Genomic DNA, 115343 nt, shown 5'->3' on the forward strand with positions numbered 1-115343 from the left:
GGCATCGGCATCGGCGTCAGCATCGGCATCGGCATCGGCATCGGCATCGGCATCGGCATCGGCATCCGCGTCAGCATCGGCATCGGCATCGGCATCAGCATCCGCGTCAGCATCGGCATCGGCATCAGCGTCCGCATCGGCATCGGCATCAGCATCGGCATCGGCATCGGCATCGGCATCGGCATCAGCGTCAGCATCGGCATCCGCGTCGGCATCCGCATCGGCGTCAGCATCCGCATCCGCATCGGCGTCCGCGTCCGCGTCGGCATCAGCGTCGGCATCAGCATCAGCATCAGCATCCGCGTCGGCATCCGCATCCGCATCCGCGTCAGCATCCGCGTCGGCGTCGGCGTCGGCGTCCGTCTCATTCAAGTCAGAACTAACAACTTGGGTCGGGTTCGAAATATTGCCGGCGGCATCCGTCAGGGTCACGCCCAGGGTTTCGCCATTGACTCGCGGGGTGGCCAGTTCAATCGAAAAGTTCCCGAAGTTATCAACGTGGCCTGTGCCTATGGAGTTACCGTCGGCATCTCTGATGGTCACATCTGTGTTTGCTTCACCTTTGCCGGAAACAGTGATGCCGTCATGACTGACGGCAAGGTTGGTTGGTGCATCAGGCGCTGTGGTATCACCAGCAATCACTTGCGATGGGGACGAAACGTTACCGGCGGCATCCGTCAGGGTCACGCCCAGGGTTTCGCCATTTTCTCGAGGATGATCCAGCTGGATCGCAAAGTTGCCATCGGCTCCAACTTGACCTGTGCCTATGGTGTTGCCGTTGGCATCCTTGATGGTTACGGTGGTGTTTGGTTCACCTTTACCGGAAACCGTGGTGCCATCAGCAGATACGGCAAGTTCGGTTGGGGCGTCCGGCGCTGTTGTATCTCCCGCGTCCACTTGCGTCGGGACCGAGACGTTGCCCGCGGCATCCGTCAGGGTCACGTCCAGGGTTTCGCCATTGACTTGAGGGTGATCCAGATTAACCGCAAAGTTGCCATCGGCTCCGACGTGGCCAGTGCCAATGGTATTGCCAGCTGCATCTTTGACCGTCACGGTGGTGTTCGCTTCACCTTTGCCGAAGACAGTCAGACCATCAGCAGCAACGCTAAGATTGGTCGGGGCATTGGGAGCTGTCGTGTCAGACGTAATGCCATTGCCGCCGTCACCGCCGCCACCACCACCGCCGCCACCGTGGGATAGCGCTGCGATTGCCGCGCCAGCACCCAGCAGGCTCAGACCCCAGACTAACCAGTCCGGTACACCAGCGCCTGCTTGTGCAGCAAGGGCCAGATCTTCAAGTGATCCGAGTTCGCTAAACGTAAAACCTGAATAGGGAGTGGAGTAACTTCCAAGAAGCAGTGTGCCGTCGTCATTTTCAAGGACTAGCTGATTCGCTGCGCCGTCCTCACCTACCACAAAGAAATTCTGGATTGTGACCGTCTCTCCCGACTTAAGGGTCACTACCAAGTTTTTACCCGATTGTTGCATCGATTGAATCGATGCCTGACTTATGGGCAGTTTGACAATACTGGTTTCTTTAAGGGCAATGTTCCCGAACGTTTGTTCGGTCGCCGCCCCCGTCGACTTATCGACAATGACTATATTCTTCATCGGACACCTTTTTTATTAAACCAAGCAAAACCAATAACAAAAGCGAGCCGAACGCCTACGCAGCTTCTGAATGAGAAGCTGAGCATTCGAACAAGCGAAAGTTATGTGAGTTTTTAAATAAACCCTGGCTCAGCCCACGCCCGCGCGCTCACTTAGCAACGGGCGTATGACCCGCAGCGAGAGGCAGTAAGGGCCGTAGCACAAGGGGTTTACAGCCAGATACCGTGTCGGTATCGAGCAGGAAAGGCAGTGCTTGGGCAGGGGGTTGATCACCGTAGGCTCTCCATGTCCTTTGCCCGGAAATACCGGGATGGGCATCCTTTTACTAAGCAAATCAAGCATGCCTATCAAAGGTGCAAGAGTTGAATGCGTCATCTTAGTGGCAGGGTTTTTAACCCCACCAAAACGACTCGCTTACGGGATACTAACCGCCTAAAAATCATCTTCAAAGAGAAAAGTTCAATCGCCAAACAGGGTCGCTTATACCCTATGGCAACTTGTGATATGTCACCGCCAATCAAGTTAGACGCTTTGATAACCCTATGTGAATTTCATTATAATGAAATCATATTCAAGTCAAATCACAGGTGTTCCTGATGAGTGCTGGATGAGTGATTCGTCTGTTTTTCACGAACATCACGACGTTATATTTTTTTAAAAAATCCGACAGATGGTAAGGCGCCAGATGGCTCACACGCCGCCACCCTCGGTGATTTAACAGACGAGCTTCAGTGCAACGGCTGGTATCAGCCTGACAAGCGCCAGAGATGAGAATGCCCTGCAGCGACCAGGTGCCTGCCCGCCACCCATGAAAAAAATCGCTGTCATTGCAGATACTCGTAGAAAAACGATGCACCGCCTCGCCAGACAAGATGACGCGAAATGCGCCGCATTGGGCTGTACCTGTCGTGGGGGGAGGCATGACTATCCAGGTTTCAATGTGGCGAGATAGCCTTAGAGCGAGGTCTGTAGAAGGGTTATCAAGGGGGGCAGAATAGCCAGTGGAAGCTGAAAGGAAGTAGAGCCGTCAAAATCAAAAAAGTTAAGCCGAATGACGCAGATATAATATCGACTGTGGGTACTCGATGGCTGTCAGTGACGAGGTCATTAAGGCTTTCTGGGAGCCCAGTGCTTTGGGCACGAGATTCACCTTGAATGAACCCTATATTTGTTGATTAAACTTTACGCGCATAAGACATATGGCGACCGGACAGTTGCGGAATATTATTCTCAGAGCAAGCAAGCATTACAACTGGCAACTTAAACAACACTGCCCCCGGAATACTTTGAATACAAATAGACAACTTATACACATAAAGCACTTATAGAAACCTCCAGGCCTCAGCATTCTTTATATTTAACGCCTGTTGGATTTATATATAAAAGTCATATTTGTGGCGAAAAAACGACGGCAAATGGATAAATATAAATCCACCGAGATTAACAAACGGGTTTAGAGAGCCTTGCAGTTAGACAATCAAAACTGTGGCAAAGGGTCTCCGTATTCAGGCCCGGACCAGACGGAGGCTGCGGGCGCTTTGCAACTATAACTGCACCTATTGCTCAGTGTTCGGCCATCAGCCGCGAGGCCCCCAAGGACGGGACCTCGCTTTGCGTGCGTGATGCAGATTGTAGAGTTGCTCAAGGCAGGAGGCGGTAGGAAAGACCTGGCCGGCTCCTGCAACAGATTAAGTTCTCTAAATCCAATTACGCTCAACGCTAACTGCTTATTCCACGGTGACCGATTTGGCCAGGTTGCGTGGCTGATCCACATCGGTGCCTTTGAGCACGGCAACGTAGTAAGACAGCAGTTGCAGCGGGATGGTGTAGAGGATCGGCGCCAGTACATCATGGATGTGCGGCATGTTGATCACATGGGTGCCTTCGCCATTGGTCATACCTGCTTGCTCGTCAGCGAACACAATCAGTTCACCGCCACGGGCACGAACTTCCTGCAGGTTGGACTTCAGTTTTTCCAGCAGTTCGTTGTTCGGCGCCACGGTGACCACTGGCATGTCGTTATCCACCAGTGCCAGCGGACCATGCTTCAACTCGCCTGCCGGGTAAGCTTCGGCGTGGATATAGGAAATTTCTTTCAGCTTAAGCGCACCTTCCATCGCTACCGGGAACTGCGCGCCACGACCCAGGAACAAGGTGTGGTGCTTGTCGGCAAACAGTTCGGCGACTTTCTCAATCGTGGCATCCATCGCCAGTGCTTCACCCAAACGCGCAGGCAGGCGGCGCAGTTCTTCAACCAGTTGCGCTTCGACACCGGCTTCAAGAGTGCCACGCACCTGCCCCAAAGACAGGGTCAGCAACAGTAAGCCAACCAGCTGGGTGGTGAAGGCTTTGGTCGACGCCACACCAATTTCGCGACCCGCCTGGGTCAGCAGGGTCAGGTCAGACTCACGTACCAGTGAGCTGATGCCAACGTTACAAATCGCCAGGCTGGCGAGGAAACCCAGTTCTTTGGCGTTACGCAGTGCAGCCAGGGTGTCTGCGGTTTCGCCTGATTGCGAGATCGAAACAAACAGGGTGTCAGGCTGGACCACGACCTTGCGATAACGGAACTCGCTGGCCACTTCAACCTGGCACGGAATTCCGGCCAGACTTTCGAGCCAGTATCGGGCAACCATCCCCGCGTGATAGCTGGTACCACAGGCAACGATCTGAACATTGCGCACTTTGGCGAACAATTCAGCAGCCTGTGGACCGAATGCCTGAACCAGTACGTGGTCCTGGCCCAGGCGGTTTTCCAGGGTGCGTTGCACCACCGCTGGTTGCTCGTGAATTTCCTTGAGCATGTAGTGACGGTATTCGCCTTTGTCCGCAGCTTCAGCACCATCACGGTACTGCACGGTTTCACGCTGCACGCTTTTACCGTTCACGTCCCAGATTTGCACGCTGTCACGGCGGATTTCAGCGATATCGCCTTCTTCCAGGTACATGAAGCGGTCAGTGACCTGGCGCAATGCCAATTGATCGGAAGCCAGGAAGTTTTCACCCAGGCCCAGGCCAATCACCAGCGGGCTGCCACTGCGTGCAGCAACCAGACGATCCGGCTGTTTGGCACTGATGACGGCCAGGCCGTATGCACCGTGCAGCTCTTTAACCGTGGCTTTCAAGGCTTCGGTCAGGTCGCTTTGATCTTTGAGTTTGTGATTGAGCAGGTGTGCGATCACTTCAGTATCGGTGTCCGACGTGAACACATAACCCAAGCCTTTGAGCTGTTCGCGCAGGGCTTCATAGTTTTCAATGATGCCGTTGTGCACGACAGCCAGGTCGGAACCCGAAAAATGCGGGTGAGCATTACGCTCGCTGGGTGCACCATGGGTCGCCCAACGGGTGTGGGCAATGCCCAGGCGCCCCATCAGCGGCTCACCGGCCAGAGCTTGTTCCAGCTCGGCCACTTTGCCATTGCGGCGCATGCGTTCCAGCGTACCGTTGTGGGTAAACACTGCTACACCGGCGCTGTCGTAGCCCCGGTATTCAAGACGTTTCAGGCCTTCAAGCAGAATGGCCGTGATATTGCGTTCAGCGACTGCGCCAACGATTCCACACATAATATTCTCCTAGCTTAGGGCGGCGCATAACAGTGTTATGCCCCGGGCCTGAATCTGTTCGCGTGCCTCCATGGACAAGCGATCATCTGTAATAAGGGTATGGACGCTGCTCCAGGGCAGTTCCAGGTTGGGTATCTTGCGACCAATTTTGTCGGACTCGACCATCACAATCACTTCACGCGCGACCTCGGCCATGACTCGGCTCAGGCCCAACAATTCGTTAAAAGTTGTGGTGCCACGCAACAGATCGATGCCATCAGCGCCGATAAATAATTGATCGAAATCGTATGAACGCAGCACCTGCTCAGCCACCTGGCCCTGGAAGGACTCGGAATGAGGGTCCCAGGTACCGCCGGTCATCAACAGCACGGGTTCATGTTCGAGTTCGCTCAGGGCCCTGGCGACATGCAACGAATTGGTCATTACCACAAGACCAGGTTGCTGGCCCAATTGTGGAATCATCGAAGCGGTGGTGGTGCCGCTGTCGATGATGATGCGCGCATGTTCCCGAATCAGGCCAACCGCCGCACGGGCAATGGCTTGCTTATAAAGAGAAACGGGCTGGGCGGGATCACTCACCAACTCTTGCGGCATGGTGATGGCACCACCGTACCGCCGCAGCAGCAGACCGTTACTTTCGAGTGCGGCCAAATCCTTGCGGATCGTCACTTCGGAAGTTTCGAAGCGCTTGGCCAGCTCATCCACACTGACTTCACCTTGCTGCGCAAGCAAAGCCAGGATGTTGTGGCGGCGTTGAGGCGTATTGCGTTTCGACATGAGAGCCTAAGTTTCGTTTCGAAAGATAACGAAAGCAATGAGACCCGATCCCGTAATCAGCGTCAACAATTTTTTGTAGCTTTTTAGCAGTGAATAACTCGCTGAGCTGGCGCAGGGCGGGGCGATTGGCTGATATAGGCGCGGATAAAACAAAGCCTTATCCACAGGCAGTGGATAAGGCTTTTGCTAACTTGCTGATTTTAAACAGTTATACGACAACCTGTTTTACCCACAAAAACACTGTTTTCGCTTGTGGATAACTTCAAATCAAGGCTTTGGCAGCTTTACCGGGCGCTTCCAGCCATCGATATTGCGTTGCCGTGCCCGACCAACGGCCAGCTGTTCGACGGCTACGTCCTGATTAATGGTCGATCCGGCTGCCGTGGTGGCTCCGCTGGAGATATCCACAGGTGCCACCAACGAGTTGTTCGAACCAATAAATACGTCGGCTCCCAACACGGTCTTCCATTTGTTGGCGCCATCGTAATTGCAGGTGATGGTGCCCGCGCCGATGTTGGTACGCGCCCCAACTTCGGCATCGCCCAGGTAAGTCAGGTGACCGCACTTGGCATCTTCGCCGAGGTGGGCGTTTTTCAACTCTACAAAGTTACCCACATGGGCGCGGGCATCGAGCACGCTACCCGGACGCAAACGGGCAAAAGGACCGGCATCGCTGCCCTCGCCCATCACGGCACCGTCGATATGGCTGTTGGCCTTGACCACCACCCCTTTACGCAGGGTGCTGTCTTTGATCACACAGTTGGGACCAATCACCACGTCATCTTCGATGACCACACGGCCTTCGAGAATCACGTTGATATCTATCATGACATCGCGCCCGACCGTGACTTCACCGCGCACATCGAAGCGCGCCGGATCACGCAGGGTCACACCCAGGGCCATCAGGCGACGGGCTTCACGTAGCTGGTAATGACGCTCCAACTCAGCGAGTTGTTTACGGTCGTTGGCGCCCTGCACTTCCATCGGGTCGTGGGCATGCTCAGTGGCCACCACCAGACCATCAGCAACTGCCATCGCGATCACATCGGTCAGGTAGTACTCGCCCTGTGCATTGTTATTCGACAGCCGGCTCATCCAGTCAGCCAGACGTCCAGTGGGCAATGCCAGAATGCCAGTATTGCCTTCAGTGATCGCACGTTCAGCCTCGGTGGCGTCCTTGTGCTCGACAATGGCGCAGACCTTGCCTTCGGCGTCACGCACGATGCGGCCATAGCCGGTCGGGTCCGCCAGGTTAACGGTCAACAAACCCAGTTGCTCCGGGCCTACCTGTTTCAGCAGGCGCTCCAGGGTCGGCACCTCGATCAGGGGTACATCGCCGTACAGAATCAGTACGTTCTGCGCGGTCAGAAATGGCAGCGCCTGGGCGACGGCATGTCCTGTGCCCAGCTGCTTGTCTTGCAATACAAAGTTCAGATCATCGGCCGCCAGGCGTTCACGGACCAATTCGGCCCCGTGCCCGATGACCACGTGGATGCCTCTCGGTTTGAGTTGCCGGGCGCTGTGGATAACATGCCCGAGCATGGAGTTTCCGGCGACGGGATGCAGAACCTTGGGCAGGGCCGAACGCATGCGGGTGCCCTGACCTGCAGCGAGAATAACGATATCGAGAGACATGACTGGCTACCAATCCTGGGTGGTCAGCGGCTGCGACCAGAAGTAATTCGCGGAAAAAGAAAAAGGGTAGCCGAGGCTACCCTTTTTAATCAATCACACAATGAAGCAGGAGGCTTAGCCGCCGAACTTTTTGCGGATTTGCTGGACGGTGCGCAGCTGAGCTGCGGCCTCGGCCAGACGTGCAGCAGCAGATCCGTAATCGAAATCTGCGCCTTTCTCGTTCAGTGCCTTCTCGGCTGCCTTGACGGCGGCCTGAGCGGAGGCTTCATCCAGGTCGGCAGCACGTTGCACGGTGTCGGCAAGAACCTTGACCATGTTCGGCTGAACCTCGAGGTAACCACCAGAGATGTAAAACACCTCGGCTTCTCCACCCATTTTGATCAGGCGGATCGGACCTGGCTTGAGTTCAGTGATCAGCGGAGCGTGACCCAGAGCGATACCAAGATCACCCAGGCTGCCGTGCGCAATCACCATCTCGACCTGACCGGAAAAGATTTCTCCTTCCGCACTGACGATATCGCAATGGACTGTCATCATATTAGCCATCTGATTGCCTCAACCTGATTAGCGCCCGTTACCGGGCGCCGGAATTACAGTTTCTTGGCTTTCTCGATCGCTTCTTCGATGCCGCCGACCATGTAGAACGCTTGTTCTGGCAGGTGGTCGTAGTCACCGTTGAGGATGCCTTTGAAGCCAGCAATGGTGTCTTTCAGGGAAACGTATTTACCCGAAGCGCCAGTGAAGACTTCTGCCACGAAGAACGGCTGAGACAAGAAACGCTGGATCTTACGAGCGCGGGATACCAACTGCTTGTCGACTTCCGACAGCTCGTCCATACCCAGGATCGCAATGATGTCCTTCAGTTCTTTGTAACGCTGCAACACGTACTGAACGCCGCGAGCGGTGTCGTAGTGTTCCTGGCCGATTACCATCGGGTCCAGCTGGCGCGAAGTCGAATCCAGTGGATCCACCGCCGGGTAGATACCCAGGGATGCGATGTCACGGGACAGTACGACAGTGGCGTCCAAGTGGGCGAAGGTGGTCGCCGGCGACGGGTCAGTCAAGTCATCCGCAGGTACGTATACCGCTTGGATCGAAGTGATCGAACCGTTCTTGGTCGAAGTGATGCGCTCTTGCAGAGTACCCATCTCTTCAGCCAGGGTCGGCTGGTAACCTACTGCGGAAGGCATACGGCCCAGCAGTGCGGATACTTCAGTACCGGCCAGGGTGTAACGGTAGATGTTGTCAACGAACAACAGTACGTCGTTACCTTCGTCACGGAACTTCTCGGCCATGGTCAGGCCGGTCAGTGCTACGCGCAGACGGTTACCCGGCGGCTCGTTCATCTGACCGTAAACCAGTGCCACTTTGTCCAGAACGTTGGAGTCCTTCATCTCGTGGTAGAAGTCGTTACCCTCACGGGTACGCTCGCCCACACCAGCAAACACAGAGTAACCGCTGTGTTCCATGGCGATGTTACGGATCAGTTCCATCATGTTTACGGTTTTGCCTACACCGGCACCACCGAACAGACCAACCTTACCGCCTTTTGCAAACGGGCAGATCAGGTCGATAACCTTGATGCCGGTTTCCAGAAGGTCGTTGCCGCCCGCTTGATCAGCGAAGGACGGTGCAGGACGGTGAATGCCCCAGCGCTCTTCGGTATCAATCGGACCAGCTTCGTCGATCGGGTTGCCCAGAACGTCCATGATCCGGCCCAGAGTCGCTTTACCGACCGGTACGGAGATGGCTGCGCCAGTGTCGGTGACTTCCAGACCGCGCTTCAAGCCCTCGGTGGAACCCATCGCAATGGTACGAACCACGCCGTCGCCCAGCTGCTGCTGAACTTCCAGAGTGGTTCCGGCCGCGCTTTGTACTTTCAGCGCGTTGTAGATGCTCGGTACGTTTTCGCGTGGAAATTCCACGTCGATCACGGCGCCGATGATTTGAACGATACGTCCGCTACTCATAGCTGGATCCTCTGAATATTTGAACCGTTAAACCGCGGCAGCGCCGCCGACGATTTCCGAGATCTCTTGGGTGATCGCAGCCTGACGCGCCTTGTTGTAGATCAGCTGCAAATCGCTGATCAAATCACCGGCGTTATCAGTGGCGTTCTTCATCGCGATCATCCGCGCAGCTTGTTCAGCTGCACTGTTCTCGACCACCGCCTGGTACACCTGCGACTCCACGTAACGAACCATCAAGCCGTCTAGCAGCTCTTTGGCGTCCGGTTCGTAGAGATAGTCCCAGTGGTGCTTGAGTTCTTGATCCGGGGTCGCCACCAGTGGAATCAATTGCTCCACAGTAGGCTGTTGCGTCATGGTGTTGATAAACTTGTTGGACACCACGGACAGGCGATCAATACGGCCTTCCAGGTAAGCATCCAGCATCACCTTAACGCTGCCGATCAAATCATTGATCGACGGTTCTTCACCCAGATGGCTGATTGCAGCGACGACGTTACCGCCGAAGTTACGGAAAAAAGCCGCACCTTTGCTGCCGACCACGCACAGATCAATCTCGACGCCGTTTTCACGGTTTACCGCCATGTCCTTGACCAAAGCCTTGAACAGGTTGGTATTCAAACCACCGCACAAGCCACGGTCACTGCTCACAACCACATAACCCACACGCTTAACTTCGCGGTCGATCATGAAAGGGTGGCGGTATTCCGGGTTGGCGTTGGCCAAATGCCCAATAACCTGGCGGATGCGCTCCGCATAAGGACGGCTAGCAGCCATGCGCATTTGTGCCTTGCGCATTTTGCTGACCGCCACTTTTTCCATGGCGCTGGTAATCTTTTGCGTGCTTTTGATGCTCGCAATCTTACTGCGAATCTCTTTTGCGCCTGCCATGTAACACCTATCAGGTTAGCAAGCGGGAGCCTTGCGGCTCCCGCTGCGGCTTACCAGGTTTGGGTGGCCTTGAACTTCTCGATGCCGGCTTTGATGCCAGAATCGATTTCGTCATTGAAGTCACCTTTAACGTTGATCTTCGCCATAAGCTCGGCGTGATCGCGGTTGAAGTAAGCAATCAGCGCTTGTTCAAAGCTACCGATCTTGGTGATTTCGACGTCAGTCAGGAACCCACGCTCAGCGGCATACAGCGACAGCGCCATGTCAGCGATCGACATTGGTGCGTATTGCTTCTGCTTCATCAGCTCGGTAACGCGCTGACCATGCTCAAGTTGCTTACGGGTCGCTTCGTCCAGGTCAGATGCGAACTGGGCGAATGCCGCCAGTTCACGGTACTGAGCCAGAGCGGTACGGATACCACCGGACAGCTTCTTGATGATCTTGGTCTGAGCGGCACCACCCACACGGGATACCGAAACACCGGCGTTCACTGCAGGACGGATCCCGGAGTTGAACATGGCCGATTCCAGGAAGATCTGACCGTCAGTGATGGAAATCACGTTGGTCGGAACGAACGCGGAAACGTCGCCAGCTTGAGTTTCGATGATCGGCAGTGCGGTCAGGGAACCGGTTTTGCCGGTCACTGCGCCGTTGGTGAACTTCTCTACGTACTCTTCGGATACGCGGGATGCGCGCTCCAGAAGACGGGAGTGGAGATAGAACACGTCGCCCGGGTAAGCTTCACGGCCTGGTGGACGGCGCAGCAGCAGGGAAATCTGGCGGTAAGCCACTGCTTGCTTGGACAGATCGTCATAAACGATCAGTGCGTCTTCACCGCGGTCGCGGAAGTATTCGCCCATGGTGCAACCGGAGTACGGTGCCAGGAACTGCAGCGCTGCGGATTCGGAAGCACTGGCAGCAACGACGATGGTGTTAGCCAACGCGCCGTTTTCTTCCAGCTTGCGAACCACGTTGGCGATGGTCGATTGCTTCTGACCGATCGCTACGTATACACAGAAAATGCCGCTGTTCTTCTGGTTGATGATCGCGTCGATCGCCAGAGCGGTTTTACCGATCTGACGGTCACCGATGATCAGCTCACGCTGGCCACGGCCGACAGGGATCATGGCATCGACAGCCTTGTAGCCAGTCTGTACAGGCTGGTCTACCGACTTACGCCAGATCACGCCTGGAGCAACTTTCTCGACTGCATCAGTCTCGGTGTTGTTCAGCGGACCTTTGCCATCAACTGGGTTACCCAGTGCGTCGACTACGCGACCCAGCAGTTCCTTACCAACCGGAACTTCCAGGATGCGGCCAGTGCACTTGGCGCTCATGCCTTCAGCCAGAGTCGTGTATGCGCCCAATACAACAGCACCTACAGAGTCTTGCTCCAGGTTGAGGGCCATGCCGAAGACGCTGCCCGGAAACTCGATCATCTCGCCGTACATTACGTCGGCCAGACCGTGAATCCGCACAATACCGTCAGATACGCTGACGATGGTGCCTTCGTTACGGGCTTGGGAGGTCACATCGAGTTTTTCGATGCGGCCCTTGATAATTTCACTTATTTCGGAAGGATTGAGTTGCTGCATTGCTCTGCTGCCCCTTCAAACTCAAGATTTCAATGCTTCGGCAAGGCTTGCGAGTTTTCCGCGAACCGAGCCATCGATAACCAGGTCGCCGGCGCGGATGATGACACCACCTATAAGGCTGGCATCCTCCGCAACTTGCAGGCGCACTTCCCGGTTGAGTCGTGCACTGAGAACCTTGGCGAGTTTGTCTTGCTGTTCTTGGTCCAATGTAAAAGCACTGGTCACTTCTACGTCTACCGACTTCTCTTGTTCAGCCTTGTACAGGTCAAACAGAGCGGCGATCTCCGGCAATAGCGGGAGACGGTCGTTTTCGGCAACGACGTTGATGAAGTTCTGCATTTTTACATCGAACTTGTCGCCGCACACGTCAATAAACGTGGCGGCCTTTTCTGCGCTCGTCAGTCGCGGGGCCTTGAGCACGCGCTGCATAGTGTCGTCTTGCGACACTGCTGCAGCCAGGCCGAGCATGGCTGACCAAGAGGCCAGTTGCTGGTGGGCCTGGGCGTGCTCGAAGGCTGCCTTAGCGTAAGGTCGGGCCAACGTGGTCAATTCTGCCATGATCGCCCTCGCTTAAATTTCAGCAGCCAGTTTATTAACCAGCTCCGCGTGCGCGTTTTGATCGATTGTGGCACCCAGGATCTTTTCAGCGCCTTCAACGGCCAGGCTACCCAATTGGGTGCGCAGCGCGTCTTTGACACTGTTGATTTCCTGTTCGATCTCGGCCTGAGCCTGAGCCTTCACACGGTCAGCTTCAACGCGAGCCTGTTCACGGGCTTCGTCTACGATCTGAGTACCGCGTTTCTTGGCTTGCTCAATGATTTCAGCTGCTTGAGCCTTAGCTTCGCGCAGTTGTTGACCCGCTTTATCTTGGGCCAACTCCAGGTCGCGAGCTGCTCGGTTAGCAGCGTCCAGTCCAGCCGCAATCTTCTTCTGACGTTCTTGCAATGCCGCGATGACCGGAGGCCACACGAACTTCATGCAAAACAGTACAAAAATGAAGAACGCAACGGACTGGCCAATCAGGGTTGCATTAATGTTCACGCCAACACCTCGCTCGTTCGTTGTCCATCACTCTAATCAACTCGAAAATTCGAGTGATTAGCCAGCGAGTTGACCAACGAAGGGGTTCGCGAAGGTGAAGAACAGTGCAATACCAACACCGATCATGGTTACGGCGTCGAGCAGACCGGCAACGATGAACATTTTAACTTGCAGCATTGGAACCATTTCTGGCTGACGCGCTGCGCCTTCCAGGAACTTGCCGCCCAACAGGCCGAAACCAATTGCGGTACCCAGTGCGCCCAGGCCGATCAACAGTGCAACAGCGATAGCGGTTAGACCAACTACAGTTTCCATCTTTCCTCCCGACTTTTACGTCGTATGGTTTAGGTTTTTTAGATTAAAGCGGTAAAACAAAATCATTTTGCGACACCCCCATGCCGGAGCAGGGGGCGCCAGACTCGCCGAGACGGGTCTTAGTGGTTATCTTCGTGTGCCATCGACAAGTAGACGATGGTCAACATCATGAAGATGAACGCTTGCAAGGTGATGATCAGGATGTGGAATACAGCCCACGCCCATTGCAGCACCACGCCCAGACCGCTAAGCCAAAGCAGGCCGCTGCCGAACATTACGGCGATCAGGATAAATACCAGTTCGCCAGCATACATATTGCCGAACAGACGCAGAGCCAGCGAGATTGGCTTGGCAATCAGCGTCACGAATTCGAGCAGGAAGTTCACCGGAATCAGCAGCGCCTGAATAAAGATATTCTTGCTGCCAAACGGGTGCAGGGTCAGTTCACCGATGAAACCGCCGATGCCTTTGATTTTGATGCTGTAGAAGATGATCAGTGCAAACACCGACAGGGCCATGCCCATGGTCGCGTTTGGATCTGTCGTCGGTACGGCACGGAAAGGGATGTGCGGGTCGCCAGTGATCAGCATCGCCAACTGAGGAATCCAGTCAACCGGTACCAGGTCGATGGCATTCATCAGGAATACCCAGACGAAAATGGTCAGCGCCAGTGGTGCAATGACGGCACTGCGACCATGGAAGCTGTCTTTCACACTGCCATCAACGAATTCAATCAAAACCTCTACGAAGTTTTGCAGTGCGCCTGGTTGACCGGAAGTTGCCTTCTTGGCCGCCATGCGGAATACGAGGATGAAAATCAGACCGACAAACAGCGACCAGCCGAGAGTATCGACATGGAACGCCCAAAAGCCCATTGATTTAGCTTCTGCAACGGTGTGAGCAAAGCCCCAGCCACCATCAGGTAGCTGCCCGAAGGTCAGGTTCTGTAAGTGGTGCTGGATATAGCCCGAAGCGGTTGTTTCTGCCATGGTTGCCTCAAACGCCCTAAGGTCTCGAAAGTGTTGTTCTCATTAGCAGGGGAGCGAACCAACTGACCAGTTGGGTCAGCACGAAGACGCCGAATACAGCTAGCGGCGCCAATGGCTTCACACCTGCAAACGTCAGCGCGAACAGCACTGCCGTCAAAATTAATTTGCCTGCCTCGCCAGCGTAAAACGACCGGACGATGGCTTGCGCTGCTCGGGCGCCGGAAAACCGGAAAGCCCTGTGAGCAAAATACACATTGGGTAGCAAAGCTATCAGGCCTCCGCAGAGTCCTGAATATCCGGCTACGACTCCATGCCATTGCCAGAGCCCCAGAGCAGCCAGCAATAAAACGACAAATTGAGCCAGTAAAACTGGAAATACCGCCAAGCGATGGAACGGCAAGCGGTTTGGCGTGCGGGTTTCCATCACAACTGCTCCTCAAAGGTCGGCTGCCAAAAGAAAAAAACTTGGCATAATTTGTGCCGACAAAATGCGCGCAGAGTATAGGGGCGCTTAAGCCCCTATTCAACTGTCAGGTAGTGATTTCCGACTGCGCGCTACATGAGGAAATGTTTCAGCGGATGTGAGCAAGCACTCCTTGAAGCTCATCCAGAGAGTTGTAACCAATGACTAACTGACCCTTTCCCTTCTTACCGTGGCGAATCTGCACCGCAGAGCCTAGGCGCTCGGCCAGACGCTGCTCGAGCCGGGTGATATCCGGATCGGTTTTGACCGGTTCGGCAGGCTCTTGCTTGCCACTCAACCACTGGCGAACCAGGGCTTCGGTCTGACGCACGGTCAAACCACGTGCGACAACGTGTCGCGCCCCTTCAACCTGCTGATTTTCAGGCAAACCCAGGAGTGCCCGGGCATGACCCATTTCCAGGTCACCATGGGACAGCATGGTTTTGATCACTTCCGGCAGTGAAATCAACCGTAACAAGTTAGCCACAGACACTCGGGACTTACCCACAGCATCGGCCACCTGTTGCTGAGTCAGCTGGAACTCTTGCTGCAAACGCTGCAAGGCCACGGCTTCTTCAATCGGATTGAGGTCTTCACGCTGGATGTTTTCGATCAGCGCCATTGCAATGGCAGTTTCATCCGGTACGTCTTTGACCATCGCCGGGATGGTGTCCTTGCCCGCTTGCTGACTTGCACGCCAGCGGCGCTCACCGGCAATGATCTCAAAACGCCCGCCAGCGATCGGACGCACCACGATCGGCTGCATCACGCCCTGAGACTTGATCGAACTCGCAAGCTCTTCAAGTGCCTGGGGGTCCATGTCGCGACGAGGCTGGTATTTACCGCGCTGGATCAAGTCCAGGGGCAAATGCTGCAGTTCGCTTTGATCAACCTTGACCGCTTGTTCTTCCAGCGAGCTGACCGTAGGACCACTCAGAAGAGCATCCAGTCCGCGTCCGAGACCTCGTTTCTTGACGGCCATGGGATTTCCTTAAGTTGGCTGAGCAGTGCGGGAGGTACGACGTTGACGACGAACCAGCTCGCCCGCCAGGGCAAGGTAAGCAATCGCGCCACGGGAATTTTTGTCATAGGCCAGGGCAGGCATGCCATAGCTTGGCGCTTCAGCCAGACGGATATTGCGCGGAATCACGGTGTCGTAGAGCTGCTCGCCAAAGTGTTCCTTGAGCTGGGCCGAGACATCGTTCATCAGGCTCAGACGCGGATCGTACATAGTCCGCAGCAAGCCTTCGATTTTCAGGTTCGGGTTCAGCAGCTCAGCGATACGCTTGATGTTATCCACAAGGTCGCTCAAGCCTTCGAGCGCGAAGTACTCGCACTGCATGGGGATAATCACCCCGTCGGCAGCGACCAGAGCGTTCAGGGTCAGCATCGACAGTGACGGCGGGCAATCGATCAGGATGTAGTCGTAGCTCTCACGGACCGGGGCCAGTGCAGTACGCAGACGGCTTTCCTTCATCTGCATTTCGAGCAGTACGACTTCAGCCGCGGTCAGATCGCGGTTAGCTGGCAGTAACTGGTAACCACCGTGTTCGGAGTAGTGCATGGCCTCGGCCAGATCACACTCACCGATCAACAGGTCATAGACTGAATTCTCGAGACCATGCTTATCCACACCGCTACCCATAGTGGCGTTGCCCTGTGGATCGAGGTCGATCAGCAGTACGCGGCGCTTGGTCGCGACCAACGATGCTGCGAGGTTGATACAGGTGGTGGTTTTACCCACACCACCCTTTTGGTTCGCTATTGCGAATACCTTAGCCATTCTTGCTTGCGTTCCCAATCATGCCGTGCGGCGCAGTATCAGCAGATGGCGTTGGCCTTGGCAACCCGGAACGGTCAAGGCGTGTTCGCCATCGAGACGAAAATCAGACGGCAATGCTACCAGCTCATCGGCCGGATGAACGCCCTTCATTGCCAACCAGCGCGTTTCGCTGTCACCAAGGTGACGCGTCCAGTTGCTGAAGTTTTCCATACTGCTGAAAGCTCTGGACACAATTCCAGTGAACGGTTGCGCAGGCTGATACTCCTCGACGCGACTGTGGATAACTTGCAGGTTATCCAGCTTGAGCTCGAGTTTGACCTGGGTCAGGAAGCGGGTTTTCTTGCCGTTACTGTCCAGGCAGGTCACTTGCGACCCGGGAAACAGGATGGCCAAGGGAATCCCCGGCATGCCGCCGCCACTACCGACATCCAGCCAGCGGCCGTTTTCGATGAAAGGCATCACGCTCAGACTGTCGAGCAAATGGCGCGACACCATTTCGTCGGGGTTACGCACAGCCGTAAGGTTGTAGGCCTTGTTCCATTTGATCAACAGGGCGAGATAACCCAGCAACTGCTGGTGCTGGGCCTCGGTCAGATCGACGCCCAGCTGGCGTGCACCTGTGGATAACTCTTCAGCATGTTGTGCGGTAACCAGCGAACTCAAGCGTTTTGCTCCAACTTGCGGCCAGCGCCGCGTTTTTTCAGGTGAATCATCAACAGGGAGATCGCAGCCGGTGTCACACCGGGAATGCGCGAAGCCTGGCCCAGCGTCTCGGGACGCGTAGCACCCAGCTTGCTCTGGATCTCTTTCGACAGTCCGGAGATGGTCGTGTAATCGATATCCACAGGCAGTTTGGTATTTTCACTGGCCCGCAGACGAGCAATCTCATCCTGTTGACGATCGATGTAACCGGCATATTTGGTCTTGATTTCAACCTGCTCGGCCACCAGCGGATCGGTTGCACCCTGCCCTGTCACTTCGATCAGACCGACGTAATCAATTTCGGGACGGGTCAGCAGATTCAGCAAATTGTATTCGTGGGTCAAAGGCGTACCGAACCGGGCTGCAATCGCTTCACCCTGTTCAGTGCCCGGGCGAACCCAGGTGCTCTTCAAGCGCTGTTCTTCCTGCGCGATGCTTTCGCGCTTGGTGCAAAACGCAGCCCAGCGGGCGTCGTCGACCAGGCCAATCTCGCGTCCTTTCTCGGTCAGACGCATATCGGCGTTGTCTTCACGCAGGATCAGGCGGTACTCGGCCCGGGAGGTGAACATCCGGTACGGTTCTTGAGTTCCCAAGGTGATCAGATCGTCCACCAGGACCCCGATGTAGGCCTCGTCGCGACGAGGGCACCAGCTGTCTTTGCCCTGTGCAAGCAATGCCGCGTTGGCGCCGGCGAGCAAACCTTGTGCTCCGGCTTCTTCGTAACCGGTGGTGCCGTTGATTTGTCCGGCAAAGAACAAACCGCCGATCACCTTGGTTTCGAGGCTGTATTTCAGGTCACGGGGATCGAAATAGTCGTATTCGATGGCATAACCTGGACGCACGATGTGGGCGTTTTCCATACCGCGGATCGACTGCACAATCTGGATCTGCACATCGAACGGCAAGGAAGTGGAAATCCCGTTCGGGTACAGCTCGTGGGTCGTCAAACCTTCAGGTTCGATAAAGACCTGGTGGCTTTCCTTGTCGGCAAAGCGATGAATCTTGTCTTCGATGGACGGGCAATAGCGCGGACCAATGCCCTCGATAACACCCGAATACATCGGTGAACGATCAAGGTTGGCAGCAATGATTTCGTGGGTGCGGGCGTTGGTATGGGTGATCCAGCAACTGACTTGCGCCGGATGCTGTTGCTTGTTGCCCATGAACGACATCACTGGAATCGGGGTATCGCCAGGCTGTTCGGTCATGACCGAAAAATCCACTGAACGACCATCAATACGCGGTGGTGTACCGGTTTTCAGGCGACCGACCCGTAATGGCAGTTCACGCAGGCGCTGTGCCAGGGCGATCGAAGGTGGATCACCGGCCCGGCCGCCTGAATAGTTCTGCATTCCAATGTGGATAAGTCCACCGAGGAAAGTGCCTGTGGTCAAAACCACGGCATCGGCCATGAAACGCAGACCCATCTGGGTTACTACGCCACGGACCTGATCCTGTTCAACGATCAGGTCATCAGCCGCTTGTTGAAATATCCACAGGTTGGGCTGGTTTTCCAGAATTTCCCGTACTGCCGCCTTGTACAGAATGCGGTCGGCCTGTGCACGGGTTGCACGCACTGCCGGGCCTTTGCGGCCATTGAGTACACGGAACTGGATACCGCCTTTATCGGTGGCAATCGCCATCGCGCCACCGAGGGCATCGATTTCTTTAACCAGATGGCTTTTACCAATCCCGCCAATCGCAGGATTGCAGCTCATTTGCCCGAGGGTTTCCACGTTGTGGGTCAACAGCAGGGTTTTTACGCCCATACGTGCTGAAGCAAGTGCAGCCTCGGTTCCGGCGTGACCGCCGCCGATGACGATCACTGCAAAACGGGAAGGGAAATTCACCACGCACCTCGTGCCTGTTTCTAGGGGTTTTTGGATAGACCGCAAAGTATAGGGACTTCGCCCTTCTTAAAGAACCCTTTGCACAAAATTTAACCAGCTGTGGATAAGGCCAGATAGATAAATAAATAGAGAAGAAATTTATAAAGCTTTGTTTTTATGTTTATTACTACTGAGCGACCTATCTGTTGATAGATTGCTGAAGGCCTTTAAACTCGTACTGTACAGAGATTCAAAAATCTGTGGTTAGGTGCCAATGAGGGGTTTGGATAAGTACTTTAAGCTTGTGGATAAAGACCTCACTTATCCACAGGGGTGGTTATCTTCAGTTTTCAGGCCTACTTACCCACCGAGCTGAGGGGCGGTTATGCACAGGGCTTATTTCATGTTTATTGTGCAATCCAGCCAAAAAACAGGCAGCCGAAGGCCGCTCGAATGGCTGTTTCATCAAGCGGCCTGACGATCGGTAGCTGGGTAAAGCGAAAAATGCCTGAAATTAACCCCTTCAGACGGAGATATTCAGCCAGCCTGAGGTCGAGGCCTCAAGCCTGTGGGTAATTCCGATAGCGTCCACAAACGCTTCATCGTGGGAAGTCACGATCAAAGTCCCCCGGTACTGCTGGAGCATCGATTCCAGGGCCCGGATAGAGGGCAAATCGAGATGATTGGCCGGTTCATCCAGCAATAAAAGCTGTGCTGGCTGTTGTGCATAAAGCACACATGCCATTGCCGCTTTCACCCGCTCACCCCCACTGAGCTGTGCACAAGTCTGGTTTACCTGGTTAGCGTCAAGGCCTAATTGCGCCAGCCGGGTACGCAATTCACTGTCATTGAGCTCCTGGTTCAGAGCGCGCAATTGCTCAAGCACTGACAGCCCGGGCTCCAGCAATGTCAGATGCTGGTCGAGATAAGCCGCTGTCACAAAGGTGTGAGCCTGGCCCGATATGATAGGAAGCTGCCCGGCCAAAACCTTGAGCAAGGTCGACTTGCCGCAACCGTTTGGCCCCACAAGGGCGACTCGCTGGCCCCGACTCAGGGTCAGGTTGACCAACTGCAGAGGCTCAGCCCCCCGGGGCAAACGGGCATCTATCAGCTCTGCGATTTGCACCGGTACGTTTTGGCTGCGTACAGGTGGATACACAAAAATGCTCTGTTGGTCTTCTACCTGGCTTGCAGCCAGGTGGACCTTGGCAGACAAGGCCTTATGTGCAGCATTTTGTTGCAGCCGCAGTTTGCCGCTACTGGTCTGACTGCGTTCCTTTTGCCGATCCAGCAGGATCTTCGCCTGGTTACTGCCACTGGCCTGTTGCTTGCCTCGGGCTTGCCTGCGCTCAAGGCGCTCCCTTTGCTCACGAAGGGCATGCTCCTCGCGTTTGCGTTCAACCTTGGCTGATTCCAGTCGTTGCAGGGCCGACTGTTGCTGCTGGTCTTTGGCCTGTGCGTAAAACGAGAAATTGCCGCCATAGCTGGTGAGTCCCAGGGATGAGAGTTCCACGATGCGTTCCATGCACTCCAACAATTCGCGGTCATGGCTGATCACCAGCAGACCGCCGGGCCAACGTTGCAGTTGTTGATACAAAGCCTGTCGGTGCTGACGATCGAGATGATTGGAGGGTTCATCCAGTATCAAAAAGTCGGCTTCAGACAAAAAAGCGCCCATCAAAGCTACGCGCATGGCTTCGCCACCACTGAGCGCCGAAGCAGGGGTCGAAGGATTCAGGTGGGCGAGTCCGTTTTGCTGCAGCTGGTCGAGCAATTGCTGACGAATGTTCCACTGCTCTCCTACGCAGTCAAAGTCCGCTTGGGCAGTGCTGCCTTGCCCGATACGCTCAAGGGCACAGAGGATGGGCTGCACGCCTGCCAGATCGGCCAGGGTCCGCTCTGATTCAAGGCTGACTTGCTGCGCCAGGTAATACACCGATCCGTTGCGCAGACAGCGACCTGAGGCGGGCAAGAGATCCCCTGCGATTAGACGCGCCAGGATACTTTTGCCCACGCCATTGCGCCCGATCAGGCCTGTGGGGCGTTGGTCGAGGTGCAAATCAAGGTCAGAAAACAGCGGGCTACCGTCGGGTAGCTGATAAGAAACGCTTTCCAGCGTCACATAGGGAACGTGAGTCATATGCACTCCAAAGATGCCCAGTACTGCCCCTGCTGTGAGGGGAATAAGAACTGGCCGCAAGAATCGCGGCGGCATCAATGACGCATTGGACTAACACCTCTGTGGATGTGGGGAATGGAAACTATACCGAAAACTGTAGGAGCGAGCTTGCTCGTTATCTTTTAACCGCTCGCTCCTACAGGGATCTTGGCTATTTACCGATACAGAAGCTGGAGAAGATCCGTCCCAGCAGATCATCCGAGCTGAATGCTCCGGTAATCTCGCCGAGGGAATGCTGGGCCTGACGTAAATCCTCCGCCAGCAACTCACCGGCACCTGCCAGGGTCAGCTGTGCCCTGCCGTGCTCCAGGGCATCACTTGCATGGCGCAACGCCTCCAGGTGACGACGGCGTGCACTGAAGCTGCTCTCAGAGGTCTGCTCGTAGCCCATGCAGGCCTTGAGATGATCGCGCAGCAACTCGAGGCCATCTCCGGCATCTGTGGAGCGGGCACTCAAGCTGATGGTCACGTGGCCATCGTCACAGACCTGCAGACGAATATCCTCTCCGGTCAGGTCAGCCTTGTTGCGGATCAAGGTTACTTTGGCCGGGTCCGGACGCTGCTGCAAAAACTCGGGCCACAGGGCAAAGGGGTCATCAGCCTCTGGTGCAGTCGCATCCACCACCAGCAACACCCGGTCAGCTTCACCAATGGCCTTCAGCGCTCGTTGTACACCGATTTTTTCGACTTGATCATCGGTGTCGCGCAGACCTGCAGTGTCTACCACGTGCAACGGCATGCCATCGATGTGGATATGTTCACGCAATACGTCACGGGTGGTGCCGGCAATTTCAGTAACAATTGCGGCTTCGCGTCCGGCCAGTGCGTTGAGCAAGCTGGACTTTCCTGCATTGGGCCGGCCGGCAATCACTACTGTCATGCCGTCCCGCAACAATGCGCCCTGGCCTGCCTCGCGCATCACGGTGGATAACTCTTGGCGAACCTTGTCGAGCATCCCCAGCACGTGGCCATCGGCCAGAAAGTCGATTTCCTCTTCCGGAAAATCAATCGCAGCTTCGACGTAGATGCGCAAACCGATCAATTGTTCGGTCAAGTTATGCACACGCTGCGAAAACGCTCCCTGCAAGGAGCGCAAGGCATTGCGTGCCGCCTGTGCAGAGCTGGCCTCGATAAGGTCGGCAATGGCTTCGGCCTGGGCCAGATCGAGCTTGTCATTCAAAAATGCGCGTTCACTGAACTCGCCCGGGCGTGCCAGGCGGCAACCCAGTTGAATACAGCGTTGCAGCAACATATCGAGAACAATGGGGCCGCCGTGACCTTGCAGTTCCAGCACGTCTTCGCCGGTAAAAGAGTTGGGGCCCGGGAAGTACAGCGCGATGCCTTCATCGAGTACTTCGCGGTTTTCCCCATAAAACGGACCGTAGTGGGCGTAGCGCGGCTTCAATTCGCGCTCGCTGAATGCTTTGGCTGCGATGCTTGCGAGCGGGCCGGAGATACGCACGATACCCACACCACCTCGGCCTTGGGCAGTTGCCACAGCGGCAATGGTTTCAGCAGCAACACTCATAAAACAGGCCTCAAAACAAAAGTGATGGAAAGCAAAACGCCCCACTAGGGGGCGTTTTGAGTGGTGCTCACCAGAGTAAGTTACTCGGCTGCTTTTTTGGTAGCAGCTTCGACCTTACGTGTGATGTACCACTGTTGGGCGATGGACAGGCAGTTGTTCACAACCCAGTACAGCACCAGACCAGCCGGGAACCACAGGAAGAAGAAGGTGAAGATGATTGGCATCAGCTTCATCACCTTGGCCTGCATCGGATCCGGAGGAGTCGGGTTCAGACGCTGCTGGATGAACATGGTTGCGCCCATGATGATCGGCAGAATGAAGAACGGGTCCTTGATCGACAGGTCGGTAATCCAGAGCATGAACGGCGCCTGGCGCATTTCAACACTTTCCAGAAGTACCCAGTACAAGGACAGGAAGACCGGCATCTGCACCAGAATCGGCAAGCAGCCGCCCAGCGGATTGATCTTCTCTTTCTTGTACAGCTCCATCATCGCTTGCGACATTTTCTGGCGATCATCACCGAACTGCTCTTTCAGAGCGGCCAGTTTTGGTGCCACAGCGCGCATGCGGGCCATCGACTTGTAGCTGGCGGCCGACAGAGGGAAGAAGATCCCTTTGATCAGCATGGTCAGGAAAATGATCGACCAGCCCCAGTTACCTACCAGGCTGTGGATATGTTGCAGCAGCCAGAAAATAGGCTGGGCAATGAACCACAGGATGCCGTAGTCGACAGTCAGTTCCAGGCCTGGGGATAACTCTTTGAGCACACCCTGGCTTTTCGGACCGGCGTACAAGGTAGCGCTGGTTTCGCCTGTTTTGCCCGGCTCAACGGTCAAGGTTGGACCGGTAAAACCGATGATGTAGTTGCCCTGGCTGTCTTTACGGGTCTGAACTACGTTGGAATCACCCTTCTGAGGAATCCACGCGGTTACAAAGTAGTGTTGCAGCCATGCAACCCAGCCACCTTGAACGGTTTCTTTCAGCTGGCCCTTGTCGATATCTTTCATCGACACTTTTTTGTACGGCTCAGAACTTGTCCACAGGGCGGCGCCCAGGTAAGTCGCAGTGCCGGTGGCGGTGCTGGAAGAAGGATCGGAGCTGTTGTCGCGTTTCAATTGCGCGAACAGGTTGCCGTTCCACGGCTTGCCGCTCTCGTTATCAATCAAATAGCTGACTTGAACATCGTACAGGCCACGCTTGAGCGTGAAACGCTTGATGTAGTTGATCCCGTTTTCGCTGAATTTCAGGTCAACGACCAACTGATCCTGGCCTGGAGCCAGTTCATAAGTCTTTTTATCTGTGCTGAAAACCGGGCGACCTGCAGGGCGGGCATCCGGTCCATCAACACCTGTCAGGCCGCTTTGAGCCAGATAGGTGCGTTCGTTGCCGTTATCGAACAACTGGAAAGGAACATCCGGGTGGTCCTGACGGCGCGGATAAAGCGGCAGACGCAACTGGGCAATGTCGCCACCCTGTGGATCAATCGCAATGTCCAGAACATCCGTTTTCAGGTGGATGAGATCTTTGCTTGCAGCAACCGGAGTTTCAGTCGGTGTGCTGGTATCGCCATTGGCGCTGGGTACATCGGCACTGTTGGAAGCGTTGTTACCTGAAGCCGTGTCGGGCAAAGCCGGCGCGGTGGTGCTGCTGGCGGCAACATTCTGAGTCGGCAGTGCAGCTTGGCCGTAGTCCTGGTTCCATTTCAGGACCATAACGTAGGACACGACTGCTAGAGCGACGATCAGGATCGTGCGTTTAATATCCATGATTACTCGGCCATCGAAGAAGAACGGGAGGTAGGGATAGGTGGAACCGGGTCGTAACCACCGGGATTCCACGGGTGACAGCGACCTAAACGACGAAAGGTCAGCCAGCCGCCGCGAAGAACGCCATGATTTTCGATGGCTTCCAACGCGTAGCAGGAACAACTGGGGTAGAAACGGCAGTGGCTGGCCATCAAAGGACTAATGGCATAACGATAAAACTGGATCGGAACGAGCACCAGTTTACGCATCAGGACTGCCTACCCCTACAGTTTCGGTTTTAACCGCTGGAACTGGCGCGTTACGGGCCAGACGCTTCCAGAGTTTGCCGAAATGCTGAATCAATTCGGGGTTCTCTACGTCACCCAAACCTTTGCGCGCGACGATAACGATATCCCAACCAACCAGTAAATCTTGGTGGAGACGAAACGATTCACGCATCAAACGCTTAAGGCGATTGCGCTCAACGGAGAGCTTTACGCTCTTTTTACCGATCACTAACCCCAAACGGGGGTGATCGAGATCGTTGCTGCGCGCAAGGAGCAGGAGATTTTTCCCCGGAACCTTGCCGGTGGGGGAGTCAAAGACTGCCTTGAAATGTCGGGGAGTGAGTAACCGCTTTTCCCGACTGAAGTCCTGACTCACCACCATTGTCTGATTATCAAACTGCCAGACGTGCACGGCCTTTGGCGCGGCGACGCGACAGGACTGCACGGCCGTTTTTGGTTGCCATGCGAGCACGGAAACCGTGAGTGCGGGCGCGTTTGATAGTGCTTGGTTGGAAAGTACGTTTCATGTCGTGCTACCTGGTTCGTCCACAACGGGCCGGAATGGCCCCCGTTTTAAGAGACCGGCGATTCTAGAGAAAGCAAGCCGATAGGTCAATTTCCAACCAACGTTTACTGCTAAATAGATGTTTGGCCTTTTGCACAGCCCTTTCACCAGCCAACTATAAAAATAAAGAAACGAAGTATTTAAAGCTCTTTTATAAAGCTTATTAAACTTAGGGAAGCCATCTTCTGTGGATAACTCGCTCTAGGCTAGATAAATCAACGTTCTCAGAGGATGACAACACTGTCGAGAAGCCGTGCTCTGCCTGTGCTGCACCCTCGGATAAGCTGTGCACGAAAGGGCTATTTATCCACAGGCCAGTTATGCACAGAGTTTCGACCCCACTTGTGCAACGAGCTTAGGCCCGCTTATCCACAGACCTTATGCACATACCATTTGTCGCTTTGTTCACAGCAAAAAGGCGAATCTCCCCTTATAGGCAGGCAACCTACATGTGGATAAGTGGGCGAGTGCTCGCTACAATGGCGCCTGTTTTTGCCTCACCGGCTTTCAACTTAGGGGATATCCGTGTCAGTGGAACTTTGGCAGCAGTGCGTAGAGCTTTTGCGCGATGAACTGCCTGCCCAGCAATTCAACACCTGGATCCGTCCACTACAGGTCGAAGCCGAAGGCGACGAGTTGCGTGTGTATGCACCCAACCGCTTTGTTCTCGACTGGGTCAACGAGAAGTATCTGAGCCGTTTGCTCGAACTGTTGAATGAGCACAGCAATGGCATGGCGCCTGCGTTGTCCTTATTAATAGGCAGCAAACGCAGTTCAGCTCCTCGTGCAGCACCCAATGCGCCGCTGGCGGCCGCGGCTTCTCAACAAGCCCCGGCCCCGGCGAGCACACCGACTGCCTCGGCTCCTGCGTCAGCGCCCGCACCTAAACAGTCGGCTCAAGCAAGCGAAGAACCTTCGCGTGCCAGCTTCGACCCGATGGCGGGTGCCAGTTCGCAACAGGCGCCTGTACGCGCCGAGCAGCGAACTGTTCAGGTTGAAGGTGCGCTCAAGCACACCAGCTACCTGAACCGCACCTTTACCTTCGAAAACTTCGTAGAAGGCAAGTCCAACCAACTGGCCCGCGCTGCGGCGTGGCAGGTGGCGGATAACCCCAAGCACGGTTACAACCCGCTCTTCCTTTATGGCGGCGTTGGCCTGGGTAAGACTCACTTGATGCACGCGGTGGGTAATCACCTGCTGAAGAAGAACCCGAATGCCAAGGTCGTGTACCTGCATTCCGAGCGTTTTGTAGCTGACATGGTCAAGGCCTTGCAGCTCAACGCAATCAACGAATTCAAGCGCTTCTACCGTTCGGTGGACGCCTTGCTGATCGATGATATTCAGTTCTTCGCACGCAAAGAGCGCTCGCAAGAAGAGTTCTTCCATACCTTCAACGCCCTGCTTGAAGGCGGCCAGCAAGTCATCCTCACCAGTGACCGTTATCCGAAAGAAATTGAAGGTCTTGAAGAGCGTCTCAAGTCGCGCTTCGGCTGGGGTCTGACGGTTGCTGTTGAACCGCCGGAGCTTGAGACCCGGGTCGCGATCCTGATGAAGAAAGCCGATCAGGCCAAGGTCGACCTGCCTCACGACGCAGCGTTCTTCATTGCCCAGCGCATTCGTTCCAACGTGCGTGAGCTCGAAGGTGCGCTCAAGCGTGTCATCGCTCACTCGCACTTTATGGGCCGTGACATCACCATCGAGCTGATTCGCGAATCCCTTAAAGACCTGCTGGCGCTACAGGACAAACTGGTCTCTGTGGATAACATCCAGCGCACAGTGGCCGAGTACTACAAGATCAAGATTTCGGACCTGCTGTCCAAGCGCCGTTCGCGCTCGGTGGCGCGACCACGTCAGGTCGCCATGGCACTGTCCAAAGAACTGACCAACCACAGTCTGCCGGAAATCGGCGACGTGTTTGGCGGTCGCGATCACACCACGGTCTTGCACGCATGCCGCAAGATCAACGAACTCAAGGAATCCGACGCGGACATCCGCGAGGACTACAAGAACCTGCTGCGAACTCTGACAACCTGATGACACCAGCGCAGCTTATTAAGGCAAGGGACTAGACCATGCATTTCACCATTCAACGCGAAGCCCTGTTGAAACCCCTGCAACTGGTCGCAGGCGTTGTTGAACGCCGCCAGACCTTGCCGGTATTGTCCAACGTGCTGTTGGTTGTCGATGGCCAGCAACTGTCGCTGACCGGTACCGACCTTGAAGTCGAGCTGGTTGGTCGGGTACAGCTGGAAGAGCCGGCTGAGCCAGGCGAAATCACCGTGCCTGCTCGCAAGCTGATGGATATCTGCAAAAGCTTGCCCAACGATGCCCTGATCGACATCAAGCTCGACGACAACAAGCTGGTGGTCAAGGCCGGGCGTAGCCGCTTTACGTTGTCCACCTTGCCAGCCAACGATTTCCCGACTGTGGAAGAAGGCCCGGGTTCGCTGACCTGCAACTTGCAGCAAAGCAAACTGCGACGCCTGATCGAGCGCACCAGCTTCGCGATGGCTCAGCAGGACGTGCGTTACTACCTCAACGGCATGCTGCTGGAAGTATCGGCCGGCATCATCCGTGCCGTGGCCACTGACGGTCACCGTCTGGCCATGTGCTCGATGAAAGCCGATATCGGCCAGCCGGACCGTCACCAGGTGATTGTCCCGCGCAAGGGTATCCTTGAGCTGGCGCGCTTGCTGACCGAACCGGATGGTGAAGTCAGCATCGTTCTGGGTGCTCACCACATCCGTGCCACCACCGGCGAGTTCACCTTCACCTCCAAGCTGGTAGACGGCAAGTTCCCGGACTACGAGCGTGTGCTGCCCAAAGGCGGTGACAAGATCGTGATTGGTGATCGCCAGGCACTGCGTGAAGCGTTCAGCCGTACCGCGATCCTGTCCAACGAGAAATACCGTGGTATCCGCCTGCAACTGGCCAATGGCCAGCTAAAGATTCAGGCCAATAACCCGGAACAGGAAGAAGCGGAAGAAGAAGTGGGCGTTGACTACAACGGCGGCTCGCTGGAAATCGGCTTTAACGTAAGCTATCTGCTGGACGTGCTGGGCGTAATGACCACTGAACAAGTGCGACTGATCCTGTCTGACTCCAACAGCAGTGCCCTGGTGCAAGAGTCTGACAACGACGACTCGGCCTACGTTGTTATGCCGATGCGCCTGTAACTTATGCACAGCCCAAGCTAGATGTCCCTCAGTCGTGTCACAGTCACCGCGGTGCGTAACCTGCACCCGGTGACCTTCTCCCCTTCCCCCCGCATCAATATCTTGTACGGCGCCAACGGCAGCGGAAAAACCAGCGTGCTTGAAGCCATTCACTTGTTGGGGCTGGCGCGTTCGTTTCGAAGCGTGCGGCTCAATCCGGTAATTGCCCACGAGCAACAGAGCTGTACAGTTTTTGGCCAGGTCGAGCTGGCTGAGGGCGGGCACAGCGCGCTGGGTATCTCCCGGGACCGGCAAGGGGAGTTTCAAATTCGGATCGACGGCCAGAACGCACGCAGTGCGGCGCAGCTGGCCGAGATCCTGCCGCTGCAATTGATCAACCCGGACAGCTTCCGCTTGCTGGAAGGCGCCCCCAAGATCCGCAGGCAGTTTCTCGATTGGGGTGTGTTCCATGTGGAACCGCGCTTCATGTCGACCTGGCAGCGGCTACAGAAGGCCCTGCGGCAGCGGAACTCATGGCTGCGGCATGGTACACTCGACGCCGTTTCACAAGCGGCCTGGGACCGGGAACTGTGCCTGGCCAGTGCCGAAATTGATGAATACCGCCGCGCCTACATCAAAGCCTTGAAACCAGTCTTTGAGCAGACCTTAAGCGAGTTGCTACAACTCGAAGGCTTAACGCTGAGCTATTACCGTGGTTGGGACAAAGACCGTGAGCTGAGTGCCGTACTCGCCGCGTCCGTCCACCGGGACCAGCAAATGGGTCACACCCAGGCCGGACCACAACGTGCTGATTTGCGCCTTAAGTTGGGCTCAAACAACGCAGCAGAGATCCTGTCGCGGGGGCAGCAGAAGTTAGTGGTCTGTGCATTGCGTATTGCTCAAGGGCACTTGGTTAGCCAGGCCCGACGCGGCCAATGTATTTATCTGGTGGATGATTTGCCGTCCGAGCTGGACGAGCAGCATCGCAACGCCTTGTGTCGCTTGTTGGAAGACTTACGCTGCCAGGTATTTATTACCTGTGTAGATCACGAATTATTGAGGGAAGGCTGGCAGACGGAAACGCCAGTTGCCCTGTTCCACGTGGAACAGGGCTGTATCACCCAGACCCACGACCATCGGGAGTGAAGGCATTGAGCGAAGAAAACACGTACGACTCAACGAGCATTAAAGTGCTGAAAGGCCTTGATGCCGTACGCAAACGTCCCGGTATGTACATTGGTGACACCGACGATGGCAGCGGTCTGCACCACATGGTGTTCGAAGTAGTCGACAACTCCATCGACGAAGCGCTGGCTGGCCATTGCGACGACATCACCATCACCATCCACCCGGATGAATCCATCACCGTGCGCGACAACGGCCGCGGCATTCCGGTAGATGTGCATAAAGAAGAAGGCGTTTCTGCAGCCGAGGTCATCATGACCGTGCTGCACGCTGGCGGTAAATTCGATGACAACTCCTACAAAGTATCCGGCGGCCTGCACGGTGTAGGTGTGTCTGTTGTAAACGCCCTTTCCGAATTGCTGGTACTGACTGTACGTCGTAGCGGCAAAATCTGGGAACAGACCTACGTTCACGGCGTTCCTCAAGCTCCGATGGCTATCGTTGGCGAGAGCGAGACCACCGGCACCCAGATCCATTTCAAGCCGTCTGATCAGACCTTCAAAAATATCCACTTCAGCTGGGACATCCTGGCCAAGCGGATTCGTGAACTGTCCTTCCTGAACTCCGGTGTCGGCATCGTCCTCAAGGATGAGCGCAGCGGTAAAGAAGAGCTGTTCAAGTACGAAGGCGGTCTGCGTGCATTCGTCGATTACCTGAACACCAACAAGACTCCGGTCAACCAGGTGTTCCACTTCAGTGTTCAACGTGAAGACGGCATCGGCGTAGAAATCGCCCTGCAGTGGAACGACAGCTTCAACGAGAACCTGTTGTGCTTCACCAACAACATTCCGCAGCGCGATGGCGGTACGCACCTGGTGGGCTTCCGCTCTGCCCTGACGCGTAACCTCAACACTTACATCGAAGCAGAAGGTCTGGCCAAAAAGCACAAGGTCGCCACCACCGGTGATGACGCCCGTGAAGGCCTGACCGCGATCATCTCGGTGAAAGTGCCGGATCCGAAGTTCAGCTCCCAGACCAAAGACAAGCTGGTTTCTTCTGAAGTGAAGACCGCTGTTGAACAGGAAATGGGCCGCTTCTTCTCCGACTTCCTGCTGGAAAACCCGAACGAAGCCAAGCTGATCGTCGGCAAGATGATCGACGCGGCACGTGCCCGTGAAGCAGCACGTAAAGCCCGTGAGATGACCCGTCGTAAAGGCGCGCTCGACATCGCAGGCTTGCCGGGCAAACTGGCCGACTGCCAGGAAAAAGATCCGGCGCTGTCCGAACTGTACCTCGTGGAAGGTGACTCTGCTGGCGGTTCCGCCAAGCAGGGACGTAACCGCCGTACCCAAGCGATCCTGCCGTTGAAAGGCAAGATTCTTAACGTTGAGAAAGCGCGTTTCGACAAGATGATCTCTTCGCAAGAAGTGGGCACCTTGATCACTGCACTGGGTTGCGGTATTGGCCGCGACGAGTACAACATCGAAAAACTGCGTTATCACAACATCATCATCATGACCGATGCTGACGTCGACGGTTCCCACATCCGTACCCTGCTGCTGACCTTCTTCTTCCGTCAGCTGCCGGAACTGATCGAGCGTGGCTACATCTACATCGCTCAGCCGCCGTTGTACAAAGTGAAAAAGGGCAAGCAAGAGCAATACATCAAAGACGACGAGGCCATGGAAGAGTACATGACCCAGTCGGCCCTTGAAGATGCGAGCCTGCACTTGAACGAAGATGCCCCTGGCATCTCCGGAGAAGCGCTGGAGCGTCTGGTACACGACTTCCGCATGGTAATGAAGACGCTCAAGCGTTTGTCGCGCCTGTACCCACAGGAGCTGACCGAGCACTTCATCTACCTGCCGGCCGTTACCCTCGAGCAGTTGGGCGACCACGCTGCCATGCAGGAATGGATGGTGAAATACGAAGCCCGCCTGCGTCTGGTCGAGAAGTCGGGTCTGGTCTACAAGGCCAGCCTGCGCGAAGATCGCGAGCGTAATGTCTGGTTGCCGGAAGTCGAACTGATCTCCCACGGCCACTCGACCTTCATCACCTTCAACCGTGACTTCTTCGGCAGCAACGACTACAAAACCGTTGTGACCTTGGGCGCTCAACTCAGCACTCTGCTGGACGAAGGCGCTTACATCCAGCGTGGCGAGCGCAAAAAAGCCGTGACCGAGTTCAAGGAAGCACTGGACTGGTTGATGGCCGAAAGCACCAAGCGTCATACCATCCAGCGCTACAAAGGTCTGGGCGAAATGAACCCGGATCAGCTCTGGGAAACCACGATGGACCCAAGCGTGCGTCGCATGCTGAAAGTCACCATCGAAGACGCGGTCGGTGCCGACCAGATCTTCAACACCTTGATGGGCGACGCCGTAGAACCGCGCCGTGAATTCATCGAGAGCAACGCACTGGCAGTGTCCAACCTGGACTTCTGATGGTGTAGCGAGCAGTACAAAAAAAGCCAACGCTTAGCGTTGGCTTTTTTTATGGGAAAAAATCCTGTGGCGCCAATAACAGTCCATGCTCAGTTACACAGAATTCCAGCAAACATCCCCACTACCCGCAGCCTTACAGATTTGTGCAAGGTGCACCGGGTGCTGATCCAGTCGCTGGGTTACAGCGACTTTTGCGTGTCATGCAGTTGGGGAAGCGCAATACCCGTCCCGGCACTTTTGAGGGGGCAGTGCAAAAACGCACAAGCCATGGGCGAAATCACGCGTTTCAAACTCGGAATTAATCAATACGATGGTGCAGGACAAGAACAATAAAAAGGTGATGCATGACATCAGCCAGCAAGGTGTACGACTTTATCGTGGTGGGCGCCGGACCTGCGGGTTCAGTGCTGGCGAATCGGCTGTCTGCCGATCCCCGTCATAGCGTGCTGCTGCTCGAAGCGGGTGGCCAGGATAACTACCCGTGGATTCACATCCCCGTGGGCTACCTCTATTGCATTGGTAACCCGCGTACCGACTGGTGCTTCAAAACCGAGGCCCAGGCCGGTTTGCAAGGCCGCAGCCTGAGTTATCCACGGGGCAAGGTGCTGGGGGGCAGTTCGTCGATCAACGGCATGATTTACATGCGTGGCCAGTCGAGCGATTACGACCGCTGGGCCGAGCTGGGCAATCCGGGCTGGGCCTGGAAAGACGTACTGCCGCTGTTCAAACGCAGTGAAAAACACTTTGCCGGCAACTCGGATTTGCACAGTGCTGACGGCGAGTGGCGGGTCGAGCAACAGCGCTACTCGTGGCCGATTCTGGATGCGTTCCGTGATGCCGCCGAGCAAAGCGGCATTGCCACCGTTGACGATTTCAACGGCGGCGACAATCAGGGCTGTGGATATTTTCAGGTTAACCAGCGGGCCGGTGTGCGCTGGAATGCTTCCAAGGCATTTTTACGGCCAGTACTCAAACGGCCTAACCTGACCGTATTGACCGATGTGCAGGTCGACAAAGTAGTACTTGATCAAGGTCGCGCCACCCGGGTCAACGCCCGCAGGCAAGGTATCGAACAGGCCTTTACCGCCCGTCGCGAGATCATCCTGTGTGCCGGCTCCATTGGTTCTCCGGGCATCTTGCAGCGCTCGGGCATCGGCCCTCGCCCGCTCCTGGAAAGTCTGGGGATTACTGTGCAGCACGCACTGCCCGGCGTCGGCGGTAATCTGCAGGACCACCTGCAACTGCGTCTGATCTTCAAACTGACCAGGGCACGCACCCTTAACCAGGTGGCCAATAGCCTGTGGGGCAAGATCGGCATGGGCCTGCGATATGCCTACGACCGCAGTGGTCCACTGGCCATGGCACCGAGTCAATTGGGGGCTTTCGTCAAATCCGCTGCGGATCAACCTTCGGCCAACCTGCAATACCACGTGCAGCCGCTGTCCCTTGAGCGTTTTGGCGAGCCGCTGCACAGTTTCCCGGCCTTCACCGCTTCGGTGTGCAACTTGCGCCCCAAAAGCCGTGGCCGGGTTGATATCCGCTCGGCCAACCCGGACGACGCGCCGCTTATCGATCCCAATTACCTGAGCCACCCCGATGATTTAAAGGTCGCGGCAGATGCCATTCGCATGACCCGCCGCATCGTGGCCAGTCCTGCCCTGCAAGTCTTTTCACCCGAGGAATACCTCCCGGGCCAGGCGTTGCAGACCGAGCAGGAGCTCTATGAGGCTGCCGCGCGCATTGGCACCACGATCTTTCACCCTGTGGGCACTTGCCGCATGGGGCAGGACGCAGACGCGGTGGTCGATGCCGAGCTGCGGGTACACGGGGTGCCAGGCTTAAGGGTGGCAGACGCGTCGATCATGCCCTTCATCGTTTCAGGCAATACCTGCTCACCAACCTTGATGATTGGCGAAAAGGCCGCGCAGCTGATTCTTGCGGCGCCTGTTCACACACGAGAAACAGAAAACACCCGCACACAAGCAGCACCGGTCGCCTGAATGCGATCGTGGTTTCGGACGCAGTCATCCGCAACCGACAGTGGACAACAACAATAATCACTGTGGCCCCATTCATGGGGCTGAGGGCATTGCACATGTCAGACTCAATTGCACAACAGGCTGTTTCTGCCAAGGGAACAACCGGCCGTGAAGAACGAAAGATCATTTTTGCGTCATCCCTCGGGACGGTTTTCGAGTGGTATGACTTTTTCTTGTATGGCGCTTTGGCGACCGTTCTCAGCAAACAGTTTTTTGCCGGGGTCAACGACACCACAGCGTTCATTTTTGCCTTGATGGCCTTCGCCGCCGGCTTTCTGGTGAGACCCTTCGGTGCATTGGTATTTGGCCGGTTGGGCGACATGATCGGGCGTAAATACACCTTCCTCATGACCATCATTCTGATGGGTTTATCGACCTTTGCCGTGGGGCTGCTACCCACTTACACCAGCATCGGCATTGCGGCACCGATCATGCTCGTGCTGTTACGCATGCTCCAGGGGCTGGCGTTGGGCGGTGAATACGGCGGCGCGGCGACCTACGTGGCGGAGCACGCAGCGCCCGGCAAACGCGGTTTCAATACCAGCTGGATTCAATCAACTGCCACCCTGGGGCTGCTGCTGTCGCTGGTGGTGGTACTGAGCTGCCGCTACCTGACCGGTGACCAGTTTGAAGTCTGGGGCTGGCGCCTGCCGTTCCTGCTGTCCATCGTGCTGCTGGGCATCTCGACCTGGATCCGCATGAGCATGCATGAGTCCCCGGCCTTCGTAAAAATGAAGGCTGAAGGTAAAACCAGTAAATCGCCGATCCGGGAATCGTTCGGCAAGTGGGAAAACCTCAAGATCGTGCTGATTGCACTGTTCGGCATCAACGCCGGCCAGGCCGTGACCTTTTACACGGCACAGTTTTACGTACTGTTCTTCCTTACCCAGATGCTCAAGATGGACCCGGCCCAGGCCAATATGCTGCTCATCATCAGTGTGGTTATCGGCGCCCCGTTCTTTATCTTTTTTGGCTGGCTGTCGGACCGCGTAGGTCGTAAACCCATTCTGATGCTCGGGCTATTGCTGGCCACGGTGCTGTATTTCCCGCTGTTCAAAGGCCTGAGCCACTATGCCAACCCGCAAATCGATACGGCCAGCCGTCAGTCGCCGATTGTAGTGATGGCTGACCCGGCAACCTGCACCTTCCAGTTCGATCCGGTGGGTAAGGCGCGTTTTGACAGCCCCTGTGACAAGGTCAAGACCTTCCTGGTCAAACAGGGCCTGCCTTACACCTCCCAGGCCGTGGCGCCGGGCACTGATGTCCAGGTGTCGGTGGGTGAGACGCAGATCAAAGGCTTTGACGAAGCGGCCATGCGCGCTGCGATCAACGAAGCGGGCTACCCCGCCAAGGCAGATCCGAGTGCGGTCAACCAGCCGATGGTGGTGCTGATGATGGTTCTGCTGACGCTCATCGCAACCATGACCTACGGCCCACTGGCTGCAGTGATGGTGGAACTGTTCCCGACCCGGATCCGCTACACCTCCATGTCCCTGCCGTATCACATTGGCAATGGCTGGTTCGGCGGCTTTTTGCCCACCGTCTCCTTTGCCCTGGTGGTCTACACCGGGGATATCTTCTACGGGCTGTGGTACCCGGTGGTGATCACCGGGGTCAGCCTGGTAGTGGGCATGCTGTGCCTGAAGGAAACCCGAAACGTGGATATCGACAAGATATAAACGGCGATTACCCTGCAGGAGCGACGCTCGATTTCTTGCGAGCCCTTGAAAAGCTCGCTCCTACACAGGACAGGTATATGTCAGGCACAAAAAAACCGGCTAATCAGCCGGTTTTTTTAGTGCCTGGAAAAACTTATGCACGTTTTTCATTGAAAAGTAATGCCGCGAAATAAGTATATAAATCATTAAGTTACGGATGTTTTATGAAGATAATCCAAAACTTGTGCACACGTTATCCACAATTTGCCTGGTCTGTGGTTGCAGTGGGTGCCGTCACCGGTGGCAGTGAACCCATTTCGCGCTGAGTGCTCTCGTTCCAGGCTTGCACCCGGTCATTGAGCTCTGCAATTGCCCGGGGCCCAGTGCCATTGGCGTACATCGGTTCGCCAATCACCAGCTCAATGGTGCCGGGTTTTTTCGCCCAGCCTGTCTTGGGCCAGTATTTGCCGGCATTGTGGGCTATTGGCAATACCGGCAACTCGGCGTTTACGGCCAGTGCGGTACCGCCTCGGGAAAACTTGCCCACCTGACCGAATGGCACACGTGTGCCTTCCGGAAAGATCAGCACCCAAATGTTGTCCTTGAGCAGCTCGTCGCCCTTTTTGGCGATGTGCTTGAGCGCCGCCTTGGGGTTGTCGCGGTCAATGGCAATCGGGCGCAGCATCGCCATCGCCCAGCCAAAGAACGGTACATACAGCAGCTCGCGCTTGAGTACCTGACTCAACGGCTGAAAGTAGGCCGAGAGAAAAAACGTCTCCCAGGTACTTTGATGGTTGGCCAGGATCACGCAAGGCTGTTGTGGAATATTTTCAGCACCCTTCACTTCAACCTGAATGTTAAGAAACACCCGGGTCAGCCACAGAGCGCAGCGGCACCAGTACACGTTAATAAACCGGTAACGCGCACGAAACGGCAGGAACGGGGCGACAAAAAAGCTCAGTGAGCACCACAGCAGGGCGCTGGTGCCCAGCAGCAGGTAAAAGAAGAAGGTTCTGATGGCCTGCAGTATCGACATAGCGACTTTTACCGTTGCGGATAAAGCACCGCTTAACCGGCCTGCACCTAGGGTTCAGGCGGGTGTTCGGGGGTGCTTTATTTGTGGATAAGTTCTGCGGCAACTGCCGCCAGATCGTCAAATATTAGGGTATTGACCGGTAACTTCTTGGCCAAAGTCAGCAGGCCTTTTCCGGTCTTTACCAAAACTGGCTGAGAATCGACGGCTTGTGCGGCCTGCAAGTCACCCAAACTGTCGCCGACAAACCAACATTCGGCCAAATCAGCACCGTAATGCTCGGCAATGGTCTGCAACATGCCCGGTTTTGGCTTGCGGCAAGCGCAACCCTCGTCGGGGCCGTGAGGGCAGTAAACAATCAAGCCGACCTCGCCACCCTGCTCGGCCACGAGCGCCCGTAAACGCTCATGCATGGCCTCCAGGGTCGCGACGCTGTAGTAGCCGCGGGCAATGCCGGACTGGTTGGTCGCGACCGCGACGGTCCAGCCCGACTTGCTCAACTGCGCAATGGCCTCGATCGCGCCAGGGAGCGGGAGCCACTCCTCGACAGACTTGATGTAAGCGTCGGAGTCATAATTGATCACTCCGTCCCGATCGAGAATCAGCAGTTTCAACAGTAAACCCCTTAGCCCAGCAGCGAAATGTCGGCAACGCCCAGGAACAGACCGCGCAAGCGCGCCAGCAGTGCATAGCGGTTAGCCCGCACACTCGGGTCTTCAGCGTTGATCATGACCGCTTCGAAGAACGCATCCACAGGCTCGCGCAACGATGCCAGACGTGTCAGCGCTTCGTTGTACTGGCGGGCAGCTGCCATTGGCTGTACTGCTTCGTCGGCTTTCTGGATGGCCGAGAACAGCGAGAACTCACTGGCATTATCGAAATAACGCGCCTCGACATGGGTCGAAACCGTGCCTTCAACTTTGCTCAGCAGGTTCGATACGCGCTTGTTCACCGCGGCCAGGGCGGCGGCTTCCGGCAATTGACGGAAGGCCTGTACTGCTTGCACACGCTGATCGAAGTCCAGTGCCGAGGTCGGGTTCAACGCACGTACCGAAAGGTAAGTGGCGACGTCCACGCCTTCATCTTCGTAACGCGCACGCAGGCGGTCGAAGATGAACTCCAGCACCTGGTCAGCCAGGCCGGCCGACTTGATCTTGGCGCCGAATGCGCTGACAGCGAAGTTCACCGCTTCGGTCAGGTCGAGGTCGAGTTTCTTGTCGATCAGTATCCGCAAGATACCCAGCGCTGCACGACGCAATGCATAGGGGTCTTTGCTACCGGTAGGCAGCATGCCGATGCCGAAAATACCGACCAGGGTGTCGAGCTTGTCAGCAATGGCCACTGCCGCGCCGGTCAGGGTACCCGGCAACTCGGCGCCAGCACCGCGTGGCATGTACTGTTCGTTCAATGCCAGCGCAACATCCTGCGGCTCGCCATCGTTGAGGGCGTAGTAGTAACCGGCAATGCCTTGCATCTCCGGGAACTCGCCGACCATTTCAGTGGCCAGGTCGCACTTAGACAGCAGGCCGGCACGGGCTGCGCGCTGTGCGTCGCCACCAATGCGCGGAGCAATCAACGCTGCCAGCTTGGAAACCCGCACCGCCTTGTCGTAAACGCTGCCCAGTTGCGCCTGGAACACTACGTTTTGCAGGCGCAGGTTGAAGCTTTCCAGAGTCTGCTTCTTGTCTTGCTTGAAGAAAAACTCGGCGTCGGTCAGGCGCGGGCGAACCACTTTCTCGTTACCCGAGACGATCTGCTGCGGGTCTTTGCTCTCGATGTTGGCCACAGTAATGAAACGCGGCAGCAACTTGCCATCAACGTCCAGCAGGCAGAAATACTTCTGGTTGTCCTGCATGGTGGTGATCAGGGCTTCTTGCGGCACATCGAGGAAGCGCTCTTCGAAAGAGCACACCAGCGGTACCGGCCATTCAACCAGCGCGGTCACTTCGTCCAGCAGGGCTGGCGGCACGATTGCGGTACCTTCCTGCATGGTTGCCAGTTCGGCCACACGCTTGGAAATCAGCTCGCGACGCTCGTTGAAATCCGCCAGCACGTGGGCTTGGCGCAAGTCTTCGAGGTAGTTGGCCGGAGCGCTGATGCGCACACTTTCCGGGTGGTGGAAGCGGTGACCACGGGAGTCGCGACCGGATTTCTGAGCCAGGATCGTGCAGTCGATGACTTCATCGCCCAGCAACATCACCAGCCATTGGGTCGGACGCACGAACTCGACCTTGCGGGCGCCCCAGCGCATGCGCTTGGGAATAGGCAGATCGTTCAGCGAGTCTTCAACGATGGTCGGCAGCAGGCTGGCGGTCGGCTTGCCGACGATGACCTGGCTGAAACGCAGTTTTGGACCGCTCTGATCGATTTCGCTCAGTTCAACGCCACATTTCTTGGCAAACCCGAGGGCCGCCTGGGTCGGGTTACCTTCAGCATCGAAGGCGGCCTGGCGTGGCGGGCCGTCGATGTTGATGCTGCGATCCGGTTGCTGGGTTTCGAGCTGAGTCAGCAGCACGGCCAGACGACGGGGCGCGGCGTAAACTTTTTTCGCGCTGAATTTCAAACCTGCGCTTTGCAGGCCTTTTTCAATCCCGGCCAGGAAAGCTTCGGCCAGGGTATTCAGGGCTTTTGGCGGCAGTTCTTCAGTGCCCAGTTCAACCAGAAAATCTTGAGCACTCATTGTGCAGCCTCCAACTTAGCCAACACTTCATCACGCAAATCAGGTGGAGCCATCGGGAAGCCGAGCTTGGCGCGGGCTTCGAGATACGCCTGGGCCACCGAGCGCGCCAGGGTCCGCACACGCAAGATGTACTGCTGGCGTGCAGTGACCGAAATGGCCCGGCGCGCATCCAGCAGGTTGAACGTGTGGGATGCCTTGAGCACCATCTCGTAGCTTGGCAGCGGCAGCGGTTGATCGAGTTCGATCAGACGCTTGGCTTCGCTTTCATAGAAATCGAACAGTTCGAACAGTTTGTCGACGTTGGCGTGTTCGAAGTTGTAAGTCGATTGCTCGACTTCGTTCTGGTGGAACACGTCGCCGTAGGTCACTTTGCCGAACGGGCCGTCAGTCCATACCAGGTCGTAGACTGAATCCACACCCTGCAGGTACATCGCCAGACGCTCGAGGCCGTAGGTGATTTCGCCGGTTACCGGGTAGCACTCGATGCCGCCTACTTGCTGGAAGTAAGTGAACTGCGTGACTTCCATGCCGTTGAGCCAGATTTCCCAGCCCAGACCCCAGGCGCCCAGTGTCGGCGATTCCCAGTTGTCTTCCACGAAACGAATGTCGTGCACCAGCGGATCCAGGCCGATGTGCTTCAGCGAGCCCAGGTACAGCTCCTGAAAATTAGGCGGATTGGGCTTGAGTACTACCTGGAACTGGTAGTAATGCTGCAGACGGTTCGGGTTTTCGCCGTAGCGGCCGTCAGTCGGACGACGACTGGGCTGCACATAAGCGGCGTTCCAGGTTTCCGGGCCCAGAGAGCGCAGAAACGTGGCGGTATGGAATGTGCCGGCGCCCACTTCCATATCGTAGGGCTGAAGCACCACACAACCTTGCTCGGCCCAGTATTGCTGGAGGGCGAGGATCAAGTCTTGGAAGGTACGCACTGCTGGCGTAGGCTGGCTCACAAATTCACCTGTTTCTTGGGCTGCGATTTAAAGAGCGGGAGTATACCCGATTCGGTCGCGCCTCCACCCCTTGGAGCCTATATGCCACGTTGTTTCTGGTGTCCAGAGGACCCGCTGTATGCGGCGTACCACGATCAAGAGTGGGGCGTGCCGTTGCGCGACGCGCATGGGCTCTTCGAGTTGTTATTGCTCGAAGGGTTCCAGGCCGGTTTGTCCTGGATCACTGTTCTGCGCAAACGCGAGCACTATCGCAAGGTCATGTTCGGCTTTGATGTGCAGCGTCTGGCAGCCATGACCGATGCCGAAATCGAGGCCTTGATGCTCGATCCCGGGATTATCCGTAACCGCCTGAAAATTACCGGGGCAAGGCGTAACGCCCGGGCCTGGCTGGCGCTGGATAACCCGGTCGAGTTTCTATGGTCCTTTGTGGGCGGCAAACCGAAGATCAACCACTTCACTGAACGCCATGAGTTTCCGGCCGTCACCGCCGAGGCTGAAGCCATGAGCAAAGGGTTGAAAAAAGCCGGATTCACGTTCGTCGGACCGACCATTTGTTATGCCTTCATGCAGGCCAGTGGCATGGTCATGGATCACGCCACCACCTGTGACCGCTACGCTCAGCTGGCGAACGGCGGTTAGAATGCTGCCCAATACAGACCTGCAGGAGCGAGCTTGCTCGCCCCTGCAGAAAACGTTTTTTTAAAGAGAAAACCCTGTGGAAAAGTTTAAAGGTGCCCTGCTGGTCGGGGCTCTGCGGTTATTCGCCATGCTCCCGTGGAGTGCGGTTCAACGGGTCGGCTCCGGTATCGGCTGGCTAATGTGGAAACTGCCCAATCGCTCGCGCGAGGTGGTGCGCATCAACCTGGCCAAATGCTTCCCCGAGATGGACCCGGTGGCCCGTGAACAACTGGTGGGACAAAGCCTCAAGGATATCGGCAAGAGCCTGACCGAGAGCGCTTGCGCCTGGATCTGGCCCGCCCAGCGTTCGATTGACCTGGTGCGTGAAGTCGAAGGCCTGGACGTGCTCAAGCAGGCCCTTGCCTCAGGTAAAGGTGTCGTCGGCATCACCAGCCACCTGGGCAACTGGGAAGTGCTCAACCACTTCTATTGCAGCCAGTGCAAGCCGATCATTTTCTACCGTCCGCCCAAGCTCAAGGCGGTAGACGAACTGTTGCGCAAGCAGCGCGTGCAGCTGGGCAACCGCGTGGCAGCGTCGACCAAAGAAGGCATTTTGAGTGTCATCAAGGAAGTGCGCAAAGGGGGGCAGGTAGGCATTCCGGCAGACCCGGAACCCGCTGAGTCGGCCGGTATTTTCGTGCCATTCCTCGGCACCATGGCCCTGACCAGCAAGTTCGTGCCGAACATGCTGGCGGGTGGCAAAGCGGTGGGGGTATTCCTGCACGCATTGCGCCTGCCGGACGGTTCGGGTTTCAAGGTGATTCTCGAGGCGGCCCCTGAAGCCATGTACAGCACCGACACTGAAACTTCGTGTGCAGCCATGAGCCAGGTGGTGGAGAAGTATGTACGGGCTTACCCGAGCCAGTACATGTGGAGCATGAAGCGCTTCAAAAAGCGTCCGCCTGGCGAGGCGCGCTGGTACTAGGGCGTTAGACCGCTGTATCTGTAGGAGCGAGCTGTGCGAAGGGCTCGCGAGCAAGCTCGCTCCTACGCAGATGAGTGGTGTTAAAGCTGTTTATCCAGCTTCTTCAAAAACACGGTCATTTCTTTCTCGGCCTGTTTGTCGCCATGGGCACGGGCTGCCTCAAGCCCCTGCTCCCACGCCGTGCGGGCCGCCCCGCGATCCCCTGCCGCCAGATGCGCCTTGCCCAGCAATTTCCAGGCCGCGGAATATTTGGGATCAAACTCCACACAGCGCTGTAAATGCTCCGCCGCCTTGAGGTTTTCCCCAAGGTCGAGATAACCCTTGCCCAGGCCGAAGCGCAGCAGTGAGTTATCCACACCCTTGGCCAGCATTTTTTCCAGTGATTCGAGCATCCGTGACTCCTTAGAAAAAACTCAGGCCCACGTGGAACAGCTTCTCCACGTCGCGAATATGCTTTTTATCCACAAGGAACAAAATCACGTGGTCGCCGGCATTGATCACAGTGGAGTCGTGGGCAATCAGCACTTCTTCGTCGCGAATGATTGCGCCGATCGTGGTGCCCGGCGGCAAGTGGATTTCGCCGATCCGGCGGCCAATCACTTTGCTCGACTTCGAATCACCGTGGGCGATCGCTTCGATGGCCTCCGCTGCGCCCCGGCGCAATGAGTGAACGCTGACAATGTCGCCACGCCGCACGTGGGCCAGCAAGGTGCCGATGGTCGCCAGTTGCGGGCTGATGGCGATGTCGATTTCACCGCCCTGGATCAGGTCCACGTAGGCCGGGTTGTTGATGATGGTCATCACCTTCTTCGCGCCCAGGCGTTTGGCCAGCAGCGAGGACATGATGTTGGCCTCGTCGTCGTTGGTCAGGGCCAAAAACAGGTCGGCATCGGCGATGTTCTCTTCGAGCATCAAGTCGCGATCCGAAGCGCTGCCCTGCAGGACCACGGTGTTGTCCAGGGTATCTGACAGATACCGGCAACGCGCCGGGTTCATCTCGATGATCTTGACCTGATAACGGTTTTCAATGGCTTCGGCCAGGCGTTCGCCGATCTGCCCGCCACCGGCAATCACAATGCGTTTGTAGCTTTCATCGAGGCGGCGCATTTCGCTCATCACTGCGCGAATGTTGGCCTTGGCGGCGATGAAAAACACTTCATCGTCTGCCTCGATAACCGTGTCGCCCCGGGGCGTAATGGGACGGTCACGTCGGAAAATTGCCGCTACCCGCGTATCCACATTCGGCATGTGTTCGCGTAACTGGCGTAACTGCTGGCCGATCAGAGGGCCGCCGTAGTACGCCTTGACCGCCACCAGCTGGGCTTTGCCTTCGGCAAAGTCGATAACCTGCAAAGCGCCGGGGTGTTCGATCAGGCGCTTGATGTAGTTGGTCACCACTTGCTCGGGACTGATCAACACGTCCACCGGGATCGCGTCGTTATCGAACAGTTCGCCACCCCGTGTCAGATAGGCGGCTTCACGTACCCGGGCGATTTTGGTCGGGGTGTGAAACAGGGTGTAGGCCACCTGGCACGCCACCATGTTGGTTTCGTCACTGTTGGTCACTGCCACCAGCATGTCGGCATCATCGGCCCCGGCCTGACGCAGCACATTGGGCAGCGAGGCGCGGCCCTGAATAGTACGAATGTCGAGCCGGTCGCCCAGATCCCGCAGGCGATCGCCATCGGTATCGACCACGGTAATGTCGTTGGCCTCGCTGGCCAGATGCTCGGCCAGCGAGCCGCCGACCTGACCTGCGCCGAGGATGATGATTTTCATGCCGTCAGTCCTTTGTCGATTAGCCGCGGGCGGCTGCGATCTTGATCAGTTTGGCGTAATAGAAGCCATCGTGCCCGCCCTCCTGGGCCAGCAACTGGCGGCCATGGGGCTGCTTGATGCCGAACTGACCGGCGATATCCAGCTCCCGCGCACCCGGCGTACGGGCCAGGAACGCCTCGATCACCTCGGTGTTTTCGGTCGGCAACGTCGAGCAGGTGGCGTAGAGCAGGATGCCGCCGACTTCCAGGGTTGGCCACATCGCGTCCAGCAATTCACCTTGCAGGGTGGCGAGTGCGGCAATGTCGTCCGGTTGGCGGGTCAGCTTGATGTCCGGGTGACGACGAATCACCCCGGTCGCCGAGCACGGTGCATCGAGCAGAATGCGCTGGAAAGGCTTGCCGTCCCACCAGGTGGCGGTGTCACGGCCATCGGCAGCAATCAGTTGGGCGCTCAGGCCCAAACGCTCAAGGTTTTCCCGCACCCGTACCAGGCGCTTGGCTTCCAGATCCACCGCCACTACGCCGGCCAGTTCTGGCTCGACCTCAAGAATGTGGCAGGTCTTGCCGCCCGGGGCGCAGCAGGCATCGAGTACCCGTTGGCCCGGCGCCAGGTCCAGCAGGTCGGCGGCCAGTTGTGCGGCTTCGTCCTGCACGCTGATCCAGCCTTCGGCAAAGCCCGGCAGGTTGCGTACATCGCAGGGTTCAGCCAGCACAATGCCGTCCTGGCTGAACACGCAGGGCTGAGCTTCGATACCGCTCTCGACCAGCAGTTGCAGGTAGGCATCACGGGTTTTATGGCGCCGGTTGACCCGCAGAATCATTGGCGGATGCGCGTTGTTGGCGGCGCAAATGGCTTCCCATTGTTGCGGCCAGAAAGCTTTCAGGGATTTTTGCAGCCAGCGCGGGTGTGCGGTACGCACCACCGGGTCGTGCTCCAGCTCGGTCAGCAGGGCTTCGCTCTCGCGTTGTGCATTACGCAGCACGGCGTTGAGCAGGGCTTTGGCCCAGGGTTTTTTCAGCTTGTCAGCACAGCCCACGGTTTCGCCAATGGCGGCGTGGGCCGGAATGCGGGTGTACAGCAGTTGATACAGACCCACCAGCAGCAGCGCCTCGACATCGGCGTCGGCCGCCTTGAACGGCTTTTGCAGCAGCTTGTTGGCCAGCGCCGACAAGCGTGGCTGCCAGCGGGCAGTACCGAATGCCAGATCCTGGGTCAGGCCGCGATCACGGGCCTCAACCTTGTCCAGTTGCAGCGGCAACGAGCTGTTGAGTGATGCTTTGCCGTTCAGTACTGCAGTCAGTGCCTTGGCGGCGGCCAGACGAGGATTCATTGCGCGCTTTCCGTTTGACCGAGGGTAATGCCGACGGCGAATTTCTCACGGCGACTGTTGAAAAAATCGCTGAAGTTCAGCGCTTTGCCGCCGGGCAATTGCAGACGTGTCAGGCACAACGCGCCTTCACCGCAGCCGACGATCAGGCCGTCTTTGCTCGCTGCGAGGATTTGTCCCGGTGCGCCCCGGGCGTCGGCGACAGTGGCGGCCAGTACTTTCAGAGCTTCGCCATTGAGTGTGCTGTGGCAAATCGGCCACGGATTGAAAGCCCGAACCAGACGCTCCAGCTCCACTGCCGGGCGGCTCCAGTCGATGCGCGCCTCGTCTTTATTCAGCTTGTGGGCGTAGGTGGCCAGACTGTCGTCCTGCACTTCGCCTTGCAGCGTGCCTGCTGCCAGGCCTGCGATTGCTTGAATCACCGCAGGTGGGCCCAGTTCGGCCAGACGGTCGTGCAGGCTGCCACCTGTGTCTGCACCGGTGATCGGGGTGACGGTCTTGAGCAGCATCGGGCCGGTGTCCAGACCCGCCTCCATGCGCATCACGGTCACGCCGCTTTCGCTATCGCCGGCCTCGATGGCCCGCTGAATCGGCGCCGCCCCGCGCCAGCGTGGCAGCAAGGAGGCATGGCTGTTGATACAGCCCAGGCGCGGAATATCCAGCACCACTTGCGGCAGGATCAGACCGTAGGCCACCACCACCAGCAAGTCGGGCTTGAGGGCTGCCAGCTCGGCTTGAGCCTCGGGAGCCCGCAGCGTGGGCGGCTGCATGACAGCGATGTGGTGTTCCAGCGCCAGTTGCTTGACCGGGCTCGGCATCAGCTTTTGCCCGCGCCCGGCCGGGCGATCCGGCTGGGTGTAGACCGCGACGATCTCGTAAGGGCTGTCGAGCAGCGCCTTGAGGTGTTCCGCGGCGAATTCCGGGGTGCCGGCAAATACGATGCGCAGTGGCTCAGTCATGAATTACTCACTTGGAATGGGGGGCGGGAGTAATCCCGATAGATGCCTGTAGTCGCTGTCGAGGTACGAGGCTGCGATCAGGTTCGACGCAGCTCTCGTCAATCACTCAACTTCGGTATGCCAGGCACTTGGGAATAGCTGGCTTTACGGGCTCTGCCCGATCGCAGCCTTAGTGCCTGGGCAGCGACTACAGAATTGAGATAAGGACTATCAAGCGTTCTGGCGGTGCAGTTTTTCCAGCTTCTTCTTGATCCGGTCACGCTTGAGCGTAGACAGATAATCGACGAACAGCTTGCCATTGAGGTGGTCGCATTCGTGCTGGATGCACACGGCCAGCAGGCCTTCGGCGATCATTTCGAAAGGTTTGCCGTCACGGTCCAGCGCCTTGATTTTTACCCGCTGCGGGCGGTCAACGTTTTCGTAGTAACCCGGTACCGAGAGGCAGCCTTCCTGATACTGGCCCATCTCGTCGGTGAGCATTTCAAGCTCGGGGTTGATCAGCACCAGCGGTTCGCTGCGGTCTTCGCTCAGGTCCATGACGACAATGCGTTTATGCACGTTGACCTGAGTCGCGGCCAGGCCAATGCCCGGCGCCTCGTACATGGTTTCAAACATGTCATCGATTAACTGACGGACTTCGTCGTCCACAACCGCCACGGGTTTGGCGATGGTGCGCAGACGCGAGTCTGGGAATTCGAGGATGTTTAAAATAGCCATAAGTTTGATTGATGCACTGTGTGAAAGATTCAAAAACGGTTGTCAGGTGGTCCTGAGGACATCGGGCAACCTGTGCAAAACGTCTCCTTCAGAGATAGCCCGCTCGGGCTCTGGCGTTTCACGCGAACGCACATAATAAAGGGATTCAGCAACGGATGAAACGACTAGCTGCCGGGCTGCCCGCGACTGGCCCGGGCCAGGGTGTGTCGCAGTTTGAAACCTATGGCCGCCGGCTCTGCCAGTCACTTCACTAAAATTGGGTTTCCACGTGCTGTTTCAAGGGCAGACCGGCCGTTCAGGAGGGTCTTTCCGGGCGTTTTCCAAACAACTTGTCAACAGACTTATCCACAGGTTGTGCTGTCTTTGAAGGCGCTGAAACCGATCAAGGATGATCCCATGCCGCTGCCTGAAATTTCCCCTGCCGAACTCGAAGCCCGCCTGCGTTTACATCGTTTGCCCGAGGTCGGGCCCCGGCGTTTTTACACCCTGCTCAGTGCATTCGGTTCGGCCAGCTCGGCGCTGAGCGCGCCCGCCAGTGCCTGGTCCGCCCTGGGGTTGCCGGCGGGCTGTGCCCAGGCCAGGCGCAGCCCGCAAGTTCGTGACGGTGCCAGCGCTGCATTGCGCTGGCTTGAGAGCTCCAGCCAGCATGTGCTGCTGCACGACCGGGCAAATTATCCGGCCCTGTTGGGGGAACTCAGCGATGCGCCACCGTTGCTGTTCGTGGCGGGAGATCCGGGCATTCTGGAAAAACCGCAATTGGCGATGGTCGGTAGCCGACGTGCATCAAGGCCGGGTCTGGACACTGCTGCGGCCTTTTCCCGCTGTCTGGCCGGGGCCGGATTTGTGATTACCAGCGGGCTGGCGGCGGGCATCGATGCTGCTGCACATGAAGCGGCGCTGGGCATTGGCGGGCAGACTGTGGGGGTGTTGGGCACCGGTCTGGAAAAACTTTATCCACAGCGCCATCGCGCCCTGGCCGATGCAATGATTGCCAGTGGCAGCGCGGTGGTTTCGGAGTTCCCTCTGGACGCCGGGCCACTGCCGGCCAACTTCCCGCGCCGTAACCGCATTATCAGCGGCTTGTCGCTGGGGGTACTGGTGGTCGAGGCCAGTGTCGCCAGCGGTTCGCTGATCACTGCCCGGCTGGCCGCCGAACAGGGGCGTGAGGTTTACGCGATGCCGGGTTCTATCCACCATCCGGGCGCGCGGGGCTGTCATCAACTGATTCGCGATGGCGCCACCCTGGTGGAAACCGTCGAGCACATTCTGGAGCAGCTGCGTGGCTGGCGCTCGCTGCCGATTACCACTACGGATCAGCTCGCGTCAGTCTGTCATCCGTTAGTGCAATTGTTGCAGGCAGCGCCTCACACCAGCGAAGCCCTGGTCAGCGCCAGCGGTTGGGACTTGCCCCGATTGCTCGCCGCGTTGACCGAACTGGAGCTGGAGGGGCATGTGGTGCTGGAGGGGGGGCGTTGGTTTGCTCGCCCCAGCTAAGTACACTGCGCACAGCACATATCCGGAGACATTCAATGATCAGCACCTGGCGCGTCCAACAAGCGGCAAGAGCCATTCGCGCAGGCGCGGTGATCGCCTATCCAACCGAAGCTGTTTGGGGTTTGGGATGCGACCCGTGGGACGAAGAAGCAGTTGAGCGTTTGCTGGCTATCAAGTCGCGACCTGTGGATAAGGGCCTGATTCTGGTGGCCGACAACATTCATCAGTTCGACTTTCTGTTTGAGGATTTCCCGCAGAAATGGCTCGACCGCATGGCCAGTACCTGGCCGGGGCCCAATACCTGGCTGGTGCCGCATCAGGGTTTGTTGCCGCAATGGATCACTGGTGTGCACGACACCGTGGCCTTGCGAGTGAGCGATCACCCCCAGGTGCGCGAATTGTGTTCGCTGGTGGGGCCGATCGTTTCGACTTCAGCCAACCCTGCGGGATTGCCTGCTGCGCGCACGCGGTTGAAGGTTGAGCAGTACTTTCGCGGGCAGGTCGACCATGTATTGGGCGGTAATCTGGGCGGACGGAAAAATCCGAGCCTGATCCGTGATTTGGCTACCGGCAAGGTCGTACGCCCGTCTTAACAAACCTGTAGCAGCGCTCCAGACTCTGTAGGAGCGAGCTTGCCTTGTAGGAGCGAGCTTGCTCGCGAGCTTTTCCTCGAAATCGCTAAAAGCTCGCGAGGCAAGCTCGCTCCTACAGATGGGAGCACGCTCCTACAGGGGGGATCAAGGCACCAGAATGGTCGACCCTGTGGTGCGACGTGCCGACAATTCGGTCTGCGCCTTGGCCGCGTCACTCAGCGCAAAACGCTGGCTGATGTCGATCTGGATTTTGCCACTGCGGATCATTCCGAACAGCTCATCGGCCATCGCTTGCAGCTTTTCAGGGCTGCTGGCGTAGCTCGCCAGGGTCGGGCGGGTCACGTACAGCGAGCCCTTCTGCGACAAGATCCCCAGGTTCACTCCGGTCACCGCGCCCGACGCATTGCCAAAACTGACCATCAGCCCCCGTGGTGCCAGGCAGTCGAGTGAGGTAAGCCAGGTGTCTTTGCCAACACCGTCGTACACCACCGGGCATTTTTTGCCGTCGGTCAGTTCCAGCACCCGGCGGGCGACATCTTCATGGCTGTAGTCGATGGTTTCCCATGCGCCCAGTGCTTTGGCGTGGGCGGCCTTTTCTGCCGAGCTGACAGTGCCGATCAACTTCACGCCCAGGGCTTTTGCCCATTGGCAGGCGATCGACCCGACGCCACCCGCGGCGGCGTGGAACAGAATGGTTTCACCGCCTTTGAGTTCGTAGGTCTGGCGCAGCAAGTATTGGGTGGTCAGCCCTTTAAGCATTACGCCAGCGGCTTGCTCAAACGAAATGTCCTCAGGCAGCTTCACCACATTGGCGGCAGGCAATACATGCAAGTCGCTGTACGCGCCCAGCGGTCCGGTGCCGTAAGCCACACGATCGCCGACTTTAACGTTGTGCACTTCACTGCCTACCGCATCGACAATGCCTGCACCTTCATTGCCCAGCCCGGACGGCAGCTCGGGTAGCGGGTACAAGCCGTTTCTGTAATAGGTATCGATGAAGTTGAGGCCGATGGCCTGGTTGCGTACGCGCACTTGCAGCGGGCCCGGCTCTGCGGGCTGGTAGTCGACATACTCAAGTACTTCCGGTCCGCCGTGGTTCCGAAACTGGATACGCTTAGCCATCTGCACTGTCCTTGCTGAATTGACGAGGCCACTATCCAACGCTTAAGCGTGATCTTCGTCAACTGCGGTGAAGCTGGGTGCGGTGTTATGCTAGCGGCCTTTGCCGCCGGCCCCGCTCTGAATGATGTGCCGCGTCGCTTGGCCCGATTTAAGGTGATGTCATGACTACCCGCACCGAGGCTGTAAAAGCCTACCTGCTCGACCTTCAAGACCGCATTTGCGCTGCTCTGCAGACTGAAGACGGTGGCACCCCGTTCGTCGAAGACGCCTGGGAGCGCCCGGCAGGCGGTGGGGGTCGCACCCGTGTTATGGAAAACGGCAACCTGATTGAAAAAGGCGGGGTTAACTTTTCCCACGTATTTGGTAGCGGCTTGCCGCCTTCAGCCAGCGCCCATCGCCCGGAACTGGCCGGACGTGGTTTTGAAGCCCTGGGTGTGTCGCTGGTGATACATCCGCACAACCCCCATGTGCCGACGTCCCACGCCAACGTACGCTTTTTCATTGCCGAAAAAGAAGGCGAAGAGCCGGTGTGGTGGTTTGGTGGCGGCTTTGACCTAACCCCCTACTACGCCGTTGAAGAAGACTGCGTGCACTGGCACCGGGTGGCCGAACAGGCCTGCGCACCCTTTGGCGCAGACGTGTACCCGCGCTACAAGGCCTGGTGCGACAGCTACTTTCACATCAAGCACCGCAACGAGCCCCGCGGTATCGGCGGCCTGTTCTTTGATGACCTGAACCAGTGGGACTTCGACACCTGCTTTGCCTTTATTCGCGCCATTGGCGACGCCTATATCGACGCCTATCTGCCGATTGTTCAACGCCGCAAAAACGACGAATACACGGTCAAGCAGCGTGAGTTCCAGGAGTTTCGCCGTGGCCGCTACGTCGAGTTCAACCTGGTCTATGACCGTGGCACCCTGTTCGGCCTGCAATCAGGCGGCCGTACCGAGTCGATCCTGATGTCGCTGCCGCCGCAAGTTCGCTGGAGTTACGACTGGAAAGCCGAACCTGGCAGCGAAGAAGCACGTCTTACCGACTATTTTCTGCAAGATCGTGACTGGCTGGCATTGTCCGGGGAACCTGTCTGATGGACAGTTACGTGGTTTTTGGCAACCCGATTGCCCACAGCAAATCCCCGGTACTGCACCGACTGTTTGCCGAGCAGACTGCCCAGTCCATGCAGTACGAGACCTTGTTGGCGCCGCTGGATGATTTTGCTGGCTGTGCTTCGGCGTTTTTTCGCCAGGGTCGCGGCGCCAACGTCACGGTGCCCTTCAAGGAAGACGCCTACCGTCTGGCCAGCAGCCTTACGCCGCGGGCGCAAAGGGCTGGCGCAGTCAACACCCTGAGCAAACTGGCTGACGGCACATTGCTGGGTGACAACACCGACGGCGCGGGGCTGGTGCGTGATTTGACGGTGAATGCGGGCTTCAGTCTCAAGGGCAAACGCATTCTGCTGCTGGGCGCCGGGGGCGCAGTAAGGGGGGCCCTCGAACCGTTACTGGCCGAGCAGCCGGCGTCGGTCACCATAGCCAATCGCACGGTAGAAAAAGCCGAAGTACTGGCCGAACTGTTCAGCGATCTGGGACCAGTGGCCGCCAGCGGCTATGACTGGCTGCGCGAACCGGTCGACCTGATCATCAATGCCACCTCGGCCAGCCTGGCCGGAGAATTGCCGCCGATTGCCAGCAGCCTGATCGAGCCGGGTAAAACCCTGTGCTACGACATGATGTACGGCAAGCAGCAGACGCCGTTTTGCGCGTGGGCGGTCGAGCACGGCGCGGGTCAGGTCATGGACGGTCTGGGGATGCTGGCCGAGCAGGCGGGCGAAGCGTTCTTCCTGTGGCGCGGAGTGCGCCCGGATACGGCGCCAGCACTGGCTGAACTGCGCCGGTTACTGGCGCTGTAACCGCCACCCCAATCCTGTAGGAGCGAGCTTGCTCGCGAGCTCTTGGCTGCTGGTTCAAAAGCTCGCTCCTACAGGGGTACAGGTTTAACCCTCAAAAGAAATCGGGCAGTTGTCCGGCCCCTCGAGTTTTTTCAATTCCTCCACCACCTGCGGCCGTGCCCGGCGCAAGGTCAGACTACGGCCCAGGCCGCGCAAGCGTCGTGCTTCCTGGTGGAGCATTTCTACCCCCGAGTAATCAATAAAGTTGATGTGCTGCGCATCGATCACCACCCGCAACCCCTGGGTGCGTTGCAGGCGTACTTGCAGGTAATGGCTGGCGCCGAAAAAAATCGAGCCGCCTACCCGTAAAATCTCCTCGTCGCCATCGCGCCACTGTTGAATGCGTGGACGTGAAGTGCGTTTGAGATAGAAAAACAGCGAAGCCAGCACTCCGGCATAAATCGCTGTTTGCAGCTCCAGCAACAGGGTGGCGACGCATGTCAGCGCCATCACCACGAACTCGGCACGACTGACCCGCCACAGCGCGCGAATGCCCCGCGTGTCCACCAGGCCCCAGCAGATCAGCAAAATGCTGCCCGCCATCGCCGGGATCGGAATGTGTGCGATCAGTTTCGAACCCGCCACCGCAAACAACGTGACCCACAGCGCGGAAAACACCCCGGCCAGTGGTGAGCTGGCGCCCCCTTCATAGCTCAGCCCCGAGCGTGTGAACGAGCCCGACGACAGATACCCCGAGAACAGCGAACCCACCACATTGGACAAACCCTGTGCCCGGCTTTCCTGATTGGCGTCGATCATTTGCTGGGAACGTGTCGCCAGCGAGCGGGCGATCGACAAGCTGGTGACCAGCCCCAGCATGCCCACCGCCACGGCGCTGGGCAGCAGACGCAGGACCGTCTCGAGATCCAGGGGCAAGGGGCTGAAGGGCGGCAAGCGGCCGACAAACGACTGCACCAGTTCGACATGGCCAAATACCCCGGGCAGCAGCCATACCCCCAGGCTGGCAAGCACCAGGGTCAGCAGCAAGGTGGGCCAGCGCGGCACCCACAGTTTGAGCACGATGCCCAGCACCAGGGTGCCCAGCCCCAGCCCCAGCGAGGCGGGATCAAATTGGCGAATATGGGCGATCAGGGTCAACAGGCTATCCAGGGCCGTTGCCTTGCTCGATAAATGCAGGCCCAGCACGTTCGGCAATTGGCCCAGAGCAATCACAATGGCGGCGCCCAGGGTGAAGCCCACCACCACCGAGTGCGATACGAAATTGGCCAGCGCGCCGAATTTCAACATGCCCAGCAGCCACTGAAAAATTCCGGCCAGAAACGTCAGCAATAGAATCAGGCTGATGTAGTCCTGCGTGCCGGGCACTGCCAGGGGGCTGACGCTGGCATACAGCACGATGGAAATCGCCGCCGTCGGGCCGCAGATCAAATGCCACGATGAGCCCCACAGGCAGGCGATGATCACCGGCACAATCGCCGCATACAGCCCGTACTCGGGGGGCAAGCCTGCAATCAGCGCGTAGGCGATGGACTGCGGCAACGCCAGAATCGCCCCGCTAAGGCCCACCAGTGCATCGCGGCTGACGCTGACGCGGGTCTGTTTGGGCAGCCAGCTTAAAAATGGCAGCAGGTGGGTGTATTTGGGCCAGGCCATGGGGCTCTCGTCGGGTTAAACAGATTCTCTGCAGGAGCGAGCTTGCCTCGCGATGGTTGTTAACGATAACGCATTGTTTGCTGAATAAACGAGGCGTCCCTCAGGCTATCGCGAGGCAAGCTCGCTTCTGCGGATTGCCCGTCGCTTTAGCCGCCGACCTGTGGATAACGCGCCTTGCGCTCAAGGTCGTCGAGGTCGATGTGGTTGCGCATGTACTGCTGGCTGGCGTCGACCCAGGGCTGGTGATCCCAGCTGGTCAACTTGCCTGTGGCCAGCGATTGGGTAACCAGGCGACGGCGGCGCTGGCTGGCGAGCACTTGCTGGTGAATCGCCGGAATATCCCAATTGGCCCGGGCCTCGGCCAAAAAGTCGTTGAACAGTGACTGGTGCCCGGGGCACTGGCTCAGCTCTTCGCGTTCACCCGGGTCGTTGTGCAAATCAAACAGCAGGCACGGATCGTCTTCGCTATAGATGAACTTGTAGGCACCACGGCGGATCATCATCAGCGGGCTGATCGTGCCTTCGGCCATGTACTCGCCAAACACTTCGTCATGCCCGCCTTCGCCCCGCAGGTGCGAGACCAGCGAGCGTCCGTCCAGGTCCAGCCCGGCCTCTAACGTACCGCCCGCCAGCTCGACAAAGGTCGGTAACAGATCGGCAGTGGATACCGCGGCGCCAACCCGGGCCGGTTCGAACTGCCCTGGTGCGTATACCAGCAACGGCACCCGGGCGGCCATGTCGAACCAGTGCATTTTGTACCAGAGCCCGCGTTCGCCCAGCATGTCGCCGTGATCGCCGGAAAACACGATAACAGTGTTATCGGCCAGCCCCGTGTCTTCAAGGGTTTGCAGCAGCTTGCCGATATTGTCGTCGATGTAGCTGCAGGCGCCGAAGTACGCACGGCGGGCGTCGCGAATTTTATCCACAGGCAGCGGTTTGTCCCACAGGTCGTAGGCCTTGAGCAGACGTTGCGAATGCGGGTCGAGGCTGGCCTGGGGCGGGGTTTCGGGTAACGGGATGTCTTCGTTGCAGTACATGTCCCAATACGGCTTGGGGATGGTGTACGGGTCGTGCGGGTGAGTCATGGAGACCGTCAGACAAAACGGCCGGTCGCCGTCCTGGCGAATATGGTCGAACAAGTATTGCTGGGCCTTGAACAGCACTTCTTCGTCGAAATCCAGTTGATTGGTGCGCACGCACGGCCCGGCTTGCAGCACCGAGGCCATGTTGTGATACCAGCTGGGGCGAGCATCGGGCTCATCCCAGTTGACCGACCAGCCATAGTCGGCGGGGTAAATATCACTGGTCAGGCGCTCTTCAAAACCATGCAGCTGGTCGGGCCCGCAAAAGTGCATCTTGCCCGCCAGCGCGGTGCGATACCCCATACGGCGCAGATAGTGCGCGTAAGTCGGCACATCTGCGGGCAAGTCCGCAGCATTGTCGTAGGCGCCGATTTTGCTCGGTAGCTGGCCGCTGACCAGGGTAAAACGCGAGGGCGCACACAGCGGGCTGTTGCAATAGGCGGCGTCAAACACCACGCCCTGCTCAGCCAGGCGGCTCAGGTTCGGCAGTTTTATCGGGGACGGGCCGTAGATCGGCAACAACGGGGCGGCCATTTGATCGGCCATGATGAAGAGAATATTTTTACCTGACATGGGGGCGGCCTTTCATGGTGAATATTTATGCGAAAGTGCTGACTGTCAGCATGATGGCCGGATAACTCGTGGTAAAACCCATGGACCGCAATGACTAGGATAAGCACAGCTAATGTATAAAGCCTTGGGCGATCTCTCTCTGGACCTGTTGCGCACCTTTGAAGCGGCCGCCCGCCACCGCAGCTTTACCGCGGCAGCCCTGGAGCTGGGCACTACCCAGCCGGCCGTCAGCCAGCAGCTCAAACGCCTGGAGTCGCGCCTGGGGATTCGCTTGTTTGACCGCATCTACCGCGGCATCGCCTTGACTGAGGCCGGGCTTGCCCTTTTTTTGCAGGTGCAGGCAGGTTTGCAGCAAATAGACGCGGGTTTGCAGGCGTTAAGCGAACAACCGGACCGTGAAGTGCTGCAAGTGGCTACCGATTTTGCCTTTGCTGCCTATTGGTTGATGCCCCGACTGCCACGTTTTCATGCGGCCTGGCCGCAAATTGACGTCAGTCTGGTAACCCGCGAGCGCAGCCATGATGCGCTGCAGGGTGATATCGATGTGGGGGTGCTGTTTGGTCAGGGGCGCTTCAGCCAGGGTGAATCCCGATGGCTATTCAATGAAGAAGTGTTCCCGGTATGCAGTCCGCACTTGCTGGCCGGGCAGACACTGCCGTTATCGGCCCGGGCCCTGGGGGACTTCCCGTTGCTGCAATTGCGCGGCGAACATGCCCGCCAGTGGTTTGACTGGTACAGGCTGTTTGACGCCCTCAAGCTCGGCCCGCCGCCTGCCCCCGGCCAGCTGCGTTTCGACAACTACACCTTGCTGATCCAGGCCGCGATTGCCGGTCAAGGCATGGCCATCGGCTGGAAGCACCTTGTGGATAACTTGCTGGAGCAAGGGGTTCTGTGCCGGCCTTTCGCTGAATCGGCGCAATCGGCCAGCGGTTATTACGCGGTGATGCCGCAGCGCAAACGACGTAACCGGCTGGCCCAGGTTTTTGTCGACTGGATGCTGGCGGAGCAGAATGCCGAGCGATAGCCCACTCATTTCCTGCAGGAGAATCTTCATGCAACGCATCAAGGGTTACCACGCCCACGTATATTTCGACGCCACGACCATCGGGCAGGCGCGGGCCTTGTGTGAAGAGGCTGCGCAGCTGTTCGGCCTCACCATGGGCCGGGTTCATGAGCGCCCGGTCGGTCCGCACCCGGACTGGAGTTGCCAGTTGGCCTTCGGCCCCGAGTTGATCGGCGTAGTGCTGCCCTGGTTGGCATTGAACCGCCACGGCCTGGTGGTGTTTTTGCATCCCGATACCGGCCATGACCTGCTGGACCATACCGATCACGGGATCTGGATGGGGGCGGTACGACCCTTGAATCTGGCTGTTTTTTGATCAAAACATGGCGGGTTAAAAAAAAATTCAGCTTTTTTTCACCCCGGTAATTTCCTGCAAATCCTGATGGCCGGCAAAAGCCTGATAGCCCCACGCTATAACGGCTGAACGTTGGTCATGGCCATGTGTCATAGCTTTCCATGAGCTAACGTATGACACGTGAAGCTGAGGGCAGTGATTAGTTCTAAAAGGCCATCCATGTTTAACTTGAACGGTTATTCAAGTTAAACGGTGGTCCGCTGCCCGCTCACAACAGGAGGCTTACCTTTGCCGAACGCGCTCTTTTTGCTCTCGTTTTACCTCTACAAGGTGCACATCCAATGAGTGCTCCAGTGACGTCAGAGACGTCTCAAATTCGCATGAACCCGCCGGTGTTTTACTTTGCTGCCGCGTTTATCCTGATCTTTGGGTTAGTGGTTATTGCCACACCACAAGCCGCCGGTGAATGGCTGCTGGCGGCGCAAAACTGGGCGGCCAATACGGTCGGCTGGTACTACATGCTGGCAATGACCCTGTACCTGATCTTTGTGATCACCACCGCCTTGTCTGGCTACGGCAAGATCAAGCTGGGGGCCGATCATGATGAGCCCGAGTTCAGTTACCTGTCCTGGGCGGGCATGCTCTTTGCCGCCGGGATCAGCATCACGCTATTTTTCTTCTGTGTGTCCGAACCCCTGACCCATATGCTCGCCCCGCCTCAAGGCCCGGCCGGTACGTCAGAGGCTGCGCGCCAGGGCATGCAGTTGCTGTTTTTGCACTGGGGCTTGCATGGCTGGGGTGTGTTTGCCTTTGTCGGCATGGCGCTGGCGTACTTCGCGTATCGCCACAACCTGCCGCTGGCGCTACGTTCGGCGTTGTACCCGCTGATCGGCAAACGCATCAACGGACCCATCGGCTACGCCGTGGATGGCTTCGGCATCATTGCCACGGTGTTTGGTCTGGGGGCCGACATGGGGTTTGGGGTGTTGCACCTCAATTCCGGACTCGACTACCTGTTTGGCTTGCCGCACACCCAGTGGGTGCAGGTGGGTTTGATCACCCTGATGATGGGCGCTGCAATTCTGGTGGCCATTGCCGGTGTGGACAAGGGTGTACGGGTTATGTCCGACATCAACATGCTGCTGGCCTGTGCGCTGCTGCTGTTTGTGTTGTTCGCCGGCCCTACCCAGCATTTGCTCAACACCCTGGTGCAGAACATCGGTGACTATCTGGGCGCGTTGCCGACCAAGAGTTTCGATGTGTATGCCTACGACAAACCCAGCGACTGGCTGGGTGGCTGGACTGTGTTCTATTGGGCCTGGTGGATCGCATGGTCGCCGTTTGTAGGCCTGTTCATTGCGCGCATTTCCCGTGGTCGCACCATCCGCGAGTTCGTGTTCGGGGTGCTGTTGATCCCGCTGGGCTTCACTTTGGCGTGGATGTCGATCTTCGGTAACAGTGCCATTGATCAAGTGCTCAACCACGGCATGGTTGCCCTGGGCCAGTCGGCCATCGACGATCCCTCGCGCACGCTATACCTGCTGCTTGAAACCTACCCGTGGAGCCGGACCGTGATTGCGGTGACGGTGTTCATCAGCTTCGTGTTCTTCGTGACCTCGGCTGACTCCGGCACTGTGGTGCTCTCTACCCTCTCTGCGCGTGGCAACAATGCCGACGAAGACGGTCCGAAATGGCTGCGGGTGTTCTGGGGCGCGATGACGGCCCTGGTGACCAGCGCGCTGCTGTTCTCGGGGAGCATCGATGCGCTGAAGTCAGCGGTCGTGCTCACCTCGTTGCCGTTCTCGCTGATTTTGCTGCTGATGATGTGGGGCCTGCACAAGGCGTTCTACCTCGAGTCGCAGAAGAAGATTGCGCAGATGCACTCACTGGCGCCGGTGTCTCACGCCCGTCGTGGCGGCTGGCGTCAACGCTTGAGCCAGGCTGTGCACTTCCCGTCCCGTGACGAGGTGTACCGCTTTATGGACACCACGGTGCGCCCGGCGATTGAAGAAGTGAGTGCGGTGTTCCGGGAAAAAGGACTTAACGTCGTCACCCAGCCGGATCCGGCCAATGACAACGTGAGTCTGGAAATCGGCCATGGTGAGGAACACCCGTTCATCTACCAGGTGCAGATGCGCGGCTACTTCACGCCGTCATTCGCCCGGGGCGGTTTTGGCAAAAAAGAGCAATTGCGCAACCGCCGCTACTACCGTGCTGAAGTGCACTTGAGTGAAGGCAGTCAGGACTATGACCTGACTGGCTACACCAAAGAGCAAATCATCAACGACATCCTCGACCAGTACGAACGCCATATGCAGTTCTTACACCTGGTTCGCTGATTCGGGTAACGGATCGAGGTCAACGCGAGCAAGCTCGCTCCTGCAGGAACGGTGAAAATCCTGTAGCAGCGAGCTTGCCCGCCACTGGCCTTTAAACCAGTCCGCCATTGGCCCGCAGCACTTGCCCGTTTACCCACTCCGCCGCCGGACTCACCAGAAACGAGATGATTCTGGCGATGTCTTCGGGCTGCCCCAAGCGTTCCAGGGGCGGCATTTTGGCGAAGCTCTGGATCTGCTCTTCAGTCTTGCCCTGCATGAACAGTTGCGTCGCCACCGGCCCCGGTGCCACGGCGTTTACTGTGATTTGCCGGCCACGCAACTCTTTGGCAAACACCTGGGTCAGCGACTCGACCGCTGCCTTGCTGGCGATATAGACCGCATAGCCCGGCAAATTCATGCCCACCGTACTGCTGGAGAAATTGATGATGCGCCCGCCGCTGTTGAGCCGGGTGGCCGCTTCGCGCAGGGTGTTGAAAGTACCCCGGGTGTTGATGTTGAAGGTCTGTTCGTACAGTTCATCGCTGTGTTGCACCAGCGGCAACACTTTGAGCACGCCTGCGTTATTGATCAGCACATCGATTTTGCCCAGTTGCTCTTCAGCCTCATCGAACAGCCGCGCGACGTCCGCGGCACTGGCCACATCGGCCTGTACGGCAATGGCTTGATGCCCCGCACTGTGCAGTTCAGCAACCAGGGCTGAAGCTTCGTCGGCACTGTTGGCATAGTTGATAACGACGGCAAACCCTTCGCCGGCCAGTTGTCTGGCAATCACGGCACCGATGCCCCGGGATGCACCCGTGATCAGCGCGACTTTAGGCAGAGAAGTACTCATGGCAACACTCCATAGTGGATTTGGCGTGGGGCTAGATTCACATCTGTATCCAGGCAGATAAAGATGGTGAATTCGATAGCGGTATTCGCAAACGCCCAACAATCCTCCCGCCCTCTTGTGGGCGCGGGCTTGCCCGCGATTGCAGCAACTCGGTTGAAACTGTCACACCGGGTCGTTTGCATCGCGGGCAAGCCCGCTCCCACAAGGGATATCGCCCTCAGAGGGCATCAGGCATGGGCGGGTGGCGCGTCCTTGCTTTCCTTGATCTTGTACCAGGCCACGTACAACGCGGGCAGGAACAACAGGGTGAGCAAGGTGGCGGAAATGATGCCGCCGATCATGGCGTAGGCCATTGGCCCCCAGAACACGTCACGGGCAATCGGGATCATGCCCAGGCTGGCCGCAGCAGCGGTCAGCAGGATCGGCCGGCGGCGGTGCTGGGTGGCTTGCATGACCGCGTGCCAGGGGTCGTAGCCATCGCGTTCGTACTGGTCGATCTGGGTCACCAGAATCACCGAGTTGCGCACGATGATCCCCACCAGGGCCAGAATCCCCAGGATCGCCACAAAGCCCATCGGCGTGCCGGTCGGCACCAGCGCCAGCACCACACCGATCAGCCCCAGTGGCGCCACACTCACCACCAGGAACATCTTCTGCACGCTTTGCAGCTGGATCATCAGGAAGGTCGCCATCAGAAACAGCATCAGGGGCACCACCTTGGCGATCGGGCCCTGGGCCTTGGCGCTTTGTTCAACCGTGCCGCCGGTTTGCAGGGTGTAGCCCTGGGGCAGGCTGGCGGCGAACTTGTCGACTTCCGGCTTGAGCTTGGCCACCAGATCGGTCGGTTGCATCGAGCCGCGCACCGAGGCCTTGAGGGTCAGGGTGGGAATCCGGTCGCGGCTCCAGATCAGCGGTTGCTCCAGTTCGTAGCGCACGGTGGCAAAGGCCAGCAACGGAATCGAGGTGCCGCTGGGGGTGGTGATTTGCAGGTTCAGCAGGGTTTCCGGGCTGCCCCGCTCGCTGCCGACGGCACGGCCTATGATGTTGATCAGGTAGATGTCGTCCTTGACCTGGCTGACCGCCGCGCCGCTGACGATGCTGTTCATCACATGGGCGACGTCTTCGGATGACAGCCCGAACTGGCGGGCCTTGTCTTGGGCAATGTCGATGCGCAGTACCTTGCCCGGTTCGTTCCAGTTGAAGATGGTTTCACCGACATTGGGGTTGGCGTCCAGCACGGAGGCCAGGTCGAGGGAATACTTGCGTACCAGATCGATGTTTTTGCCACTGACCCGATATTGCAGCGGCTGACCCACCGGCGGCCCCAGTTCCAGGGTGTGCACAAAGTTGCCGACCCCAACGTAATCTTCACGCAGGCGTTTATTGAGACGTTCCATCAGGGCATCCCGGCTATCCAGCCCGGTGCTGACAATCACCAGCTGGGCGTAGAACGGGTTTTGCAGTTGCTGGTCCAGTGGCAGGTAGAAACGAATCGCGCCCTCGCCGATGTACGAACTCCAGCGCAGGATATCCGGGTCGCCCTTGAGCGACTCTTCAAAGCGCTGGGTGACCTTGAGGGTTTCCTGAATCGAAGCGTTTTGCGGCAGGTTCAGGTCCACCAGGATTTCCGGGCGGTCGGAGGCCGGGAAGAATTGGTTCTGCACCAGCCCCATGCCGAAAATGGCCAGTACGAACATCAGTACCGTGACGCCGATGGTCATCCAGCGGTGGCGCATGCACCACAGCAGGCCATTATCGAAGGACCGGGCCAGGCGTCCGGGTTTCTCGGGCTTGGGTTTGACCTTGGAGCTGAGGATATGCACCCCCAGTACCGGCGCAAACAGTACCGCCACCACCCACGACACCAGCATCGCCACGGCAATCACCGCAAACAGGGTGAAGGTGTATTCCCCTGCCGAGCTGTTGTTGAGGCCGATGGGCACGAAGCCTGCCACCGTCACCAGGGTGCCGGTGAGCATGGGGAAGGCCGTGGAGTGGTAGGCAAAGGTTGCCGCCTGTTCCTTGGTCTCCCCCAGCTCGAGCCGGGTGATCATCATTTCCACCGTGATCATCGCGTCGTCCACCAGCAGGCCCAGGGCGATAATCAGCGCACCCAGGGATACCCGCTGCATGGCAATGCCGGTGAACTCCATGAACACAAAGACCAGCGCCAGCACCAGCGGGATCGAGATCGCCACCACCAGGCCCGCACGCAGCCCCAGGCTGAGGAAACTCACCGCCAGCACGATGACCACCGCCTCAAACAGCGCACTGGTGAAGCCGCCTACGGCCACCTCTACCACCTGCGCCTGATCGGAGACCATGTGCACGCCCACCCCCACCGGCAGTTCGGCGGTGAGGTCGTCGATGCGTTGCTGCAGCTGTTTGCCGAACTCTTGAATGTTGCCGCCGTCGATCATGGCAATCGCCAGACCGATGGCAGGCTTGCCGTTGTAATGGAACATGGGCGCGGACGGGTCGACGTAACCGCGGCTGATTTCGGCGATATCGGCCAGCCGGTAGAAGCGGTCGTTGACCCGCAGGTTCACCGCTTCCAGGTCTTCGACACTGTGGAACTGTCCCGAAGTGCGGACCGACATGCGCTCGGGCCCGGCTTCAACGACCCCGGCCGGGGTCACGGCGTTTTGCGCCTGCAGGCTTTCCAGAACGTGTTGTTGATCGAGGCCCAGGGCCGCCAGTTTGCGGGTCGAAAAGTTCAGGTAGAAGGTTTCATCCTGCTCACCGATGGTCATCACCTTGCCGCGGTTGGGCACATCGCGAATCCCGGTGCGCACCTGTTCGACGTAGTCGCGCAGCTGGCGCATGGTGAAGCCGTCGCCGGTAAAGGCGAAAATGGTGCCATACACATCACCGAACTCATCGTCGAACCCCGGGCCTTGAATGCCCTGGGGGAAATCGCCGCGAATGTCGTTGATCTTTTTGCGCACCTCATACCAGATATGGGGAATGGCATCGGCCTTGGTCGTGTCCTTGAGGAACACGAAGACCGTGGATTCGCCGGGCCTGGTATAGCTTTGCACGTAGTCGAGAGAGTCCAGCTCCTCGAGCTTTTTCTCGATGCGGTCAGTGATTTGCAGCCGGGTTTCATCGATCGTGGCACCTGGCCATCTGGTCTGGATGACCATGGTTTTGATCGCGAAGGACGGATCTTCCGCGCGGCCCAGGTTCATGTAAGAAAAGATCCCGGCGACCACCGCCATAAACATCAAGTACCAGACAAACGACTGATGTTTCAGAGCCCACTCGGACAGGTTGAATTTCCCATTCATTGCGAGCTTTCCTTATCGAATCTGACTTTCTGTCCGGGGGTGAGGCTGTTGACGCCGGCGCTGACCACGTAATCGCCGTTTTTCAGGCCACCCTGGAGCAGCACGGTTTGCGCGTCACGGCGCAGCACGTTGACGTCACGCGGGCTGACGGTTTGGGTCTGCGGGTCGATGACCCAGATGCGGCTGTGACCGTCGGTTTCCTGCAGGGCGGTGAGCGGTAATTCAAAGTGCTCGGCAATCGGGCTGCTGACGGTCACGCTGACCGAGCTGCCGAGGCGAAAGGCTGGCGGGGTCTGGTCCAGGGTCAGCCGGGTGCGCCGGGTGCGGGTTGCACTGTCGGCTTGCGGGGCGATTTCGCGGATATGGGCGCTGGTGTTGACGTTCGGGTCGAGCTGGCCGGCGACCAGAAACTCGATACCTTTGGGTAGCGCCTCGGCCAGGGGCCCGGGCAGATCAATCACCGCCTCCTTGATTTCAGGGCGGGCCAGGGTGACCACTTCTTCGCCGACGCTGACCACCTGCCCTGCTTCGGCGTGCCATTGGGTGATTACTGCGTCATGGTCGGCGCGCAGGTCGCAGTAACTGAGCTGGTCCTGTGCCTGGCTGACCGCGGCCACGGCCTGCTGCATGGAGGCCGCGGTGGTTTTGAGGTCGGCCTGGGCCGTGTCCAGTTGCGCCTGGGCGCCGACCCCGCGGTTGAACAGCTCCTGCTGGCGCCGGGCGTTGGCTTGAGCGTTGATCAATTGCGCCTGCACCTTGGCCAGGTCGCCCTGGGCCGAGCGCAGCTGGTTTTGCTGATCGGTGGGATCGAGGTTGGCCAGAATGTCCCCTTGCTTGACCACTGCACCCACGTCGTAATGACGGCGCACGATACGGCCCGGCACGCGAAAGCCCAGGGTGCTTTCGTAGCGCGCTTCGATGTTGCCGGCAAAGCGCCCGAGATTGTCGGAAAGCATCGGCTGAGCCACCACATACAAGGCAGGGCGGACAGGCTCGGGGGCTTTTTTCTCGGAGCAACCCGCCAGCAACAAGGCTGCCAGCGGCACTGTCCACAAGTGGTTAATCAATGATCGGCTCATAACCGGGCTCCCCCGCTCGGGATGGGCGCGACTTCAACCTTCATGCCGGGGTGCAGCAATTGTCCGCCTGCGACCACGACCTTTTCTCCGTCCTTGAGACCTTCACTGACTATCACGCTGCCGGTCAGGTAGCGTCCGACCTTGACCCGTTGCAGGCGCACGATGCTTTGCTCGTCGGCGATCCATACGGCAGGCTCGCTGATGTCTTTGGTCAGGGCGGACCAGGGCAGCTCAATGCTGCGACTGGGGGGCGGGGTCAGATTGACGCTGACAATCGAACCCAGATCCATGCCTTTGGGCAGCGCGTCCAGTTGCACCTTGATTTGCAGGGTGCCGCTTTGTGCCGACACGGTGGGGGTGATCTCGCGGATCTGGCCGTTAACCTTGATCGCCGGATTACTCAGCAGCGTGACTTGCACGGTAGGGTTTTTCGGCGGCTCGATAAACAGCGATTCATACACGTTGAACACCGCGTCGCGGGCTCCGTCGCGGGCCAGGGTGAAAATCGGCATGGTGGCCTGCACCACTTGCCCCACTTCGGCCTGGCGCGCGGTAATCACACCCGGCGCCTCGGCCTGCAATTGGCTGTAGCTCAGTTGCTCGCGGGCATTGGCCAACTGCGCCTGTGCGGCAGTCAGGGCACTTTGCGCGCTGAGCCGGGCAGCATTGGCAGCATCGTATTCGCTTTGGCTGGTGTAGCCTTTTGGCAGCAGTTTCTGCTGCCGGATAAATGCGGCACGGGTCTGGACCACTTGGGCCTGTTGCGCATTGACGCTGGCCTGGGCCGTTTCAACCTGGATTTTCAAGTCTTTGGGGTCGAGACGGGCCAGCACCTGATTGGCCTGGATGTGGTCACCGACATCGACCTTGCGCTCGATGATTTTGCCGCCGACCCGGAATGAAAGCTGGGTTTCGACCCGGGCCTGAATATCGCCGCTGAGTTGAATTGGCGGGGCAAATTCCCGGGTGCTGACCTGTTGTACATAAACCCGCGGGGACAAAGGCTCAGTGGGCCTCTCTTTGCCGCAAGCGGTCAGAAGTACCAAAAGGCTCAAGCCCATAACAGCCTTGTTTCGTGGACCAGCCATGCAAGCTCCTTTGCGTGATGCTGTTTTACATCCTGATACGACACACAGCGTAGAACAGGGTTCGGCGTCTGTGGGACTCTATGTGCACTGCACCTGTAGCTGTACTTCGAGGTCAACCATGCTCACCACCCTGGCTGTGGCCAACTACCGCTCCATCAACCAATTGGTGGTGCCCCTGGCCAGACTTAATCTGATTACCGGCCCCAATGGAAGTGGCAAATCGAATCTTTACCGTGCCCTGCGTTTATTGGCCGAAACCGCCCAGGGCGGGGTGATCAACGCGGTAGCCCGTGAAGGAGGGCTGGAATCAACATTCTGGGCCGGACCGGAGGTGATTTCACGACGCATGAAGCTCGGCGAGGTGGATATCAGCAGAACCGTACTCAGTGGCGTAAAGCGCCTGCGTCTGGGCTTCGCTGCCGATGATTTCAGCTATGCAATTGCCTTGGGGTTGCCACCGAACGATGAGACTTCGTCGTTCAATCTCGATCCGCAAATCAAGCACGAGAGTATTTGGTCGGGACCGATTTATCGCAAGGCCAGCGAGCTGGTTGAACGTAAAGGTCCGGTGGTCCGGTCCCGTGATGGCCGCGCCTGGAAGGTGTTGGCGCAGCACACGCCGGTTTTCGACAGTCTGTTTGATCAGGTCGGCAGTATGGATGCTTCGCCGGAAGTCTTGCAGTTGCGTGAGTCCATTCGCGGCTGGCGTTTTTATGACCACTTTCGCACCGACCCCGATGCGCCCGTTCGCCAGCCGCAGCTTGGTACCCGCACCCCGGTCTTGCATCACGACGGGCGCGACCTGGCAGCCGCGTTGCAAACCATTATTGAGATCGGCGACCCTCAAGCGTTACACACGGCAATCAGCGATGCCTTTCCCGGTGCGCGGCTGGAGATCCAGTTTGTTTCCGGCGGGCGCTTTGCCCTGGAGTTCTATCAGGAGGGGCTGCTGCGTCCATTGTCGGTGGCTGAACTGTCAGATGGCACCTTGCGCTACCTGCTGCTGATCGCAGCCCTGCTCACCCCTCGCCCACCCACCATGATGGTGCTGAACGAACCCGAGACCAGCCTGCATCCCGATCTGCTGCCGGCCCTGGCGCGGTTGATCATTCGTGCTTCGCAACAATCGCAAGTCTGGGTGGTGTCCCACGCCCGGCGTCTGATCGCGGCGCTGCAGCAAGATCTTGAGTGCAACTGCATCGTGCTGGAAAAAAACTTCGGCCAGACCGAGATCGTTGGCCAGCGCCTGCTGGATCAGCCCGCCTGGTACTGGGCGGACAAATAAAAACGCCGACGCTTTAAAAGCCGTCGGCGTTTTCACAAGGGCGGGCGCTGTTTAGAACGCAGGGACTACCGCACCTTTGTATTTCTGTTCAATGAAGGCTTTGACTTCAGGGCTGGTCAGGGCCTTGGCCAGCTTCTGGATTGCGTCGCTGTCCTTGTTGTCAGGACGGGCCACCAGGAAGTTCACGTATGGCGAATCGGCGCCTTCAATGATCAGCGCGTCGGTGGCCGGGTTCAGGCCCGCTTCCAGCGCGTAGTTGGTGTTGATCATGTCCAGGTCAACCTGATCCAGCACCCGTGGCAGCAGCGCGGACTCAAGTTCCTTGAACTTGAAGTTGTGCGGGTTCTTGGCGATGTCTTTCGGTGTGGAGACAGCATTGGTCGGGTCTTTGAGCTCGATCAGACCGGCCTTTTGCAGCAGGATCAACGCACGGCCACTGTTGCTGCCTTCGTTCGGGATGGCGATGGTCGCGCCGTCTTTCAACTCAGACAGGTTTTTGACTTTTTTCGAGTAGCCACCGAAGGGTTCAACGTGAACGCCGATCACGGTCACCAGATTGGTGCCTTTGCCTTTGTTGAAGCTTTCGAGGTACGGCAGGGTCTGGAAGTAGTTGGCATCCAGGTGCTTCTCGGCCACTTGTACGTTGGGCTGCACATAATCGGTGAACACTTTGACTTCCAGATCCACGCCTTCTTTGGCGAGGGTCGGTTTGATCAGCTCAAGGATTTCGGCGTGGGGTACCGGGGTCGCAGCGACCACCAGTTTCTCGCCAGCCTGTGCCAGGCCTGCAGTCAAAGCAGCCGCCAATGCGGTAAACAACAGAACCTTTTTCATGCAATGCCCTTAAGTGTGTGACCGTTCGGATGACGGTTTTATTGGAAGACGAAACGAACAATACCGAGATTCTTTATTCCCGAACAATAATATTTATTCAGCTTCTTATGCCATTTTGTTCACTTGCGATTTTCGTCGCAACCGTGGGAGCCGGCTTGCCAGCGATGCCATCTACAGGCTTTTGCTGTCGGACCGCGCGGCCGCCATCCCTGGCTCGCCAGCTCCCACAGTGATGCTCAGGTCAGCAGGTTTTTCAGTGCCGCCAGCTCCTGCGCCGTTGCGCCTTTGATGAACAGCTCAATCTGGCTCAGGGTGTCGGGCAGGTTCAGATGCTCGGGCTGGATCTCTTCGCCGGTACTGACCAGCAGCGCAAAGTGGATCACGTTCTCCAGCTCCCGGGTGTTGCCCGGCCAGCTGTGACGTTCCAGGACGCGCTGGGCACTGGTGCTGATAAAGGGCACTGGCAGGTTCAGGCGCTGGCTATAAATGCCCAGAAAGTATTCCGCCAGCGACAAGATATCCCCGGGCCGTTCGCGCAAGGCCGGCAAGTCCAGGCGGCCTTCGCTGAGGTAGTGATACAGCCGTTCGTGGAACTTGCCGGCACTCACTGCCTGCGCCAGATCAATGCTGGTGGCCGCGACCAGGCGCACGTCTACCGGGCTCGGCTGATGGGCGCCCACGCGGGTGACTTCGTGGGTTTCCAGGGCGGCCAGCAGCTTGACCTGAATTGCCAGCGGCAAATCGCCGATTTCGTCCAGATACAACGTGCCGCCATTGGCCGAGCCGAACCATCCGGCACGGCTGCTGGCCGAACTGTTGTGTGCACCCGGGGCGTAGCCGAACAACTCTGCGTCGGCATAGGTGGGGCTGATCGCACCGCAGTTCACCGATACGAACAGGCCGGGGCGATCACTGCCACGGTGGATGTGGCGGGCGAGCAACTCCTTGCCGCTGCCGGTCTCGCCGCGAATCAGTACCGGCAACGCGCGTGGTGCCAGCTGTTCAAGGTCGTTGCGTAGCTGGCGCGAGCGCGGATCAACGAATACCAGCGCTTTGGCGCGAATACTCAACGGGCTTTTTTCAGCGTCGGGAAAGGTCAGCAATGGCTGACCGAAGGTTTCATGCAGGCTCATGGCTGGCTCCCGCCCGCCGCCGATGGGTGGGCGCGGGCGTTACAAAAAATTCATGCGCGGCGCAGGGCGCCTTGCTCGATGCGGGTTTGCAGGCGGTACAAAAAGGCGAACCCTTGTTCCCAGCGCTGGTGACCGGATTTGACGTTGATATGTCCGGCGCCGCTGATGATCCCGATCTTGGCACCCCACTGGCGGGCAAACTCCATGGCCCGTGGCGCGCTGACCGCGGAGTCGTTATCGGAGCTGACAATCTGGCTCGGGAACGGCAACGGTTGCCGGGGAATCGGTGCAAAGTTACGCAAGGCCGGGGCGCATGCCGGGCGTTCGACATCGGCCGGGGCCACCAACAAGGCACCGCGTACCTGGCTCAGCAGGCTGGACGGCGCGCGCTCGGCCCAGTGCGCCACCGTGATGCAGCCCAGGCTATGGGCAATCAGAATCACCGGGGTGCTGTCGGCGGCAATCGCTTCGGCCAGAGCTGCGATCCAGTCTTCACGCCGCGGCGTCAGCCAGTCGTCCTGCTCCACCCGGGTACTGTTCGGTAAGCTGTTTTGCCAGTGGGTTTGCCAATGATCGTCGGACGAACCTTGCCAGCCCGGCACTATCAAATAGCGTATCGATTCGTTGCCCATGGGTGTGCGTCTCCAGCGGTATGTGTGTTACCGAGTCAGTATAGGGACGGTTTTTAGATTCTCTAAGGAATAAGAAGCTATTTATTAATAACCAAAAAATCATTTTCGGCGCTGGGCTAAGCTCAGCACATCGTCCACTCCAAGAGCTGCCGCCATGAAAAGCCTGGTCGACCATCTAAGCCAATACGCCGCTTACCACCGTGACCCGCGCAATATCGTCAGCCATTTCATTGGTATCCCGCTGATTGTGGTGGCTGTTGCGGTGTTGTTGTCGCGCCCGCAATGGGCAGGGGTTTCTCCCGCGGTGCTGCTGATGCTGGGGGCGGCGGTGTTTTACTTGCGCCTGGAGCTGCGCCTGGGGCTGTTGATGACGCTGCTGTTGGGTCTTGCCGTATGGCTGGGGCGCAGCCTGGCGGCGCTGAGTACAGGCGCGTGGCTGGGCTGGGGGGTTGGCTTGTTTGTTGTCGGCTGGGGGATTCAGTTTGTCGGGCATTACTACGAAGGGCGCAAACCGGCGTTTATCGATGACGTGACCGGGCTGATCGTGGGGCCGCTGTTTGTGGTGGTGGAGCTGGGCTTTTTGCTGGGCTGGCGCGGGGATTTAAAGCGCGAGATCGAGGCGCGGCAGGTTTGACTGTGTGGGAACCCGCTTGCTGGCGATGGCTGCATCGCTGGCAAGCCAGCTCCCACAGCCTTTTGTCAGCCTTTGAATGCCTGATGCAGCTGGGCCAGCGTCTCAAAGTGGTATTTGGGGGCGAAGGAATTCAGCTCTTCAAAGCTGCCAAAACCATAGCCCACGGCTGCCGCGTCCATGCCGTTGTCCCGGGCACCGATCAGGTCATGCTTGCGGTCGCCGATCATCAGGGTCTGGGTCGGGTCCAGCCCTTGCTCCTGCATCAAATGGGCAATCAGCTCGACCTTGTTGGTGCGGGTGCCGTCCAGTTCGCTGCCGTAGATCACTTTGAAGTGTTTGGCGAAATCAAAATGCCGGGCGATTTCCCGCGCGTAGACGTGGGGTTTGGACGTCGCGATAAACAGCTGGCGGCCCTGCCCTTGCAGCTCTTCAAGCAGTTGCTGGACGCCGTCGAAGACGTGGTTTTCATACAGGCCGGTGACCGCAAAACGCTCGCGATAGAAGCCCATCGCTTCCCACGCCCGAGCCTCGTCAAAGCCATAGGTGGCCATGAACTGTTGCAGCAGGGGCGGGCCGATGAAGTGTTCGAGTTTGCTCAGGTCGGGCTCATCAATGCCCATTTTGCCCAGGCCAAACTGGATCGAACGGGTGATGCCTTCACGCGGGTCGGTCAGGGTGCCGTCGAGGTCGAACAAAACGTTTTGGTAATGCATGCAGGGCTCCAGAATGGTGAGCTTAAACCGGCCGGTCGTAGCCTTCGGCCAGGTGCTGGTCTTTGAGTTTTACGTAGTTGCCGGCGCTGTAAGTGAAGAAGGCCTGTTCTTTTTCGGTCAGTTCGCGCACTTGCCTGACCGGGCTGCCGACATACAGAAAGCCGCTGGCCAGACGTTTGCCCGGGGGAACCAGGCTGCCGGCACCGACTATTACCTGGTCTTCGATGATGGCGCCGTCCATGACGATGCTGCCCATGCCGATCAGGATACGGCTGCCCACGGTACAGCCATGCAGCATGACTTTGTGCGCGATGGTCACGTCATCGCCGATCAACAGCGGGAAACCGTCCGGATTAAAGGGCCCGGCGTGGGTGATGTGGAGCACGCAGCCGTCCTGCACGCTGGTGCGCGCGCCGATGCGGATGCGGTGCATGTCGCCGCGGATGACGGTCAGCGGCCAGACAGAGCTGTCGGCGCCGATCTCGACATCGCCGATCACCACCGCCGAGCGATCGACAAAGGCGCGCTCGCCCAGGGTCGGTGTGTGCTGCTGGAACGGACGAATGGACACAAATTGCTTCCTTCTTTAGCAGTGATAGGGCGTAGCAGTGCTGCGGTCTGCAGCGATTGTAATTAAGATGGCCCAATGTTTCTTCAAGCCAAGGTGCCTAACGTGAGCGAGAACAACCCTCTTTTGCAGCCCTACGACCTGCCGCCGTTCTCGGCGATCCGTCCTGAGCACGTACAGCCGGCCATCGAGCAGATCCTCGCCGACAACCGCGCCGGCATTCAAAAAATCCTCGCCGACCAGGGTCAGAAGCCGACATGGGCCGGCCTGGTATTGGCGATGGATGAGTTGAACGACAGACTGGGCGCCGCCTGGAGCCCGGTCAGCCACCTGAATGCGGTGTGCAACAGCGCCGAGCTGCGCGAAGCCTACGAGGCCTGCTTGCCTGCATTGAGCGCCTATTCGACCGAGATGGGCCAGAACCGCGAACTGTTCCAGGCCTTCGAAGCCCTGGCCCACAGCCCGCAAGTAGCGGACTTCGACCAGGCACAAAAAACCATTCTCGAGCATTCGCTGCGTGACTTCCGCCTGTCGGGTATCGATCTGCCGCCAGCCGAGCAAAAGCGCTACGCCGAGGTGCAGAGCAAGCTGTCGGAGCTGGGCAGCAAGTTTTCCAACCAGCTGCTGGACGCGACCCAGGCCTGGACCAAGCACATCACCGACGAAGCTGCGCTGGCGGGCCTGACAGAGTCGGCCAAGGCGCAAATGGCGGCAGCCGCCCAGGCCAAAGGCCTCGACGGCTGGCTGATCAGCCTGGAATTCCCGAGCTACTTCCCGGTCATGACCTACGCCGAAGATCGCGCCCTGCGTGAAGAAGTCTATGCCGCGTACTGCACCCGCGCCTCGGACCAGGGCCCGAATGCGGGCAAGTTCGACAACGGCCCGGTGATGGAAGAAATCCTCGACCTGCGCCAGGAACTGGCCCGGCTCCTGGGTTTTGCCAGCTTTGCCGAGCTGAGCCTGGCCACCAAAATGGCTGAAACCCCGGATCAGGTGCTGACCTTCCTGCGGGATCTGGCCAAGCGCAGCAAGCCATTTGCCGTCCGCGATCTGCAGCAGTTGCAGGCCTATGCTGCCGAGCAGGGTTGCCCGGAGCTGAAAAGCTGGGACAGCGGGTTCTTTGGCGAAAAGTTGCGCGAACAGCGTTACAGCGTGTCCCAGGAAGCACTGCGGGTTTACTTCCCGATCGACAAGGTACTGGGCGGCCTGTTTGCCATTGTGCAGAAGTTGTACGGCATCGAAATCGCTGAAATCAAGGGCTTTGATACCTGGCACCCGGACGTTCGACTGTTCGAAATCAAGGAAAACGGCCAGCACATCGGGCGTTTCTTCTTTGACCTCTATGCCCGCGCCAACAAGCGTGGCGGTGCATGGATGGACGGCGCTCGTGATCGCCGTCGCACAGCTGCCGGCACCCTGCAAAACCCGGTGGCCAACCTGGTGTGCAACTTCACGCCGGCGGTTGCGGGCAAGCCTGCGTTGCTGACCCACGATGAAGTCACCACGTTGTTCCACGAATTTGGTCACGGCCTGCACCACATGCTGACCGAGATCGAGCACGCGGGCGTGTCCGGTATCAACGGCGTGGCCTGGGATGCGGTCGAGTTGCCGAGCCAGTTCATGGAAAACTGGTGCTGGGAACCTGAAGGCCTGGCGCTGATTTCCGGTCACTACGAAACCGGCGAAGCCCTGCCCAAAGACCTGCTGGACAAGATGCTCGCGGCCAAGAACTTCCAGTCCGGGCTGATGATGGTTCGCCAGCTGGAATTCTCGCTGTTCGACTTCGAATTGCACGCCACCCATGGTGACGGGCGCAGCGTGGCGCAGGTGCTGGACGGTATCCGCGACGAAGTGTCGGTCATGCGTCCGCCGGCCTACAACCGCTTCCCCAACAGCTTTGCGCATATCTTTGCCGGCGGTTACGCGGCGGGTTATTACAGCTACAAATGGGCTGAAGTGCTGTCGGCGGATGCTTTCTCGCGCTTTGAAGAAGAAGGCGTGTTCAACCCGCAAACCGGCAAGGCTTTCCGTCAGGCGATTCTGGCCCGGGGCGGTTCGCTGGCACCGATGGAGTTGTTCAAGGACTTCCGTGGTCGTGAGCCTTCGATCGACGCGTTATTGCGTCACAGCGGTCTGACCGAGGACGCGGCAGCATGAGTGACACACCGGTGAACGTGACCAAAAAACGCTTTATCGCCGGGGCTGTCTGCCCGGCGTGCAGCGAGCCTGACAAGTTGATGATGTGGAACGAAGATGACGTGCCGCACCGCGAATGCGTGGCCTGCGGTTATTCGGACACGTTGAATGAACAAGGCCTGTCGGTGCCCAAGGAATTGGGTACGCGGGTGAATGTTTCAGCCCTGAAAAAAGCCCCGGACCCCAAAGTCCAGGCCGTTCAGTTTTTTCCGAATCCGAAGCTGAAAAAACCGGAATAAAACACCTGTTGCAGGAGCGAGCAAGCTCGCTCCTGCAACAGGTGTTGCTGTCAGCCCTTCTGCCATACCTTCGGCTTGAAGAACAACGTCTGGCCACGGGCCAGATCGGTCAGGCTGTCGTGGTCCTTGACCACTTCAACTTCGATCAGCTCGCTTTGCCCTTCAACTTTCAACGTCACCCGGGTGGTCGCACCCAACGGGCGGATGTCGCGTACCTCGGCACCATGGTGGTCTTCGAGTTCATGCCGCGACAGCGACACTTCGTGCGGGCGGAACAGCAGGTGCTGGTCTTCACCGACATGCAGGCGGTTGGAGTCGCCCAGAAAGTGGTACACGAAATCGCTGGCCGGGTTTTCGTAGACTTCGCCCGGTGAGCCGATCTGCTCGATCACACCCTTGTTCATGACCACGATGCGGTCGGCGACTTCCATCGCTTCTTCCTGGTCGTGGGTCACGAATACCGAGGTCAGGTTGATGTCTTCGTGCAGGCGTGCCAACCAGCGGCGCAGCTCTTTACGGACCTTGGCATCAAGCGCGCCGAACGGTTCGTCCAGCAACAGCACCTTGGGCTCTACCGCCAGAGCGCGGGCCAGGGCGATACGCTGGCGCTGACCACCGGACAATTGCTCCGGGTAACGATCCGACAACCAGTCCAGTTGCACCATGTTCAGCAGTTCATGAACTTTTTCGGCGATGCGGGTTTCACTCGGGCGCTCTTTTTTCGGCTTCATGCGCAGGCCGAAGGCGACGTTGTCGAACACCGTCATGTGGCGGAACAGGGCGTAATGCTGGAACACGAAACCGACGTTGCGATCGCGTACATCGTGGCCCGAGACGTCTTCACCGTGGAACACGATGTTGCCTTCGTCCGGAGTTTCCAGGCCTGCGATGATGCGCAGCAAGGTGGTTTTGCCACAGCCGGACGGGCCGAGCAGGGCCACCAGTTCGCCGCTGTGAATGTCCAGGTTGATGCTGTTCAGGGCCTTGAAGGCATTGAAGTTCTTGCTGACGTTACGGACTTCGATCGACATGGTTTATTCCTCCGCGGCGCTGGCGCGCAGGCGGTTAATACGGGATTCGCTCCACTGCTTGAGCAGCAGGATGAAGAGCGCCAGGATCAGCAACAGGGTGGCCACAGCGAAGGCGGCAACGTGGTTGTACTCGTTGTAGAGGATCTCGACGTGCAGCGGCAGGGTGTTGGTCACCCCGCGAATGTGCCCGGAAACCACCGACACCGCGCCAAATTCGCCCATCGCCCGTGCAGTACACAGCACCACACCGTAGATCAGGCCCCATTTGATGTTGGGCACCGTGACGTGCCAGAACATCTGCCAGCCATTGGCGCCCAGCAGGCGTGCGGCTTCTTCTTCCTGCGTGCCCTGCTCCTGCATCAGCGGGATCAGCTCACGGGCGACGAAGGGCACGGTGACGAAGATGGTTGCCAGCACAATACCCGGCAGCGCGAACACGATCTGGATGTCGTGGTCCTGCAGCCATGGGCCCAGGAAGCCCTGGGCGCCGAACATCAGCACGTAGACCAGGCCGGCGATGACCGGCGATACCGAGAACGGCAGGTCGATCAGGGTGACCAGGATGCTTTTGCCGCGGAAGCTGTATTTGCTCACGCACCAGGCTGCGCTGACGCCGAACACCACGTTCAGCGGTACCGAAATCACCACCGCAATGATGGTCAGCTTGAGTGCCGACAGGGCGTCGGGTTCGAGAATGGCGTCGAAGAACGTGCCGACGCCCATTTTCAAACCCTGGGACACCACGATCAGCAGTGGCAGCAACAGGAACAGGGTGAAAAACAGCCAGCCGAAGCCGATCAGCAGGCGCCGCGACAGCGGGCTGCCACGGCGGGCGGCGTTGGCTACGGTCGAGGCGCTCAGTGTTGAATTGGACATGGTCAGGCCTCCTTCACGGTTTTTCGATGCGCCGCTGAATCAAATTGATCACCAGCAGCAAAATGAAGGAAACCACCAGCATCATCACGCCAATGGCCGTGGCACCGGTGTAGTCGTATTGGTCCAGCTTGACCATGATCAGCAGCGGCAAAATTTCAGTTTTGAACGGCATGTTGCCGGCGATGAAAATCACCGAGCCGTACTCGCCGACGCCACGGGCAAAGGCCAGGGCAAAACCGGTCAACCAGGCCGGCAACAAGGCCGGTACCAGGATGTAGCGGAACACTTGCAGAGGCTTGGCCCCCAGGCAGGCGGCGGCTTCTTCGATTTCACGGGGGATATCGGCCAGCACCGGCTGCACGGTACGCACCACAAACGGCAAGGTGACGAAGGTCAGTGCCAGGGTGATACCCATCGGGGTGTAAGCGATTTTGAAGCCCAGGTCGGCAGCGAACTGGCCGATCCAGCCGTTGGGGGCATACAGCGCAGTCAGGGCAATACCCGCTACGGCAGTCGGCAGGGCAAATGGAAGGTCGATCATGGCATCGATGACCTTGCGCCCGGGGAAGGTGTAGCGCACCAGGATCCAGGCCAGCACAGTGCCGATTACACCGTTGATGATCGCGGCAAAGAAGGCCGTACCAAAGCTCAGCTGCAATGCAGCCAGCACTCTGGGGGCGCTGATGATGGCCCAGAACTGGTCCCAGGTCAGTTGGGCGGCATGTACAAACATTGCCGCCAGTGGAATAAGCACGATGAGGCTGAGGTACACCAAGGTGTAACCCAGCGTCAGCCCGAAGCCGGGTATGACGGGGGAGATACGACGCGACATAAAAGTCCTTGGTTAACGCACGAAGCCCGCAAACCGATTGCGGGCTTAATGTTCTAGCTTTCAGCGAGGCTAACGCCCCGCTCCCACAGGTTATTGCGCCTGGTAGATCTGGTCGAACACGCCACCGTCATTGAAAAATTTCGGTTGAGCAGTCTTCCAGCCGCCGAAGTCTTTGTCGATAGTCACCAGTTCCAGTTTCGGAAACTGCGCGGCGTATTTGGCAGCGACTTTTTCGTCACGGGGACGGTAGAAGTTCTTCGCTGCTATTTCCTGACCTGCCGGGCTGTACAGGTGCTCGAGGTACGCTTTGGCGATCTCGGCATTGCCTTTTTTGTCGGCGTTTTTGTCGACTACAGCTACTGGCGGTTCGGCCAGAATCGACAGTGAAGGTACGACGATGTCGAACTTGTCAGCGCCGCCATCTTCTTTCAGGGCCAGGAAAGCTTCGTTTTCCCACGCCAGCAGTACGTCGCCCTGACCGTTGTTGACGAAGGTAATGGTCGACCCACGTGCACCGGTATCCAGCACCGGTACGTGTTTGAACAATGTTTTCAGGTATTGCTTGGCTTTTTCCTCGTCGCCACCGTTGGCTTTAAGGCCATAGGCATAGGCTGCAAGGAAGTTCCAGCGTGCGCCGCCGCTGGTTTTAGGGTTCGGGGTAATCACCGACACCCCGTCTTTGGTCAAATCAGCCCAGTCCTTGATCCCTTTAGGGTTGCCCTTGCGCACCAGGAACACGATGGTCGAGGTGTAAGGGGTGCTGGCATCCGGCAGGCGGGTTTGCCAGTTTTCCGGCAGGGAGCCTTTATTCAGTTTGGCGATTTCGTCGATGTCACCGGCCAGGGCCAGGGTCACTACGTCGGCACGCAGGCCATCGATGACGCCGCGCGCCTGTTTGCCCGAGCCGCCATGGGATTGCTGGATTTTGACGTTATCGCCGGGATGGCTGGCTTTCCAGAAATTGGTGAATTCGGCGTTGTAATCCTGGTACAGCTCACGGGTCGGATCGTAGGAAACGTTGAGCAATTCGTAATCTTTGGCCACAGCGGAGCCAGCAAAAATGGCACTGGCCAGCGCGGCCAAAGCGTAACGGCGTAGGGACATAGGTGAGGCTCCAAAGCATGCGTTTTTAGTTTTTATAAGCGTACCCGGCTGAGTACGCGTTCAACGATTCAGCTGGTTTTCTGGGTGGAGTTCTGCAGCCGGAATTTCTCTTTACGTTCGATTTGAACCACCTGAGCGTTGTGCACGGTGATTTCCACAGCACCAAAGCGCAGGTCTCGAAGCGCGCTCTGGATTTCCCGCAGAATGGTGGCTTCGTCCTGACCGTCAACGCTACGCAGAGATGCGCTCATGGTGTGCTCCTGAAAGATGGAATGGCTGGCGTGGGGGCAATAGTAGTGAGGCGGGGATATTCTTAAAAATACTATTTAAGAATGCTTATATAACTGAAAACTCATTTCTCCCTGAATGCCCGGATAACGCTCGGCTGCAGGCGCGCGCTGGCGTGGCATAGGCACAAAGCTAATTGGTTGCAATGGCGGGCGGATGCCGATGCGAGCAAGATTGCGCCTGCAGAGATTCGATTTGATCAGGCGCAAATGACGACTGCGACTACACTCCCAGAGCCTCGCCTGCGCGTCGACGCGAGGCAGGTACGACACGCTGCTTTACAAAGGTGGGAACTATCACTGGACAGCCAGCGACAGTGCGATCACTTTAGAGCGGAAGTCGTCTTTTCCTGCATAGTCTGGAGTCTTTATGTCGTTTACCCCTGAGTTGGTTGCCGAACTGGAAGTCCTCGCACAATTTAGTCTGGACAGTTCCCAGGAGGGTTTGAAAGTCCATCAAAGCGCTGATAAAAAGCTGGTTGAAGCTGCCAAGCGCCTGTATGCAAAAGATCTGATCACTCAGCCGGATGGTGGTTACCTCACGAGCCTGGGACGTGATGCAGTTGAACATGTGCAAACCCTGTTGACGATTCTGACTACCAAGCCTTTTGTAGCCGTACCCCTGGCAGAACTTGCCTGACGCCACGCATCGCCCTCGGGATCTAAAAGAATCATGATTCCGCGGGCACACTTCCTGCCCGCGTAAAAAATCTGACGTCAAAAACACAATCGTTCTAAGCCTTTCTTGTGGCTGGCTGTAAACTCCCGTTCTGTAGCTCCCTACTCTTTCTTACCTGGCGAGCCGGTTTGAGTGTGAAATGACACCCCACCCTGAAATGCATTGCGCCTTCCATGAGGGAGTTGACCGACCGATTCTCAATCAACTGCGTGGGCGCTTCCTGACGGTCAATCAAGGACGTCTGGCCCGTGCAATGGAAGGCCTGGCACCACGTCAGCAGCGATTGCTGAACCTGCTGGCGTTGCTATTTCATGTGAACCACCCGTTATTGCCCGGCTATGTGTCGGACTGCACCCCGGCCGGGGTGTCAGGTTATGAACCCGATGCCGACACACTCGCCCTTGCGCAGCATCTTGTCTGCAACTTTTCCTACACGAGCTGTTCAGCCAGGCCGCAGTTGATTCATGGGCTTTTTTTGATGGGCAGTCTGGGGACGTTGGCCCAGACCGATCAAAGCGACATGGATGTGTGGCTTTGCCATGGTCCGGATTTGTCGCAAGTGGCGTTGCAGGCATTGCGCAACAAATGCCATCGCCTGGAGCAGTGGGCGGCGAGCCAGGGCTGTGAAGCCCACTTCTATCTGATCGACGCGCAGCGCTTTGCGCGGGGCGAACGTGAGGTTCAGCCGTGTTCGGGCAATGGCAGCACAACGCAGCACAATTTGTTGCTCGATGAGTTTTATCGCACCGCCATCTGGCTCGCGGGGCGCATACCGCTGTGGTGGTGGGTGCCGGTCAATGCAGAAGTCCGGTATGACGAGTTCACCCGTAATTTGTTGATTAAAGGCCTTATCGGATCCGGTGAGGTGATTGATCTGGGGCATCTGGCGCACATTCCGCCAGGCGAGTTCCTGGGCGCCGGGCTGTGGCAATTGTTCAAGGGCATAGAGTCGCCCTACAAGTCGGTGCTCAAGCTGTTACTGATTGAGGTCTATGCCAGCGAGCACCCGCAGGTGCACTGCCTGAGCCTGCGTTTCAAGCAGGCGGTATACGCCAACCAGTTGAATCTCGATGAGCTGGACCCTTACGTGGTGGTGTACCGGCGTATCGAGCGCTACCTGATTGCCCGTGGTGACCTGCGACGACTGGAGCTGGTGCGCCGCAGCCTGTACCTGAAGGTTAATTGCAATCTGACCGGCAGCGCGGTACCGCGCGGGGTGCCGTGGCAGCGCCAGTTGCTTGAGCGCCTTACCCGGGAGTGGGGCTGGGGGGAGTGTCAGCTGGCTTCGCTCGACAATCGTTCGCAGTGGAAGGCTGAAGAGGCCTGCCACGAACGCCTGGCGCTGGCTCAAGAGCTGAGTGTCAGCTATCGGTTTTTGAGCCGGTTCGCCCTTGATGAGCAGGCTGGCGCGCTGCAAAGAAGCTGGGGTAGCGCCGCGAAGCCGAGCGCTACCGTCGTGACGTCGGGGGCTTAAGCGGTAAAGTCGGCGGGGGCTTTTGGCTGGTATTCCACTTCGAGCAGTTCCAGCTTGAGGGTTTTGCCGCCCGGCGCTGGCCAATTGATGTGCTGGCCTACTTGCAGACCCAGCAGTGCGCTGCCAACGGGCGCCAGAATCGAAATCTTGCCTTCGTCCGCATTGGCGTCCTTGGGGTAAACCAGGGTCAGGCGATAGTCCTTGCCACTGCTTTCTTCGCGGCAATGGACACGCGAGTTCATGGTCACAACGCCAGCAGGCACTTCTTCGTGGCCGACGATGGTTTCGGCGCGATCGAGTTCAGCTTGCAAAGCCTCAACGCCAGGAGTCGTTTCCGGCAGGCTGTCGATGAGTTGCTCAAGACGCTGAACGTCCAGACGGGTGAGGATGAGTGGGGTTGGGGTGCTCATGACCTGGCAGACTCCTTTTTTCTGCACAAAAAAGCAAAACCCCGCCGGAAAATGGCGGGGTTTTGACGAACCTCGTTAGTGCGAGGCGAACCCGGACACTACCACAGCAAAATAAATACACAAGCTGGTGACAGTGATCCGGGGTCAGTGGCCTGGCATGCGGCGTTGCCGGGCCTGTTCACAAATCACCCGACGCCGCTGGTCGTCTGCCGAGCGCCACTCACGGATATCTTCAACGTGGCGAAAGCAGCCCAGACACACTTTGTGTTCATCCAGCCGGCAAGTGCTGATACATGGGGACGGCACTGCCGGACTGATATTGCTGTACAGGGGTTTAGCGGGTTTAGCAGGAGCAGTCACAATCAGATCTCTTCAAATTCCAGCTCGGCGCCTGCGTGTTCCTTGGTCAGCCGATGGACCATTTCGCTGAGCAACTCGTCGCTTTTATCGCACTTCCACGAACTGCGTTTTTCATCGTAGTCAAAGTGAAAACCGCCATTGGGAGCGGCAAGCCAGAGCTGAAGCACAGGTGCCTGGCGGCTGAAGATCAGCGCTTTGCCATTCTCAAATTTGACCGTCAGGATTCCGGCGGAATTTTCTACATCTACGTCCAGATTACAGTCGTCGAAGATGTCTTCCAGATTTTCCTGGGTGGCATCGACCAGATCGTGAAAACGGGCTTCAGTCAAACTCATGGTGGAACCTCGTAGTGTCTAGTCATGCTCGGAACTCGCAAGATACGGGCGCTCCAGGCCGATTGCAAACCCTAAGACAGCGTTCGGCCAACCACCACTGATTATCCAGACAGGTGCTCCTGTTCGAGCTGTCTGCTGCATAGGCAAGCTGGTAGGCGCTGGGTATACTCGGGCGCAATTAACGCTTTCCAAAGGATTTCGCCATGAAGCGCCTGATCTCTTCTATTGCTGCGCTCGTCGCGGTCGCCTGCCTTGTTTCTGCCTGTGGTCAAAAAGGTCCGCTGTATCTGCCCGATGACAGCCAAAACCCCGATGACCAAGCGAAATCGTCGCAATCGCAAGCGCATAAGCACCAATAAGGGAACACCATGGACGCTTTTAACTATCGGGACGGCGAGCTGTTCGCCGAAGGTGTCGCACTGACGGCCATTGCCGAGCGCTTTGGCACGCCGACGTACGTTTATTCCCGGGCGCACATCGAGGCGCAATACAACGCTTTTGCCAATGCGCTGGACGGCATGCCGCACCTGGTGTGTTTTGCGGTCAAGGCCAACTCCAACCTGGGCGTGCTCAATGTCCTGGCGCGTCTGGGCGCCGGTTTCGACATTGTGTCCCGTGGTGAGCTGGAGCGTGTGCTGGCCGCGGGCGGCTCGGCAGACAAAATCGTGTTTTCCGGTGTCGGCAAGACCCGTGACGACATGCGTCGCGCCCTGGAAGTGGGCGTGCACTGTTTCAACGTCGAGTCCACCGATGAGCTGGAGCGCCTGCAAGTGGTGGCCGCCGAGCTGGGTGTTCGCGCGCCGGTCTCGCTGCGGGTCAACCCGGACGTCGATGCGGGTACGCATCCGTACATCTCCACCGGCCTCAAGGAAAACAAGTTCGGCATCGCCATTGCCGATGCCGAGGATGTGTACATCCGCGCCGCCCAGTTGCCGAACCTGGAAGTGGTTGGCGTCGATTGCCATATCGGTTCGCAACTGACTACCCTCGAGCCTTTCATCGATGCCCTCGACCGCCTGCTGGGGCTGGTTGATCGCCTGGGCGATTGCGGCATCTATCTGCGTCATATCGACCTTGGCGGTGGCCTGGGTGTGCGTTACCGCGATGAAGAGCCGCCACTGGCCGGGGATTACATCAAGGCCGTGCGCGAGCGTCTCGACGGTCGTGATCTGGCGCTGGTATTTGAGCCGGGCCGTTTTATTGTGGCCAACGCGGGCGTACTGTTGACCCAGGTTGAGTATCTCAAGCACACCGAGCACAAAGATTTCGCCATCGTCGATGCGGCCATGAACGACCTGATTCGCCCGGCGCTGTACCAGGCCTGGATGGACGTGACTGCGGTTCGCCCGCGTGACACTCAGGCCCGTGCTTACGACATCGTGGGGCCGATCTGCGAAACCGGCGACTTCCTGGCAAAAGACCGCCAGTTGGCGCTGGCTGAAGGTGATTTGCTGGCTGTGCATTCGGCCGGTGCCTACGGCTTTGTCATGAGCTCGAACTACAACACCCGTGGTCGCGCCGCAGAAATTCTGGTGGATGGCGACCAGGCGTTTGAAGTTCGCCGCCGCGAGACCGTAGCTGAGTTGTTTGCCGGCGAAAGCCTGTTGCCGGAGTAATCCCATGTTGCTGCGTTTTACTAAAATGCACGGGCTGGGCAATGACTTCATGGTTCTCGACCTGGTCAGCCAGCACGCGCATATTTTGCCCAAGCATGCCAAGCAATGGGGTGATCGGCACACGGGCGTCGGTTTCGATCAGCTGTTGCTGGTCGAAGCGCCGAGCAATCCTGAGGTGGACTTCCGTTACCGGATCTTCAACTCCGACGGTTCCGAAGTTGAGCAGTGCGGTAACGGTGCACGCTGCTTCGCGCGCTTTGTGCTCGACAAGCGTTTGACCACCAAGCGCCAGTTCAAGGTCGAAACCAAAGGCGGCATTATCGAACTGAATGTGCGCAGCGACGGGCAAATCAGCGTCGACATGGGGCCGCCGCGACTGGTCCCCGAAGAGATCCCGTTCATTGCCGACGCCCAGGCGCTGAGCTATGAACTGGATGTCGACGGCCAGCGCGTTGAACTTGCAGCCGTCTCGATGGGCAACCCCCATGCGGTGTTGCGCGTTGACGATATCAACGCTGCGCCGGTGCATGAACTGGGGCCAAAAATTGAACATCACCCGCGCTTTCCGGCGCGGGTCAATGTCGGTTTTCTGCACGTTATAGATCGTCAGCGCGGGCAACTGCGGGTCTGGGAGCGTGGTGCCGGGGAAACCCAGGCCTGCGGTACCGGTGCCTGTGCCGCGGCAGTGGCGGCGATCAGCCAGGGCTGGATGGACTCGCCGTTGATTCTGGATTTGCCCGGTGGACGCCTGTCCATCGAGTGGGCAGGCCCGGGTCATTCGGTGATCATGACCGGCCCGGCGATGCGTGTTTACGAAGGACAAGTCCGTTTATGAGTGAGCGCTAACGATGACCGACAAGCCACAGTCTGCAGATCTCGAAATGCCTGCTGAAACCCCGGAGGCGGCGACGGTTGCGGCCTATCTGCAAGCTCACCCGGATTTCTTCAGCCAGCGTGAGGAGTTGCTCCTGTCGCTGCGGATTCCTCACCAGCGCGGCGATACGATTTCGCTGGTAGAACGACAGCTGGAACTGTTGCGTGGCCGTAATATCGAGATGCGTCATCGTTTGTCACAGTTGATGGACGTAGCCCGCGACAATGATCGGCTGTTCGAAAAAACCCGTCGTCTGAACCTTGCCTTGATGGACGCCACCAGCCTTGAAGAGCTGGTGATTGCCGTCGAAGACAGCCTGCGTCAGGACTTTCAGGTGCCGTTCGTCAGCCTGGTGCTGTTTGGTGACAATCCCATGCCGGTCGGTCGTTGGGTCAGCAGCGCCGATGCTCAGCGTGCCCTGGGTGGCTTGCTGACTGAAGGCAAGGCCGTCAGTGGCAGCTTGCGTGAGCATGAACTGGACTTTTTGTTCGGTGAAGAGCAGCGCAAAGAGATTGGTTCCACCGCGGTGGTGGCTCTCAATCATCTGGGGCTGCATGGTGTTCTGGCCCTTGCCAGCCGCGATCCGCAGCACTACAAAAGCTCGGTAGGCACGCTGTTCCTCGGTTATATCGCGCAAGTACTGGGCCGTGTATTGCCGCGCTTCACCAACGCCCTGCGCCCGGTACGTTAGTCATGGAGCGACAGCTGGACGCTTACTGCACCCACCTGCGCAGTGAGCGCCAAGTGTCGCCCCATACGCTGCAGGCCTACCGCCGCGACCTGAACAAGGTGCTGGCGTTTTGCAGCAAAGAATCAATTGCCGGCTGGCGCGCACTGGATATCCAGCGCCTGCGCCAACTGGTGTCGCGTCTGCATCAGCAAGGCCAGTCCTCACGCAGCATTGCCCGTTTGTTGTCGGCAGTGCGAGGGCTCTATCACTATCTAAATCGTGAAGGCCTGTGCGATCACGACCCGGCTAATGGCCTGGCGCCGCCCAAAGGCGAGCGTCGCCTGCCCAAAACCCTCGACACGGACCGGGCTCTGCAATTGCTTGAGGGCGCGGTCGAAGACGAATTTCTGGCCCTGCGCGACCAGGCCATCCTGGAGCTGTTCTACTCATCGGGGCTGCGCCTGTCAGAGCTCACGGGGCTCAATCTGGATCAGCTCGACCTGGCCGACGGACTGGTTGAAGTACTCGGCAAGGGCAGCAAGACCCGGGTGCTGCCAGTGGGCAGAAAGGCCCGTGAGGCGCTGCAGGCGTGGTTGCCGTTGCGGGCACTGGCCAACCCGGAGGATGACGCCGTGTTTGTCAGTCAGCGTGGCAGGCGTCTTGGGCCGCGGGCCATTCAGTTGCGGGTCAAGGCCGCCGGCGAGCGCGAGTTGGGGCAAAACCTGCATCCGCACATGTTGCGTCATTCATTTGCCAGCCATTTGCTGGAGTCCTCCCAGGACTTGCGCGCCGTGCAAGAATTACTCGGGCATGCCGACATCAAGACCACTCAAATCTATACCCATCTGGATTACCAGCATCTGGCAACGGTCTATGACAGCGCCCACCCAAGGGCCAAACGCAGTAAGGGCAATGAATGACCATTGAGTTGATTACCTTCGACCTCGACGACACCCTGTGGGATACCGCGCCGGTGATTGTCAGTGCTGAAACCCGGTTGCGCGAATGGTTGGTTGCCAATGCACCAAAAGTGGGCGCGTTGGACGTTGCGGCGTTTCAGGCACTGCGTCAGCAGGTATTGAGCGACGAGCCGCAATTGCGTCACCGAATCAGCGCGCTGCGCCGGCGGGTGTTATTCCATGCATTGCAGGGCGCGGGTTACATGAACGCTGCAACCCTGGCAGACCAGGCATTTGAGGTGTTCATCGAGGCCCGGCATGCGCTGCAGCTGTTCCCGCAGGCAGAGCCGGTACTGACGATACTGGCCCGGGATTACAACCTGGGCGTGGTGACCAACGGCAACGCCGATGTGCGGCGCATCGGCCTGGGGCATCACTTCAAGTTCGTGCTGTGCGCCGAAGACATCGGTATTGCCAAGCCGGATGCGCGCCTGTTTCACGAGGCACTGGTGCGTGGCGGCAATATCTCGCCTGCGGCAGCCGTGCACGTGGGCGATCACCCCGGTGATGATATTGCCGGAGCCCAGCAGGCGGGCATGCGCGCGATCTGGTTCAACCCCGGCGGCAAGCGCTGGGAAGGCGACAAGGCTGCGGATGCCGAGATCGGCTGCCTGAGTGAGTTGCCGGCGGTGTTGAAACACATTTTGTAGGAGCAAGCTCGCTCCTGCAGAAGATGGGCCAAGGCTGCAGACACAAAAAAACCCGCAGCGACGGCGGGTTTTTTCTTCAAGCCGGCAATAAATCCTTAGATAGGACGGCTGCCGTACTTGTTGTCAGGCTTCTTGGGTGGGTCTGCCACCACGTTGGCCTCGACTTCCTGCACCTTGCCACCTTTGGACAAAAACTCTTCCATGGCACGGGCCAGAGCATCACGCTCCTTGTTTTTGGCTTCTACACTCGGCAGGTCATCAATCGACACTGCAGCCTTGGATTTACCTTTGGCTGCCGGAACCGGAGCATCGTCGCCACTGTCGTCGTCTGCAACGTCTTCGGCTGCCGCTTCCAGGCCTTCCTCGGTTTCGTCCTCGTCACCTACTTCGAGGTCATCATTTTCCAGATCGTCGTCGCTCATGTTCTACCCCATGACTTACTTAAAGCAGATTAGTTATATAGACCAGATGCGACAAATGTCGACCGCCGCCGGTGAAAAAGTAGCCTTGGGTAAACCTCGGCTCACGCCTCACCACTGATTAAAATGATGAGGACTTTACGAGCGCAGCAACAATTGCGGCACTCGCCCAAATAAGCACCTTGCCGAATGTCCGGTGCCAGTTGTTCCGCTGTGTTGGCTGGAGCAACCGGCAGCCCGGCCCTTGGGCCTTGAAAGCGTCTGGAGGTCATCCCCGCCTTCGTCCTGCCAGGACACAGTTTTGTGGCCTTCGGCGCGCATTCTAGCGCGCTGGAAAAAAAAGCAAAGCAGCTAATAGTCGAGTTGCGCTGTAAGTGATCATCCTACAAATCATTGCCGAACCGATCTCGGGACATGGGAGCAGGAAAAGTCATCTGATTGTTGCGAATCAGGCCACATTACAGACAAAAAAATACCCGGCGTGCCGGGTATTTTTCTGACCGTCAGTTACAGGTTGTAACCGCGTTCGTTGTGTTGTGCCAGGTCCAGGCCAACTGCCTCTTCCTCTTCAGCCACACGCAGGCCGATTACGGCATCCAGCACTTTGAGTATGACGAAGGTCACAATCGCGGTGTAGATCACGGTGAAGGCAACGCCTTTGCACTGAATCCAGACTTGAGCGGCGATATCGGTCACGGTGCCGAAACCGCCCAGTGCCGGCGCTGCAAACACACCGGTAAGGATGGCACCGACAATGCCGCCGATACCGTGTACGCCGAATGCATCCAGCGAATCGTCATAGCCCAGCTTGCGCTTGAGGCTGGTGGCGCAGAAGAAGCAGATCACACCCGCCGACAGGCCGATCACGATCGAACCCATAGGGCCAACGGTGCCTGCTGCCGGGGTGATGGCAACCAGACCGGCGACCACGCCAGAGGCGATCCCCAATGCACTTGGTTTGCCGTGGGTGACCCACTCGGCAAACATCCAGCCCAACGCCGCTGCCGCAGTTGCGATCTGGGTCACCAGCATCGCCATGCCGGCGGTGCCGTTGGCGGCAGCTGCCGAACCTGCGTTGAAACCGAACCAGCCGATCCACAGCATGGCGGCGCCCACCAGGGTGTAACCAAGGTTGTGCGGGGCCATTGGAGTGTTCGGGTAGCCTTTGCGCTTGCCGAGCACGATGCACGCTACAAGGCCTGCAATACCGGCGTTGATATGCACCACGGTACCGCCCGCGAAATCCAGCACGCCCCAGTCCCACAGCAGGCCACCATTACCGCTCCACACCATGTGGGCAATTGGTGCATACACCAGGGTGAACCACACACCCATGAAAATCAGCATGGCCGAGAACTTCATGCGTTCGGCAAAGGCGCCGACGATCAGTGCCGGGGTGATGATGGCGAAGGTCATCTGGAAGGTGATGAACACCGCTTCCGGAAACAGTGCGGTAGAGGACGTCAGGCTGTCCGGAGTCACCCCTGCCAGGAAGGCTTTGGAGAACCCGCCGATGAACGAGTTGAAGTTGGTGACGCCCTGCTCCATGCCCGTGGTATCGAACGTGATGCTGTAGCCATAAATGACCCACAGAATGCTGATCAAACCGGTAATGGCGAAGCACTGCATCATCACGGAAAGAATGTTTTTGGAGCGCACCATGCCGCCGTAGAACAGCGCCAGGCCGGGGATGGTCATAAACAGCACCAAAGCCGTTGCAGTCAGCATCCAGGCGGTGTCGCCCGAATTGAGGACTGGAGCCGCTACTTCGTCTGCCGCCATGGCCAGGCCTGGCATTACGACGGACAGCAGGGCTCCGAGCCCTGCGATTTTACGCAGAGTCATAGTGTTTTCTCCTGGGGCGTTGGGGTATGGCGGCTTAGATTGCGTCGGTATCGGTTTCGCCGGTACGGATGCGGATAGCCTGTTCCAGATTGACCACGAAAATCTTGCCGTCACCAATCTTGCCGGTGTTGGCAGCCTTGGTTATCGCCTCGATAACCCGGTCAAGATCTTTGTCGTCGATGGCGACATCAATCTTCACCTTTGGCAGAAAATCGACCACATATTCCGCGCCGCGATACAGCTCGGTGTGACCTTTCTGCCGGCCGAAGCCTTTGACCTCAGTAACGGTAATGCCCTGCACGCCGATTTCAGACAGCGACTCGCGCACGTCGTCTAACTTGAACGGCTTGATTATGGCGGTGACTAGCTTCATGAAACTTCTCCCGAATTGGTGGACTTGCCCCAGGAAAACAAACCCGGCTCAAGTCTAAGCGCAGTGTCTGGCTTTGTAACGCATCGTCAGCCTTGTTCAGGCTGTTCCACGTGTCTCAATCGCCGGTGACGAAAGCTTTCCCTGAACCACCTGCCGCACTGCCTAGGTCACAGCTACTGCATCAGTGCCTGAGTCACAGCCAACTAAGCAGAAACCTTGCCATGTCTGGAAAAGTCAGTAATTACAGGGAGATACCCATAGCTGATGGCTTTTGGCCTGATTTGGCAGGGCATTTGTGCACGTAAACAGTGCGTGCCCGGCAGGCCAGGCGCCCAAAAATCGTGCGAAGGCCCCCGAAGATTGGGCCCGGGCACTGCGTGATACACTCGCCACCATCAGTTTTTCAGGACCTTACCCATGCTCGCGCCCAAAGACCTCCTCGACGCCCTGAGTGGCCATGCTTCCCGTGTGCTCAGTGGCGAAACTGCGCTGCCGCGCAATGAAATCGAAAGCCAGTTCAAAGCCTTGCTGCAAAGCGGTTTCAGCAAGCTGGATCTGGTGAGCCGTGAAGAGTTCGACAGCCAAATGGTGGTTCTGGCCCGCACCCGTGCCCGCCTCGAAAGCCTGGAAGCCAAGGTGGCCGAGCTGGAAGCCAGATTGCTGCCGCCAACCGAATAACGCGCCAAGGCGGTGCGTTTACCCATATGAACAAGGACGTTTTTGTATGTTGGTGATGAATCGGCTGGTCCCCGAGATGATCGTCTCGGACCTTGCCAGCAGCCTGGATTTTTACTGCGCAGTGCTGGGCTTTCAGATCGAGTACCAGCGACCTGAGCATCAGTTTGCGTTTCTGTCATATCACGGCAGCCAGCTGATGCTGGAGCAGGATGATCTTGAACCCTCCTCCTGGCGGGTCGGGCCGCTGGAGGCGCCTTTCGGGCGAGGCATCAACCTGTCGATCAAATGCCCCGACGTCCAGGCCCTGATCGACCGTTTCGAAGCCGCCGGGTACACATTGCGCAAACCCCTTGAAGAGCGCTGGTACCGCAGCAACGAGGTGTTGTTCGGTGAGCGCAACTGCCTGCTGCTCGACCCCGATGGCTACCTGCTGCGCTTTGCCGAGGACCTGGGAACCCGGGCCGCCACCGGGACACCCGCGATGCCAGGTGATCCACCTCTCATTTTTTGAACCAATACGGCTCTCCAGATAATGGCCATTTGACTCTATGGCCCTTAAACATTACTGTCGCCAGCTAATCAAGGAAGCGGTACGGACTCATGTCCGGGTTTTGCCGCGCGAACTTAAAACACGGAGCACGGATGCGCGGCGCACTTCTTCGCAGTGGCAAAAGCGGGGCTTTTACTGCCCTGGGTGAGACCGGTCAGCCAGTCTATCGGGCGGCACTGCAATTGCGCGAAGCGATTCGCTGCCAAAATCCTGACATGGCCACGCATCTGGCCATCCCTCAAAGCGATGAGCTGGGCGACAACATTGACTGGTACAGCGAGCTACCCGGCGATGTGATTCCCTGGGCCAGCGCCACCCCGCAGGAACGTGCTCAAGCCGTTGTCGAGCTGGAACAGCTGCAGTCTTTTCTCAATCAGCTCAGTGCTGAACAACTCGACCCCGACAGTGCCCACAAACCTTCGGTAGACCGTACGGTGTTCGGCAAGCTGCTGGCCCACGTGCTGCCATTTCCGGATGAGAACTACGTTTATCTGGTCAACGGCAAACCGGTACTGACGTTCTGGGGCTTCCGTCGTCCGGGCACTGACCACGGCCTCGACCCGCTGTACTGTCTGCGGCCACAGGTAGCACCCGTTACCCCTGCCCCGGTGATTGCCCCGCTGGCCGAGCCTGCTCCGGCACCCGCCCCGGTGCCGGTGCCAGTGGTGGCCCGGTCGTGGTGGCGCTGGTTGTGGTGGCTGATCCCGCTGTTACTGCTGCTGTTGCTACTGTTTGGTCTGCGCAGCTGTGGCCCGCAGTTGGGGGTGCCAGTGCCGGCATGGCTGGTGGACTTCAACCTGGACGGGCTCAAGGTTTCTGAACCTGTTTCCAGGCCCTACCCCACGTCCACGTCCACGTCCACGCCATCGCGCGAGCTGTCAGGCAGTGGCCAGGTCGGCGGGGCAGCGGGCACGGCTGAAACTGCAGGCCAGGTGCCTGAAGTGCAGACCCCGCCTGCGGTCCAGCCGGAGTCGGTGGTGCCGCCAGGCACCGATAACGCCCAGGCATCCATGGCTCAAGAGCCGCCGACAGCGGATAACGCGACTACCCCGCCGACGCCGCCGACAATCCCGGATGAGCTGCCGAAAACTCCGGCACCTGTGCCTGTACCCGGCGAGCCGTTGATCATCCCGGCCGACAGCGCGGATGGCCAGGCCGCCTTCCTCAACGGCCACTACCGCGCGGGCGCGGGCATTCAAGACAAAAACACCGGTCTGTCACTGCGCCTTGAGTATCAGTTCAAGGACGGCAAGGGCGAGGTCATTGTGCGCAAGGCCAATGGCATCAGCTGCACCGGTCCGGTTTCTGCGGCCATGCAGGCCGGCAGCCTGGCGATCAATAGCCAGGCCCAGGCCGCCTGCAGCGATGGCAGCAGCTATGACATGCCGCAAATCGATTGTCGTCAGGGGGCCAAAAGCATTGCCGACTGCACCGGCGCTTACGAAGACAAAAAATTCCCCATCACCATGCGCCAGACGGGCGAATAATGACTGGAAAACTCTGACATGCTGCCTCAAGTTACCCAATTTGAAGACACCGTTATCCTTGTTGCCGATACCGGCATCCAGTTCATGGATTTCGCCCTGCGCCTGGACCCCAGGAAGCTGCCCTCGGGTGATTTCGCGCCGTTGACCAATGGCCTGTTGTGCCGCCTCGAAGAGGGCGAACGCAACGGCATGACCAGCTACTTTTACGAAAGCGAGCCGGGCAAGACCGTTGACGCACGCAGTACCCTCAACCTCGGCATGGAAGCCAGTCTCAAGCTCTACGACGGGCTCTGGGTACCGATCCCGGTGTTCCGTTACCGCCCGCCCCAGAGCTTTGACCAGGGGCCGGCCAACTGGTCGCGGATGCGCCTGGTGCGCCTGCCCGAGCCGGACATTGATGGCAACACCCATCGCCTGACGGTCGCGCTGGATACCCGGCTCATGGAACAGCATGACACCAGCCTCTATCTGGGGCCGGTCGAGCGCGACGCCAGCTCCGGCGTATCGTTCAAGCTGGCGTGCAAGCCCCAGCAGGCCCGCTGGTTTCTGGATCAGATCTGGGTGCGGGAGTGGCTGCTGGAAGTATTCACGCAAGGCCATCCCAAAACCCCGCGCGATGAGCTGGACAAAGAGATCAAGGACGGTCATGCCGAAGCCCATTACCTGAACCTGCTCAGCTTGTTCATGGAGCCTTGCACCACCCGGGACAACAACACCCCGGCGGCGCAAGTGAAACTGCCCGAACTTAAAATCGTGGCCAGCCATGGCAGTGGTGTCACGCCGCCGATTCCCGTGGATCTGATCCTCGATGTTGGCAACTCGCGCACCTGCGGCATTCTGATCGAAAACCACGGCCAGTCCGGCTCCGGTCTCAAAGACAACTATGTGCTTGAGCTGCGGGACCTGATGAGCCCGGAGCACATCTACAACGACGCGTTCGAAAGTCGCGTCGAGTTTGCCCAGATCTCCTTTGGCAAGGATGACTGTTCGGTAAAAAGTGGCCACACGGAGGCTTTCCTGTGGCCAACCATCGCCCGGGTTGGCAAGGAGGCCGCGCGGCTGGCGAGTCGCCGTCGTGGCACCGAGGGCTCAACCGGACTCTCCAGTCCCAAGCGTTATCTGTGGGATGAAGAGGCCTACGATCACGGATGGCGCTTCAGCTACAGCTTCGACAAAAAGGAAGCCGAGCCGTTTGCCACCGCCAAACCGTTTTCGCTGCTGATCAACGGAACCGGCGACGCGCTGCACAGCTTCAACACCCCAGGCCTGGCGGTGTTTGTACCGCGTTATTCGCGCAGCTCGCTGATGACTTTCATGCTCGCTGAAGTGCTGGCCCAGGCGCTGATGCAAATCAATAGCCCGGCGCAGCGCTCGCGTCAGGGCCATACCCGCGTACCGCGGCGCCTCAACAGCATCACCCTGACCGTACCGCCGGGCATGCCCCAGGCCGAGCGCAGCATCCTGGAAAAGCGCATGCGACACGCCATTGGTCTGGTGTGGAAAAGCATGAACTGGCAGACCGACCGCAAAGACCCCTTCGCTCATGACTCGAGCCCGGCCACTACGCCGCTGCCCAAGGTGCGGGTGGAGTGGGACGAGGCCTCGTGCGGGCAATTGGTCTACCTCTACACCGAGGTCAATGAAAACTTCGCCGGGCACCCGGAAGAATTCTTCGATGCCATCTCGCGCCCCGGCAAGACGGACCGCGAACGTATCACCCTGGCCACCATCGACATAGGCGGCGGTACCACCGACCTGGTGATCACCGATTACCGTCTTGACCGTGCCGGCACTGCCAGCAGTGGCAGCAATGTGCACATCGTGCCCGAGCAGCGTTTCCGTGACGGTTTCAAAGTCGCGGGGGACGACATCCTGCTGGACGTGATTCAGGGGTTCATTCTGCCAAGCTTTGAAAGCGCCTTGCAGAACGCCGGGGTTAAATTCCCCGGCTCCCTGATGTCGCGTCTGTGCGGCGCCGAATCGGGCAGCGCGCAAGACATGGTGTTGCGCCAACAATTGAACCTGCAGGTGTTCACGCCGCTGGCCCTTGAATTGCTGCGCCGCTACGAGCTCTACAACCCGGAGTTCGCCACGCCGGCCAGTGACCACACCTACCTGACGTTGCTGGAAAAAGATGCTGTCAGAGCCAACGTGCTGGAGTATGTGAACACCGCGGTTCGCCGCGAGCTGGGGGTTCAGACCGATTTCGATCTGCTGCAAACGCCGATTACCCTGGACTTGCAGAAACTGCATGGCGCGTTCATCAGCGGTGGCATCAACATCACCAAGATCCTTGCCGGGTTGTGCGAGGTCATTGCGCATTATCCATGCGACATGTTGCTCCTGACAGGGCGGCCATCGCGTCTGCCGGGCATTCAGGCGTTTATCCGCAAGATGCTGCCACTGCCGCCGGGGCGCATCCTTGCGCTGCAAAATTACCGCACCGGCAACTGGTACCCGTTCCATAAAAACGGCCTGATCGACGACCCTAAAAGCACGGCATCTGTCGGCGCCATGCTGTGCCTGCTGTGCGCCAACCACAGTGTGCCGAACTTTTATTTCCGCACCTCGGCCCTGAGGCCGTACTCGACCATCAAGCACATCGGCAAGATCGACGGGGCCAACATCATCGTTGACTCGGACGTCCTGTTCCGCGACCTGACCTCCGAGGACGGGCGCATCGTGCTGCCCGAAATCGGTGAAGGCCTGGATGCAAGGCCGCCAGCGCTGGAAATGCGCGGCAATATGCGCCTGGGCTTCCGTCAGCTGGCGGCCGAGCGCTGGTCTGCCACGCCGCTCTACACCCTGGATTTCTCCCCCCAGGGGCGGCAGCGCTTTACCGAGGCCAAGACCCAGAACAACGAGATGCCCGTGGTCTACGTGTCCTTCAAAGTGAGCGAGGCCACCGAGCAGATGAAGCGCCAGGGACAACTGAGCGACGAGCTTGAGGTGACATACGTGGATTCGAATACCGACAAAACGTTCAGCAAAAATGACCTTTTGCTGCAACTCAACACCACCCTGGTGGAAGGTTTGAGTGACAGCAAGTACTGGCTGGACAGCGGGAGCGTAAAACGCAAATGAGCAATCTGACCCCAGAGCAAATCGCCCTCAGCGCCAGCTGGAATGCCGTCTACGAAGGTGCCGGCCAGGCCCTGGGCTGGGTGGACAAAAGCCGGGTTACGGCGCCCAAACTTGATCGCGATGCGGCTGACCTGAAGCTGGGCCTGTATCAGGCGCGCAACATGGCCCGCAACCTTGGCCGGGTAGCCACCACACCGATGACCACCGGCTTCTTCGGGTTGTCCCAGGCGGGCAAGTCCTACCTTATTTCAGCCCTGGCGGCAGGGGCCAACGGTGCGCTCGAGACCCAGTTCGGCCAGCAGCGTATGGACTTCATCGAGAACATCAACCCCAGCGGTGGCGGTACTGAAGCCACCGGGCTGGTGACCCGTTTCAGTCGTCTGGCCAAGCCCAGTGAAGACGACAACTTCCCGGTGGAGCTCAAGCTTTTCCGCGAAATCGAACTGGCGAAAATTTTTGCCAACACCTGGTTCAAAGACTTCGACCAGGAAAAAGTCTCCTTCGTGATCGACGACAGCGTGGTGCGCCAGGCCCTGCAACCTTTCGAAGGCCGCGAGCTGGGTCCGCTGCAGCCTGGGGTGAGTGCCGAAGACGTCGTGTCGTTGATGGATTACCTGAACCAGAGCTTTGAACAATCGCTCAAAGTTCTGCCCCATCACTATTGGCCGAAAGTCATCGACCTGGCCCCGCGCCTCAATCCCCAGGAGCGTGGCGAGCTGTTTTCGATTTTGTGGGGCAAGCAAGATGGCCTGACCCAGGTGTACCAGCAGTTGGGCGCAGCGCTCAATCGGCTGGGCATGCCCGACACCGTTTTTGCACCGCTGTCAGTGCTGGCTGAGCGCGTAGGCGATGAATTCAGCCGTCGCAACAGCATCATGAACGTCGACATTCTGGAGCGTTACGGCAGCGCCACTGACGTGCCGGTGTCGGTGCGCCCGATGGTCGAGGGTGTGTTGCACAACCCCGGCCCGATTTCCCTGGTGCAGTTGGCGGCCCTCACCGCCGAGATGACCTTCCGCCTGATTGAAGTACCGGCCGCGCAGATCGTCGAGCAAATGGACCTGCTGGATTTTCCCGGATATCGCGGGCGCCTGAACGTGACTTCCATCGCCAGGGAAAACGGCCAGACCAACTCGATCTCGCAACTGATCCGTCGCGGCAAGGTCGCGTACCTGTTCGAGCGTTATGTCGATGATCAGGAAATGAACGCACTGGTGGTCTGCACCAACAGCACCAAGCAAAGTGATGTCAACGATGTCGGCCCGGTGCTGACGCGCTGGATCAACGCGACACAGGGCGAGACCCCGCAAGAGCGTGGCGCGCGTGCCACGGGCTTGATCTGGACCCTGACCATGTTTGACCTGTGCATTTCCCAGTCATTGAACAAGAAGTCGCGCCTGGAGCTGGAAGAAGAGTGGGACGGCATGATGACCCGCACCATGCTCGAGCGCTTCAAAGACTACCCGTGGATGTCGAACTGGCAAGGCGCCCAGGCGTTCAATAACACCTATCTGGTGCGCAAACCGCGCCATCAGGCCGCATTCATTGGTCGTACCGATGGCAACGAAAGCCATTTCACCGAGGACAGTCACAGCACGCTGGAGCTGATGGCCCAAACTCTGGTCGAGCGCCCGAATGTCAAAAAGTACATCAAGGATGCACAGCAGGCATGGGACGCCATGCTCACGCTCAACGACGGCGGTATCACCCGTTTCAGCGAAAGCTTTACGGAACTGGCGAACGTTGACTTCAAACTCAAGCGCATCCGCGAGCAACTGAACAAGGTACTCAACGGCAAAGCCTTGCACACCCTGGGCAGTTACTACGTGGCCGATGGCGCCGATATGGTGGCCATCAAGCGTACCCAGGCGCAGATGATTCTGGCCCAGCTCAAGCGCCGCGGCGGTGTGCTGGGCGAGCTGATCAACACCTTGCAACTGCCGAACGAAGAGATCCGCGAGCTTTACCTCAACGGCGTATACGAAGAGGACAGCGTGTCTGAGACGGGCGATACAGCTCAGGACTCCGCCAGGCAATCGATCGTTTATGCCAGCAGCAACGAGTTTGATTTTGGCGATGATTTCGGTGATTTGTCGGTGGACTTCGATGCCCCGGCCAGTGATCCGTTGCCAGCGTCCAAGGCTCCCGAGCTGCAAAGCAACGAGCACAAATTTGCCCGTGCCGTGTTCAGGAACTGGGTGAAGTACTTGCGTGCAGTTCCGGAGCGTGAGGGTTTGATGCGTGCCCTTGAGCTGGATAAAGAATCGATTGAAGCACTGGTTCAGGAGTTGATCCTCAGCGGTGACCGTCTCGGCTTGCAGGACCAGTTGATTCGCGTCGTGCTCAAGCGTGCGCAAAGTGGCTCGCGCCGCGACCAGATGGTCGAGCGCCAGGTGCTGGAAGTACAGCGCGTGCTGAGCGATTTTGTGGCCTGGTTCGGTTACACCGCGGAACCGCTTGAATCCCGTCCTAAAAGCCATGCCGGCAACCGCGAAGCGCTGTTTTCGTTCTACGGTGATGTGGCCAGAGACGCGTTGCCGCAGCTGCCTGCGCAGCCGATTAACCAGGCGCAGCAGTTTCTTGGCGACTGGTTGTCCGGGGTAGCGCACATCACCCTGGACAATGCCAGCCATGGCACCGGCAGCGAATTCACCCCTGAACAAAATGAACGCCTGGGCCATGTGCTCAAAGCGTTTGAAGCGAGATAAGCAATGTCAATTTTTGTCGATTTGGTCACCCTTGAACCCCACATCGCCGGTCAGGCGTGCCTGATCGTCAAAGACTGGACCGGTGGCCACGAGCGTCTGGAGTTCTCTGTCCAGCGTAACCAGGACGGCTATTTCCTGCAGGGCGACCAGCACTGGAGCAACAGCCAGTACTGGTTCAAGGTGGCGCACTTCAGTGCCGCCGCCAACGGCGAAGCGCTGGAAACCGTGGTTGGCCCGCAATTGGTCGACCCGGTACTCGAAGTGGGCTCCATGGCCACCTTGCGCTTCGAATTGCGCGAGCAGGGCGGTAATGGCCATTGCGATGCCGGCATGCTGATCCCGGCCAAGAACCTGCAATCATCCAGCGCCGCCACGGATGTCAAAGCCCCGGTACACCAGGACACGGGCCAGCTGAAAACCCCGGTGGCGCCAGCGGTGTCGCCTGAACCGGTTCCCGAGCCGGTTCCCGAGCCGGTTACCGAACCGGCCCCGGAACCCGTGCCGGTCATTGAGCCCGCACCTGCGGCCCCGCCGCCACCGGTGCCAGCCAGGAAAAAACCCTGGTTGTTGATGGTGCTCATTGCATTGCTGGTACTGGCCGCCCTTGCCCTGGGCGCATGGTTCTGGCTCAACAAAACACCCCCGGCAGTGCCTGAACCGATGCCACCGCAGCCTGTACCGGGCGATGCCGCCTGTACCCTGGAAAGCATGGCCGTGCTGCCTGAGCTGAGCGTTGTGCAGGCCTGCATCAAGAATTCGCCGGGCAGCGCCGAGTTGCTGGAAATCATCACCGTGGCCAAGGCCAACAACCATTGCGGCATCGCCCAGCGGCTGTACGCCAACCGTGCACAAGCCGGTGACCTGCAAATTGCCACCGCCTACGCCCATGAGTACGACCCGAAATTCCATCAGGCCAGCCAGTGCTTTGCCGAGCCGGACCCGGCCACCGCGGCGTACTGGTACGAAACCATCCTCAGCCACGACCCTGAGAATGCCGAAGCCAAGGCGCGCTTTGAGGAGTTGAAACCGTGAGCCGTTTTGCATTGGCTGCCAGCGCTTTGCTGGCGCTGACCATCGGCAGCTCGCTGGCCCGCGCCGACGACAAGCCCTTGATTCAGGAAGGCAAGAAAACTCTGTTCCAGCGCGTGTTGACCACCCCGGGTTGTCAGCTCAGCAGTGCTGCTGGCGGTGATGCCGGTGCGGCGCAGCCAACATTCAGCCGCTTTTACGTATATGAACGGGCCCAGGCGGGTAATGCCGAGTGGCTCAAGGTCGGCCCTGACAGCTACGGCAAAACTATCGGCTGGTTGCCTGCAGCCTGTACCACGGACTGGAAGATGCAGCTCACGCTGGCATTCACCAACCCGGCCAACCGCGACCGTCTGATGTTCTTCAAAGACCGCGCCACCCTTGAAGGCATCCTCGATGCCCCGGACCCGGTGAGCAAAGTCGCGCCGTTGCGCGCCAAGCTCAAGCAAGGAGTACAGGCTCCGGGAGTACTGGCCCAGGAGCCGGAATACTTCGTTGACCTGCACAAGCAGTTTTACTTGCTGCCGGTGTTGAGCGGCGAAGAAGTCATGACCGAAGAAGGCTTTCGCACCCGCCTGTTGAATGTAGCGTCGGTGAGCAAGGCTGAAGACAAACCGCTGCAGGCCGGCGCAAACCCAGGCGCTACGGGGGCCGCGAAATCCAGCCAGTTGAAGGAATTCAGCGCGGCGGTGGTGTTTGTCATCGACTCCACGATCTCGATGGATCCTTATATCGACCGTACCCGCGAGGCCATTCGCAAGGTCTACAAACAGATTGAAAGCGAGAACCTGGGTAATCAGGTCAAGTTCGGTCTGGTGGCATTCCGTTCCAGCACCCAAGCCGTACCCGGCCTGGAATACGTGAGCAAAATGTACGCCGACCCGAACAAGGTCACCGGCAGCGAAGATTTTCTGGCCAGGGTGGCTGACCTCAAACAGGCCAAAGTCTCGAGCAAGGCCTTTGATGAGGACTCGCTCGCGGGCGTGATGCACAGTATCGACAAAGTGGACTGGACCCAGTTCGGTGCGCGCTACGTGGTGTTGATCACCGATGCGGGTGCCATCGAGGGCGACGACCCATTGAGCAGCACCGGACTGAGCGCTGACCAGGTGCGCCTTGAGGCGGCCAACCCCGGCGTTGCGATTTACACCCTGCACTTGAAAACGCCGGCCGGGATCAAAGATCACGGCAAAGCCGAAGCGCAATATCAAAACCTGTCGACTTACCCGGGCACCAATACCTCGCTGTACTACCCGGTCAACGCCGGTGACGTGCAAGCATTCGGGCGTAAAGTGGATGCGCTGGCCAGCGCGATTACCTCCCAGGTCAAGGCCGCCTACATGGGCGACGATGCCATTGGCAGCGCGCTGAACGCCAAGCAAGCGCCTGTCGCCGGCAAAGACCCGGCCGAGCAAAAACTGCTGGATGACGCGGCCCTGATCGGCCACGCGATGCAACTGGCGTACCTCGGTGAAAAAACCAACAGTCAGGCGCCGCCAGTGTTCCAGGCGTGGATCACTGACCGCGACCTGATCAAGCAAAACATCCCCACCACCGATGTCCGGGTGTTACTGACCAAGTCACAGCTCAGCGATTTGAGCGACGTGATGAAGCAGATTCTGGATGCCGCCAACGAAGGTCTGATTTCGCCGACCGAGATGTTCGATCGCCTGCGTTCCGTCGCCGCGACCATGGGCGCCGATCCCAATCAGCTCAAGCAGAACGGCAACGCCAGGCTGGCGGACATGGGTGTGCTCGGTGAGTACCTCGAAGACCTGCCGTACCAGAGCGAAGTCCTCAACCTGGATGAAGAAACCTGGAAGAGCTGGGATGGTCTGGCCCAGGAGAAATTCATTCGTAACCTGAACACCAAGCTGCGCCACTACCAGCGTTACAACGCTGACGTGGACCGTTGGGTGGCCTTGGCCAAAGACAGCGATGCACGGGACAACGTGTACCCGGTGCCATTGGAAATGATGCCTTAACGGGACGCCCATGCTCGATATTCAGGACATGCTGGTGCGCCGTGGCAGCGGTGCGCAGGCCCATAGCGTGCGGTTGCCGGCCTTGCAGGTAAAGGCCGGCGAAATCCTCGCCATCACCGGCGAAAGCGGCTGTGGCAAAAGTACCCTGCTCGAAGCCATCGGCCTGCTGCTGATGCCCGTCGAACTGGGGCGCTTCAGCCTTGGTCCGGCGCGTCATGAGCCAGGGGCCAAGGCACTGGATATAGCCCGCATGCTCGCGGCCAATGACCAGCCGGCGTTGTCGGCGGTGCGTTCGCGGGACCTGGGGTTCATCTTGCAAAGTGGCGGCTTGCTGCCGTTTTTGAGCGTGCGCGACAACATCACACTGCCCCGCCGCCTGCTCGGCATGCCGGTCGAGAGTGCGCAGGTCGAGCGTGCAGTGCAGGCGCTGCGGCTGGAGGGCTTGCTGGACAAGTTGCCCCAGGCCTTGTCCATCGGCGAACGCCAGCGCGTGGCGTGCGTGCGGGCTATCGCCCATGAGCCGCAGTTGCTGCTGGCCGATGAGCCCACCGCGGCACTTGATCCCCACAGCGCCAGGCGTTTGTTTGAATTGTTGCTGAGTCTGGTGAATGAGCTGGGCTTGAGCGCACTGGTGGTGTCCCATGACTGGGCGCTGGTGCGCGACTTTGGTTTGCCGCGTCTGGGTGCCATCAGCGGTCAGGGAGAAACACGCTTTGAAGCCATGGATTAGCCGCCTCGGCCTGCTCGGCAAGCTGGCGGTCGAAGACCTCTGGCATGACCGCAAAGTGTCCTTGTGCATCGCCGCGTCGCTGGTGGCGGTGATCGCACCGCTGTTGCTGCTGTTCGGGCTCAAGCATGGCGTAGTCAGCCAGTTGCAGAACGAACTGCTCAGCGACCCGCGCAACCTTGAAGTGAAAATGCTCAGTAGCGGCAATTACGACACCGCCTGGATCGAGGGTTTGCGCCAGCGACCTGAAGTCGGTTTCGCCATCGGCCAGACCCGTTCGCTGAATACGCAGGCCGACCTGCTGGTGGGCCTGCAGCGTTTTGTCGAAAACGCCGAAATTATCCCCAGCGCGGCGGCTGACCCGTTGCTGAACCTGCCCGATATCACGTTGAGTGCCAATCAGGTGATCCTCAGTGCCCGTGCCGCCCAACGTCTGCAAGCCGATGTCGGCGACAGCGTGCGGGTGCGGGTGAGCCGCCGTCTGGACGGCATCAATGAGCGCGGCGAGCTGAATCTGATCGTGGTCGCGGTGCTCGACGCCGCCCGCTTTGGCCGCGCCGCCGGTTTCGTTGCACCGCCGTTATTGCTCGAGCTGGAACGCTTTCGCGATGGCTATCAGGTCCCGGCGTTTGGCCTTGCTACCGGCAAACCGGTCGGCGACTTGCAGCCGCTGTATGCCCGCGCCCGGGTCTATGCCCGTGATATCGATAGCGTGGCGCCGCTGGAACGCTGGCTGAACCAGCAGAACATCGAGACATCGAGCCGCCTGGCCGATATCGACAACGTCAAAGCCATCAACCATGTACTGGGGCTGATCTTTGGCGTGATCGCCGGGGCCGCTCTGATTGGCTGCATCGCCTCGATGATCGGTGCGTTCCTGGCCAATATCGACCGCAAGCGCAAAAGCCTGGCGGTTCTGCGATTACTGGGCTTCAGCAGCCCGGCAGTGGCCGGGTTCGTGATCGCTCAGGCGTTGCTCTTAAGCCTGGCCGGCTATGTCGGCGGGCTGGCGTTTTATGGCGTGGGCAGCCTGCTGTTTGACCATCTGCTGGGCAGCAGTCAGGCCACCGGCACCTTTGTCTGCCACATCACTGTCTGGCACGGGCTGGCAGCCCTGCTGATCGCCCTGTTGGTCGCTGCACTGGTCGCCGTGATCGGCGCCCTGCGGGCCATCAGCATCCAACCTGCGGAGAGTCTGCGTGAGTTATAAATCTGTTGTTGCGCTCGCATTCCTGAGCCTTGGCTACTTGCCCGGCGCCTCGGCGGCGGCCTGGGACGAGAAATTCTACAACCCGGCCGCCGACGCCAGTGACGTCGTATTGCCCATGCCCTGCGACGGCTCGATGGTATTTCGCAAGGTGTTCATTCCCGTTACCGGCCCGCTGGACGACTACCCGATCAATATCGGTCAGGACAGCGCCGAATGGGGGTATGTGGAGCAGAAGCGCCCCGCGTTTATTTCCGGCAGTTTCACCGGCAGCAAAACCGACAAATCCCGTTATTACTTGATGGCCAAGTACGAGATGAGCCAGTTGCAGTATCAGGCTCTGACCGATGAAACCTGCCCGGTGCCGTCGAACAAGCTGCGCTTGCCGCAGGTGGCGATCAGTTGGGTACAAGCCATCGAAGTGGCCGACAAATACAACCTGTGGTTGCGTAAAAACGCTGCCGCCGCGCTGCCCAAGGAAGATGGTGCGCTGGGCTTTTTGCGCCTGCCGACCGAAACCGAATGGGAGTTCGCCGCCCGTGGCGGGCTGGAAGTGGGTGCCGCCGAATTCAGCGATACACGCTACCCGATGCCGGACGGCCTGAACGCTTATGAGTGGTTCGGCGGTGCGCAATCGTCCAACGGCAAGCTGCAACTGGGCGGGCTACAAAAACCCAACCCGCTGGGCCTGCACGACATGCTCGGTAACGCCGATGAAATGATGTTCGAGCCCTTTCGCCTGAATAAGCTCGATCGGCAACACGGTCAGGCCGGCGGCTATGTGGTACGCGGCGGCAACTACCTGACGCCCCAGGCGGACGTGCGCACGTCCTTGCGCAAAGAAGAGCCTTACTACAACGCCGACGGCCAGGTTAAGAATAAAACCACCGGCCTGCGGCTGGTTCTGGTGTCGCCGACACTGACCTCGCGCGAGCGTGTGGGCAGCATCGAAAAGAGCTGGCAGAGCCTAGGCACTGGCGCTGTCCAGGGTGACACCGGGAAAGACCGCGGCGCGGTCCAGGAGCTGAACTCGCTGGCCTCCGCGGTGGAAGACAAGGCCCTCAAAGAAAAGCTCCAGGCCCTGGAAAACCAGCTGCGTGCCAGCAATCAGCAGCAGGAAGAAACCCGCGACCAGGCGATTCGCGCCAGCCTCAATCTGGGGGCGTTCCTGTGTACCAAAATGCTCGATGACGGCCAGTACCTGGACTTCCTGCAGAAAAATTACGCCCTCAATTGCGAGTCCGAAGACAAGGACCCGAGCTGCGACATGCGCAAAGGCAAGCTGGACGAACAGAAAGACCGTCTGCACAAACTCAGCCGTTATTACGCCAGCAGCCTGGTGGAGTCGGCGTCCTTGTACGGCCAGTCCCTGCTGGAACCGCAGGTGCCGGTGATGGAAGAAATCATCGGCCAGAACAAACAACTGCAAGAACTCAAACCTTACCTGCGCACTCACTGGGCGAATCAGAAGACCTATCTGCAAAAGCAGAGGATCGACACTGACGCCTGGTTGAAGAGCTGCAAATCGGTCACCCAATAAGCCCAATACCTGCTTCAACAAGGAGAAATACGATGATGCGCAGCCTGTGGTCCTCTTCCAAGTTACTGATCAGTTCTGTACTCACAGGCAGCCTGCTGTTGGGCGGTTGCGCCAGCACGGGCAGCAGCATGGTTGATCCGCGCCTGACCCAGAGCTCGGACGCCCAGTTCTTCAGCAAGTCGGGCTATCAGGCCTGCGCCATGGGGGTCGGTACCGGTGTATTGGCCTGTGTACTGGCCGATAGCGGCAATAAAACCGTGTGCATGATTGCTGCGGGTGTCACCGCATGTGGCGTGGCAATGGGCGCCAACTACTACCTAGATCAGCGTCGCAGCGAATACTCCAACACCAGCGAGCGTTTGCAGAAGTACAACAGCGATGTGCAGCTGGACACCCAAAAAGTAGTGTCGCGTACCGCGACGGCTCAGCAGGTGATCAAGGATGACCAGGCGCAGATCGCGCAGATCAAGCGCGACCTGGCCAGCAAGAAAATCGATCAGGCCCAGGCTAAAAAACAAATCGCCATGGTTGACGGCAACATTGCTCAGTTGCGCCAGGAGCTGGACAACATGCGGGTCAAGGTCAAGGGCTACAACGACGTGGTGCAAGCCGAGCGTGCCCAGGGCAATGCCCCGGAGCTCAAGCAAATCGACGCCAATATCTCGAAGATGAACGAGAAAGTCGCCAGCCTGCAAAAAGAAGTCGATGGCTTGTACAGCCAGCGCTCTGCAATCACTCTGGGTTGAGACGATGAACGCACGATTGATACTGGGTTTCGGTGTTTTGCTGGCGTTGTCCGGTTGCGCCACACAGCCGGGTGAATGTGATGCCGGCAACCGTGACGCCGGGCTGTTCACCAAAATGAACTGCGACGCCGGTGGCGGTTACAGCGAGCAGATTCGTCAAAACGAATTGGCGCTGGCCAAGTCGCAGCAGGAAAATGCGCTGTTCCATCAGGTCTACGAAAACATTGCCGCGCAACAGGCGGTGTCGCGCACCGACCTGCTGGGCCAGCAAAAGTCCCAGGCGGCATTGAACCAGTCGCTGAACCAGTTACTGGGTTCGCTCAAAGCCCGCAGTGGCAACAGGGCGCAGGTACAGCAGCAGATTGCCGGGCTTGAACAGCAGCTCCAGGCCGCCCGTGCCAAGCCGGCCAGCAGCGCTGATCCGGCGCTGGTGGCCGCCAGGCAGCAGGAGCTCAAGACGTTGCAGAAGAAGGTGAACCAGCTGCAATTCAGCCTCGGTTACGAATAACCCTGCATCCCCGTCCAGTCGGCGGCCAAGTGCCGCCGACCCTTTTTCAGGAAGCCACTGCATGCAGCGCATTACCCGGGATGAGCACGCCAGCTCCACAGAGCTGGATGTGCTGGAAGCGAAAATTGCGCTGATCCTCAAGCATTTCCCGCCGTCGGTGGCGAGCGTCTACGCGATCCCGCGCATCGGCAGCGGCAATGTGGTGGAGTGGTGGACGGAGCTGGGCGGCCAGCCTACGCGCTTCCACGAGTTGAACGAAGATCAGCAGGCGGCGTTGCTGGATCGCTATCGCCAGCGCCAGGAAACCCTGGGCTTGCTGGCCGATGAGCTGGTCGCGCGCGGCCAGGCCGAACAGGCCGCCAGCTTGCGTTCACTGATCCGCCCGCCGGACCTGAACAATCTGTACAGCGTCAACGGTGACCCGGTCGTGGTGCGTTGGGGTCTGCAGCCGCGGGCTGCGGTCGTGGCCCCGCCGCCGGCACCCGCGCCAGCCCCGCATCCGGTGGTGCGCCGGGTAATAGTGTGGCGGGTCTGGCGCGGCTGGTTGTGGCTGCTTGCCGGGTTATTAGGGTTGGGGCTGTTGCTGTGGGCGTTGTGGCAGTGGCGTTTGCCACTGATGAACCTGTGGCCGGGCCAGAGCAGTTATGCCTGTCGGGCCAAGGTACCGGGTGGCGGGGAGCTGCCGCCGGAGTTTGTGGTGATTCTGGACACCTCGGGCTCGATGAACCTGAACATCGCCGCCACCAAGGCTGACGAAGACTGGTATTTCAAGACGCACCCCCGACCGGCGGCTGACGACCCGCGCACAATCAGGATGTTCAGCCCACAAACCCGGCTGGACGTGGCCAAGGCCTCGTTGTCGGGAATGATCAATAACCTGCACCCGGACATTGATACGCGCTTGATGACCTTCGCCGGCTGTTCGCAACAACCGGATCACGGTGTTTTCAACGCGGCCCGGCGTGGGCAATTAATCGACGGGATTCAACGTTTGAACGCCGACGACGGTACCCCCCTGGCGTCGAGCCTGAAAAAGGCCGCGCGCACGGTCAACGGCCGTGACCGCGATGCGGTGATTGTGATGTTTGTCGACGGTGACGATGGCTGTAACCAGAACGTGTGCAAGGTGGCGCAGACCATTGCCATCGAACAGCCGCGTCTGCGGGTCAACGTGGTCAATATTGGCGACAGCTCGCTGTCTGACTGCATCGCTGAAAATACCGGAGGCAGTATTTACTCCAGTCGCAACGCCAGCGATTTGGCCGATGCGTTGAAAGAGGCCACCGGCCCGGTGTCGGAATGTGAATGATCGCGGCGAGTCTGCCCGGCGTTTGACGCGCTGACGACCGGGGGGCTCGCAACACATTCCGTATCCATTGCGACCCTGCCCCGGGTCGTTGATTCGCGCAGGATGGACGCTTTGTGAACTCAAGGAGTGAGTCATGTCGCTGGCCATCGTTTACAGCCGAGCCAGAGTGGGCGTCGAGGCCCCGGCCGTTACGGTCGAAACGCATCTGGCCAACGGGTTGCCGGCACTGACCCTGGTCGGGCTGCCGGAAACCGCAGTCAAGGAGAGCAAGGACCGGGTACGCAGCGCGATTCTTAACTCCGGGTTTGAGTTTCCGGCCCGGCGTATCACCCTCAATCTGGCGCCTGCCGACCTGCCCAAGGACGGCGGGCGTTTTGACCTGGCCATTGCTCTCGGCATCCTGGCTGCCAGCGGGCAAATCCCCGCTGTATCCCTGGCCCAGGTCGAGTGTCTCGGTGAACTGGCCCTGTCGGGCGCCATCAGGTCGGTGCAGGGCGTACTGCCTGCCGCCCTGGCAGCCCGTGCTGCGGGCCGGGCTTTGCTGGTGCCGCTGGCCAATGCCGAGGAAGCCTGTCTGGCCTCCGGCCTGACGGTCATCGCGGTCGAACACTTGTTGCAGGCCGTGGCGCACTTCGCCGGCCGTACAGTGCTTGAACCTTACGGCGCCAGTGGCTTGCTGCGCGAGAGCATGCCTTATCCGGACTTGAGCGATGTACAGGGCCAGCTCTCGGCCAAGCGGGCGTTAGTGATTGCCGCTGCTGGCAGCCACAATTTGTTGTTCACCGGGCCGCCCGGCACGGGCAAAACCCTGCTGGCCAGCCGCCTTCCGGGGTTATTGCCGCCCCTCAACGAGCAAGAGGCGCTGGAGGTGGCGGCCATTCAATCGGTGGCCAATCATGTGCCCCTCAAGTGCTGGCCGCAGCGTCCGTTTCGCCAGCCGCACCATTCGGCTTCCGGCCCGGCGCTGGTTGGCGGCGGCTCAAAACCCCAGCCGGGCGAGATCACTTTGGCGCACCACGGGGTGTTGTTTCTGGATGAACTGCCCGAATTCGATCGCAAAGTGCTGGAGGTGCTCAGAGAACCGATGGAATCGGGATTTATCGTGATCGCCCGGGCCCGGGATCGAATGCGGTTTCCGGCGCGCTTCCAGCTGGTGGCGGCAATGAACCCCTGCCCCTGTGGCTATCTGGGAGAGCCCACGGGCCGTTGTCGCTGTACCCCGGAGCACATCCAGCGCTACCGCAACAAGCTGTCCGGGCCCTTGCTCGATCGCATCGACCTGCACCTGACCGTGGCCCGCGAAACCACCTCGCTCAACCCCGCTCTTGCCTGCGGCTTGACCACGGCCAGCGCCGCTGCGTCAGTGGCTGGTGCCCGTGAACGGCAGCTGCAGCGCCAGGGCTGTGCCAATGCTTTTCTGGACCTGCCCGGGGTGCGGAGCCAGTGCAGGCTCAGTGCTGTGGATAACACCTGGCTGGAGACGGCCTGCGAGCGCATGGGCCTGTCGCTGCGGGCCGCTCACCGGTTGTTGAAAGTTGCACGAACCCTGGCCGATCTGGAGCAAGTGGACGCTATAGAGCGCAAGCATCTGGCGGAGGCGTTGCAGTACCGGCCGGTGAGCGGGTAACGGGCCTGACTCACGCCATGCGCCTGACCACCGGCAGTTCCATCGCGGCCACTTCGTGTTGCAAGAAATCACTCAGACGGCGCAAACGTTCGCCGCCTGGGCGGGTTTTGGGCCACACCAGATAGTAGTTTTCGCCGCTGGCCACGGCGGTTCTAAAGGGCAGGCTCAGACGATCCTGAGCAACGTCTTCGGCCACCATCAGCAGGTCGCCCATTGAGATGCCGTAGCCTCGTGCGGCGGCGATCATGCCCAGCTCCAGGGTGTCGAATACCTGCCCGCCCTTGAGGGACACCTGGCCGCTCAGGCCCATGCAGTCGAGCCAGCGCCGCCAGTCGCGACGGTCAGGTGTGGGGTGCAGCAGTTCAGTGGCCGCCAGACGTCTGGCATCCCATGGCTGGTCGTCTTGCAGGTTGGGCGCGCCGACGGGAATCAGCATCTCCGGGAACAGCAATGTGGCCTCCCAGTCGGGCGGGAAGTGACCGTTGCTCAGCAGCACCGCGCAGTCGAAGGGTTCCTGGTTGAAGTCCACATGGTCGATATCCATCCAGGCGCTGGTCAGTTGCACTTCATTGCCCGGCTGCAAATGGCGAAAGCGACTGAGGCGGGCCAGTAACCAGCGCATGGTCAGGGTCGAGGGGGCCTTCATGCGCAAGATGTCATCTTCGGCACGCAAGGTGGTACAGGCGCGCTCCAGGGCGGCAAAACCTTCGCGCACGCCCGGCAACAGCAAGCGGGCAGATTCGGTGAGTTGCAAGGTGCGGCCATTACGCTGGAATAACCGGCAGGCGAAATGCGCTTCCAGGGTTTTGATATGGCGACTGACGGCGCTCTGGGTGATCGACAGCTCTTCGCCCGCTCGGGTAAATGAGCTGTGGCGGGCCGCGGCTTCAAAGGCGCGCAAGGCATAAAGCGGAGGAAGGCTACGTGACATGAGGATTATTCCTGGGCGCAACACCAAACAGTGGAAAATTACGGATCTATATATGAGTTTTAATCATGTCATGGATCGTTTTTATCCCTTTGCTTAAAACACTCAACGCGCCGAGAATCAAGCCCTTCAACGCACCTACAGAAATTTTACTGATGACCCTACAGCATCCCGTTCGTATCGAACTCCGGGCCCTTTTGCGGCTGGCCGGGCCGCTTATTGCCTCGCAGTTGGCTCATATGCTGATGGTGCTTACCGACACCCTGATGATGGCTCGTCTGAGCCCGGAGGCTTTGGCAGGCGGGAGCCTGGGGGCGGCCAGTTACTCATTCGTGTCGATTTTCTGCATCGGTGTGATTGCGGCGGTGGGCACCCTGGTGTCGATTCGTCAGGGGGCAGGCGATATCGAAGGCGCGACCCGCCTGACCCAGGCCGGACTGTGGCTGGCCTGGGGCCTGGCCCTGGGCGGCGCGCTGATGCTGTGGAATATCAAACCGCTGCTGCTGTTGTTTGGCCAGACGCCTACCAACGTTGAAGCCGCGGGCCAGTTTTTGCTGCTGCTGCCCTTCGCCCTGCCCGGCTACATGACGTTCATGGCGTTGCGTGGTTTTACCAGCGCCATGGGGCGAGCGACGCCGGTGATGGTGATCAGTCTGATCGGCACCGTGGCCAACTTTCTGCTCAATTACGCGTTGATCACCGGTATGTTCGGCCTGCCCAAGCTGGGCTTGATGGGCATCGGCCTGGTCACGGCAATCGTGGCCACCTGTATGGCCGCAGGCTTGGCCTGGCATATTCATCGGCATCCTGCCTACGACGCGTATCCGATTCGCAATGGCCTGTCGCGGATTAATCTGACGTACCTGCGTGAACTGTGGCGCCTTGGCTTGCCGATTGGCGGCACCTACGCGGTGGAAGTCGGGTTGTTTGCCTTTGCAGCACTGTGCATGGGCACGATGGGCAGCACTCAACTGGCTGCGCATCAGATTGCGCTGCAGATTGTGTCGGCGGCGTTCATGGTTCCGGCCGGGTTGTCCTATGCAATTACCATGCGTATCGGTAAGCACTATGGCGGTGGCGATTTGCTCCGGGCGCGACTGGCCGGTCGGGTCGGGATCGGTTGCGGCGCGCTGATCATGCTTGGTTTTTCAGTGGTGTTCTGGTTCTGGCCGAGCCAGCTGATTGGTCTGTTTCTGGATTACAACGACCCGGCATTCCGCCCGGTGTTCGAGCTGGCTATCAGTTTGCTGGCGGTGGCGGCGTGGTTCGAGCTGTTCGATGGAGTGCAAACCATTGCCATGGGCGCTATCCGCGGGCTCAAGGATGCCCGGACTACGTTCCTGGTGGGGCTGTTCTGCTATTGGGCTATTGGTGCGCCGATGGCCTGGTTGTTGGCGTTCACCCTTGGCTGGGGCCCTACCGGGGTTTGGTGGGGGCTGGCATTGGGCCTGGCTTGCGCGTCGGTAAGCCTGACCCTGGCATTCGAATGGAAGATGCGGCGCATGTTAAAGCGTGAGCTCAAGGCAAGTTGAGTCTGCAGGAGCGAGTTCCTGGCTGGCGTATTGATCAGCTCGCTCCTGCAGGTGACGGTGATGGCTAGATAACCTGCGGTACCTTCTGCTGCTCGCCCAAGGTCAAAAACTCCACCAGGTCTGCCAGCGGCAGCGGTTTGCTGATGAAGTAGCCCTGCACCTGATCGCAGCCAAACCCCCGCAGCAAGGACAATTGCTCAGGGGTTTCGACGCCTTCGGCAACCACTTCCAGTTTCAGGTTGTGGGCCAGGTTGATCATGGCATGCACAAGCTTGCGGTTTTCTTCGCGGTCTTCCATGCCGCCGACGAAACTCTTGTCGATTTTGAGCAGCGCAATCGGCAGGCTGTTGAGATGCACGAACGATGAAAAACCGGTGCCGAAGTCGTCCAGCGAGAAGCGCACCCCCAGCCTTCCCAAGGCATCCATTGTCTGTTTGACCAGGTCACTGCGGCGCATGACAGCCGTTTCGGTCAGCTCGAATTCCAGCCACTGGGCTTCAACTGCGCGCTCGGTGATCAAGCGGCTGAGGGTTGAAAGCAACTGACTGTCCTGGAATTGGCGGAACGACAGGTTGACCGCCATGTGCAGCGCCGGCAGGCCAAGCTCGCGCAGGGTCTGCATATCGCGCAGGGCCCGGGAAATGACCCAGTAACCCAGCGGCACGATCAGCCCGCTTTGCTCGGCCAGTGGCACGAACTCGTTGGGCGCGAGCAAGCCGCGCTCGGCATGGCGCCAGCGTACCAGTGCCTCGAGCCCGACGATCTTGCCCGTGCCCAGATCCAGGCGCGGCTGGTAATGCAGTTCCAGTTCGTCACGGCGCAAGGCCCGGCGCAGCTCGCTTTCAAGGTCGGCCAGGCTTCTGGCATTGCGATTGATGCGTTCGTCGAACACATGAAAGGTGCAGCCCTGGGTGCTTTTGGCCTGCTGCATGGCAATGTGTGCGTGCCACATCAATGGGTCGGCCCCGGCGCTGGCCCGTGCATGGGCAATGCCAAGGCTGCAGCCGATCAGCAGGCTTTCACCGTCGATCCAGTAGGGCTCGGCCATGACTTCGGTGATGCGCTCGGCGATCCATTCGGCGCGCTCGGGGGCACGGCGGGTGTCGATCAGCAGGGCGAATTCATCACTGCCCAGCCTGGCAAGCTGATCGCCGGCCTCGAGCTGGCTTTTGAGACGTGCGACTACTTGCAGGATCAGGCGGTCTCCCGCCTGATGCCCGAGGGCGTCGTTGGCGTGACGGAAATTGTCCAGGTCAAGGTGCCCGAGGGCGATGCCACGCCCGTCGCTTTCGGCCAAACGCACGGCCAGCAGGGTCTGGAAGCCCTGGCGGTTGGCAATGCCGGTCAGCGGGTCTTCTTCGGCCAGGCGTTGCAAGGTGTGTTCAAGCACTCCGCGCTCGCGCACATGGCGCAAACAGCGGCGCAGGACATCGGTGTTCAGGCTGGTACTGATTAACCAGTCGCTGACCCCCTGGGGAGGATCCACGGGTTCGCTGTCGAGCAACAGAACCGTGGGCATGCGACAGCGTCCCGGGGCGGGTTGCAGCGCCGGGGTGGTCAGAAGCAGTGCATTTCGATCGTGCTCGAACAGGTAGCTGACAGATTCCCAGTCCGGTGCGCACATCAGTACGACCTTGCTTCCCATGGGCGCCAGGCACTCGCGCACTAACGCTGCCCAAGATGGCTCTTCGGCCAGTAGCAGTAAACGCAAGGGTTCAACATGCTTGGACAAGCTAGCTCCCTAGACTCTGCATAATTCAGGCGATGGGCATTATGACGCGCCAATACTTAATGGTAAATGACACCGATTATCAATTACGCGCGGTCGGTGTATACCAAACGGTAGACTAAAACCCCCCGGTATCCTGCGGCAAACTAACAAAAGCGGCAAATTTAGATAGAGTGCCACGTCACACCGTCGCACGGAGGCAGCAATATCTGCTCAGCCTGTTAAAATGCCTGCCCTTTTTGCACACGACCCCTATTTTCGTCATGTCCCGACTCAATCCCCGGCAGCAAGAAGCCGTGAACTACGTCGGCGGCCCTCTTTTGGTGCTCGCCGGCGCAGGCTCCGGCAAAACCAGCGTGATTACCCGCAAAATCGCGCACCTGATTCAGAACTGCGGCATTCGTGCCCAGTACATCGTCGCCATGACGTTTACCAACAAAGCGGCGCGCGAGATGAAGGAGCGGGTGGGCACCCTGCTCAAGAAGGGCGAGGGTCGTGGCCTGACGGTGTGTACCTTCCACAATCTGGGGCTGAACATCATCCGCAAGGAGCATGCGCGGCTGGGCTACAAGCCCGGGTTCTCGATCTTTGACGAGGCCGACGTCAAAGCGCTGATGACCGATATCATGCAAAAGGAATACTCGGGCGACGACGGGGTCGACGAGATCAAGAATATGATCGGCTCGTGGAAAAACGATCTGATCCTGCCGCCTCAGGCCCTGGAAAACGCGCGCAACCCCAAGGAACAGACGGCGGCCATTGTCTACACCCACTACCAGCGCACGCTTAAAGCCTACAACGCGGTGGACTTTGACGATCTGATTCTGCTGCCGGTGAAGCTCTTCGAAGAGCACACCGACATTCGCGAAAAGTGGCAGAACAAGGTCCGCTACCTGCTGGTGGACGAGTATCAGGACACCAACGCCAGCCAGTATTTGCTGGTGAAATACCTGATCGGTACACGCAATCAGTTCACCGTTGTGGGCGACGATGACCAGTCGATCTATGCCTGGCGCGGTGCCCGCCCGGAAAACCTGATGTTGCTCAAGGACGACTATCCGTCCCTGAAAGTGGTGATGCTGGAGCAAAACTATCGCTCCACCAGCCGCATTCTGCGCTGCGCCAACGTGCTGATCTCCAACAACCCCCACGCGTTCGAGAAGCAACTGTGGAGTGAGATGGGCCACGGCGACGAAGTCCGGGTCATCCGCTGCCGCAACGAAGATGCCGAAGCCGAGCGCGTGGCTGTTGAAATCCTGACCCTGCACTTGCGCACCGATCGGCCTTACAGTGACTTTGCGATCCTGTATCGCGGCAACTATCAGGCAAAGCTGATCGAATTGAAGCTGCAACACCATCAGATCCCGTACCGCTTGTCGGGCGGGAACAGCTTCTTCGGGCGTCAGGAAGTGAAAGATCTGATGGCCTACTTTCGACTGATCGTGAACCCGGACGACGACAACGCCTTCCTGCGGGTGATCAACGTCCCGCGTCGCGAAATCGGTTCTACCACCCTCGAGAAGCTGGGCAACTACGCCACCGAGCGAAAAATCTCGATGTATGCGGCCACTGACGAGATAGGTCTGGGTGAGCATCTGGACCCCCGCTTTACCGACCGTCTGGCGCGGTTCAAGCGCTTTATGGACCGTGTGCGCGAGCAATGCTCGGGCGAAGATCCGATCGCGGCGCTGCGCAGCATGATCATGGACATCGACTACGAGAACTGGCTGCGCACCAACAGTTCCAGCGAAAAGGCTGCTGACTATCGTATGTCCAACGTCTGGTTCCTGGTCGAGGCGTTGAAAAACACCCTCGAAAAAGACGAAGACGGTGCCATGACGATCGAGGAAGCCATCGGCAAGCTGGTGTTGCGCGACATGCTCGAACGCCAGCAAGAAGAGGAAGATGGCGCCGAGGGCGTGCAAATGATGACGTTGCACGCCTCCAAAGGTCTGGAATTTCCCTACGTGTTCATCATGGGCATGGAAGAAGAGATCCTGCCGCACCGCTCCAGTATCGAAGCCGACACCATCGAAGAAGAGCGCCGGCTGGCCTATGTGGGCATTACCCGTGCACGTGAGACCCTGGCATTTACCTTTGCAGCGAAGCGCAAGCAGTACGGCGAAATCATCGATTGCGCACCGAGCCGCTTCCTGGATGAGTTGCCCCCGGACGATCTCGCCTGGGAAGGTAACGATGACACCCCCACCGAAGTGAAAGCGGTTCGCGGAAATACGGCATTGGCCGATATACGCGCCATGCTAAAACGCTAAAATTGACTATTTTTTACTCTACCTTCAGCGCATAAGCGCTATTTGAGGACGTTACGTTGGAAGCACTGCACAAGAAAATTCGCGAAGAAGGCATCGTGCTTTCCGATCAGGTTTTGAAGGTCGACGCCTTTTTGAACCATCAGATTGATCCGTACCTGATGAAGCAGATTGGCGATGAATTCGCGCGTTTGTTCAAGGATGCGGGCATCACCAAGATCGTTACCATCGAAGCATCGGGCATCGCCCCGGCGGTGATGACGGGCCTGAACCTGGGTGTACCGGTGATTTTCGCGCGTAAGCACCAGTCCCTGACCCTGACTGAAAACCTGCTGTCGGCCACGGTGTATTCGTTCACCAAGCAAACCGAAAGCACTGTGGCGATCTCTCCGCGTCACCTGACCAGCACCGATCGCGTGCTGGTGATCGACGATTTCCTGGCCAACGGCAAAGCTTCCCAAGCGCTGATTTCGATTATCAAGCAAGCGGGCGCAACGGTTGCCGGTCTGGGTATCGTGATCGAGAAGTCGTTCCAGGGCGGTCGTGCTGAACTGGACGCGCAGGGTTATCGCGTTGAATCGTTGGCACGGGTTAAATCCCTGGCTGACGGTAAAGTGACCTTTATCGACTGATACCGCTGCCCTCCCTGCAGGAGCACGCTCCTGCAGGTGACAGGTGTCAGATGCCGGTCTTTGCGGTCGCCTGCAAACCTGCCAGCAGCAGGCGCTGATACAGCTCTTCGCGCAGACCTTCGGGCTTTTCAAGCCCCATGCGCGAGAGGTGTTCGGGGAATGCTTGCGCTGCAGGTGCGTCCAGCGTGGCTTTGCCCAGTTCATAGATCTGCGTGAGTTTGAATTTGCTCTTGAGCCAGTTCAACGCCCGCAGCAGGTCTTGCTCCTGGGTACTGAAATCGCTGCCCAGCGGGTACTCCGGGAATAAATGCGGGTGGCGCGCGGCAATCGATTGCAGGCGCTGCGGACTGTTGTCGGCAAATCGCGGATCGAGGCAAAAGTCCTTGGGCAATTTGCCGATTTGCTGTGCCTGTTCGATCAGTTCGGTCTGGAAGCGTGAATCGGTGATGGACAGCATCGCCTCGATCACATGACGATCGGTCTTGCCGCGCAGATCAGCGATGCCGTATTCGGTTATCACGATGTCGCGCAAATGCCGGGGAATGGTGCAGTGGCCATATTCCCAGACGATGTTGGAACTCACATCGCCTCCCGATTCGCGCCAGCTGCGCAGGATGATCACCGAGCGCGCGTCATGCAGCGCATGGCCCTGGGCCACAAAGTTGTATTGGCCGCCGACCCCGCTGAGTACGC

Annotated in this window: 101 protein-coding genes and 1 pseudogene (1 of these 102 running past the window's edge); 44 read left to right on the forward strand and 58 right to left on the reverse strand. The window is 58.6% G+C overall.

Annotated features, from left to right (window positions below):
- From WG29040_RS17740 to rpmH, 23 genes are all read right to left on the reverse strand, one after another.
- On the reverse strand, positions 1-1611 hold a 1611-nt coding region (locus tag WG29040_RS17740), incomplete at its 3' end, for an Ig-like domain-containing protein (protein ID WP_127196611.1).
- A gap of 1727 nt (positions 1612-3338) precedes the next feature.
- Positions 3339-5174 (reverse strand): glutamine--fructose-6-phosphate transaminase (isomerizing), encoded by a 1836-nt coding sequence (gene glmS / locus WG29040_RS17745; RefSeq protein ID WP_003438011.1) that lies wholly within the window; start codon positions 5172-5174, stop codon positions 3339-3341.
- A gap of 9 nt (positions 5175-5183) precedes the next feature.
- Complete coding sequence (locus WG29040_RS17750) at positions 5184-5951, reverse strand: DeoR/GlpR family DNA-binding transcription regulator (RefSeq protein WP_003438010.1); 768 nt, start codon at positions 5949-5951, stop codon at positions 5184-5186.
- A gap of 267 nt (positions 5952-6218) precedes the next feature.
- Complete coding sequence (gene glmU, locus WG29040_RS17755) at positions 6219-7586, reverse strand: bifunctional UDP-N-acetylglucosamine diphosphorylase/glucosamine-1-phosphate N-acetyltransferase GlmU (RefSeq protein WP_003438009.1); 1368 nt, start codon at positions 7584-7586, stop codon at positions 6219-6221.
- Between the two features lie 114 nt (positions 7587-7700).
- Complete coding sequence (locus WG29040_RS17760; protein WP_003438007.1) at positions 7701-8120, reverse strand: F0F1 ATP synthase subunit epsilon; 420 nt, start codon at positions 8118-8120, stop codon at positions 7701-7703.
- 56 nt (positions 8121-8176) lie between these two features.
- Positions 8177-9556 (reverse strand): F0F1 ATP synthase subunit beta, encoded by a 1380-nt coding sequence (atpD, locus tag WG29040_RS17765; RefSeq protein ID WP_003438005.1) that lies wholly within the window; start codon positions 9554-9556, stop codon positions 8177-8179.
- A gap of 27 nt (positions 9557-9583) precedes the next feature.
- Positions 9584-10444 carry a F0F1 ATP synthase subunit gamma gene (gene atpG / locus WG29040_RS17770; RefSeq protein ID WP_003438003.1) on the reverse strand — a complete coding sequence of 287 codons (861 nt, stop codon included), beginning with the start codon at positions 10442-10444 and terminating at the stop codon, positions 9584-9586.
- A gap of 50 nt (positions 10445-10494) precedes the next feature.
- On the reverse strand, positions 10495-12039 hold the full coding sequence (atpA, locus tag WG29040_RS17775) for a F0F1 ATP synthase subunit alpha (RefSeq protein ID WP_003438001.1): 1545 nt from the start codon (positions 12037-12039) through the stop codon (positions 10495-10497).
- A gap of 21 nt (positions 12040-12060) precedes the next feature.
- The gene (locus WG29040_RS17780; protein ID WP_003437999.1) at positions 12061-12597 is read right to left on the reverse strand and encodes a F0F1 ATP synthase subunit delta; all 537 of its coding nucleotides are present in this window, start codon (positions 12595-12597) and stop codon (positions 12061-12063) included.
- 12 nt (positions 12598-12609) lie between these two features.
- Entirely contained in the window at positions 12610-13080 is a 471-nt protein-coding gene (locus tag WG29040_RS17785; protein ID WP_003437998.1) for a F0F1 ATP synthase subunit B, read from the reverse strand.
- Between the two features lie 57 nt (positions 13081-13137).
- Positions 13138-13395: a F0F1 ATP synthase subunit C gene (gene atpE, locus WG29040_RS17790; protein ID WP_002555987.1), complete on the reverse strand. Its 258-nt coding sequence runs from the start codon at positions 13393-13395 to the stop codon at positions 13138-13140.
- A gap of 119 nt (positions 13396-13514) precedes the next feature.
- A complete protein-coding gene (gene atpB, locus WG29040_RS17795) occupies positions 13515-14384 on the reverse strand; it encodes a F0F1 ATP synthase subunit A (RefSeq protein WP_003437996.1) in 870 nt (289 codons plus the stop codon).
- Between the two features lie 16 nt (positions 14385-14400).
- Positions 14401-14808 carry a F0F1 ATP synthase subunit I gene (locus WG29040_RS17800; protein WP_003437994.1) on the reverse strand — a complete coding sequence of 136 codons (408 nt, stop codon included), beginning with the start codon at positions 14806-14808 and terminating at the stop codon, positions 14401-14403.
- Between the two features lie 148 nt (positions 14809-14956).
- Complete coding sequence (locus WG29040_RS17805; protein WP_003437992.1) at positions 14957-15829, reverse strand: ParB/RepB/Spo0J family partition protein; 873 nt, start codon at positions 15827-15829, stop codon at positions 14957-14959.
- Positions 15830-15838: 9 nt separating this feature from the next.
- Positions 15839-16630, reverse strand: coding sequence for a ParA family protein (locus WG29040_RS17810; protein WP_003437990.1), 792 nt, complete (start codon positions 16628-16630; stop codon positions 15839-15841).
- A gap of 18 nt (positions 16631-16648) precedes the next feature.
- Positions 16649-17293 carry a 16S rRNA (guanine(527)-N(7))-methyltransferase RsmG gene (gene rsmG, locus WG29040_RS17815; protein WP_003437989.1) on the reverse strand — a complete coding sequence of 215 codons (645 nt, stop codon included), beginning with the start codon at positions 17291-17293 and terminating at the stop codon, positions 16649-16651.
- Positions 17290-19182, reverse strand: coding sequence for a tRNA uridine-5-carboxymethylaminomethyl(34) synthesis enzyme MnmG (mnmG, locus tag WG29040_RS17820; RefSeq protein ID WP_127196612.1), 1893 nt, complete (start codon positions 19180-19182; stop codon positions 17290-17292). Before mnmG ends, rsmG begins: the two co-directional genes overlap by 4 nt.
- A 502-nt stretch (positions 19183-19684) precedes the next feature.
- Positions 19685-21301: an ABC-F family ATP-binding cassette domain-containing protein gene (locus WG29040_RS17825; protein WP_127196613.1), complete on the reverse strand. Its 1617-nt coding sequence runs from the start codon at positions 21299-21301 to the stop codon at positions 19685-19687.
- 190 nt (positions 21302-21491) lie between these two features.
- Positions 21492-22868 (reverse strand): tRNA uridine-5-carboxymethylaminomethyl(34) synthesis GTPase MnmE, encoded by a 1377-nt coding sequence (gene mnmE, locus WG29040_RS17830; protein ID WP_003437982.1) that lies wholly within the window; start codon positions 22866-22868, stop codon positions 21492-21494.
- 80 nt (positions 22869-22948) lie between these two features.
- Complete coding sequence (gene yidC, locus WG29040_RS17835; protein ID WP_003437981.1) at positions 22949-24634, reverse strand: membrane protein insertase YidC; 1686 nt, start codon at positions 24632-24634, stop codon at positions 22949-22951.
- A 2-nt stretch (positions 24635-24636) separates the two neighbouring features.
- Complete coding sequence (gene yidD / locus WG29040_RS17840; protein WP_003437980.1) at positions 24637-24882, reverse strand: membrane protein insertion efficiency factor YidD; 246 nt, start codon at positions 24880-24882, stop codon at positions 24637-24639.
- Entirely contained in the window at positions 24875-25276 is a 402-nt protein-coding gene (gene rnpA, locus WG29040_RS17845) for a ribonuclease P protein component (protein ID WP_029612709.1), read from the reverse strand. Before rnpA ends, yidD begins: the two co-directional genes overlap by 8 nt.
- A 16-nt stretch (positions 25277-25292) precedes the next feature.
- Positions 25293-25427, reverse strand: a complete 135-nt coding sequence (gene rpmH, locus WG29040_RS17850) for a 50S ribosomal protein L34 (protein WP_003213577.1) — start codon at positions 25425-25427, stop codon at positions 25293-25295.
- A 563-nt stretch (positions 25428-25990) separates the two neighbouring features.
- Here rpmH and dnaA point away from each other — a divergent pair.
- From dnaA to WG29040_RS17880, 6 genes are all read left to right on the forward strand, one after another.
- Complete coding sequence (dnaA, locus tag WG29040_RS17855; protein ID WP_127196614.1) at positions 25991-27499, forward strand: chromosomal replication initiator protein DnaA; 1509 nt, start codon at positions 25991-25993, stop codon at positions 27497-27499.
- Between the two features lie 38 nt (positions 27500-27537).
- Entirely contained in the window at positions 27538-28641 is a 1104-nt protein-coding gene (gene dnaN, locus WG29040_RS17860; protein ID WP_003437977.1) for a DNA polymerase III subunit beta, read from the forward strand.
- A 21-nt stretch (positions 28642-28662) separates the two neighbouring features.
- Entirely contained in the window at positions 28663-29766 is a 1104-nt protein-coding gene (gene recF / locus WG29040_RS17865; protein ID WP_003437976.1) for a DNA replication/repair protein RecF, read from the forward strand.
- 5 nt (positions 29767-29771) lie between these two features.
- Entirely contained in the window at positions 29772-32189 is a 2418-nt protein-coding gene (gene gyrB, locus WG29040_RS17870; RefSeq protein ID WP_003437974.1) for a DNA topoisomerase (ATP-hydrolyzing) subunit B, read from the forward strand.
- Positions 32190-32533: 344 nt separating this feature from the next.
- Positions 32534-34189 carry a GMC family oxidoreductase gene (locus WG29040_RS17875; protein WP_010656724.1) on the forward strand — a complete coding sequence of 552 codons (1656 nt, stop codon included), beginning with the start codon at positions 32534-32536 and terminating at the stop codon, positions 34187-34189.
- A gap of 95 nt (positions 34190-34284) precedes the next feature.
- Positions 34285-35907: an MFS transporter gene (locus WG29040_RS17880; RefSeq protein WP_003437971.1), complete on the forward strand. Its 1623-nt coding sequence runs from the start codon at positions 34285-34287 to the stop codon at positions 35905-35907.
- A 232-nt stretch (positions 35908-36139) separates the two neighbouring features.
- Here WG29040_RS17880 and WG29040_RS17885 read toward each other — a convergent pair whose 3' ends face one another.
- The 4 genes from WG29040_RS17885 to glyQ form a co-directional block, all read right to left on the reverse strand.
- Positions 36140-36922 (reverse strand): 1-acyl-sn-glycerol-3-phosphate acyltransferase, encoded by a 783-nt coding sequence (locus WG29040_RS17885; protein WP_003437968.1) that lies wholly within the window; start codon positions 36920-36922, stop codon positions 36140-36142.
- A gap of 77 nt (positions 36923-36999) precedes the next feature.
- Positions 37000-37536 (reverse strand): D-glycero-beta-D-manno-heptose 1,7-bisphosphate 7-phosphatase, encoded by a 537-nt coding sequence (gmhB, locus tag WG29040_RS17890; protein ID WP_029612713.1) that lies wholly within the window; start codon positions 37534-37536, stop codon positions 37000-37002.
- Positions 37537-37544: 8 nt separating this feature from the next.
- On the reverse strand, positions 37545-39599 hold the full coding sequence (gene glyS / locus WG29040_RS17895) for a glycine--tRNA ligase subunit beta (protein WP_003437966.1): 2055 nt from the start codon (positions 39597-39599) through the stop codon (positions 37545-37547).
- Positions 39596-40549 carry a glycine--tRNA ligase subunit alpha gene (gene glyQ, locus WG29040_RS17900; RefSeq protein WP_003437964.1) on the reverse strand — a complete coding sequence of 318 codons (954 nt, stop codon included), beginning with the start codon at positions 40547-40549 and terminating at the stop codon, positions 39596-39598. Before glyQ ends, glyS begins: the two co-directional genes overlap by 4 nt.
- Before the next feature lie 81 nt (positions 40550-40630).
- Between glyQ and WG29040_RS17905 the strand changes: the two genes are divergently transcribed.
- Together WG29040_RS17905 and WG29040_RS17910 are read left to right on the forward strand one after the other, a co-directional pair.
- Positions 40631-41188, forward strand: coding sequence for a DNA-3-methyladenine glycosylase I (locus tag WG29040_RS17905; RefSeq protein WP_127196615.1), 558 nt, complete (start codon positions 40631-40633; stop codon positions 41186-41188).
- A 76-nt stretch (positions 41189-41264) separates the two neighbouring features.
- Positions 41265-42152 carry a lysophospholipid acyltransferase gene (locus tag WG29040_RS17910; protein WP_003437960.1) on the forward strand — a complete coding sequence of 296 codons (888 nt, stop codon included), beginning with the start codon at positions 41265-41267 and terminating at the stop codon, positions 42150-42152.
- Between the two features lie 80 nt (positions 42153-42232).
- Here WG29040_RS17910 and WG29040_RS17915 read toward each other — a convergent pair whose 3' ends face one another.
- From WG29040_RS17915 to def, 5 genes are all read right to left on the reverse strand, one after another.
- Positions 42233-42544 carry a hypothetical protein gene (locus WG29040_RS17915; RefSeq protein ID WP_003437958.1) on the reverse strand — a complete coding sequence of 104 codons (312 nt, stop codon included), beginning with the start codon at positions 42542-42544 and terminating at the stop codon, positions 42233-42235.
- Positions 42545-42554: 10 nt separating this feature from the next.
- Entirely contained in the window at positions 42555-43931 is a 1377-nt protein-coding gene (gene trkA / locus WG29040_RS17920; RefSeq protein ID WP_003437955.1) for a Trk system potassium transporter TrkA, read from the reverse strand.
- 19 nt (positions 43932-43950) lie between these two features.
- Complete coding sequence (gene rsmB, locus WG29040_RS17925) at positions 43951-45261, reverse strand: 16S rRNA (cytosine(967)-C(5))-methyltransferase RsmB (RefSeq protein WP_127196616.1); 1311 nt, start codon at positions 45259-45261, stop codon at positions 43951-43953.
- The gene (fmt, locus tag WG29040_RS17930) at positions 45258-46217 is read right to left on the reverse strand and encodes a methionyl-tRNA formyltransferase (protein WP_127196617.1); all 960 of its coding nucleotides are present in this window, start codon (positions 46215-46217) and stop codon (positions 45258-45260) included. The genes rsmB and fmt overlap by 4 nt, the downstream gene beginning before the upstream one ends.
- Positions 46218-46427: 210 nt before the next feature.
- Positions 46428-46934 (reverse strand): peptide deformylase, encoded by a 507-nt coding sequence (gene def, locus WG29040_RS17935; RefSeq protein ID WP_003437949.1) that lies wholly within the window; start codon positions 46932-46934, stop codon positions 46428-46430.
- 396 nt (positions 46935-47330) lie between these two features.
- Between def and dprA the strand changes: the two genes are divergently transcribed.
- The gene (gene dprA, locus WG29040_RS17940; protein ID WP_127196618.1) at positions 47331-48428 is read left to right on the forward strand and encodes a DNA-processing protein DprA; all 1098 of its coding nucleotides are present in this window, start codon (positions 47331-47333) and stop codon (positions 48426-48428) included.
- Positions 48429-48463: 35 nt separating this feature from the next.
- A complete protein-coding gene (locus WG29040_RS17945; protein ID WP_010656728.1) occupies positions 48464-49021 on the forward strand; it encodes an L-threonylcarbamoyladenylate synthase in 558 nt (185 codons plus the stop codon).
- 144 nt (positions 49022-49165) lie between these two features.
- On the opposite strand, the gene WG29040_RS17950 is transcribed toward WG29040_RS17945, so the two are convergent.
- Complete coding sequence (locus WG29040_RS17950; RefSeq protein WP_003437943.1) at positions 49166-50143, reverse strand: NADPH:quinone reductase; 978 nt, start codon at positions 50141-50143, stop codon at positions 49166-49168.
- A 161-nt stretch (positions 50144-50304) separates the two neighbouring features.
- Between WG29040_RS17950 and hemF the strand changes: the two genes are divergently transcribed.
- Both hemF and aroE read left to right on the forward strand, forming a co-directional pair.
- Positions 50305-51231 carry an oxygen-dependent coproporphyrinogen oxidase gene (gene hemF, locus WG29040_RS17955; RefSeq protein ID WP_003437941.1) on the forward strand — a complete coding sequence of 309 codons (927 nt, stop codon included), beginning with the start codon at positions 50305-50307 and terminating at the stop codon, positions 51229-51231.
- Positions 51231-52052 (forward strand): shikimate dehydrogenase, encoded by an 822-nt coding sequence (aroE, locus tag WG29040_RS17960; RefSeq protein WP_003437938.1) that lies wholly within the window; start codon positions 51231-51233, stop codon positions 52050-52052. Before hemF ends, aroE begins: the two co-directional genes overlap by 1 nt.
- An 84-nt stretch (positions 52053-52136) precedes the next feature.
- Here aroE and WG29040_RS17965 read toward each other — a convergent pair whose 3' ends face one another.
- Together WG29040_RS17965 and betC are read right to left on the reverse strand one after the other, a co-directional pair.
- A complete protein-coding gene (locus WG29040_RS17965; protein WP_127196619.1) occupies positions 52137-53705 on the reverse strand; it encodes a SulP family inorganic anion transporter in 1569 nt (522 codons plus the stop codon).
- Between the two features lie 146 nt (positions 53706-53851).
- On the reverse strand, positions 53852-55360 hold the full coding sequence (gene betC / locus WG29040_RS17970) for a choline-sulfatase (protein WP_127196620.1): 1509 nt from the start codon (positions 55358-55360) through the stop codon (positions 53852-53854).
- A 112-nt stretch (positions 55361-55472) separates the two neighbouring features.
- Between betC and WG29040_RS17975 the strand changes: the two genes are divergently transcribed.
- The 3 genes from WG29040_RS17975 (at position 55473) to betT (ending at position 59057) form a co-directional block, all read left to right on the forward strand.
- Positions 55473-56384 (forward strand): LysR family transcriptional regulator, encoded by a 912-nt coding sequence (locus tag WG29040_RS17975; protein ID WP_127196621.1) that lies wholly within the window; start codon positions 55473-55475, stop codon positions 56382-56384.
- A 28-nt stretch (positions 56385-56412) separates the two neighbouring features.
- A complete protein-coding gene (locus WG29040_RS17980) occupies positions 56413-56739 on the forward strand; it encodes a DOPA 4,5-dioxygenase family protein (protein ID WP_003437934.1) in 327 nt (108 codons plus the stop codon).
- Between the two features lie 320 nt (positions 56740-57059).
- A complete protein-coding gene (betT, locus tag WG29040_RS17985; RefSeq protein ID WP_003437933.1) occupies positions 57060-59057 on the forward strand; it encodes a choline transporter BetT in 1998 nt (665 codons plus the stop codon).
- A gap of 91 nt (positions 59058-59148) precedes the next feature.
- Here the strand turns inward: betT and WG29040_RS17990 are convergent, their stop codons facing one another.
- From WG29040_RS17990 to WG29040_RS18005, 4 genes are all read right to left on the reverse strand, one after another.
- Positions 59149-59889 (reverse strand): SDR family oxidoreductase, encoded by a 741-nt coding sequence (locus WG29040_RS17990; RefSeq protein ID WP_127196622.1) that lies wholly within the window; start codon positions 59887-59889, stop codon positions 59149-59151.
- A gap of 227 nt (positions 59890-60116) precedes the next feature.
- Positions 60117-63179 (reverse strand): efflux RND transporter permease subunit, encoded by a 3063-nt coding sequence (locus WG29040_RS17995; protein ID WP_127196623.1) that lies wholly within the window; start codon positions 63177-63179, stop codon positions 60117-60119.
- Positions 63176-64258 carry an efflux RND transporter periplasmic adaptor subunit gene (locus WG29040_RS18000; protein WP_010656733.1) on the reverse strand — a complete coding sequence of 361 codons (1083 nt, stop codon included), beginning with the start codon at positions 64256-64258 and terminating at the stop codon, positions 63176-63178. Before WG29040_RS18000 ends, WG29040_RS17995 begins: the two co-directional genes overlap by 4 nt.
- A complete protein-coding gene (locus tag WG29040_RS18005) occupies positions 64255-65346 on the reverse strand; it encodes an efflux RND transporter periplasmic adaptor subunit (protein ID WP_003437929.1) in 1092 nt (363 codons plus the stop codon). Before WG29040_RS18005 ends, WG29040_RS18000 begins: the two co-directional genes overlap by 4 nt.
- Positions 65347-65464: 118 nt before the next feature.
- Between WG29040_RS18005 and WG29040_RS18010 the strand changes: the two genes are divergently transcribed.
- Positions 65465-66631, forward strand: coding sequence for an AAA family ATPase (locus WG29040_RS18010; RefSeq protein WP_010656734.1), 1167 nt, complete (start codon positions 65465-65467; stop codon positions 66629-66631).
- Positions 66632-66682: 51 nt separating this feature from the next.
- On the opposite strand, the gene WG29040_RS18015 is transcribed toward WG29040_RS18010, so the two are convergent.
- From WG29040_RS18015 to WG29040_RS18025, 3 genes are all read right to left on the reverse strand, one after another.
- Complete coding sequence (locus tag WG29040_RS18015; protein WP_003437927.1) at positions 66683-67465, reverse strand: MetQ/NlpA family ABC transporter substrate-binding protein; 783 nt, start codon at positions 67463-67465, stop codon at positions 66683-66685.
- 236 nt (positions 67466-67701) lie between these two features.
- Complete coding sequence (locus WG29040_RS18020; protein WP_127196624.1) at positions 67702-68598, reverse strand: sigma 54-interacting transcriptional regulator; 897 nt, start codon at positions 68596-68598, stop codon at positions 67702-67704.
- 50 nt (positions 68599-68648) lie between these two features.
- The gene (locus WG29040_RS18025) at positions 68649-69230 is read right to left on the reverse strand and encodes an alpha/beta hydrolase (protein WP_003437925.1); all 582 of its coding nucleotides are present in this window, start codon (positions 69228-69230) and stop codon (positions 68649-68651) included.
- Between the two features lie 154 nt (positions 69231-69384).
- Here WG29040_RS18025 and WG29040_RS18030 point away from each other — a divergent pair, with 154 nt between their 5' ends.
- Positions 69385-69864 (forward strand): DUF962 domain-containing protein, encoded by a 480-nt coding sequence (locus WG29040_RS18030; protein WP_127196625.1) that lies wholly within the window; start codon positions 69385-69387, stop codon positions 69862-69864.
- 65 nt (positions 69865-69929) lie between these two features.
- Here WG29040_RS18030 and WG29040_RS18035 read toward each other — a convergent pair whose 3' ends face one another.
- Together WG29040_RS18035 and WG29040_RS18040 are read right to left on the reverse strand one after the other, a co-directional pair.
- Positions 69930-70577: an HAD family hydrolase gene (locus WG29040_RS18035; protein WP_003437923.1), complete on the reverse strand. Its 648-nt coding sequence runs from the start codon at positions 70575-70577 to the stop codon at positions 69930-69932.
- A gap of 22 nt (positions 70578-70599) precedes the next feature.
- Positions 70600-71148 (reverse strand): gamma carbonic anhydrase family protein, encoded by a 549-nt coding sequence (locus WG29040_RS18040; RefSeq protein WP_127196626.1) that lies wholly within the window; start codon positions 71146-71148, stop codon positions 70600-70602.
- Positions 71149-71223: 75 nt separating this feature from the next.
- Between WG29040_RS18040 and prlC the strand changes: the two genes are divergently transcribed.
- Both prlC and WG29040_RS18050 read left to right on the forward strand, forming a co-directional pair.
- The gene (prlC, locus tag WG29040_RS18045) at positions 71224-73302 is read left to right on the forward strand and encodes an oligopeptidase A (protein WP_165878373.1); all 2079 of its coding nucleotides are present in this window, start codon (positions 71224-71226) and stop codon (positions 73300-73302) included.
- Positions 73299-73580, forward strand: coding sequence for a YheV family putative zinc ribbon protein (locus tag WG29040_RS18050; RefSeq protein WP_003437919.1), 282 nt, complete (start codon positions 73299-73301; stop codon positions 73578-73580). Before prlC ends, WG29040_RS18050 begins: the two co-directional genes overlap by 4 nt.
- A gap of 50 nt (positions 73581-73630) precedes the next feature.
- Here the strand turns inward: WG29040_RS18050 and WG29040_RS18055 are convergent, their stop codons facing one another.
- The 5 genes from WG29040_RS18055 to oscA all read right to left on the reverse strand — a co-directional run bounded on the left by WG29040_RS18055 (position 73631) and on the right by oscA (position 77674).
- On the reverse strand, positions 73631-74611 hold the full coding sequence (locus WG29040_RS18055; RefSeq protein ID WP_003437918.1) for a sulfate/molybdate ABC transporter ATP-binding protein: 981 nt from the start codon (positions 74609-74611) through the stop codon (positions 73631-73633).
- 3 nt (positions 74612-74614) lie between these two features.
- Positions 74615-75487 (reverse strand): sulfate ABC transporter permease subunit CysW, encoded by an 873-nt coding sequence (gene cysW / locus WG29040_RS18060; protein ID WP_003437917.1) that lies wholly within the window; start codon positions 75485-75487, stop codon positions 74615-74617.
- Between the two features lie 13 nt (positions 75488-75500).
- Positions 75501-76319: a sulfate ABC transporter permease subunit CysT gene (gene cysT, locus WG29040_RS18065; RefSeq protein WP_003437916.1), complete on the reverse strand. Its 819-nt coding sequence runs from the start codon at positions 76317-76319 to the stop codon at positions 75501-75503.
- Positions 76320-76409: 90 nt separating this feature from the next.
- Positions 76410-77423 carry a sulfate ABC transporter substrate-binding protein gene (locus WG29040_RS18070; RefSeq protein ID WP_003437914.1) on the reverse strand — a complete coding sequence of 338 codons (1014 nt, stop codon included), beginning with the start codon at positions 77421-77423 and terminating at the stop codon, positions 76410-76412.
- 68 nt (positions 77424-77491) lie between these two features.
- Entirely contained in the window at positions 77492-77674 is a 183-nt protein-coding gene (gene oscA / locus WG29040_RS18075) for a sulfur starvation response protein OscA (RefSeq protein WP_003437913.1), read from the reverse strand.
- Positions 77675-78080: 406 nt separating this feature from the next.
- Here oscA and WG29040_RS18080 point away from each other — a divergent pair, with 406 nt between their 5' ends.
- Entirely contained in the window at positions 78081-78350 is a 270-nt protein-coding gene (locus WG29040_RS18080) for a TIGR02647 family protein (RefSeq protein WP_003437912.1), read from the forward strand.
- Between the two features lie 178 nt (positions 78351-78528).
- Positions 78529-79803 (forward strand): annotated as a pseudogene (locus WG29040_RS18085) (class I adenylate cyclase); the annotation flags it as partial.
- A gap of 56 nt (positions 79804-79859) precedes the next feature.
- Here WG29040_RS18085 and rnk read toward each other — a convergent pair.
- The 3 genes from rnk to cyaY all read right to left on the reverse strand — a co-directional run bounded on the left by rnk (position 79860) and on the right by cyaY (position 80968).
- Positions 79860-80273 carry a nucleoside diphosphate kinase regulator gene (gene rnk / locus WG29040_RS18090; RefSeq protein ID WP_003437910.1) on the reverse strand — a complete coding sequence of 138 codons (414 nt, stop codon included), beginning with the start codon at positions 80271-80273 and terminating at the stop codon, positions 79860-79862.
- Between the two features lie 144 nt (positions 80274-80417).
- The gene (locus tag WG29040_RS18095) at positions 80418-80639 is read right to left on the reverse strand and encodes a DUF1289 domain-containing protein (RefSeq protein WP_165439565.1); all 222 of its coding nucleotides are present in this window, start codon (positions 80637-80639) and stop codon (positions 80418-80420) included.
- Positions 80636-80968, reverse strand: coding sequence for an iron donor protein CyaY (cyaY, locus tag WG29040_RS18100; RefSeq protein WP_003437908.1), 333 nt, complete (start codon positions 80966-80968; stop codon positions 80636-80638). The genes WG29040_RS18095 and cyaY overlap by 4 nt, the downstream gene beginning before the upstream one ends.
- A 203-nt stretch (positions 80969-81171) precedes the next feature.
- Between cyaY and WG29040_RS18105 the strand changes: the two genes are divergently transcribed.
- From WG29040_RS18105 to WG29040_RS18130, 6 genes are read left to right on the forward strand one after another with little or no spacing between them, the layout of a single operon-like run.
- Positions 81172-81327 carry a lipoprotein gene (locus tag WG29040_RS18105; RefSeq protein WP_010656736.1) on the forward strand — a complete coding sequence of 52 codons (156 nt, stop codon included), beginning with the start codon at positions 81172-81174 and terminating at the stop codon, positions 81325-81327.
- Positions 81328-81336: 9 nt separating this feature from the next.
- Complete coding sequence (gene lysA, locus WG29040_RS18110; protein ID WP_003437906.1) at positions 81337-82584, forward strand: diaminopimelate decarboxylase; 1248 nt, start codon at positions 81337-81339, stop codon at positions 82582-82584.
- Between the two features lie 4 nt (positions 82585-82588).
- Complete coding sequence (gene dapF, locus WG29040_RS18115) at positions 82589-83419, forward strand: diaminopimelate epimerase (RefSeq protein ID WP_003437904.1); 831 nt, start codon at positions 82589-82591, stop codon at positions 83417-83419.
- Between the two features lie 13 nt (positions 83420-83432).
- Entirely contained in the window at positions 83433-84149 is a 717-nt protein-coding gene (locus WG29040_RS18120) for a DUF484 family protein (RefSeq protein WP_010656738.1), read from the forward strand.
- A gap of 2 nt (positions 84150-84151) precedes the next feature.
- Entirely contained in the window at positions 84152-85048 is an 897-nt protein-coding gene (gene xerC, locus WG29040_RS18125) for a tyrosine recombinase XerC (RefSeq protein WP_127196627.1), read from the forward strand.
- Complete coding sequence (locus tag WG29040_RS18130; protein WP_127196628.1) at positions 85045-85737, forward strand: HAD family hydrolase; 693 nt, start codon at positions 85045-85047, stop codon at positions 85735-85737. Before xerC ends, WG29040_RS18130 begins: the two co-directional genes overlap by 4 nt.
- Positions 85738-85832: 95 nt before the next feature.
- Here the strand turns inward: WG29040_RS18130 and sutA are convergent, their stop codons facing one another.
- The 3 genes from sutA to glnK all read right to left on the reverse strand — a co-directional run bounded on the left by sutA (position 85833) and on the right by glnK (position 88374).
- Positions 85833-86159: a transcriptional regulator SutA gene (gene sutA, locus WG29040_RS18135; protein ID WP_003437896.1), complete on the reverse strand. Its 327-nt coding sequence runs from the start codon at positions 86157-86159 to the stop codon at positions 85833-85835.
- A gap of 504 nt (positions 86160-86663) precedes the next feature.
- Positions 86664-88001 carry an ammonium transporter gene (locus tag WG29040_RS18140; RefSeq protein WP_003437894.1) on the reverse strand — a complete coding sequence of 446 codons (1338 nt, stop codon included), beginning with the start codon at positions 87999-88001 and terminating at the stop codon, positions 86664-86666.
- A gap of 34 nt (positions 88002-88035) precedes the next feature.
- A complete protein-coding gene (gene glnK / locus WG29040_RS18145; RefSeq protein WP_002555808.1) occupies positions 88036-88374 on the reverse strand; it encodes a P-II family nitrogen regulator in 339 nt (112 codons plus the stop codon).
- A gap of 417 nt (positions 88375-88791) precedes the next feature.
- Between glnK and WG29040_RS18150 the strand changes: the two genes are divergently transcribed.
- From WG29040_RS18150 to WG29040_RS18215, 14 genes are all read left to right on the forward strand, one after another.
- Positions 88792-89052 carry an accessory factor UbiK family protein gene (locus WG29040_RS18150; RefSeq protein WP_003437892.1) on the forward strand — a complete coding sequence of 87 codons (261 nt, stop codon included), beginning with the start codon at positions 88792-88794 and terminating at the stop codon, positions 89050-89052.
- 46 nt (positions 89053-89098) lie between these two features.
- Entirely contained in the window at positions 89099-89563 is a 465-nt protein-coding gene (locus WG29040_RS18155; protein ID WP_127196629.1) for a VOC family protein, read from the forward strand.
- A gap of 131 nt (positions 89564-89694) precedes the next feature.
- Positions 89695-91089: an SrfA family protein gene (locus tag WG29040_RS18160; protein ID WP_127196630.1), complete on the forward strand. Its 1395-nt coding sequence runs from the start codon at positions 89695-89697 to the stop codon at positions 91087-91089.
- Positions 91090-91107: 18 nt separating this feature from the next.
- Positions 91108-94173 (forward strand): virulence factor SrfB, encoded by a 3066-nt coding sequence (locus tag WG29040_RS18165; RefSeq protein ID WP_127196631.1) that lies wholly within the window; start codon positions 91108-91110, stop codon positions 94171-94173.
- Positions 94170-96881: a virulence factor SrfC family protein gene (locus WG29040_RS18170; RefSeq protein ID WP_127196632.1), complete on the forward strand. Its 2712-nt coding sequence runs from the start codon at positions 94170-94172 to the stop codon at positions 96879-96881. The genes WG29040_RS18165 and WG29040_RS18170 overlap by 4 nt, the downstream gene beginning before the upstream one ends.
- Before the next feature lie 3 nt (positions 96882-96884).
- Positions 96885-97913, forward strand: a complete 1029-nt coding sequence (locus WG29040_RS18175; protein WP_127196633.1) for a hypothetical protein — start codon at positions 96885-96887, stop codon at positions 97911-97913.
- Positions 97910-99895, forward strand: coding sequence for a vWA domain-containing protein (locus tag WG29040_RS18180; RefSeq protein WP_003437880.1), 1986 nt, complete (start codon positions 97910-97912; stop codon positions 99893-99895). The genes WG29040_RS18175 and WG29040_RS18180 overlap by 4 nt, the downstream gene beginning before the upstream one ends.
- Positions 99896-99905: 10 nt before the next feature.
- Entirely contained in the window at positions 99906-100625 is a 720-nt protein-coding gene (locus WG29040_RS18185) for an ABC transporter ATP-binding protein (RefSeq protein ID WP_127196634.1), read from the forward strand.
- Positions 100609-101832, forward strand: coding sequence for an ABC transporter permease (locus tag WG29040_RS18190; protein ID WP_127196635.1), 1224 nt, complete (start codon positions 100609-100611; stop codon positions 101830-101832). Before WG29040_RS18185 ends, WG29040_RS18190 begins: the two co-directional genes overlap by 17 nt.
- Positions 101822-103369 carry an SUMF1/EgtB/PvdO family nonheme iron enzyme gene (locus WG29040_RS18195; RefSeq protein ID WP_127196636.1) on the forward strand — a complete coding sequence of 516 codons (1548 nt, stop codon included), beginning with the start codon at positions 101822-101824 and terminating at the stop codon, positions 103367-103369. Before WG29040_RS18190 ends, WG29040_RS18195 begins: the two co-directional genes overlap by 11 nt.
- 32 nt (positions 103370-103401) lie before the next feature.
- The gene (locus tag WG29040_RS18200; protein ID WP_003437870.1) at positions 103402-104115 is read left to right on the forward strand and encodes a hypothetical protein; all 714 of its coding nucleotides are present in this window, start codon (positions 103402-103404) and stop codon (positions 104113-104115) included.
- A 4-nt stretch (positions 104116-104119) separates the two neighbouring features.
- Positions 104120-104623: a hypothetical protein gene (locus WG29040_RS18205; RefSeq protein ID WP_127196637.1), complete on the forward strand. Its 504-nt coding sequence runs from the start codon at positions 104120-104122 to the stop codon at positions 104621-104623.
- Between the two features lie 61 nt (positions 104624-104684).
- Positions 104685-105932 carry a VWA domain-containing protein gene (locus WG29040_RS18210; protein ID WP_127196638.1) on the forward strand — a complete coding sequence of 416 codons (1248 nt, stop codon included), beginning with the start codon at positions 104685-104687 and terminating at the stop codon, positions 105930-105932.
- Positions 105933-106065: 133 nt separating this feature from the next.
- Positions 106066-107559 carry a YifB family Mg chelatase-like AAA ATPase gene (locus WG29040_RS18215; protein WP_127196639.1) on the forward strand — a complete coding sequence of 498 codons (1494 nt, stop codon included), beginning with the start codon at positions 106066-106068 and terminating at the stop codon, positions 107557-107559.
- Positions 107560-107569: 10 nt separating this feature from the next.
- Here the strand turns inward: WG29040_RS18215 and WG29040_RS18220 are convergent, their stop codons facing one another.
- Positions 107570-108490, reverse strand: coding sequence for a LysR substrate-binding domain-containing protein (locus WG29040_RS18220; protein ID WP_003437862.1), 921 nt, complete (start codon positions 108488-108490; stop codon positions 107570-107572).
- A 152-nt stretch (positions 108491-108642) separates the two neighbouring features.
- On the opposite strand from WG29040_RS18220, the gene WG29040_RS18225 reads away from it, so the two are divergent.
- Positions 108643-110019: a NorM family multidrug efflux MATE transporter gene (locus WG29040_RS18225; RefSeq protein WP_003437859.1), complete on the forward strand. Its 1377-nt coding sequence runs from the start codon at positions 108643-108645 to the stop codon at positions 110017-110019.
- Positions 110020-110083: 64 nt separating this feature from the next.
- Here WG29040_RS18225 and WG29040_RS18230 read toward each other — a convergent pair whose 3' ends face one another.
- Positions 110084-111643 (reverse strand): EAL domain-containing protein, encoded by a 1560-nt coding sequence (locus WG29040_RS18230; protein ID WP_010656748.1) that lies wholly within the window; start codon positions 111641-111643, stop codon positions 110084-110086.
- Positions 111644-112011: 368 nt separating this feature from the next.
- On the opposite strand from WG29040_RS18230, the gene rep reads away from it, so the two are divergent.
- Positions 112012-114021, forward strand: coding sequence for a DNA helicase Rep (rep, locus tag WG29040_RS18235; RefSeq protein WP_127196640.1), 2010 nt, complete (start codon positions 112012-112014; stop codon positions 114019-114021).
- 56 nt (positions 114022-114077) lie between these two features.
- Positions 114078-114650: a xanthine phosphoribosyltransferase gene (locus WG29040_RS18240; protein ID WP_003437854.1), complete on the forward strand. Its 573-nt coding sequence runs from the start codon at positions 114078-114080 to the stop codon at positions 114648-114650.
- 46 nt (positions 114651-114696) lie between these two features.
- Here the strand turns inward: WG29040_RS18240 and WG29040_RS18245 are convergent, their stop codons facing one another.
- Positions 114697-115343, reverse strand: partial view of an acetyl-CoA hydrolase/transferase C-terminal domain-containing protein gene (locus WG29040_RS18245; protein WP_010656750.1) — the 3' portion only. The gene runs 1285 nt beyond the window's last position; only the last 647 of its 1932 coding nucleotides appear in the window; its start codon lies beyond the right edge, outside the window; it ends in the stop codon at positions 114697-114699.

Source organism: Pseudomonas sp. PAMC 29040, assembly GCF_003994535.1.
In the GTDB taxonomy this organism is placed as follows: Bacteria; Pseudomonadota; Gammaproteobacteria; order Pseudomonadales; family Pseudomonadaceae; genus Aquipseudomonas; species Aquipseudomonas paraversuta.

Excerpts from the sequence above, each read along its gene's own strand:
- glmS (WP_003438011.1), bottom strand. The coding sequence starts at position 5,174 with ATGTGTGGAATCGTTGGCGCAGTCGCTGAACGCAATATCACGGCCATT.
- WG29040_RS17750 (WP_003438010.1), bottom strand. The coding sequence starts at position 5,951 with ATGTCGAAACGCAATACGCCTCAACGCCGCCACAACATCCTGGCTTTG.
- glmU (WP_003438009.1), bottom strand. The coding sequence starts at position 7,586 with ATGTCTCTCGATATCGTTATTCTCGCTGCAGGTCAGGGCACCCGCATG.
- WG29040_RS17760 (WP_003438007.1), bottom strand. The coding sequence starts at position 8,120 with ATGACAGTCCATTGCGATATCGTCAGTGCGGAAGGAGAAATCTTTTCC.
- atpD (WP_003438005.1), bottom strand. The coding sequence starts at position 9,556 with ATGAGTAGCGGACGTATCGTTCAAATCATCGGCGCCGTGATCGACGTG.
- atpG (WP_003438003.1), bottom strand. The coding sequence starts at position 10,444 with ATGGCAGGCGCAAAAGAGATTCGCAGTAAGATTGCGAGCATCAAAAGC.
- atpA (WP_003438001.1), bottom strand. The coding sequence starts at position 12,039 with ATGCAGCAACTCAATCCTTCCGAAATAAGTGAAATTATCAAGGGCCGC.
- WG29040_RS17780 (WP_003437999.1), bottom strand. The coding sequence starts at position 12,597 with ATGGCAGAATTGACCACGTTGGCCCGACCTTACGCTAAGGCAGCCTTC.
- atpE (WP_002555987.1), bottom strand. The coding sequence starts at position 13,395 with ATGGAAACTGTAGTTGGTCTAACCGCTATCGCTGTTGCACTGTTGATC.
- atpB (WP_003437996.1), bottom strand. The coding sequence starts at position 14,384 with ATGGCAGAAACAACCGCTTCGGGCTATATCCAGCACCACTTACAGAAC.
- WG29040_RS17800 (WP_003437994.1), bottom strand. The coding sequence starts at position 14,808 with ATGGAAACCCGCACGCCAAACCGCTTGCCGTTCCATCGCTTGGCGGTA.
- WG29040_RS17805 (WP_003437992.1), bottom strand. The coding sequence starts at position 15,829 with ATGGCCGTCAAGAAACGAGGTCTCGGACGCGGACTGGATGCTCTTCTG.
- WG29040_RS17810 (WP_003437990.1), bottom strand. The coding sequence starts at position 16,630 with ATGGCTAAGGTATTCGCAATAGCGAACCAAAAGGGTGGTGTGGGTAAA.
- WG29040_RS17825 (WP_127196613.1), bottom strand. The coding sequence starts at position 21,301 with ATGACTCACGTTCCCTATGTGACGCTGGAAAGCGTTTCTTATCAGCTA.
- mnmE (WP_003437982.1), bottom strand. The coding sequence starts at position 22,868 with ATGAGTGTTGCTGCTGAAACCATTGCCGCTGTGGCAACTGCCCAAGGC.
- yidC (WP_003437981.1), bottom strand. The coding sequence starts at position 24,634 with ATGGATATTAAACGCACGATCCTGATCGTCGCTCTAGCAGTCGTGTCC.
- yidD (WP_003437980.1), bottom strand. The coding sequence starts at position 24,882 with ATGCGTAAACTGGTGCTCGTTCCGATCCAGTTTTATCGTTATGCCATT.
- rpmH (WP_003213577.1), bottom strand. The coding sequence starts at position 25,427 with ATGAAACGTACTTTCCAACCAAGCACTATCAAACGCGCCCGCACTCAC.
- dnaN (WP_003437977.1), top strand. The coding sequence starts at position 27,538 with ATGCATTTCACCATTCAACGCGAAGCCCTGTTGAAACCCCTGCAACTG.
- recF (WP_003437976.1), top strand. The coding sequence starts at position 28,663 with ATGTCCCTCAGTCGTGTCACAGTCACCGCGGTGCGTAACCTGCACCCG.
- WG29040_RS17875 (WP_010656724.1), top strand. The coding sequence starts at position 32,534 with ATGACATCAGCCAGCAAGGTGTACGACTTTATCGTGGTGGGCGCCGGA.
- WG29040_RS17880 (WP_003437971.1), top strand. The coding sequence starts at position 34,285 with ATGTCAGACTCAATTGCACAACAGGCTGTTTCTGCCAAGGGAACAACC.
- WG29040_RS17885 (WP_003437968.1), bottom strand. The coding sequence starts at position 36,922 with ATGTCGATACTGCAGGCCATCAGAACCTTCTTCTTTTACCTGCTGCTG.
- glyS (WP_003437966.1), bottom strand. The coding sequence starts at position 39,599 with ATGAGTGCTCAAGATTTTCTGGTTGAACTGGGCACTGAAGAACTGCCG.
- WG29040_RS17905 (WP_127196615.1), top strand. The coding sequence starts at position 40,631 with ATGCCACGTTGTTTCTGGTGTCCAGAGGACCCGCTGTATGCGGCGTAC.
- WG29040_RS17915 (WP_003437958.1), bottom strand. The coding sequence starts at position 42,544 with ATGCTCGAATCACTGGAAAAAATGCTGGCCAAGGGTGTGGATAACTCA.
- trkA (WP_003437955.1), bottom strand. The coding sequence starts at position 43,931 with ATGAAAATCATCATCCTCGGCGCAGGTCAGGTCGGCGGCTCGCTGGCC.
- rsmB (WP_127196616.1), bottom strand. The coding sequence starts at position 45,261 with ATGAATCCTCGTCTGGCCGCCGCCAAGGCACTGACTGCAGTACTGAAC.
- fmt (WP_127196617.1), bottom strand. The coding sequence starts at position 46,217 with ATGACTGAGCCACTGCGCATCGTATTTGCCGGCACCCCGGAATTCGCC.
- def (WP_003437949.1), bottom strand. The coding sequence starts at position 46,934 with ATGGCTATTTTAAACATCCTCGAATTCCCAGACTCGCGTCTGCGCACC.
- dprA (WP_127196618.1), top strand. The coding sequence starts at position 47,331 with ATGCCGCTGCCTGAAATTTCCCCTGCCGAACTCGAAGCCCGCCTGCGT.
- WG29040_RS17945 (WP_010656728.1), top strand. The coding sequence starts at position 48,464 with ATGATCAGCACCTGGCGCGTCCAACAAGCGGCAAGAGCCATTCGCGCA.
- WG29040_RS17950 (WP_003437943.1), bottom strand. The coding sequence starts at position 50,143 with ATGGCTAAGCGTATCCAGTTTCGGAACCACGGCGGACCGGAAGTACTT.
- hemF (WP_003437941.1), top strand. The coding sequence starts at position 50,305 with ATGACTACCCGCACCGAGGCTGTAAAAGCCTACCTGCTCGACCTTCAA.
- aroE (WP_003437938.1), top strand. The coding sequence starts at position 51,231 with ATGGACAGTTACGTGGTTTTTGGCAACCCGATTGCCCACAGCAAATCC.
- WG29040_RS17965 (WP_127196619.1), bottom strand. The coding sequence starts at position 53,705 with ATGGCCTGGCCCAAATACACCCACCTGCTGCCATTTTTAAGCTGGCTG.
- betC (WP_127196620.1), bottom strand. The coding sequence starts at position 55,360 with ATGTCAGGTAAAAATATTCTCTTCATCATGGCCGATCAAATGGCCGCC.
- WG29040_RS17975 (WP_127196621.1), top strand. The coding sequence starts at position 55,473 with ATGTATAAAGCCTTGGGCGATCTCTCTCTGGACCTGTTGCGCACCTTT.
- WG29040_RS17980 (WP_003437934.1), top strand. The coding sequence starts at position 56,413 with ATGCAACGCATCAAGGGTTACCACGCCCACGTATATTTCGACGCCACG.
- betT (WP_003437933.1), top strand. The coding sequence starts at position 57,060 with ATGAGTGCTCCAGTGACGTCAGAGACGTCTCAAATTCGCATGAACCCG.
- WG29040_RS17990 (WP_127196622.1), bottom strand. The coding sequence starts at position 59,889 with ATGAGTACTTCTCTGCCTAAAGTCGCGCTGATCACGGGTGCATCCCGG.
- WG29040_RS17995 (WP_127196623.1), bottom strand. The coding sequence starts at position 63,179 with ATGAATGGGAAATTCAACCTGTCCGAGTGGGCTCTGAAACATCAGTCG.
- WG29040_RS18000 (WP_010656733.1), bottom strand. The coding sequence starts at position 64,258 with ATGAGCCGATCATTGATTAACCACTTGTGGACAGTGCCGCTGGCAGCC.
- WG29040_RS18005 (WP_003437929.1), bottom strand. The coding sequence starts at position 65,346 with ATGGCTGGTCCACGAAACAAGGCTGTTATGGGCTTGAGCCTTTTGGTA.
- WG29040_RS18010 (WP_010656734.1), top strand. The coding sequence starts at position 65,465 with ATGCTCACCACCCTGGCTGTGGCCAACTACCGCTCCATCAACCAATTG.
- WG29040_RS18015 (WP_003437927.1), bottom strand. The coding sequence starts at position 67,465 with ATGAAAAAGGTTCTGTTGTTTACCGCATTGGCGGCTGCTTTGACTGCA.
- WG29040_RS18020 (WP_127196624.1), bottom strand. The coding sequence starts at position 68,598 with ATGAGCCTGCATGAAACCTTCGGTCAGCCATTGCTGACCTTTCCCGAC.
- WG29040_RS18025 (WP_003437925.1), bottom strand. The coding sequence starts at position 69,230 with ATGGGCAACGAATCGATACGCTATTTGATAGTGCCGGGCTGGCAAGGT.
- WG29040_RS18030 (WP_127196625.1), top strand. The coding sequence starts at position 69,385 with ATGAAAAGCCTGGTCGACCATCTAAGCCAATACGCCGCTTACCACCGT.
- WG29040_RS18035 (WP_003437923.1), bottom strand. The coding sequence starts at position 70,577 with ATGCATTACCAAAACGTTTTGTTCGACCTCGACGGCACCCTGACCGAC.
- prlC (WP_165878373.1), top strand. The coding sequence starts at position 71,224 with ATGTTTCTTCAAGCCAAGGTGCCTAACGTGAGCGAGAACAACCCTCTT.
- WG29040_RS18050 (WP_003437919.1), top strand. The coding sequence starts at position 73,299 with ATGAGTGACACACCGGTGAACGTGACCAAAAAACGCTTTATCGCCGGG.
- WG29040_RS18055 (WP_003437918.1), bottom strand. The coding sequence starts at position 74,611 with ATGTCGATCGAAGTCCGTAACGTCAGCAAGAACTTCAATGCCTTCAAG.
- cysW (WP_003437917.1), bottom strand. The coding sequence starts at position 75,487 with ATGTCCAATTCAACACTGAGCGCCTCGACCGTAGCCAACGCCGCCCGC.
- cysT (WP_003437916.1), bottom strand. The coding sequence starts at position 76,319 with ATGTCGCGTCGTATCTCCCCCGTCATACCCGGCTTCGGGCTGACGCTG.
- WG29040_RS18070 (WP_003437914.1), bottom strand. The coding sequence starts at position 77,423 with ATGTCCCTACGCCGTTACGCTTTGGCCGCGCTGGCCAGTGCCATTTTT.
- oscA (WP_003437913.1), bottom strand. The coding sequence starts at position 77,674 with ATGAGCGCATCTCTGCGTAGCGTTGACGGTCAGGACGAAGCCACCATT.
- WG29040_RS18080 (WP_003437912.1), top strand. The coding sequence starts at position 78,081 with ATGTCGTTTACCCCTGAGTTGGTTGCCGAACTGGAAGTCCTCGCACAA.
- rnk (WP_003437910.1), bottom strand. The coding sequence starts at position 80,273 with ATGAGCACCCCAACCCCACTCATCCTCACCCGTCTGGACGTTCAGCGT.
- cyaY (WP_003437908.1), bottom strand. The coding sequence starts at position 80,968 with ATGAGTTTGACTGAAGCCCGTTTTCACGATCTGGTCGATGCCACCCAG.
- WG29040_RS18105 (WP_010656736.1), top strand. The coding sequence starts at position 81,172 with ATGAAGCGCCTGATCTCTTCTATTGCTGCGCTCGTCGCGGTCGCCTGC.
- lysA (WP_003437906.1), top strand. The coding sequence starts at position 81,337 with ATGGACGCTTTTAACTATCGGGACGGCGAGCTGTTCGCCGAAGGTGTC.
- dapF (WP_003437904.1), top strand. The coding sequence starts at position 82,589 with ATGTTGCTGCGTTTTACTAAAATGCACGGGCTGGGCAATGACTTCATG.
- WG29040_RS18120 (WP_010656738.1), top strand. The coding sequence starts at position 83,433 with ATGACCGACAAGCCACAGTCTGCAGATCTCGAAATGCCTGCTGAAACC.
- xerC (WP_127196627.1), top strand. The coding sequence starts at position 84,152 with ATGGAGCGACAGCTGGACGCTTACTGCACCCACCTGCGCAGTGAGCGC.
- WG29040_RS18130 (WP_127196628.1), top strand. The coding sequence starts at position 85,045 with ATGACCATTGAGTTGATTACCTTCGACCTCGACGACACCCTGTGGGAT.
- sutA (WP_003437896.1), bottom strand. The coding sequence starts at position 86,159 with ATGAGCGACGACGATCTGGAAAATGATGACCTCGAAGTAGGTGACGAG.
- WG29040_RS18140 (WP_003437894.1), bottom strand. The coding sequence starts at position 88,001 with ATGACTCTGCGTAAAATCGCAGGGCTCGGAGCCCTGCTGTCCGTCGTA.
- glnK (WP_002555808.1), bottom strand. The coding sequence starts at position 88,374 with ATGAAGCTAGTCACCGCCATAATCAAGCCGTTCAAGTTAGACGACGTG.
- WG29040_RS18150 (WP_003437892.1), top strand. The coding sequence starts at position 88,792 with ATGCTCGCGCCCAAAGACCTCCTCGACGCCCTGAGTGGCCATGCTTCC.
- WG29040_RS18155 (WP_127196629.1), top strand. The coding sequence starts at position 89,099 with ATGTTGGTGATGAATCGGCTGGTCCCCGAGATGATCGTCTCGGACCTT.
- WG29040_RS18160 (WP_127196630.1), top strand. The coding sequence starts at position 89,695 with ATGCGCGGCGCACTTCTTCGCAGTGGCAAAAGCGGGGCTTTTACTGCC.
- WG29040_RS18165 (WP_127196631.1), top strand. The coding sequence starts at position 91,108 with ATGCTGCCTCAAGTTACCCAATTTGAAGACACCGTTATCCTTGTTGCC.
- WG29040_RS18170 (WP_127196632.1), top strand. The coding sequence starts at position 94,170 with ATGAGCAATCTGACCCCAGAGCAAATCGCCCTCAGCGCCAGCTGGAAT.
- WG29040_RS18175 (WP_127196633.1), top strand. The coding sequence starts at position 96,885 with ATGTCAATTTTTGTCGATTTGGTCACCCTTGAACCCCACATCGCCGGT.
- WG29040_RS18185 (WP_127196634.1), top strand. The coding sequence starts at position 99,906 with ATGCTCGATATTCAGGACATGCTGGTGCGCCGTGGCAGCGGTGCGCAG.
- WG29040_RS18200 (WP_003437870.1), top strand. The coding sequence starts at position 103,402 with ATGATGCGCAGCCTGTGGTCCTCTTCCAAGTTACTGATCAGTTCTGTA.
- WG29040_RS18205 (WP_127196637.1), top strand. The coding sequence starts at position 104,120 with ATGAACGCACGATTGATACTGGGTTTCGGTGTTTTGCTGGCGTTGTCC.
- WG29040_RS18210 (WP_127196638.1), top strand. The coding sequence starts at position 104,685 with ATGCAGCGCATTACCCGGGATGAGCACGCCAGCTCCACAGAGCTGGAT.
- WG29040_RS18215 (WP_127196639.1), top strand. The coding sequence starts at position 106,066 with ATGTCGCTGGCCATCGTTTACAGCCGAGCCAGAGTGGGCGTCGAGGCC.
- WG29040_RS18220 (WP_003437862.1), bottom strand. The coding sequence starts at position 108,490 with ATGTCACGTAGCCTTCCTCCGCTTTATGCCTTGCGCGCCTTTGAAGCC.
- WG29040_RS18225 (WP_003437859.1), top strand. The coding sequence starts at position 108,643 with ATGACCCTACAGCATCCCGTTCGTATCGAACTCCGGGCCCTTTTGCGG.
- WG29040_RS18230 (WP_010656748.1), bottom strand. The coding sequence starts at position 111,643 with ATGTGCGCACCGGACTGGGAATCTGTCAGCTACCTGTTCGAGCACGAT.
- rep (WP_127196640.1), top strand. The coding sequence starts at position 112,012 with ATGTCCCGACTCAATCCCCGGCAGCAAGAAGCCGTGAACTACGTCGGC.